We start from the raw sequence: 94,950 nt of genomic DNA, 5'->3' as shown, positions 1-94,950 counted from the left end.
TTATATGGCCATTATTTTAGGATGCGGGGATGCATTCCACTTAGTCCCACGTTCTTATGCGTTGTTAACAACAGGACTTGAATCCAATGCAGCAGCACTTGGATTTGGTAAATTTGTGACGTCGATTACGATGACTGTCTTTTATGTAGTACTTTATCATATTTGGCAAAAACGATATCGTGTCCAAAATACAAAAGGATTAACATTTGCGATTTATGGATTAGCGATTGTACGTATTGCGTTATGTTTATTACCTCAAAATGAGTGGTTAAATTATAATGCCCCCGTTTCGTGGGGAGTTTATCGAAACATTCCGTTTGCGATTATGGGCTTAATGATTATCTATCTATTCTATAAAGAAGCAAAAGCGCATCAAGACTCAACGTTCAAATGGATGTGGCTGGCAATCGTTTTATCATTTGCCTTTTATATCCCGGTTGTCTTATGGGCCACCACATTCCGTTTAATTGGAATGTTAATGATTCCTAAAACACTTGCCTATGTGTGGGTTGTTTGGATGGGATATCAATCATTTAAGCAAGAAAGTAAATAATGTAAAAAGGAGTAACGGTCGTTACTCCTTTTTTATGGAAAAATTTAAAACATACATTTAGACATAGCAAGACAAACATTCAAACATATTAAAAACGTTTTTATTTAGTTATAATGAGAGTGTTATCAATCTTTTAGTGTAAGAGGAGAGTTTGTATGAAGAGACAGGTTGTTAAAGCAAGTGAGCAGGTTGTTATTGAATATAGTGAAGAATTAGTTCGTTTTATGGGGTTAAATTTAGCAAAGGATTTTTGGTGGATGAAGCCGTTTTATGGGACGAGCTTTGAACAGTTACCATCACGCGTACAGTTTTTGATTGGGGAATATGAAAATGAGTTAGGGGAAAGTCGCTATTTAGTGGTGATTCCATGTGTGGATCAGGATCAATTGGGGGAGCTTGTTGTAGAGGTAAATCATTTGGTGATCCGCTCTGTTTTACCTTCAACGAATGATGAAGCTATCATTGGCGTGGCTATTTCTGATTGTTTAGAAATCGAGGATGGAATTAGGGAAGCTGTGACGATTTTAGCAAGTGAGATTGAAGGATTTAATTTGCGTGAAACAAAGTCGGTTCCAACGTATTATGATTATTTGGGTTGGTGTACATGGGATGTGTTTTATCGTGAGGTCAGTGAAGCGGGAGTTATGGAGGCGTTAGATGTTTTTAAAGAACGTGGTGTGAAGCCTTATTATATGATTTTAGATGATGGATGGCAGGATGTTAAAGATGAGTTGTATCTGAATGATATTTATGAAAATGAAAAGTTTCCATCTGGTTTAAAAACGTTGGTTCAAAAGGCGAAAGAGGAGTATGGGATTTCTGTATTTGGGATTTGGCATGCGCTTCAAGGTTATTGGGGTGGGATTAATCCAGAGGGGCGCCTAGGTAAAAAATATACGCTAATTGAAAATAAGGATGTAAAAGAATCGGAGTTTGCGACATATTTCACGAATCATACGTATTATATTTGCAAGGATGATTGTGAAACCTTTTATGATGAATTCTATGCTTATTTAAAAATGTGTGGGATTGACTATGTAAAGGTCGATTCTCAAGGGAATTTATTGCATCTTTGTGAGCAGGAACAGAATCCAACGGCTGTGATGAGCAGTTATCAACGAGCGTTAAAAATAGCGGGAAATGAATATTTAAATGGAGATGTATTATACTGTATGTCAAATAGTACAGAGGTGATTTATAATACGTCTGAGTTTATTGGGTGGCGAAATTCTGATGATTTCTTCCCTAAAGAACCGATTGGTATTCAACTTGAACATTATTATATGAATACTTTAAATAATATTTTCACCTCGACATTTGTTTGCCCAGATTGGGATATGTTCCAAACGAATCACCCTCAAGGAGAGTTTCATGCGATGGTGCGTGCCATTTCAGGAGGTCCTATTTATATTTGTGATCATCCTAAAAATATGGACACAAATTTATTATCAAGATTAATGATTCGTGGTAATGAGTTGCTTCGTTTTAATCAACCAGCTCGACCGACAAGTGATTGCTATCTAAGCGATGCAAAGACTTCAACTATTTTACTTAAAACCCACAACTATGGAGAGTTCGGTTCCACGATATTTGCAGTGCATTTAAATAAGGACGCTAGAATCATTAAAGAAGTGGTGACGGGGGATATTTGTTTCACACCAGATTTAGGTGAAGTTGCGCTAGGGAAGTTAGAAATCGTACTAAACTACGGGGAGTATGCGTATGTGTCGCGAGCTGTTAGACGTGAGATGGTGACACCACTCGGATTAGTCCATAAATTCAATAGTTATTTAGCGATTGAGTCAGTGGTGGAAAGTGAAAATGAGATGATACTTAAGGTTAAGGGGGAAGGAGCATTTGCCTTTTATGCGGAGGAATCTTGCTTAATCACATTGCTGACTGTGAATGGAGAAACACGAGTTTTTGAGATAGACAATCATCTGTTACAGGTTGAACTAAGTGAGGCAACATCAGTTATTAAACTGAATTGGAAATAAAAAGGTGGATATCATGAAGGAATATGAGTTTTGACCTTAATGTTATGATGAGAAGATGATACAGGAAGAATCAGTTGAAGTAATAGCTGATTCACTTTGTCCTTGTTGCAATCAGTTAACGATACCGACTACTGGAGACGCACTAGCCTATATTTATCTCAATTGTTTATGGGAGATTGATTTGTTTATTTAAGCAGACGTTGAGCCAAGTGACTTAAATCGTAGACTAACATTAGCTCAGGGGAGAAAAACTATAAAAAAATACGGATTTGAAAAGAAAAGACATCTAGGCCTTTAGACCTGGATGTCTTTTAAATTAAAATGAGATTTAGTTTGAGTCGATTAATTTTTGGATATAGTCGCTGTCTGCAAATGTTAGTTTAAGGAAGGGACCAGATTGATGTGAGGTGAAAATCCCCCCGTCATCTGTTAAAAGGGTGTTACCACTGACTAATGTTTCTTTGGTTTTTGTGTGATAAAGATGAAGTTCATAGTCTCTATTTCCCCCGATAGAGACAGCATCTTCTAATTTTTTGGTATTTGTAAAGATCGTAAGGATATCATCAATGATGCTTTCGGCTTTTTCAGTATCGTTTGTGATGAGTGATTCCAACTTGAAGTGGAAGTCTTTCATTTTTAATTGGGATTTTTTCAGAACGTAATCAAAGAAATTCGATTCCAATGACGATGATAAAAACAGTAATATAGAAAATGATTTTGTGTTTCATTCTCTTTCCTCTTAATAGGTATATGGGAAACAAAGTGAACTAATAAAGTATCCTATTAGTTGATTTATTCAAACAAAAGTTAATTTTGGCTCGATTGTTTTATGAGGAAAGAATACATATAATGAGAGTATCACAGACAAATTAAAGGAATAGCGAGGTGATGACATGAAGGAAATTAATGTTGGAAAAATGATTATTTTAAAGCGAAAAGAGAAGAAGATTACGCAAGATGAATTAGCGAAATATATTGGGGTTTCAAAGGCGGCTATTTCAAAATGGGAGACAGGCCAAAGTTATCCGGATATTACATTGTTACCGATTTTAGCGGCGTATTTTAATATGAGTATTGACGAGTTAATCGGATATGAGCCACAGATGGTGAAGGAAGATATTCAAAAATTGTATGTCAGGCTATGTGAAGATTTTGCGAAGAAACCATTCGAAGAGGTGATTTTGGAGTGTGAGGAGTTGATCAAGAAATATTATTCTTGTTTTCCACTGTTGCATCAAATGGGATTACTTTTAATTAATCACAGTATGTTAGCCCCCGATGTTTTAGAAATGACAAGATTAAATGAATTAGCTTGTTCTTTATTTGAGCGTGTTAAAGAAAAGGGAGATGACGTTGAACTTTCAAAGCAGGCACTGCATTTAGAGGCGTATTGTTATTTATTATTGAATCAACCGTCAGTTGCGTTAGAGTTACTTGAAGATACGAAGAAACCGAAAGTTTCAAGTGAAGTATTAATTGCACAAGCCCATCAGATGCTTGGGCAGATTGAAGAAGCAAAGTCTTCGATTCAAGTCGGTGTCTTTTCGCATCTGATGGAAATTTTTCAAACGTTACCGATGTTGCTAGGATTGAGTTTACCTGATCAAAAGCGATTTGAGGATATTATTCAAAAGATTGAAACGTTAGATGAATTATTTGAAATCAAAAAAGTGAATCCTTATCTCATTCTTCCGATTCAGTTAATGATTGCCCAGGGATATATGCAACTTGGGGAAGCGGGACTGGCGCTTGATTATTTAGACGCATATTCGAAATTAGCGACAGATAGTATTCAAAGAATTAAAATTCAAGGAAATGATTTCTTTAATTTAGTGGAGGACTGGTTTAAGGCATATGAAATTGGTCAACCGCCACGAAATGAAGCGATTATCAAGCAAAGTGCGTTAGATGGTGTTTTGAAAAATCCTGTTTTTATGCCGTTACATGAAGAAGAGCGATTTATTAATTTAGTGGTACGATTAAAATTTTATCTTTAGGAGTGAGCGTATGAGTTTAGAGAGTATTCAAGAGTATTTACCATTTTTAATTCCGTTGGTGATTGCAGAGTTTGCGCTTGCGATGACAGCACTTATTCATGTGTTAAAGCATCCGAACTATCGATTTGGAAATAAAGTGATGTGGATTGTGATTGTGTTATTGATTCAAATTATTGGACCTGTTGTTTATTTTTTAATTGGTCGAGGTGAAGAGTAGTGGACATGATTCGTTTAGAAGGTGTCAGTAAACAGTTTGGAAGTCACGAGGTGATTAAATCGTTAAATTTGACGGTTCCAAGTCAGTGTGTCTTTGGTTTTTTAGGACAAAATGGGGTTGGAAAAACAACAACGATGAAGATGATTTTAGGGTTGTTAAATCCTAGCGAGGGACGTATTTTTGTCTGTGATGAAGAAGTCGTGTATGGTGAAACGAAAACAAATCGCTTCATTGGCTATTTACCGGATGTCCCAGAGTATTATTCTTATATGACACCCAGAGAGTATTTGAAATTGTGCGGTGAAATGACAGGCATGTCAAAAGCGCAAATTAAAGCGAAGTCAGATGAGTTATTGACACTGGTTGGATTAGCTGATGTGAATCGTAAAATTGGAGGGTTTTCAAGGGGGATGAAGCAACGACTTGGTATTGCACAAGCTTTACTAAATGAACCGAAAATTTTAATTTGTGATGAACCAACGTCTGTGCTTGATCCGATTGGACGAAAAGAAATTTTGGATATTTTACATCAGGTAAAAGAGAAAACGACGGTTATTTTTTCAACGCATATTTTATCTGATGTGGAGCGTATTTGTGATCAAGTAGCTGTTTTACATGAAGGAGAGATTGTGTTAAGTGGAACACTCACAGACGTTAAAAATCAACATCGTCAAGATGCCATTCGATTAACATTTGAATCAGAAAAGGTTGCAAAACACTTGATGCAAGATTTTGAGAGGTTTAAGAAAGTTGAGTTAGAAGGAAATGAACTCACAATATATGTGGATAATTTAAAACAAGATTCCCAAGAAATATTAAAATGGATGACAGATCAAAATATATTATTACTAAAGTATGAAATCCTTGAACCAACGCTTGAAAGCTTGTTTATGGAGGTGGTTCGATGAGGGGATATTTAGCTTTTGTAAAGAAAGAACTGTTAGAGCAGGTTCGCACGTATAAGTTACTGATTTTATTCCTCGTTTTCTTTATTTTTGGGATGCTAAGTCCTTTGATGGCAAAGTTAATGCCTGAAATACTGCGCCAGATGCCGATGGATGGGATTACAATTACGATTCCAGACCCCACGGCGATTGATTCATATAGCCAGTTTTTTAAGAATCTGACGCAGATGGGATTAATCGTCCTTGTTCTCCTATTCAGTGGAACGTTAACGACTGAATTATCAAAAGGGACGTTGATTAATGTATTGACAAAAGGGTTAACACGATATGCGGTCATTTTGGCAAAGTATACGGTGGCACTTGTTTTATGGAGTTTTGCCCTTTTGATGGCACTCGGTGTGACATACGGGTATACGGCATATTTTTTCTCACAAGATGAGATCCATCATTTATTGGCGTCAGTGGGTTGCTTATGGTTGTTTGGAGTCTTACTTTTATCGTTGTTGATGTGGGCACAGACGTTAGTTGGCAATCAGTATGGAAGTCTTTTAATGGTGGGAATTTTTGTCGCAGGATTATTTGTTTTGAATCTTTTTCCAATATTTCAGGATTATAATCCGATTGCGTTAGTGTCTGAGAATGTGGCGATGTTGAGTCAAGATTATGATATCAGTCAACTGATGTCTACTAGTTTAATTTCAGTTATACTAAGCATTGCTTTTTTAGCATTAGCTTTAACGACGTTTAAGAATAAGAGAATTTAAGAAAAGTAAAGGCCGATTATTTTTGAAGAAATTAACTTCAAGATAATCGGCCTTTATATGGCTTTAATTGGGAAGTATTGGTATTTTTTGAAAATCTTTGACCAACCCTAAAGAAATATGTCAAAATAGACAAGAAGGTATTAAATGATAGATTTGATGGAAATAGGTTTTGGAGGTACTTTGACATGATAAGATTTGAAAGTGATTATGCGGAAGGGGCGCATCCACGTATTTTAGAAAAATTAATTCTAACAAATGAGGAACAAACACCAGGATATGGGGTCGATATTTATTGTGATCGTGCACGACAATTAATTAAAAATTTATGTCAAAAAGACGATTGTGATGTTCATTTTTTAGTAGGGGGAACACAAACAAATTTAATTGTTATTTCATCTATTTTAAGACCTTATCAAGGCGTTATCTCAGCTATTTCAGGACATATTAATACGCATGAAACAGGGGCAATTGAAGCGACGGGGCATAAGGTATTAGCGGTTGAAAGTGAAGATGGTAAAATTACCGCCGCTCAAGTAAAAGCTGTTTGTGATCAACATCATCAGGATGCTGGCCGTGTTCATAAAGTTCAACCTGGAATGGTTTATATTTCACAACCAACTGAATATGGAACACTTTATTCATTAGAAGAATTAACAAACTTAAGTCGAGTTTGTAAAGAATATCATCTTCCATTATTCGTCGATGGAGCTCGTTTAGGATATGGGATGGTCAGTCAAATAAATGATGTTTGGATGTCAGATTTAGCAAATTTATGTGATGTCTTTTATATTGGTGGAACCAAGATTGGGGCATTATTTGGTGAAGCTGTCGTTATTTCAAATGATGCCTATAAGCAAGGGTTTAGATATAATATTAAGCAAAGAGGTGGACTTTTAGCTAAAGGAAGATTGTTAGGCCTTCAGTTTGAAACGTTATTTGAAGATAATTTATACTTTGAAATGTCGTTACATGCTGTTAAGTTATCGATGCAACTTCGTCAGGCATTTACTGAAAAAGGATTTGAATTGCTATATGATTCATATACAAATCAGCAATTTCCAATTTTACCAAATGATGTTTTAGAAAAACTATCAAAAAAATATTCATTTACTTATTGGAAGGCAATTGATGAATTGCATTCTGCAGTCCGACTTTGTACAAGCTGGGCGACCAAAGAAGAGTATGTTGAACAATTGGTTGCAGATATTAAAGCGTTGTAAGGTGAAGATAAGCTTATAACAACGTGATATGGCCATAAGGTAGTCAAATCTATAAGATACGCGTTTAAAAAAGCGTTGTCTTATAGATTTTTTTGTAAAATGATTTAAATAAATTGGATAACAATTTACAGTCGATAAAGTCATGATGAATGGTTAGCTAGATACAATCTATTGTGAACAAATGCTTGGTAGTCAACTCACGTAAAAATTGATATAATGATGATATTAAAAGAGAATTTTTTTAAAGGTTGTGATGTTATTGTCAACAATTAAGGAGGTTGCTAAACGAGCAGGGGTATCTGTTGGAACTGTTTCAAAATTTATTAATAATATTGAAGTTAAACCAAAGACTAGAATGGCGATAGAGGCAGCGATTAAGGAATTAAATTATGAGCCTAACATTTATGCTCGTGGATTAAAGATGAATCGTACTAATACAATCGCCTTAATTTTACCAACTGTTTGGCATCCATTTTTCAGTGAATTAGCTTATAATATTGAAAAAAATTTAAGAGCTTTAAATTATAAAATGATTTTATGTAACTCAGAAGGAGATTACAAAATTGAATTAGATTATATTACAATGGCTAAACAGAATCAAGTTGATGGAATCATTGCCATTACGTATAGTGATATTGAGGCTTTTATTTCAAGCAATCTTCCAATGGTCAGCGTCGATCGCTTTTTTAATGAGGAAATTACATATGTCAGCAGTGATAACTTAATGGGGGGGGATTTAGCTGCTCAAAAGTTAATTGAATCCGGATGTCAATCGATTTGTTTTATTGGGGAGGGGTCGAAAAAAGATAATTCAACTCGTAATCGTAAAAAAGGATTTATAAATTATTGTGAAGAACATCGAATCGACTATCAGGTTTGTGAGATGATTGGGGATCATGACAAATTTGATGAAACATTAAAACAGTTTTTAATGGATAATTTAATCCAACAGAAAAAGATTGATGGGATTTTTACAGTAACTGATGCCTATGCTTATTTCATCATTGAAAAATTAAAAGAGTATCATCTTTCAGTGCCTGAAGATGTTCAAATCATCGGATTTGATGGGGCTAAGAGTTCGAAAAAATCAGTGATTGAAATTTCTACGATTCGTCAACCAATTGAGTTAATTGCAAAGCATACCGTTGAATCAATTGATGCTTTAATTAATAAACAAACGATAGAAAAAGAAATTATTTTACCAGTAGAGTTCCATCAAGGCAGTACAACAAAACACTAAAGGGATTATTTTAAGGAATAATCCTTTTTTAATACATAAAATTGATTATTTTTGAAAACGATAAAAAAATGTTGACGTTTTCAAAAAAGTGTTCTATTATAGTACTGTAGAAAATGAAACGTTTCATTTTTGAGGGGTTATCGTTTAATTATTTTTTTAACGCAAAAATGAAACGTTTCATAAATAAGGAGGAGTAAGAATGAGTAACAAAAAGTATCATACTATTGCTCAAAATATCTTATTGCACTTAGGTGGAGAAGAAAATATTATTAGTGCCGCAAGTTGTGCAACACGTTTAAGAGTTGTCGTTAAAGACGATCAAAAAATTAAAGTGGATGAAATTGAAAATATAGATTTGGTTAAGGGGAGTTTTAATAACGGTGGACAATTCCAAATTATTTTAGGAACAGGAATTGTAGATGAAGTTTACCGTGAATTTATGGGGATTGTTAACTTAGAAGAAGTGAGTAAAGCTGAATTAAAAGAAGCAGCAGGGAAAAAAATGAATGTTTTCCAACGCGTTTTAAAATCATTAGCTGATGTCTTTGTTCCAATTTTACCAGCATTAGTTGCAGCCGGATTATTAATGGGATTAAATAATGTGTTAACCGCACAAGGTTTATTTATTGAAGGGAAGTCTATCATCGAAGCTTACCCACAAATTGCTGATTTAGCTGATATGATTAATGTTTTCTCTAATGCAGCCTTTACCTTCTTACCTGTATTAATCGGATTCTCAGCGACTAAGATTTTTGGTGGAACACCAGTTTTAGGGGCAGTTATTGGAGCCATCATGATCCACCCGGATTTATTAAATGGGTATAGTTATGGACAAGCTCTATTAGATGGAACGGTTCCAGCATGGAGTATTTTTGGATATCAAATTGCAAAAGTAGGTTACCAAGGAACAGTTTTACCCGTTATCGTTTCATCATTCGTATTAGCTAAAATTGAAAGAAAAACACGTAAAGTCGTTCCTCCAATGTTTGATAATATTATTACACCATTAGTGGCAGTCCTTGTAACGGCGGCTTTAACATTCGTTGTGATTGGACCTGCTATGCGTGTTGTAGGAGATGGGTTAACAGAAGCTGTTATGTGGTTATTCTTTAGCTTAGGCCCAGTTGGAGGAGCTATTTATGGGGTTGTTTATCCGTTATTAGTTATCACAGGAATGCATCACTCATTAGTCACAGCCGAGACGCAAATTCTTGCAAACATTGGAACACTTGGTGGGTCACCAACATTTGCTGTTGTTGCAGCATCTAACGTTGCACAAGGGGCAGCAGCTTTAGCTGTTATGATGATCATGAAGAAAAATGCAAAAATGAAGAGTTTAGCTTCAGCTGCTGGGGTTTCGGCTTTACTTGGAATTACAGAGCCAGCAGTATTCGGAGTTAACTTAAAATTAAAATATCCATTTGTTGCAGCCTTAATTGGTTCAGCTGTTGCATCAGCTTATTCAACATTTATGCAAGTTTTATCAGTTTCACCAGGACCTGCAGGATTACCAGGGGTTATTGTGATTCGTCCAGAATCAATGATTCAATATATGATTACATTAGCAATCGGATTTGCTATTACATTTGTCGTAACTTTTGTTTTAGCTAAAATCTGGGGAAATAAAGAGTAAAACTAAATACAACCTAAACTGCTTTAATTTCAATTGAGATTAAAGCAGTTTCTGTTAGGAAGAGAAAAATAAAACGATTACTTTAAAAGGAGAGTTGAAATTATGGAATGGCCACGTGAATTAAGATATAGAAGAATTGAAGAAGTAGCAGAATGTGAAATAACTGACTTAAAAAATAGAGTCGATGCTTGTTCTCATCGTCAAACGTTTCATATTCAACCTACAACAGGATTATTAAATGACCCAAATGGATTTAGTTTTTATAATGGTGAGTATCATTTATTTTATCAATGGTTCCCACTTGGACCTGTTCACGGAGTCAAGTATTGGTATCATACAGCCTCTAAAGATTTAGTGAACTGGGAGAATCGTGGGATTGCCCTGTCTCCAGATTGTGCACTTGATAGTCACGGGGTATTTTCAGGAACAGCGATTGAACATAATGGATTATTATATTTAATGTATACAGGAAATACGCGTGATGAAAATTGGATTCGTCATCCTTATCAATGCTTGGCTGTCATGAATGAAGCAGGAGAAATTAAAAAGTATCCAGAAGCAGTCATTAAAAATGTGCCAAAAGGAATCACTGATAATTTCCGTGATCCAAAAGTATTTAAAATCGAAGATAAATTCTATTGCATTGTTGGGGCAGAAAAAATGACTGACGAAGGAAATAAAGGAACAGTCGTTTATTACGAATCATCTAATTTAGAAGAGTGGACGTATAAAGGTGAAATCAACACAACATTTGAAAATAATAGTGGATTTATGTGGGAATGTCCAGACTATTTCACATTAGAAGGTCAGGGAATTATGCTGATGTCTCCACAAGGAATGGCACCAGAGGGAGATAAATATCAAAATGTCTTCCAATCAGGTTATTTAGTAGGAGAGCCTATTAATTTTGAAACCGGAATTTTTAATCATGGAGAGTTTACTGAACTTGATCGTGGATTTGAATTTTATGCACCTCAAACGATGGAAGATCCAAAGGGAAGACGTATCCTAGTAGGATGGCTTGGTCTACCAGAGCTAGATTGTGTCACAGATGAATCAGGTTGGGCACATTGTTTAACCTTACCACGTGAATTAACGGTAAAGAATAACAAGTTAATTCAAAAACCGATTGAGGAGTTAAAGAAATTACGTCATCATCGCGTAGAAGTGAAAACAACTTTAAATGCTGAATCTAAGAAATTTATGGGATTTGAAGGCATAACTTACGAATTACAATGTCGTTTTACGGACTTAACCCAAGGAAGAGTTGGAGTCAAATTACGCAAAAGTGAACAAGAAGAAACAGTGTTCTATTACGATATAGAAAATAAAAAATTAGTCTTAAATCGTGAAAAATCAGGTAGGATGTGTGGAGAGGAATACGGATCAATTCGTCAATGTCATTTTGAGGCTAATGAGTTAAGATTACAAATTTTTGTCGATCAGTCATCAGTTGAAATTTTTGTGAATGATGGAGAGGAAGTCTTCACAACACGTATCTTTACGAAAGAGGAGAGTCAAGGCATTGAATTCTTTGCTGATAGCTCTGTTGATTTAGAAGCCACTTTATGGGAAATCAAAAAATAAATAACGAAAAAACCATTCAATTACTGAATGGTTTTTTTGTTTTGTTGTGACAGGATAAACTTTTATGTTAAACTTATTTATTAAATAAGAGCTAGCTATTTTAATTCGGTAATGTGATAGAATGTTCATAAATAGCAAGGAGATGATAGTAAATGAGAGCCATTATTTTTGATGTGGATGATACGTTATATGATCAAGTAATTCCGTTTCAAAAAGCATATGATGAATTATTTAAAGGCTGTTATGAGATATCAGTTGAAGAGCTATATAAGAGAAGCCGCCATTTTAGTGATGAGGTTTTTGAAGCGACACAACGTGGTGAGATGTCGATGGAGAAGATGTATATATACCGAGTTCAAAAGGCATTTGAAAGTCTTGAGATTTTGGTAAGTGATGAGGAGGCACTAAAGTTCCAAGATTTGTACGCAACAAATCAAAAGAAGCTTGAGTTATCTAAAACAATGATTCGAATTATGAATCTGTGTCAAGAAAATCAAATTCGTCTAGGTATTATAACGAATGGCCCTTCTAATCATCAGTGGAATAAGGTTGAGGCACTAAGAGTGATGGAGTATATCCCGCGGGAGTTTGTTTTTGTATCGGGTGATATCGGGGTGGCGAAGCCGCATCTTGATTTATTTAATTATGTCAAGGAGAAGATGGATTTGATACCACAAGAGACGCTTTTAGTTGGGGATACGTTCGAGAGTGATATTGTGGGAGCGAATATGGCTGGTTGGCAGACGGTTTGGTTGAATCGTCGTCAAAGGGAGATGCCTGAGGGTGAGGTTGTGCCGAATTTTTGTGTACGTCATGAAGAAGAGTTATATGATGTGATTGTGAAATGGATTGAAGAGAACAAGGAGTGAGGTTGCGTGGATCATATGAATAAATTTACAGGTAAATCAAGTGCTTATACTTTGTCAAGACCGGGTTATGCAAAAGGATTATTTGAGTATTTGGTGTGTGATTTGGAAGTTAATAAACAGACGGTGATAGCCGATATTGGATCAGGGACAGGTAAGTTATCACAGGATCTTTTGAAGGTTGCAGGAATAGTCTATTGTGTTGAACCAAATGATGAGATGCGACAGGTGGCAGAGTCTTTACTTAGTAATCAAGAGGGATTCATTTCAGTGAAAGGAACTGCTGAACAAACTACTCTTATGGATAAAAGTGTTGATTTTATTTTGGTTGGGCAAGCCTTTCATTGGTTTGATGCGAATTCTTTTAAGTTAGAGTGCCAACGAATTTTAAAAGAGACGGGAAAAGTGATTTTAATTTGGAATTCGTGGATTAGAGACAGTGAGGTCATTATGAAATATCATGAGCTTTTCCAGATGTTTTGCCCTAGTTTTAAAGGATTCAGTGGTGGTTTAGAATCACGAAAGATTTGTGAGTTTTTTGAAAATCAGTATGAAATTAAAAGGGTAGCCAATCATTTGGTATTTAATAAAGAAAGTTTTATTAATCGTGCACGATCAGCCTCTTATTCTTTAATAGAAGGTGATGAAAAATTTGAAGATTATATGGAAGCCTTAGAGAAATTTTTTGAGAAATATGCAGTTGATGGAATTTTAACGATGCCAAATGAAACGGTTTGGTATGTAGGGGAAGTTTAATAAAGAAGGAGTTAATGAATGATGAAGCATGAATGGCGAAAACACGAGAAAGAATTATATATGCCGAAGGCTAAGCCAACATTGGTCACCATTCCTAAGCAACCATTTATCACGATTAAAGGAAAGGGAAATCCAAATCAAGCGGATTTTAGTGATCGAATTAGAGTGCTTTATTCGATTGCGTACGCTATTAAAATGATGCCGAAAAAAGGATATACACCAGTTGGCTACATGGAATATACGGTATATCCATTAGAAGGAGTTTGGGATTTAACGGAGGAAGGTAGACAATCACAGGTACTTAATAAAGATGAATTGTTGTATACGATTATGATTCGCCAACCGGAGTTTGTGACAACGGAAGTTTTTGAAAAAGCATTGAATGAAGTGAAAAAGAAGAAGCCTCATCCACTGCTAGATGAGGTGGTATTTGAAGAGATAGAAGATGGATTATCGGTACAAATGCTACATGTTGGTCCATATGATGATGAACTGATCACCTTTGAAAAGATGAAGACATTTATTAATGAACAAAATCTAACTATTGTATCGTTAAAGCATCGAGAAATTTATTTATCCGATTTTAGAAAAGTAACACCAGATAAATTGAAAACAGTTTTAAGATATCGAGTTGAATAAAAGAGTGGAATTATTCCCATAACAAACTTATTTAAGGTGGTGATAATGGTGAATAATTCTTCTGCTGAGCGTGTTCAAAAACAGATGGTTTTGATAATGGCCGGCTGTTTTTTATGGATAACGTATTTTATTTTTCAAGATTTCTTCAAAGGAATTTATCATTATTTTGCTGTGATACCAAGTTGGTGGTTACTTGTGATTGGCCCCCTATTTGGAGTGGCTGTTTTATGGTCTATTCATCGAGATGAGTTAGCGATTAAGGAGGCTGAGGCACATTGGGTAGATAGTCAGCGGCGTTTTGCTGAAATCGAGCTTCAATTTAGATTAATTAAGTCTAATTTTTTTAAGATGTCTGCTGTCCAATTTGTGTATTATTGCGCGGATTTGCTAAGAGCACTTGGATATCAACGGGTAGAGTTAGTGAGTGAGGAGAATGTTTTGCAAGTAATCGATCCTTCAGGGCGGAGTATGTTAGTTTATTGTTTACATGGAAGTGAAGGAATTGAATATGATGAAACGGCGATTCAAACATTAAAGGAGAAGATGGCACGTTCTCACCTAGAGGCGGGACTTTTTATGACTTGTGCGAATTTGACAGAGGTGGCCACTGAGATTGCGACACAACATAACATTAAATGCTATAATGGGACAGCGATTAGCAAGCTTGTCTGGCTAGTCATTGAAGAATCAAAAGAAAAGGCACAGTCGATATGATTGTGCCTTTTAGCCTTTAAATTGATGTTGATCTCGATATTTTTTTGGCGTCAGTCCGACGAATTGTTTAAAGACTTTTGTAAAATGACTTTGGTCATTGAAGTGCAACAGGACACTGATATCGAGTAAGGAGTGTTTAGAAACCATGAGTAGTCGCTTTGCTTCTTCTACTTTTTCCCGTAAAATAAATTCACCGATTGTCTCATTCATTTCCTTTTTAAATAAACGAGCTAAGTAACTTTTATTGAAGTGTAGTTCAGTCGCTACTTTTTCAAGTGAAACATTGTCATATAAATTTTTATGAATGAAAAAGATGGCATCAAGTACTGGTCGTGAGAAGGTTAAAGTATTAATTTGTTGAACACGCATCGTAAAATCGAGTAAGCTGGTTAGTTGAAGTTTTGCAAGTTCTTGCATATCAGAGGTGTTTTCAATTTTATCTAAATAAAAGACAGTCAGTTTATGAGCGACATCTGGGATTAAACCTGCTCTAATGGAAGCACGAGCACCTAAAATAATGAGAGTCATATAAAGAACTTTAGAAGAATGAAGGGGATCTTCTAGTAATTGGTTTAATAAAGGTTGTTGTCTACTTAGTTTTTCAACGGCGTTAATAAGTTGTTCAGGATCTCCATATTCAATGGCATTGATAATATGAGTTTCATAAGCTAGGGGAAAGAACGTTATGTTATCTTCCGCGATTTGTCGTAGTGTTGTAAAATCAGATTTTAATTTTTCTTCAATCGAATCAACGAGTGGTTGTTTGAAAAAATTATCTTTTAAGACTTCATTGAAATCAATGTGTTTTCGATAAAGTAAATAGTATAGCAGGCAACCTTGATGAATGACTTGTGTAAAAGAAGTCAGATGATAATTGAGAGGACCTATTAGGAAAGTCCCAATCAGAAGTTCTTCTTCATAATACGTTAAGCAAAGAAAGTGTCCATCGTTTTTCAGTGTTTTAAGTTTAGGAAGAGGTGCTCCTTCTTCAAAGTAAGGATCAGCAAATGAATCTGTTAAATGTAGCAGTAATGAACCTTCTGATTTCAGGATAATGTTTAATGAAGGATCGATAAAATAAATGGGAGCGTTTAAGCTTCCGGATAAAAGATTGATAAGGTTTTGAATATGTTTGTTGTTCATGATGATTACCTCTTAAGGTCAATATTTTTACAAAAAAATCAATATAATACAAAAATATAATATTGATTCATGATAATATGATTCAGGCTCAAAATCAAGGAATTTAAGTCAGTTTTTAGATGTATAGGAGGAGAGACATCATGATACGAGATAATATATTAGAAACTGAAAAGATTTCAAAGCTTTTTATTAAGTTTTCGATTCCAGCGATTCTTTCGTTAACAATTGCGGGGATTCAAACAATGGTCGATGGAGTTTTCCTTGGAAACTTTGTTGGAACAAATGCAATGGCAAGTGTGAATATTGCCGCTCCATTTATGCAACTTATGATTGGAATGAATTTAATTATTGGAGTTGGAGGAGCAAGTTATATTGGACGAAGTCTTGGCGAGGGGGAAGTGAAACGTGCCCAAGATATTTTTAAGTCCGCGTGCTTATTTATGCTAGGATTATCATTGGTCATTGCAGTTTTTGGGTTTACATGTAGTGAACAAATCGCGACGTTTTTAGGAGCGAATGATGTGCTATTAGCAGATTCGGCAATGTATATTAAGATACTAGCTTTATTTGCACCATCTATTGGACTATCATTTATTTTAGGAATTTTTGTCCGTTGTATTGGAATGCCAAATGTGTATTTAGTTAGCTCGATTGTCAGTCTGATTGCCAATATTATCTTTAACTATGTTTTAATCAAAGTTTTAAATTTAGGAATCATTGGTGCTCCGATTGCAACGGGACTATCATTTACGGCATCCTTCTTGATTGTAGCTATTCCATTCTTCAAGAAATCATCAATTTTAAATTTTACAAAAGGAAAATTTAATGCGAAATTAACGGGGGCCCTTTTATATAATGGTTCGTCGGAGGGGGTCTCATCGTTGGCAACAGCTATTTCGACATTTGTTTTTAATGCAGCTTTTATGCGTATTGCAGGGGAAGCGGGGGTATCTGCTTTTACAGCCATCGGGTACCTATCTTTATTCGCTTCTTTGATTGTGTGCGGTATTTCTGCTGGAATTGGACCGGTTATTTCTTATAATTATGGGGCAGGATTACAAGAGCGTGTCCGTCAACTGTTAAAATTATGTTGTCAGGTTGCCTTAGTAATGGGAAGTTTATTATTTATTTTAATTTTCTTTTTTGGAAAATATATGGTGTTATTATTTGTAAAGGATAATCAGATTGTATTAGAGTTAGCGACTCATGGAGCTAAAATTTATGCCTTTACATTCTTCTTAAATGGAATTAATATTTTATTCTCAGGATATTTTACCTCAATTGGAGATGCCCTATCTTCAATTATTGTAGCAATCTGTCGTGGAATGATTTTTATTTTAACGGGAATTATGATTTTCCCAAGGTTCTTTGGAATTAGTGGAATTTGGATGACGGTTCCATGTGCTGAATTATTAACTATTTTAGTGGTTATTTTCTTAATGAAAAAATCAAAAGCAAAACATGAAGCAGTGGCCAAGCAAGAATTAATATTAGAATAAAAAAAGAGCCTTCGAGGTTCTTTTTTTATTTTGTTTCACGATATTGTTTAGGACTTTTACCATAAATTTTTCGAAAGACTTTTGAGAAAGCAAAGGGATCAGGATAACCAACAGATTTAGCAATCTCATTAATGGGTTGATTGCTGTTCATTAATTGATGACTTGCCTTTTCCATTCTAAAGTTCATTAAAAATTCTTGAGGTGAAATATTGAGTTTTTGTTTGAAGATAGAGGTTAAATAACTACGGTTTACACCAATGTAGCTGGCAATATCATTAATTTTAATGGGTTTCATGTAATAGTTATTAATAAATTCAATGGATTGCTCTAGGTATCCTTCAGCCGCTACTTTACTTCGGTGTTTTAAATCAATATTAGCGTTATTAGAAGCGAGTTTAGATAAGAAAAGATAGAGAAGGGATTGAATTTCAAGTTCATTAGAGGGGGTATCTGCATTTAATTCAAACATTTTCTTCACACAGTTATATAAGCTAGCAGAATCTTGACATTCAAAGATGAGATTTTCTTTATTAAGATTAGCGTAATTTAAGTAGTGTGCTGCTTTTACCCCGTTAAAACCAATCCAGATGTAAGTCCAAGGATTTTGTTCATCAGCTTGATAAGAATGTTGCGTTTCAGGTGTAATTAAGAAACCTTGATTCTTTTTTAAATGATAGGTTTTGTCATTTACTTTATAGGTTCCCTCTCCATCTAAAATATAGTGAATCAAATATTGCGAACGTACCTTATCGTAAGAATGTCTAGGGGGACAAGCTTCAATCCCACAGAAACATAAAAACAAATCAAATGATTGTTTATTTAATGGTTCAAAATAAGTGACAGTCTCGTCTTGAAAATAGTTACACTCTCCCATATAATACTCTCCCTCCAATAAAGCTAAAGATAACCCCCTTACATTTTCGGATTAACTCAGACTTGTAATTTTTATTTTACTATAAAAAAAACGCTTATAAAAGTTTGTTTCTCACATTTTAATATAAAGGGCTTACATTTTACCATGTTTTAACCTGTTAAAGTGTAATGTTATAATTATGTAAACCTTTACAACGAGTTTTAAGCGATAAAGAACATAGAAGAGTTTACTAAATATTTCAAGAATAAGTTCAAGTACTAAGAAGGAAAAATCCTTTTAAAAATTAATCCATGGGGGGAAAATGGCATGAAAAAACATTTAAAAAGATTATTTGGGGCGACAATGGCAACTGCTCTTTTAGGAACAACATTAGTAGGGTGTGGAAATGAGACAGCATCAGGTTCTGATACAACGAAAGGAAACTCAAAAGGAACGACAATTACTTATTCCATTTGGGATAAAGGTCAAGAGCCAGGCATGCAGGCCATTGCGGATGCATTTGAAGAAAAAAATCCAGGAATTACAGTTAATGTAGAGGTAACTCCTTGGGATCAATATTGGACAAAACTTGAAGCTGCGGCTACTGGGGGAACGTTACCAGATGTATTCTGGATGCACTCAAGCCAACATATCCGTTATGCAAATAGTGGAATGTTAATGGATTTAAATGAAGTGATTGAAAATAGTGAAGTACTCGATATGAACAATTTTGCTCAAGGTGTTGTTGATTTATACAATGTGGATGGAGCGCAAATTGCCATTCCAAAAGATGTTTCAACAATCGGTCTGTGGTACAACAAAACATTATTTGATGAAGCGGGTGTTGAATATCCAAATGAAAATTGGACATGGGATGATTTATTGAGTGCTGCTCACGACCTAACTGATTCTGAAAAAGGGGTTTATGGATTAAATGCTCCTTTAAACACAGAAGAAAATTTATTTAACTATGTTTATCAAAATGGGGGAGATATCCTTATCAACGATAAAACAGAATCAGGGTATTCATTACCAGAAACACAAGAAGCTTTAGAGTGGTATGCAAATTTAAGTTTAGTAGAAAAAGTGTCACCTTCTCAAACACAATTTGCTGAAAATGGAAATTCAACCTTATTTACATCAGGAAAAGTTGCAATGGGAATGTTCGGTTCTTGGATGTATAACGAATTTATTACAAATGAATATACAGCAAAAAATTGTGCAGTAGCAGCATTACCACAAGGAAAAGCAGGAAATGCAACCATTTATAATGGATTAGGAAATTCAGTAGCAGCTAATACGAAAAATAAAGAAGCAGCAATTAAATTCATTGAATTCTTAGGATCAGAAGAAGCAAACATCATTCAAGGTGAGTACGCATCAGCTATTCCGGCTTACGGTGCAGCGCAACAAGCTTGGGTTGAAGCAACAACTAAAAATAATTTTGATACACAATGCTTAGTTGATATGTTAGAGTACGGACACATTAAACCTTACACTAAAAACACAGCAAAATGGGAAACAGTAGAAATGGAAATCTTACGTAAAGTATGGGCTGGTGAGTTATCAGTAACAGATGCTTGTCATCAATTAGTGACGCAAATTAATGCTATTTTAGCAGCAGAATAAAAATAAACAAAGGGTAACTGTTCAATTGAACGGTTACCCCTAAAAAAAGCGGAGGGGAAAATATGGCGATTGCATTAAATAAAAGAAAAGTAAAAAGTACCGCTAAACTAAAAAATGCGAAGCATAATGAGTGGATGTGGGGATATATTTTAGTAGCGCCAACAGTCATTGGATTATTAATTTTAAATATTATCCCACTAATTCAGACATTTATTTTAAGTTTTCAAAAAACAGGTGATTTTGGATCTTCTCAATGGGCTGGTTTTGAAAATTATAAACGTTTATTTTCAGATCCAGCCGTTTGGCAAGCCACAGGGAACACATTAAAATACGTCCTCATGGTGATTCCATTTATTATCATCTTTTCATTATTAGTTGCTGTCTTATTAAATCAAAAAATTAAAGGGAAAAGCATTTATCGCGTTATTTATTTTTTGCCAATGGTTGCGGCACCAGCTGCTGTTGCGATGGTTTGGAAATGGTTATTTAACTCAGAATTCGGTTTAATTAATTATTTATTAAGCCTCATTGGAATACAGGGACCTCAATGGGTAAGTGATCCTAATTTCGCTTTAATTGCCATTGCCATCGTTGGAATTTGGAGTGCTGTTGGTTACAATATGATTTTATTATTAGCAGGTCTTCAAGAAATTCCAAAAGATTATTACGAAGCCGCTAGTATTGATGGAGCAGGATCAATTCGCCAATTCTTCAGTGTCACATTACCATTAGTTTCACCAAGCTTATACTTTGTAATGGTCACAAGTATCATCTCAGCGTTCCAAGTATTCGATGTTATCTTCATGATGATTGATAAAACAAGTATGGCAATTGAAAGTACACAATCACTTGTTTACTTATTCTATCAACATTCATTCACCGTTAATGATAAAGGTTATGGATCAGCGATTATCATGTTATTATTAGCCATTATTATGGTCATTACATTTATTCAATCAAAAATTGAGAAAAAATGGGTACATTACTAAGAGAGTAGAGGTGAGAAAAATGAAAAAAATTAAAAAAGGGAATCTATTAATTCACATCATCTTAATCTTAGGTGCTGTCGTCATGATTTTACCTTTCGTATGGATGGTCTTAACATCTTTAAAAACATTAGGAGAATCAACTCAGATCCCTCCAAAAATTTTCCCAGACAAAATGCAATTTAGTAACTATACAGAAGTACTTCGTTTATTACCATTTGGAAAGTTCTATCTTAATACGATTTTAATGATAATCTTCCGCGTTATCGGATCAGTATTATTTAGTGCCATGGCTGCTTATGCTTTTGCAAGATTAAATTTTCCAGGAAAGAAATTTTTCTTTAGCTTAGTTTTAATTCAAATGATGGTACCAGGACAATTATTTATCATCCCACAGTTTAACTTAGTTCAAAACTTAGGGTTATTAAACACCGTCACTGCCTTAGTGATTCCAGGGGTAGTAAGTGCTTTTGGAACATTCTTATTGCGTCAGTTTTTTATGGGAATTCCAGCCGAACTTGAAGAAGCAGCAAAACTTGATGGATGTAGTATTGGACGTACTTTCTTTACCATCATGCTCCCGCTTGCTAACTCTGGACTCGTTGCACTTGGAATTTTCACAGCATTATTTGCTTTCAAAGACTTAATGTGGCCGTTAATTGTTAACATGTCAATTGATAAAATGACGCTATCTGCTGGATTAGCCTCATTACAAGGACAGTTCTCAACAAACTTCCCGCAATTAATGGCGGGGTCATTACTTGCCATTTGGCCAATGTTATTAATCTTTATCGTTTTCCAACGTAAATTTATTGAAGGAATTGCAACAACTGGAGGAAAATAATTAAATTTCATTCTTTATATCTGCCTATTTTAAAATATAGAGGACTGATTGCTGCTTACCCATATCAGTCCTTTTTTCTGTTATAATTTAATAAAAGGGTAGAAACATGAAGATCGAAAAACAAATGTATGAAATAGTAATAAAATTTATTGAGAAAAGATATCTAACTGGCTTAAGAGAGACAGTTGTCATAAAACTCGGTACTGTATCATATAACAATGGTATATTAGAATTTCGTATTACCTAGTGATTGAGGAACTCTCTCTACGAGAGGTTGGGGCCCAAAAAGTTATTCATCAATACAATGTTAAAAGGGACGCTAAATTGTTAGCGTCCCTTTAGATTATTTATATTCTGGTAACCATCCTTCGTGGGCTTTGATTAAATCATCGACTAAGGCGTAGATGTCATCAATTGAAAGCTCAGATGAAGTATGAGGATCAAGCATGGCTGCATGGTAAATATGTTCTTTTTTTAGTGTTAAAGCTGCTTTAACGGTTAACTGATGGACGTTAATATTGGTACGATTTAAAGCGGCAAGTTGTGGAGGCAAATCTCCTACAAAGCAAGGTGTGACACCACTTGCATCAACTAAACATGGGACTTCAACCACGCAGTCATTAGGAAGGTTAGTAATTAAGCCAGTATTTAAAACGTTAGCGCCAATTTTATAAGGCTTGTTTGTAATCATGGCTTCCATGATATAGGAAGCATATTCGTGGGTACGGGTATGAGATAAGCTATGATCATGAACAATCTCTTCGCGGAGTTTATTCCAGTTTTTGATTTGTTCTATACAACGACGAGGATATTCATCTAGTGGAATATTAAAACGCTCAATCAACTCAGGGTATTTCTCTTTAATGAAGTAAGGCATATATTCTGAGTTATGCTCACTTGATTCCGTTACATAGTAGCCAAATCGTTTCATGATTTCAAAACGAACCATATCATAGTGTTTTCCTTCAAAAGCAATTGCTTTCTCTTTGATTTTTGGATATAAATCTTGACCATTCGATTCAACTTCTAATAACCATGCCATGTGGTTAATCCCTGCAATTTTATACGAAACATTGTCGTATTCCATCCCTAAATGACGTAAAAGATCTGGTGCACACACTTGAACGCTATGGCAAAGCCCGATTGTTTTAATTTTAGTCGCCTTTAAAACGGCCAACGTTAAAATACTCATTGGATTCGTGTAGTTTAGTAGCCAGGCATCTGGACAAACTTCTTCCATGATTTTGCAGTAGTCAAGTAGAACGGGAATCGTACGCAGTCCTCTAAAGATACCGCCAATTCCTAACGTATCGGCAATCGTTTGACGAAGACCATACTTTTTAGGAATCTCGAAATCTGTAACCGTACAAGGCTCATATCCTCCGACTTGGATGGCATTCACAACAAATGTTGCATCAGTCAAAGCTTCGCGAGCATCCGTATAAGAAACAATTGTTGCACGGCTTTCATTGCAGTTTTTATTAATATTTTCAAGCATTTGATATGATTCGTCTAATCGTTTTAAGTCAATATCGTATAAAGCAATATGAGCATCTTGAAGACTTGGGGTTAACATACAATCCCCTAGTACATTTTTAGCAAAGACTGTACTTCCGGCTCCAATAAAGGTAATTTTAATCATTTATAAATCCCCCTAATAGTAAGTTGTTTTTACCTCTCCATTATAATTATTGTGAAATCGTTTTAATAGGTCTAGATGTCGGATGCATATGGAAAAATGATGGTTGTTATAAAAAATAACTAAAATTTTACTAAAACGAAGTTGTTTATTCAGGTTAACTATAATATAATAACTTTGGAAACGTTATCTTTAAAAACGATTAGAAGACGTCTTAGGTTATGAGGAAAAAAGCAATAGAAGTGTATAAAGAGGAGAGATAGGATGGGATTTTTAATTGATGAAAAACGCCAACTGTTTGGATTAGAAACAAATAAAACAACATATGCTTTTGCAGTTGATAATATGGGATTATTACGTCACTTATATTGGTGACCAAAAGTAAATAATCTTGAAGATTTTGACGTACCGGCTTTAGCGGAAATGTCGAGTAACGATCCAATCTTGGATTTAACGGATGAAGAATATCCAGTCTTTGGTGGGATGCGTTATAAGGAACATTGTTTAAAAGTAAACTTTGCTGATGGAACGCGTGACATTGAGTATCGCTATGTTGGGTATACGCAGACTGAAGAGACGTTAGTGATTCACTTAAAAGATGCACATTACGAGTTTGAGTTTGATTTACATTATAAAGTATATGAAGTTCAAGATTTAATCGAACGTACAGTATCGGTTCGTAATACTGGGAACGATATCATTGAAATTGAAAAAGTTCATAGTGGACAAATCCATCTTCCATATCAAGATTTAACGTTAACAAGCTCTCATGGACGTTGGTTAGCGGAGTTCCAAGAATTTAAACAACCACTTGGTCAAGGGAAAATCGTGTTAGAAAACCGACGTGGGATTTCAACGCATCATCACAATCCATTCTTTGTTTTAGATCATCAGGCATCAGAAACAAATGGAGAAGTATACTTTGGGGTTTTAAAATTAAGTGGAAACTTCCAAACGATTATTGAACCACGTCCTTATGGCGGAACGCTTGTTCAAATGGGAATCAGTTCACACGACTGTGTGATTTCACTGCAACCAGGTGAGGAATTCATGGCTCCTTCCATGTTAGTGGGTTACACGAATTCAGGATTTGAGGCGATGACACATGCCATGAATGACTTTGCTAAACAACATGTCCTGCGTGATGGAGTTCGTCCTGTCCTTTACAACTCATGGGAAGCAACTGAGTTTGATGTTCACTGTGATGAACAAATTGCATTAGCTAAAAAAGCGAAAGAGATGGGAGTCGAGTTATTTGTTATCGATGATGGATGGTTTGGGCAACGTCATTCTGATGCAGATGGACTTGGAGATTGGTATGTAAATACCGATAAGTTCCCTGAAGGATTAACCCCCTTAATCTCGGTTGTTAAAGAGATGGGAATGATGTTTGGAATTTGGATTGAACCAGAAATGGTGAATCCACCAACACAGTTATTAAAAGATCATCCGGACTGGATTTATCATTTTGAAAATCGTATGAATGATACGTCACGTAACCAAATGGTATTAAATGTAACGTTACCCGAAGTGCAAGAATTTATATTTAATATGATTGATGATTTATTAGCAAATTACGAGATTGATTATATTAAATGGGATGCAAATCGCCCAATCTCTCAAACAGGAATTTCACGTGATATGTGGTACCGTCATATTGAAGCGGTGTATGACATTGCACGCCGTGTGAAAGAGAAGTATCCAAACTTATTACTTGAAGCTTGTGCAAGTGGTGGAGGACGAGTAGACTATGGAATGTTAGATTCATTTGATGATTTCTGGACAAGTGATAACACAGATGCCTATGACCGTCTAACAATTCAACGTACTTACTCATATGTGTACCCAATTAAAGCGATGCGTGCCTGGGTAACAGATGCTAACAATCGTTCGACGATTCCATTAACATTCAAGTTCCATAGCGCTATGATGGGGACACTTGGAATGGGATGCAATATTTTAAAATTTACAGAAGAAGAGATGGAATTATCTCGTCAGTTGATTGAAGAATATAAAGAAATTCGTCATATTATCCAAGATGGGGATTTCTATCGATTAAATCCAATCACGTCAAATAACTATCAGGTATATGAATATGCAAATGAAGATGAAGCTGTCTTATTTGTCTTCTTACCTCAAACACAAATTTCACGTCTTGGCGCTTGTATTAAAATACGAGGACTTGATGCAGATGCACGCTATGAATTTAACTTAAGTGATGATCTCATCATCAAATCGGGATCGTATTTAATGAATCACGGAATTCAAGTGAAGTTATCAGGTGATTATGCAAGTACCATTATTAAATTTAAAAAAATAGCTTAACCAAAAGACTGTATCAGCTTATTTGATACAGTCTTTTTGGCTAATGAGGGGGGGATTGTTTTTTGTAATTCAAGTAAAATAAACTAATTTTTAGTTTTATAAAACGGAAAACGATAACTTCAATGTTTTTATATAGGTGTAAACGGTTTTTCAAAGATGGTTTAATGGAAATAAAAAAGGAATAATATGATCTATTTTCAATATATTTTCGTTTAAAAGTCGCTATTAAAGGTAAAAAAATAAATAAATTTTACTCAAATATGTTGTAAAACGATTTCACACGTGGTAGTATATAACCATGATAGATGATGTAAGCAATTACAGAAAACGATTGCTTTCAAACCAAAAAGGAGGGGGAGTTAGTGATGAAACTAACTGCTAAAGCGAAATATTCGTATGGTATAGGGGCATTAGGAAAAGATTTAGTTTATGGTATTGTGGGGACCTATTTAATGTTTTATTTTACAGATGTTGTGGGGTTAGCTCCAGCGTTTGTCGGAACATTATTCTTAGTTGCACGTATTTGGGATACAGTAAATGATCCAATGATGGGAATGATTGTAGATAATACCAAAACTCGATTCGGTAAATTTAGACCTTGGATTTTAATCGGAACACTTATTAATGCTGTTGTGTTAATTTTCTTATTCAAAAAACCTGATTTAGAGGGATTACCTTTATATGCTTACTTCTCAGTGATGTATATTTTATGGGGGATGACGTATACCATTATGGATATTCCTTATTGGTCAATGATTCCTTCTTTAACAAAGGATAAACAAGAACGTGAACGTGTGGCTGTTATTCCTCGTATCTTTGCTAGTATCGGTGGTTTAACAATTGGAACATTTGGTTTAACATTTGTTGCCCTTCTTGGGGGTGGAAACGATGTTAAAGGATTTGAATTATTAGCAGTTGTCATTGCAGCCATCTTTATTTTAAGTTCTGTGATTACCTGTCTTAATGTTAAAGAGCCTTCAACATTAACGGCTGAAGGAACAGATAAAAAAGCAGACCGCGTAACATTCAAACAAATGACTCAAATTATCCGTAAAAATGATCAGTTAATGGTCTTCATGGGTGTTGTATTATGTATGAATTTAATGATGCAACTTTTAGGTGGAATGGCGATTTACTACTTTAAGTATGCAACAGGTAATGATGGAATGTTCAAAATTTACAATGGAACAGCAGGACTTGCTGAAATTGGTGGTTTATTATTATTCCCGATTTTAGCTCGTAAAATTGGACGTCAAAAATTATTTAAAGTGGGATGTTTCATTCCAGTTATCGGATTGGTCGGGTTATTATTCTCAGGATTATTAGCACCAAATCAACCGATCTTCACCATGATTTCAGCCATTTTAGTACGTGGTGGAGGAGGGTTCGTCTTAGCTTCAACAACCGTTATGCTTGCAGATGTTGTTGACTATGGGGAATTTAAATTAGGAACACGTAATGAAAGTATTATCTTCTCTGTTCAAACGTTATTAGCAAAAGCAGCGTCAGCCTTTAGTGGATGGGCGATTGGTGTAGGGTTACAATTAATGGGATATGAAGCGAATCAATTACAATCTGCTGGAACAATTATGGGAATGCGTGGATTAATGATTTTCGGACCGATTGTGTTTATCATCTTATGCTTCGTCATTTACAAAAAGTTCTATAAGTTAAATGGAGATTTCCATGAGGAAATCATCATGGAATTAGAAGCACGTCAAGCTTTAAAACCTGCAAAGATTCAAGGATAATAAAGAGCCTCAGCGATAGCTGAGGCTTTCTTTTTAGGTAAAAACGATGATGAAATGACAAAAAAGAAGATAATTTAATCAAATGAATAAGAATACGAGCAGATGTGTTAATACAGTCAAAAATATGTCTTTTTAAATAAAATTCAGGCAATCATTTTCCGACAATCAATCAAAGAATGGAGAAGAAGCCTGTCATATTAACGGAAAATCGACATTGTAAACGGTTAACTATTCGTCTTGTTGGATAGTTTTGTAAAATGATAGATTTTCAAAAATGGGTAAGGATGCTAAAATGTTGTTATATGTTTATTTAGGTTTAACTGGGGGGAATTATAGATGCGAGTATACGAATTTGCACGAAAATATAATATGACAAGTAAAGAAGTTGTAACGGTATGTCAAGAACTAGGGATTGAGGTCAAAGCTCAATCTAAATTAAATGATGAATCTCTTGAAGTACTGAATGGACGTTTAAGTCAAGGAAAAGACACAGAGGTAAAAGAGATAAAAGAGGTCGTGAAGCCTACAGTCATTAAACGTCAAAAAGTTAAAAAGCCAATGTTATATGTGGTAACGGAATGTGAACCATTTACAAACCTTGGAGAGCTTGGAAAAGTTTCGAAAGCATTTGTTGAAGCTCAAGAGGGGGATGTAATAGTGGCTTTACCAAAGTATTTAAATATATCTGAAACATTTGGAAATGAAATGGATTGGCTTATGGATTTACCGGTTAAATTCGGAACACATGAAGCTCGTGCTTCAATTTTTAAATTAGTAGAAGGAAATGTGACGTATTTATTTGTTGGAAATGATCACTACTTCCACCGTAATGAGATTTATGGATTCGCAGATGATGTGGAACGTTTTGCTTTCTTTAATCGTGCCATCTTAGATGTGTTACCTCTTTTAGGAATGCAAGTGGGTGAAATTCAGGTGAATGAATGGCATACAAGTATGTTACCGTTAATGTTACATGTTGATTATCATCAACATCCTTATTTCTCGAAAGTCAAAACAACGTTAAACATTCATAATTTAGAATATCAAGGTTGGTATGATGCAAGCATTTTAACAGAAGTATTAGGAATCAGTCGTGAGTATTATGACAATGGATTGACACGTATGGGGGATTCTGTTAACTTACTAAAGAGTGGAATTGAAACAGCACATAAAGTCGTTTTAACAGATATTAGTGCTGGGCAAATGAAGTTAGATGGAATGGTGAACAGTGGAATTACGGCTGTTTTGGAAAATAAAGTCCTAAATCAAGCAGTATAAGAGATGATGAGTTGTTTCAACAGAAGGTGAAACAACTCTTTTATTTTTCATTTTAAGAGAAGAAAGGAGGACTAAATCTAAATCCGTTAGTTGATTTAGTTTGAAAAGAAGTGCATAATAAAGGTATCTAAAAAAATCAAAATAAGATTCAGAATAAATGGTTAATATTCTGTCTCGTTATAGAAGGTGAATCCATATGTCAATTCAGCGTAATGCACCATGTTGGTGTGGTAGCGGGAAAAAATATAAGCAGTGTCATTTAGATTATGATCGAGTAGTTGAAACATACAAGCGTAAAGGGATTGTGAAAACACCTGAACAAATTGAAGGAATTCGCCGTGCAGGTATTGTGAATACGAAAATTTTAGATCGTGTGGCACAGTTTATCAAAGCAGGAATTTCAACGGAAGAAATCAATACGTTAGTCCATAACTATACGATTGAATTAGGTGGGACACCGGCACCGTTAAATTATCAGGGATTCCCTAAAAGTACATGTACGTCAATTAATGATGTTGTTTGCCATGGAATTCCGTGTGAGGAAGAAGTTTTAGAAGAGGGAGATATCATTAATGTTGATGTCACAACAATCGTTGACGGTTACTACGCAGATGCTTCGCGTATGTTCACGGTTGGAACTGTTTCAAAAGAAAATGAAGATTTAATCCGTGTGACGAAAGAATGTTTAGAACTTGGATTAGCGGAGGCAAAACCAGGGAATCATATTGGTGATATTGGTGCTGTCATTGAAGAACATGCTGAAAAACACGGTTATACAGTAGTCGCTGAAATTGGTGGTCATGGAGTGGGAGTTGAGTTCCATGAAGAGCCGTTTGTACCACACGTTGGAAAGCGTGGAACAGGTCCATTAATTGTGCCAGGTATGACGTTTACAATTGAACCGATGATTAACATGGGAAGGGCAGATGTTTGCCAGGATGAAGAGGATGGATGGACAATCTTCACTGAGGATGGAATGCCGAGTGCTCAGTGGGAATATACTATTTTAATCACAGAAGATGGAAATGAGATTTTAACTCATTAGTTGAAGAGGACGTTAAGTCCTCTTTTTTTACATCATTAAGGTAATGGATAATCAAGATTGTTGAGTTAACTAGGTGGTATCGTATTTAAATGAGTAGGAAAGTTACGGAGAAGGCTTGCATGTGATTGCTATCGGTAAAAAAATTTTATTTACCTTAATGGATGGGGTGCATCATGATTAAATCAACGTAAAGAAGAGGTAGAAAATTAAAGTTTCTACCTCTTTTTTTTATTTAATGGATAAATACTAGGCGCCATGCTATAATTTGTAGAAAGATGTAGAAACATCGTGAGGGGGAAAAACTAAATGAAAAAGTATAAGAGTGTTTTTGTGGGGATTGGAGTGGTTATTGTAACACTGATTGTGTTGAGTATGTGTACAACAAAGATTAAACCAGGGTATGTAGGTGTTGTTTATAGTTTAAATGGTGGAATTAAAGGTCAAGTATTAACGCAGGGGTTACATGTTGTTAATCCACTTTATAAAGTGACGAGCTATTCAGTGGCAACAGAACAAGGATATTTATCTGCGGATTCGAAAGAAGGATCAAGTGGAGATGATAGTTTCTTAATTCCTACTTCTGATGGAAAAACAGTTAATATTGATTTGGAGTATTCTTATCATTTTGACAGTGAGTTATTACCACAAACTTTTACCAAGTTTAAAGGTCAAGATGGAAAGGCGATTGAAGAAACATTTATGCGCGGAAAATTAAAGACGTGGGTTGGAGAAGTTTCATCAAAGTTTTCAGTAATTGATATTTATGGTGATAAACGTACAGAATTAAATGCTAATGTTTTAGAGTATGTAAAAGATAAATTTTATGAATATGGAATAGTAATTGACTCAGTCAATGTTTCCCGTATTGGATTAGATGCTCAAACAGAAGAGGCGATTCAACTAAAAATTAATAAGCAACAGGAGCTAGAAACAGCTCGTTTAGATAAAGAAAAAGCAGAAATACAGGCTGAACAAAAGTTAGTAGAAGCACAGGCTGAAGCAGATGCGAAAAAAATTGAAGCTCAAGCTGAAGCAGATGCTGAATTGATTAAAGCAGAAGCTCAATCGGAAGCTAATCGTATGATTTCAGAGTCATTAACTGAAGAGTTATTAAAATTAGAACAAATTCAAAAGTGGAGTGGAGAAGTTCCGCAAGTGCAGGGAGCCTCAACGCCAATTATTAGTTTGGATTAATATGAAAAGGAGTTGTCTTTTTTACAGATAACTCCTTTTTTTTATAAAGGTTAATAAATTTCGTGAAAACGATTTACCTTAATAAAAATCTATGATAAAATATTACTATAATTATTAATAAAATTTAGTAAAATATTTTCCGAAGGGGAGGAATCGGGTATGAAAACAACAGAAGAAATTCAATCAGTGTTAATGAATCCAGAAATTTTTGAAATCAACCGTTTAAAGGCACATAGTGATCATCGTTATTATCAAACATTAGCAGAAGCAGTGTCTAAAGGTGAGATGACGTGGCGCCACTCATTAAATGGACAATGGTTATTTAAATATAGTGAAAATGTGATGGAGCGTCCAGTTGGGTTTGAAGCGTTAAACTTTAATCTTGATGGATTTGAGCGTATTAATGTTCCAGGGCATATCCAATTACAAGGTTATGATAAACCACACTATGTGAATACTCAGTATCCTTGGGATGGGCATGAAGAATTAAAACCTCCATACATTCCAGTTAACTATAATCCAACGTCATCTTATGTGACTTACTTTGATGTGCCAAAAGAGTGGGGTGGGCAACCAGTTTGTATTTCATTTCAAGGGGTCGAGACTGCTTTTAACGTTTGGTGTAATGGAGAGTTTGTTGGATATAGTGAGGATAGCTTTACGCCAAGTGAGTTTGACTTAACAAATTTTATCAACCGTGAAGGTGAAAATAAATTAGCAGTTCAGGTTTATAAATGGTCAACAGGAAGTTGGCTTGAAGATCAAGATTTTTGGCGTTTATCAGGAATCTTCCGTGATGTTTATTTATTCACGAAACCAACGACTCATGTCGAAGACTTATTTGTGAAAACAACACTAAAAAATGACTATCAGGATGCAATGGTCAGCGTAGACTTCAGGGTAATCGGTGAAGAGGCAACGATTGTCGCACAATTAGTGGATGGAGCAGGTCAAGCTGTAGCAAGTGGAACTTGCGAAGTGGTAAATGAAACAGCACACCTTGAATTAGAAGTAGAAGGTGCTCACTTATGGAGTGCAGAACATCCGTATCTTTATCAATTGCAATTAGAAGTGAAAGTGAAAGGTGAAGTTGTTGAAGCGATTTGTCAACGTGTTGGAGTCCGCCAATTTGAAATGATTAATAAAGTGATGCACTTAAATGGAAAACGTATCGTCTTCCGTGGAGTTAATCGCCATGAATTTAGTGCGACTTATGGACGTAGTGTCACAAATGAAGAAATGGAATGGGATGTTAAATTCTTAAAAGAATATAACTTCAATTCAGTTCGTACGTCACATTATCCAAATGCGTCTTACTTCTATGAATTATGTGATGAGTACGGTCTATATTTAATTGATGAAACGAATCTTGAAACACATGGAACTTGGCAACGTATGGGGGCAGTTGAAGAAAATGACGTGACACTTCCAAACGGACGTCCTGAATTTTTAGAAATTATTTTAGATCGTGCAAAGTCAATGCTTGAACGAGATAAAAACCACCCAAGTATTTTAATTTGGTCTTGTGGAAATGAAAGTTTCGGGGGAGAAAACTTATATAAAATGTCGGAGTACTTCAGACATCGTGATGAAACGCGCTTAGTCCATTACGAAGGGGTATTCTGGGATCGTCGTTTCAATGGGACATCGGATATGGAAAGTCGTATGTATGCAAAGGTTCCAGAAATCCGTGAATACTTAGATAATAATCCTGAAAAACCATTTATTTTATGTGAATATACCCATGCAATGGGCAACTCAAATGGTGGAATGGATCGCTACATTGAATTAGAAAATGAGTATGACATGTACCAAGGTGGATTCATTTGGGATTATATAGATCAAGCATTATGGACTGAAGATCGATATGGTAAGCCATATTTAGCGTTTGGTGGAGATTTTGGTGATCAGCCAACGGATTATAACTTCTGTGTCAATGGAATTATTTATGCTAATCGTGAAGCATCGCCAAAAATGCAAGCGATTAAAGGAGCATATCAACCATTTACAATTGAAGTTAAAGACGGTGGGGCGCAAATTCAAAACAAGAACATGTTCACAAATTTAAATGAATATACTCTAAAGTGGGAAATTGTGCGTGGTGAAGAAGTCGTATCATCTGGTGAGGGATACTATGATTTAGAACCATTATCAACTGGTTTCATTGATTTAGGGATCAATGTGACTCCACATCAGGAAGAACAAGTGATAACCATCTCAATTTGTTTAAAAGAAGACACAATGTTTGCTCCATGTGGTCATGAGGTAGCATTTGGTCAGTTAATTGTGGATGCAGTTAAAGAAGAAGAGATTCGTCCTGTTAAAGCGTTCCAAATTGCAAATGGTGACGTGAATGTTGGAATTAGCGGTGAAGGATTTGAGGTCATCTTTGCTAAAAACTTAGGACGTATGGTTTCAATGAAATATGATGGGATTGAGTATATTCACCAACCAAACTTATCGTTAATGCCAAATTTCTGGCGTGCATCAACGGATAATGATCGAGGAAATCAAGCGCCGATTAGAATGGCACAGTGGAAGTTGGCTTCGATGTATGCCTTCAATGAATTTATGGAAATTAATCGTCTTGAAGAAGGATTAGAAGTTATTTTTACTTATAATTTAAATACAATGCCAGTTTCGCATGCAATTGTTAAATACTTCATTAATAGTTATGGTCAAATTCACGTGACAATGAGTTATGAAGGTGTTGAGGGATTACCAAACATGTTTAAGTTTGGAATGGATTTAGCGATTCCTTGTGAGTTCAATACGTTAACTTGGCGAGGATTTGGACCTGATGAAACGTATGCAGACCGTGAGTTTGGAGCACGCTATGGAACATTTACGAACCAAGTAGCTGACAATCTAGCGGCTTATGTGATTCCTCAAGCATGTGGAAATCATACGGGAGTACGTTATGCAACGCTAACAAACGAATCAGGAGCAGGGTTAAAAATTACAGGAGATGCTCCATTAAGTTTCTCAGCGCTTCCGTACACATCTCATGAGTTAGAAGCGGCGTTCCATCATTATGAATTGCCACCTGTTCACAAAACAGTTCTTTCAATTAATCATCAGGAAATGGGAGTTGGAGGCGATGATTCTTGGGGAGCACGCCCAGACGCAAGATTTGAATTGCCAGCCAACATGAAGTATGAATATAGCTTTGTAATTGAGTCAGTAAAATAGTTAAAATTCTTAGCACCTGAACTTTTTATAGTTTAGGTGTTTTTTTTATAGAAAGTTAATTTTTATTATTTCAACTTTATAAAGAAAGCGTTAATATTAAATCGAAGTATTCATATGAAAGGATATGATGGATGCTTAATGAGTGTTTGATTTTATGAGGAGAAAAGATTTCATCGTGATGTTTTCTGATGAGGGTTCATGCAAAAAATTAATTTATGAGTGGGGGATTAAAGTATGAAAACGACGCAAGAGATTCAGTCAGTGTTAATGAATCCAGAAATTTTTGAAATTAATCGTTTAAAAGCACATAGTGATCATCGTTATTATCAAACATTAACAGAAGCCATTTCTAAAGTACAGATGACATGGCGTCGCTCATTAAATGGAGAATGGTTATTTAATTATAGTGAAAACGTGATGGAACGTCCGGTTGGATTTGAAGCGTTAAATTTTAATTGTCAGAATTTTAATCGTATTCATGTTCCAGGCCACATTCAATTACAAGGTTATGATAAACCTCATTACGTAAATGCACAGTATCCTTGGGATGGGCACGAGGAGTTAGTCCCACCCTATATTCCGACGACATTTAATCCAACGGCTTCTTATGTCACTTACTTTGAAGTACCAAAAGAGTGGGAAGGACAAACGGTTTGTATTTCATTTCAAGGGGTTGAGACCGCCTTTAATGTCTGGTGTAATGGAGAGTTTGTTGGATATAGTGAGGATAGCTTTACACCGAGTGAATTTGATTTAACAAACTTCATCAACCGTGAAGGTGAAAATAAATTAGCAGTTCAGGTTTATAAATGGTCAACAGGAAGTTGGCTTGAAGATCAAGATTTTTGGCGTTTATCAGGAATTTTTCGTGATGTTTATTTATTCACGAAACCAACAACGCATGTGGAAGATTTATTTGTGAAAACAACACTAAAAAATGACTATCAGGATGCAACGGTAAGCGTAGACTTCAAGGTAATCGGTCAAGAGGCAACAATTGTTTCACAATTAGTAGATTCAAATGGACAGGTTGTGGCTAGTGGAGCTTGTGATGTTTTTGATGGATGTGCAAAATTAGAGTTAGATATCACTAATGCTCACTTATGGAGTGCAGAACATCCGTATCTTTATCAATTGCAATTAGAGGTAAAGGTAAAAGGTGAAGTTGTTGAAGCGATTTGTCAACGTGTCGGAATTCGTCAATTTGAAATGATTAATAAAGTGATGCATTTAAATGGGAAACGTATCGTGTTCCGAGGTGTAAATCGTCATGAATTTAGTGCAACTTACGGACGTAGTGTAACAAAAGAAGAGATGGAATGGGATGTGAAATTTTTAAAAGAGCATAATTTTAATGCAGTTCGTACCTCACATTATCCAAACGCTTCGTATTTCTATGAGTTATGTGATGAATATGGATTATATTTAATTGATGAAACGAATCTTGAAACTCATGGGACTTGGAAGTATGGTGTTCCGGTTGAAGAAAATGAGCCGGCTATTCCAAATGGGCATCCCGAGTTTTTAGAAGTCATTTTAGATCGTGCAAAGTCAATGCTTGAACGAGATAAAAACCATCCAAGTATTTTAATTTGGTCTTGTGGAAATGAAAGTTTTGGGGGAGAAAACTTATACAAAATGTCACAGTACTTCCGTGAAGCTGATGAAACCCGCCTTGTTCACTATGAAGGAGTTTTTCATGACCGCCGTTATCATAAAACATCAGATATGGAAAGTCGCATGTATACGAGAGTTCCTGAAATTCGTGAATACTTGGATAACCATCCTGAAAAACCATTTATTTTATGTGAATATACCCATGCAATGGGCAACTCAAATGGTGGAATGGACCGCTACATTGAGCTTGAGGATGAGTACGAGATGTACCAAGGTGGATTCATATGGGACTATATTGATCAAGCGTTATGGACAAAGGATCGCTACGGTAAGCCATATTTAGCGTTCGGTGGAGATTTTTCTGATCAGCCAACGGATTATAATTTCTGTATCAACGGAATTATTTATGCGAATCGTGAAGCATCACCAAAAATGCAAGCGATTAAAGGGGCATATCAACCCTTTACGGTGATTGTAAAAGAGGGTGGGGCACAGATTCAAAACAAGCATTTATTTACGAATTTAAATGAATATACACTGAAGTGGGAGGTTGAATCGGGTGAAAAATTAGTAGCATCTGGTGAGGGATACTATAACTTAGAACCATTATCAACAGGATTTATTGATTTAGGGATCGATATGACGCCACGTCAGGAGGAATTAGTGGTAACTGTTTCAATCTGTTTAAAAGAAGATAAATTATTCGCTTCATGTGGACATGAGATAGCATTTGGTCAATGCATCATAGAGGCAGTTAAAGAAGAAGCAGCTCAACCTGTAAAAGAATTTACGATTGTAGAAGGTAGTACAAATGTTGGAATTCATGGTGAAGGATTTGAAGTGCTGTTTGGTAAAATACTCGGGCGCATCGTATCGATAAAATATGATGGTGTGGAGTATATTCATCAACCAAACTTATCATTGATGCCAAGCTTCTGGCGAGCGGCGACTGATAATGATCGTGGAAGTCGAGCTCATCTTCAATCTGCACAATGGAGAACAGCAACCCTTTCTTCATTCCATGAAAAATTAGAATTTAATCGACGTGTAGACGGCTTAGAAGTAATCATTACGTATAATTTAAATACCATTCCAAGTTCTCATGCTATCGTGACCTACTTTATTAATAGTTATGGACAAATTCATGTTCACATGAGTTATAAAGGTATTGAAGGCTTACCAAATATGTTCAAATTTGGAATGGATTTAGCGATTCCATGTGAGTTTAATACATTAACATGGCGAGGATTCGGGCCAGATGAAACATATGCTGACCGTGAATTTGGGGCTAAATATGGAACTTATACAAATAAAGTTGCTGATAATGTAGCAGGATATGTGATTCCTCAAGCATGTGGAAATCACACGAGAGTACGTTATGCAACCATAACGAATGCAACTGGAGCAGGATTAAAAATTACAGGAGATGCTCCATTAAGTTTCTCAGCTTTACCTTATACATCTCATGAATTAGAAGTAGCGTTCCACCATTATGAATTACCACCTGTCCATAAAACAGTTCTTTCGATTAATGCTCAAGAAATGGGAGTTGGAGGTGATGATTCTTGGGGAGCACGCCCAGAAGCGAGATTTGAATTGCCTGGTAACGAAAATTATGAATACAGTTTTGTGATTGAGTCGGCAAAATAAACTAACAGGGGACCTTGCTGAGTGAAGGTCCTCTTTTGTTTTGAAAAAAGATCCTTTAAATTTTAAAGGATCTTTGAAACTCCTGTTAAATGATTATTGAAAATATTTCACTTATTGATGCATTTGTTGTCAAGCGCTTGTTTCGAATGTAGTAGATTTTTTTGTCTAAAAGATTATGTACGTTTTCTTTGAACTAAGGAGGAATCTCGCGAATATAGTTTATTAGATGAAACAAGCAACCAGAAACACTTCAAACATTAAAGGAGTTGTTACCTATGAGAGTGTATCAAATTAAATTTAATTCAGTTGAAGAGGTTAAAAAATTCGTTAATATTGTTGGAAAATATGGATATGAAATCGAGTTAGAGCGTGATGGTCATAAGGTTGATGCGAAATCAATCATGGGGGTTTTAAGTCTCGGATTCGAAAGACCCTTAAATTTAATTGCTTCTACAGAAAATGCAATTAGTTTACAAAAAGAAATTCAAGGTTATTTATTATAAGATTTTAAACCAATGACAAAAAAGGGGAGGTGTCATTGGTTTTTATTTTGTAAAAGATTTTGGGATAAAAAAATAGAGAGAGGTCGTAGGTGGATATCAGAGAATAGCCTATAAAATTCCGTTTAAATATTAATAATTTTTAGTTAAAAAATAAAGTTTCTAACTCATTATTCGACATTTTGAAAAGTAAATATGTAAAAATTGTAGAAAATACATTATCAATTCATTGGTTTTTTGAATAGAAACGATTCAAATTCGTTAATCTTAATAATCTTCCTAACAACAAATAAAAAAACGGTTAAATTTTAGAAAATAATATAACATTTCTATTCAATCTGTGTTACAATGAAACCGTTAACATAGTAACTGATTTAAACTTTAAATTACTAAAAAACTAAAAAAACTAGGGAATAGTTTCAAGATAGTAGGGGCAAGCATTAAAAGTTTATGTTAGTTATTGATTAAGTTAGAGGGGGATTCAAAAATGAAAAAAGTAACATCGTTATTGTTTGCAGCGACATTAGCAGCTGCAGGTTTAGTTGGATGTAGTAGTGGAAATGAAACAAAATCTGAAACGCCAACGGATTCATCAAGCAATACTGAAGTAAAACCTGAAACGACAACAGACTCAACATCTGGAGATAAAGTAGAAATTAAGTTATGGTTAGATTATGATAATTATGCAGAAGCATTAGAAGAAGCAATCGAAGCAAAATACTCTAATATTGATATTGTTTGGGAACACGTAGAATCAACTCAATCTAGAACTAAGTTAGAGTTAGATGGACCGGCAGGAGTTGGACCAGATATTTTCTTACAGCCACATGATACAATGGCACAATCGATTCAAGGAAATATTTTATTACCACTTGGATCATCTTTAAGTGAGAATGTAAAATCACGTTTTATTGAGAGCGCTGTTGAAACGGCAAAATCAGGAGATCAATATTATGGTGTTCCAATTTCAACTGAATCAATTGCTTTATTCTACAATAAAACATTATTAGAAGAAAATGGATTTGATGTTGCGACAACGTTTGAAGAAGTAAAAGCACAAGGAGATGTGTTTAATAATGCGGCTGAAAATAAATTCATCATGCGTTTTGAAGCGGGGAACGCCTATACGATGCAATTTTTCTTAACAGCAAACGGTTACCAATTATTTGGAGCGGATCATACTGACCCAAATGCAATTAATTTCGATTCTGAAGAGGCAATTGCTGGATTAGAATATTTCAAATCTATGCAAGAATATTTACCAGTCCCTTATGCTGACTTAACAACTGATACCGTTGAAGTTGAGTTCGGTAAAGGAACTGTGCCATACGTTATCGTTGGTCCATGGGCTATTTCTGAAATTAAAAACACAGCAGACTTTGAATGGGGAATTACAACCATTCCAACGATTAATGGGGTTCAACCATTAACATTCTCTGGGAATATCATTGCATCTATTAGTGCTTACACACAACATCCTGATGAAGCACGTCAAGTATTAGAATACATGATTTCTGATGAAGGATTAGAAATTCTTTATAAAGTTCGTGGAGCAATTCCAGCCTTACAAGATCCAACTGTTATTGATGGACTTTCTGATGATGCTTATGTAATGGGAGTTCTTGAACAAGCTCAATTCTCTGAACCGATGCCAAGTATTCCTGAAATGGCAAGTTTCTGGGCACCTGCTGAAACAATGTATCGTTCAGTTTGGGAAGGGTTAGCGACTCCACAAGAAGCGGCTACAAAAGCCATGTCAGATTACGAACAAGCATTATTGTTAGTACAATAATTTAATTTTGAAAGAAGTTATCTAGTTTGGGATAGCTTCTTTTTTTTAGATAAATAATAAGCTAAAATACTGTATTGATGTAAACTAAATATTTAGGATGTCTTGATTATTAAAGGAAAACAATAGATGCGATGATGAAAATAAGGAGTTTAGTTATGAAAGTTGGCGTTATTTCAGATACTCATAATGTTTTAAGAGAAGAGGTGTTAGATTATTTAAAAGACTGTGATTATATTATTCATGCAGGTGATGTCTGTCAGGTAGAGATTATGGAACGTTTAAATCAGATTGCTAAAACGTTCGTGGTAGCAGGAAATAATGATAAAGCACTCGATCTTCCAAAAGATTTAGAAATTGAGTTGGGTGAAATCTTAATTTATGTTGTACACGATAAATTAGATATTCCTAAAAATATGAATCATGTTAATCTTATTATTTATGGTCACTCACATAAGTATGAGTATGAGGAACGTGAGGGGATTAAGTATTTAAATCCCGGTGGTTGTGGACGTCGGCGATTTTCATTACCATTAACCATGGCAATCCTTCATCTAAATGATGATCATATCAAAATTGAAAAAATTGACTTACAATATTAAAAGGAGCATGTCATTAAAGAATGCTCCTTTTTTGTGTTTATGGAATCAGATGAATCCAACCATAAGAATCAGGTATTAATCCCCACTGAATTTTTGTAAGAGTTTCATAAAGTTTATGAGTGAGAGGACCGGTTTCAAAACCATTAATGATAATTTCATCTCCCTTATAATAAAGTTCTCCAATGGGTGAAATAACGGCAGCAGTTCCTGTACCGAACGCTTCAGTTAAGGTTCCATTATGGCCTGCGTCCATTAATTCTTCAATACTTAAAAGTCGCTCTTCTACCGTGATGCCCCAGTCTTTTAGAAGATGGATAATCGAATTACGAGTGACCCCAGGCAAAATAGAACCGTGAAGAGGGGCTGTAATTACCTTGTTATCAATCACGAACATGGCATTCATTGTTCCCACTTCTTCAATATATCGACGATGAATCCCATCTAACCATAATACCTGTGTATAACCGTGCTCTTTCGCTTTTCTCTCGGCGACGATGCTTGAGGCGTAATTTCCACCGCATTTTGTGAATCCCGTTCCCCCGATGACAGCTCGAACATATTCATCTTCAACCCAAATTTTAACAGGGTTCACGCCTTCAGGATAATAGGAGCTGACTGGTGATAAAATGATGATGAATTTGTATTGTTTTGATGGATGAACGCCAACTCCCGCTTCGGTTGCAAACATAAAGGGGCGGATGTATAGAGAGTGTTCAAACTCATCTGGAATCCAATCCTGTTCGTATTTGACGAGTGTTTCAATCGCTTTAATGAATAAATCCTCAGGAACTTCAGGCATACAAAGTCGCGCATTGGATTGATTTAAGCGATGAGCATTTAGTTCAGGTCTAAATAAAGCAATTTGACCATCTTGTAATTTATAGGCTTTTAACCCTTCAAATGTTTCTTGAGCATAGTGAAACACCATGCAAGCCGGGTCGAGTTCAATCGGTCCGTAAGGAATAATTTTAGCATCGTGCCAACCGATTCCTTCTGTATAATCCATTGTAAACATATGATCGGTAAAATATTGTCCAAACCCAAGAGGTTCACCACTCGGTTTTTTCTTGAGATGATTTGAACGTTCAATTTTAATATCCATTATGATTCCTCCTTATGCACAAAAAGAGACTATGCAAGTCTCTCATCTGATTTGACCTTTGATTCAATCCCTTTGTACATGAACACTAGGTCGTTGTAGTGAAATTTATTTTTGTGGTAAAACTGTGCGGCATCTACGTTATTAGTCATCAAGGTAATACCAGCTAGATTTCTTTCTTTCACATACTTCTCCATAAATCGAATCAAGTGTGTTCCATATCCACGATGTTGAAGATCCGGTGAGATATAAAACTCATTTATATTCAATTCATCGTGACGCCACCATGTGCGTTCATGACAAAGTGAAACTCCAACAATTTCTCCATCGTCTTCAAGTAAAAAACCAACAAAGCGTGGCATTTGAGTGAGTTCTTCAATATAGGTTTTAGCTTTTTCAGTAGACCAGCGACAATCCCAAGTCGTTGTATTATAAACTTCAATTAAAAGGTGGGCACAAGCTGCTAGATGTTCGGGCTCGTAGTAGATAATCCTCATTCATTTCACTCCTCTTTCAAGTCTTATACTTCTAACATATGAAGGAGTAGGGGAGTTTATTAAAAACTTCGAAAAAAAGTGATTCATGAGTTTTATCGTAATTGAGGAGAAGATAGCCTATTAGCAGTAAGGAGTTATAAGTTAACTTTTTAAGTAATAGGATGAAATCATTTATTTGGTTAGTTCTTGTACAAAATAATAAAAGAGGTGACTTCTAATGAGCCACCTCTTTTATTATTTTGTAAATGTGAAGGTTGTTTCTTGAGTATAAATTTCGCCTGGTTTTAAAACTTGTGATTCGAAATCAAATGGAACTAAATGTGTTTCAAAACAAGCCCCTAAATGATTTTCTCCCATACGACCATTTTCAAATGTTAAATCTGGTGTTAGGAAATTTCCGGCATAAAATTGCATAGAAGGTGAGGTTGTTGAAACTTTTAAGGTGCGATTTGAATCTAAATGTTTAAAGACAACGGCATGGTCAATATCGCTTAGAAGATATAAGTGATCATATCCTGATGTGTGTTCAAATAAGGGTAACACTTCTTTAGACTTATGATTAACAATCGTTGGTTGATTGAAATCAAATAATGTTCCTTTAACCGGTACTAATTGTGTTGTAAATGATAAGTTTTCATCCACCTCAGCAACATAATCAGCTTTAATTTGTAACTCATGATTATAAATGTTTTCTTTTAAGTTACCTGATAAGTTGAAGTATGCATGTTGTGTTAAGTTTACAATGGTATCTTGATCGGTTGTGGCTTCATAAGTGACTTTAAAGTTGTTTTTGTCAAGAAGGTAGCATACTTTAACTGATAAGTTTCCAGGGAATCCATTTTCTTGATGTGGTAGTGTCGTTGTTAAGGCATAACCTGATGGAATTTCTATCACGTCAAAGTTAGCATAAGTTAAACACTGTGCACCACCATGTAAATTATTAGGTCCATTGTTAAGATCAACGTTAATCGTCTGGCCATTTAATTCGAAGATTCCGTTTTTAATACGATTTGAGGTACGTCCGATAATCGTATTTAAGTAACATCCGTTATCAAAGTAAGATTCAATATTCTCGTAAGCAAGTACTAAGTTTTCACTGTAGTCATCACTTGCAAGAGCAATTTTAGTGATTGCCCCTCCAAGATTTAAAAAACGAACTTCTAACTCTTCATTTTTCATGCTATATTCAACCACATTGATGCCATTGAATATACCTTTTTCAACTGTTTTGTATTCCATTTTTATCCCCCTTAATCATTCATTATAAACTACTTGAACGTCGAATAAGACGAGTCGGAATCGTTACTTTTTTTGCAATTTCACGATCATTGGCAATGCGTTCAATAATTAAGTCAATCGCTGTATCCCCCATGTGTTTTGTATTCATATCAATGGTTGTTAATGATGGAATCGTATACTGTGCTAGTGAGATATTATCATAACTAATAATTGAGACAACATCTGGTACTTTAATGTTATTTTCATTTAATGCTTTTAAGCATCCAATGGCCATCGCATCTGATGCCACGATATAAGCATCAAGAAGATGATCTTTTTTGATAATCTCAGACATGATTTCATACCCTGAATCAGCTGTAAAAGCTCCAAGATAAACATGGCTTTGATTAAATCGTTTCATTTTTGTCATTTCATCAATATAAGTAGTTAAACGCATATCAAGAAGTTCTTGTCCATCTAATGTTTTTTCAATTCCACAGATAAATCCGATTGAATTTAATTTTAAATCTACTAAATATTTAATAATATCTTTTGTTGCTTCTGTTAAATCTGCCATCACGACATCGATATTATAGTGTTTTGAATAGCAGTCAACTAAAACAAGATGGGGATTGATTTCATACAGTTTATCAATCTCATCATGACTGTATTTTCCGAGGGCAATTAATCCATCTAAATTCATGGCAGCAATATCTTCAAATGATTTCATTGGAAGATAGATTTTTTCTAATTTTATATTTTGAACCTGACATTGGTTTTCGATAGCTAATCGAATTGACATATAATACGGATCTGTAATTTCTTCTGCTACTGAATACCAGTAAACTAATCCAATTGTTAATCCGGATGTCTTTTTTGTTGTTTTGTTACGACGACTAAGTGGAACATAATTCAATTTTTCAGCAGTTGCCATAATTTTTAAACGAGTATCATCTGATACATTAAAGTTTTTATCTTGATTTAAAACTCGAGAAATGGTTGTAATAGAAAAACCAGTTAAGTCAGCAATATCTTTAATTTTTGCCATAAGGCGCCTCCTTTCTATGAATAATGAATATTTTTATCACTATTTTCACTATTATTTTATCATCATCTTTCATAAAATAAAACAGAATAGCCGAAACATTTCAAAAAAAATGTAAGGGTTTTAACAAAATACTATTGATTTTTTTAGTAAAAAAGTATAAAATTTTAGTACAGAAAGAAATCGTCAAGTAAAAGAACGAATAAAGGAATAGAAAAATTAAAAAAAGAGAGGGAAATGAAATGATGGTTGAAAATATGAAAGAAGCATTTGAAAAAGTATTCGGTGAGGGGAAAGAAACCAAAATGTTTTTCTCTCCAGGACGTGTTAATTTAATTGGGGAGCATATTGATTACAATGGGGGATGTGTATTTCCATGTGCAATTACTTATGGGACTTATGCAGTTGTATCAGAGCGTGAAGATAAAAAAGTTCGTTTATATTCAGGAAACTTTGAAGAACGCGGCATGATTGAATTTGAATTAACAAATTTAGCTCATACAGAAGATGAAAACTGGAGTGCTTATGTTAAAGGGGTTATGGTCCAATTTTTAGAAGCAGGATATGAAATTGCGAATGGATTCGATGCCTACGTCTTTGGAACAATTCCAAATGGATCAGGATTATCGTCTTCAGCATCACTGGAATTATTAGTGTCACAAATTTTAAAAGAATTAAATGGTTATGATATCACAATGGTTGATATGGTGAAGTTATCACAAAAGGCTGAAAACGAATATGTAGGTGTTAATTGTGGAATTATGGATCAATTTGCGATTGGGATGGGGAAAAAGGACTCAGCTATTAAATTAAATACAAATGATTTATCATATGAGTATGCAGAAGCTAATTTAGGGAATCATTCTATTTTAATTATGAATACAAATAAAAAACGTGAATTAGCGGATTCAAAATATAATGAGCGTCGAGGAGAGTGTGAGGCGGCATTAGAATTATTAAAAACAAAAGTAGATATTAATTTCTTATGTGATTTAAGTGTTGCTGAGTTTGATAATGTCTCAAGGGTATTAAATAAAGATATTTTATATCGCCGTGCAAAGCATGCTGTAACGGAAAATGAACGTGTTAAATTAGCCATTGATGCATTAGGAAGTGGGGACTTAAGACGTTTTGGAAAATTATTAAATGCTTCACATAAATCATTACGTGATGATTATGAAGTAACAGGGACGGAATTAGATACAATTGTTGAACTAGCTTGGGCACAAGAAGGTGTGCTAGGAGCTCGTATGACGGGAGCAGGATTTGGTGGATGTGCGATTGCGTTAGTTAAAAATGAAACATTAGAGACAGTTAAACAAGCAATCGCAAAAGGATATAAAGAAGCCATTGGCTATGATGCAGATTTATATGTTGCCACAATTGGAGATGGAACAAAAACTTTAGTTTAAGGGGAGAAAAGGCATGAATATCAATTATGAAATTAATCGTCTCATCAGTTTTGCATTAACTCATCACATGATCGAAGAAGCTGATGTCTTATATACTGCAAATAAAATCATCGATATTTTAAGATTGCCTGCATTTGAATATGAAGAAGTTCAATTAGAATCGATGGAAAATCCAAGTGAAATTTTAGAAGCTATTTTAGATTATGCTGCTTCAACTGGTGTACTAGAATGTGACAGCATCGATCATCGTGATTTATTAGATACTAAAATCATGGACTGTTTAATGCCACGTCCATCTGAAGTGATTAAAACATTTAATGGACTTCATGCTAATAATCCTAAAGTTGCGACAAGTTATTATTATAATTTAAGTAAGGCTTCGAATTATATTCGAGTAAGCCGTGTTGAAAAAAATTTAAGTTGGAAATCATCAACTAAATATGGTGATTTAGATATTACGATTAATTTATCAAAGCCTGAGAAAGATCCAAAGGCGATTGCGATGGCGAAAAGTCTACCAAGCTCAAATTACCCAAAATGTTTACTATGTAAAGAAAATGTTGGGTATGCTGGGACATTAAATCATCCAGCACGTCAAAACCATCGTATTATTCCTTTAACGTTAACAAATGAAGAATGGTTCTTGCAATATTCTCCGTATGTTTACTATAATGAGCACTGTATCATTTTAAAAGGTGCGCATGAGCCCATGAAAATTTCAGCCAAAACATTTGAACGCTTATTACAATTTGTAGAACAATTTAAACATTACTTCATTGGATCAAATGCAGACTTACCGATTGTCGGGGGATCTATTTTAACACATGATCATTTCCAAGGTGGAGCTTATGAATTTGCAATGGAGAAAGCACCGATGTTAAAAACGTTAAATGTTTTAAATTTTGCAGATGTTGAAGTTGGTTTTGTGAATTGGCCACTTAGTGTGTTACGTTTAAAATCAACGGATCGTCATCGTTTAGTAGAACTTGGGGATATTATGTTAAAGCATTGGCGTGGGTATAGCGATGAATCATTAGGAATTTTAGCTTATACAGATGAAACACCTCATAATACGATTACACCAATCGCTCGTTTTAAAGAAGGAAAATATGAGTTAGATTTAGTGTTACGTAATAATCGTACATCTGAAGATCATCCTGATGGAATCTATCATCCTCATGCTCACTTACATCATTTGAAAAAAGAAAACATTGGGTTAATTGAGGTTATGGGATTAGCTGTTTTACCAGGACGTTTAAAAGATGAATTAGAGGTAGTAAAAGAAGCCCTTATTTTACGAGATGCAGATGTCTTAATAAATGCTAAGTTAGAAAAACATGTGCCATGGCTTGAGGAAATGCTAAGACGTTATGAAGCGGTGGAAGTTTGCAAAGCCATGTCAATTATTGAAGCAGAAGTAGGTTCTAAATTTGTAGAGATTTTAGAATGTTGTGGCGTTTATAAACTAGATGAAGAAGGATTAGCGGGGATACAACGCTTTATTAACTCAATTAATCGTTCATTTTAAGGAGGAAGTTAAATGAAAGTTTTAGTAACAGGTGGAGCTGGCTATATTGGTTCTCATGCCGTTTATGCATTAATTGAACAAGGGCATGACGTCGTAGTCGTTGATAATTTAGTGACTGGGCATCGTGGGGATGTTCATCCGGAGGCGACTTTCTATCATGGAAGTATTGCAGATTATCGTTTTATGACAGAGGTCTTACGCAAAGAATTGGTAGATGGAGTCATCCACTTTGCGGCTTACTCTTTAGTCGGGGAAAGTATGACAAATCCATTTAAATATTATGATAATAACATGAGTGGAACAAATGTTTTATTAAAAGCAATGGAAGACTGTGGGGTAAAAAATATTGTCTTCTCATCTACTGCTGCCACATACGGAGAAGCACAAAATATTCCAATCCTAGAAACAGATCCAACAAACCCGACAAATGTTTATGGAGAAACAAAATTAGCAATGGAACGTATGATTAACTGGTACCATAAAGCTCATGATACAAATTATGTTTCATTACGTTATTTCAATGTAGCGGGAGCACATGAATCAGGATTAATTGGGGAGAAACATGATCCTGAAACGCATTTAATTCCAATTATTTTACAAGTTGCATCAGGACGCCGCGAAGCGATTAATGTTTTTGGTGATGATTATGAAACAGCAGATGGGACTTGTATCCGTGACTACATTCACGTTTGCGATTTAGCAGAGGCTCATATTTTAGCGATGCAATATCTTGTAAACGGTGGAGAAAGTACAATTTGTAACTTAGGAAATGGGGAAGGATTCAGCGTGCTTGAAATGATTGAAGCAGCACGTGAAGTGACGAACCACCCAATTCCAGCGATTATTTCACCACGTCGTGCAGGTGATCCGGCAAAGTTAATTGCTTCTAGTCAAAAAGCAAAAGAAATTCTAGGTTGGATGCCAAAGCATCCGGCAGTTAAAGATATGATCGCAAGTGCGTGGGCGGTTGAACAAAAACGAATAGTAAAATAACAGCGAAAAACGATAGCAGGTGCTATCGTTTTTTTACTTAAATTGAGATAAAGGGGAAGAAAAATTGACAAAAAATGATAAAATAAAACCTATAAAAAGACTATATAGACAATAAGTGTCCATGTTCTATGGTATAATAGGAAAGAAATGGTGAAGTTATGTTACAAGGGAAAGATTTAAAGTTTAATCGGATTTTATCCATTTATCAACGCCTAATAGAAGGGCGAGTTTTAAATAAACAACAATTAGCTCTAGAATTTGGTGTTAGTGAAAAATCCATTCAACGCGATATTGAACATTTAAACATTTATCTAGGGGAACAAACGGAGCGAGCTGACTTAATGATTAAGTATAGTCGGAAGCAAGGTGGATATATTTTAGAAAATGCTGAACAATATCATTTACGCCGAGAGGATATTTTTGCAATCATCAAAGTTATGTTGGGGACGCGGGCGTTTAATCAAAAAGAAATGAATGATTTGATTAACATGTTGTTAAAACAGATGGATCAATCTAATCAAAAGATGATTAAGGAATTGATTGGGAACGAACTTTTAAATTATGTTCCATTGCAGCATAATGAAGAACTATTAACAAAGGTCTGGGAATTTAGCGAGATTATTCAAAGAAGACAGGTTATTGAGATGTCTTATACACGCGAAGATTTTATTACAATTAAGCGTTATCTACAGCCAGTTGGCATTATTTTTTCTGAGTATTATTTTTATTTAATTGCTTATATGGAAGAATTGAAGCCGAATGCTTTAGATTACAATCACGTTAAAGATGATCATTTACGTATTTTTAGAATTGATCGCTTTAATGATTATAAAGTAATCAATCGAAATTTCTACGTCCCTTATTCAAATCGCTTTGAAGAGGGAGAGTTTAGAAAAAGAATTCAGTTTATGTATTTGGGAGAACTTTTACGTGTAAAATTTGAATTTTATGGCCCTCGAATTGAACCAGTCCTTGACCGTCTTCCAACAGCCACTATTATCGAACAAGATTTTAATAAATTTGTTGTTGAAGCAGAGGTCTATGGTAGAGGGATTGACATGTGGTTAAGGAGTCAGGGGAGTGCAGTTAAAGTACTATCACCTAGTAGTTTAGTTGATGAGATGAAAAAAGAAGCACAACGAGTTTTAGAGTTGTATTTAGAGTAAAAAATTTTTGAATTGAGAAGATTAGAGAGAATTTTGGGTAATGTCTTGATTCGAATCGTGAATTTTTTGATTTGGTTCAAGTGTTTGACTTGGTTTTCGCCAAGTGGAGAGCCAGGATAAGTGGGGACTTATATTTGAGTAATGAATTAACATAAAAAGATAACTTCTATGGGGGAAGTTATCTTTTTTTATTTAAGAATAATAAAGTGAAGAATATGACTTTTTTTTATGGAGTCATTTTTACCTAAATAAGCACAGTTCATCAAAAGAACACACAAACTTTGTTGTAAACGTATTCATGGTGTGGTAAATTTAATAGTGTAAATAACACTACTCTTTTTCAGGGTGAAAAATGTTAGTTTAATGTCTTTATCGGGGGGATAATGAGATTTAATATTTTAATTAAATTCTTGGCAAGGAATTATATAATTCTGAAAAAATGAGGTTTAGTTAAAGAGTAGAGGACTTTAACATGGAGTGTTATTATACGAAAGGAATGTATTAAGAAACCTTTGTTGATATTTTTTCTTCTACTCGTTAGCAGAGAAAGTATTTAAGCCGTTTGTTTTGTTACACTATGTTTTAAAAAGCGAGCCCATTTGGCTCGCTTTTTAAATTTTAATTAACGTAAGATGGAACTTTTTCCTCAGGAAATTCATCTAAGTCTGAAAAGTCGTAACCGCGAAGTAAGTTTAGATGTGAGAATAATTGAAATAGATACAAATCGGTAATAAGTTGATCGTTGGAATGCTTTTGCCCTTTATCTTTTAATTCAATGGTTGTATAAATTTCATCACGATTAATGACCTCAATAAAGGCATTTAATTGAATAGAGGGTGACGGGAAAGAACTAAAAATATGCAGTATTCTTTTTATTTCAGCGATTGTTTGGTCAGCATTTAAATGTTTTAAAGTGATTAAAGTGTTGTCGGATAACGGTTTTTGATATTCTATCTCATAGATTAAACGGCCTAACTCATGTACAACATAAAAAAGATAATAAATATCAGTTTCTTCACCTGAGAAATCAATGGAACCTTGTTTGCGTTCATAAATAACTTGATATGTTTTAGCCAAACGTATTCCCCCTCTCTTGCGAGACTTTATACTATTATCATATTCAAAGATAACGGGGGATTTGACAAAATTCGAAAAAAGAAAATCTAACATAAGATAGTAATTTAATGATTAAATTACGTACAGAATAATATCTGAAGATTTTCAAGATTTAGACGTGTAATCATGGTATAATAGTAGGAAACGTTTTCTTTAAAGGAGTGCTTAAGGATGAGTTTAATTTTATCAATTGATCAAGGGACAACGAGTACCCGAGCAATTGTTTTTAATAAAAAAGGCGAAGTAATTGAAAAGGCACAGCGTGAAATTACGTGCTTATATCCCTCATCAGGATGGGTTGAACAAGATGCAAATGAAATTTGGGTTTCAACGATGTCAGTAATTAGTTCCGTGTTATTATCGGGGAAAGTAGATGTGAGTCAAATCAAAGGAATTGGAATTACAAATCAACGTGAAACGACCATCATGTGGGATAAAGTCACAGGAAAACCACTTTATCATGCGATTGTTTGGCAGTCACGTCAAACGGATGCTATTTGCGAAAAGTGGAAAGAAAAAGGTTATGAACAAATGGTAAAAGAAAAAACAGGATTGCTCATTAATTCTTATTTCTCAGCCTCAAAAATTAGATGGATGCTTGATCATATCGAAGGAATTGAAGAAAAAATTGCACGTCATGAAGTGTTATTTGGAACCGTTGATAGCTATTTAGTTTGGAAGTTATCAGGAGGAAATGCCCATATTACAGATGTCACAAACGCTTCGCGTACGTTATTATTCAATATTTATACTGGAACATGGGATGATGACTTACTTGAGGCATTTGGTATCCCAAAATCCATTTTGCCAGAAGTTAGACAAACGTCTGAAATCTATACTTACACCCTTCCTCATATAACAGGACGTCCTTTGCCAATTGCAGCTGTTTGTGGGGATCAACAAGCTGCTTTATTTGGACAAATGTGTTTTCAAAAAGGTCAGGTTAAAAATACGTATGGAACAGGGTGTTTTGTTTTAATGAATACGGGTCATCAACCGATTGAGTCAAGTCATGGATTATTAACGACAATCGCTTGGAAACTTAATAATCAAACATATTATGCATTAGAAGGAAGTGTGTTTGTGGGAGGAAGTGCGATTCAGTGGTTGCGAGATGGTCTACGTATGTTTAAGGATGCAAAAGATTCGGAAACTTATGCTCAACGTGTCGGTGATTGTGGTGGTGTTTATGTGGTGCCAGCTTTTGTTGGTCTTGGAACACCGTATTGGGATAGTGAAGTTCGTGGCGGTGTGTTTGGATTAACACGCGGTACATCAAAAGAGCATTTTATTCGTGCCACACTTGAAGCGATTGCTTATCAAAGTAAGGATGTAATCATGGCCATGAAAGAAGATTTGAATGATGAAATTTTAGATTTAAAAGCGGATGGTGGTGCAACGTTAAATCAATTTTTAATGCAATTTCAAAGTGATATTTTAGGAGTTGAAGTTAGTGTTCCAAAAGTAACGGAAACAACTGCGTTAGGGGCTGCTTATTTAGCGGGACTTGCAACAGGTGTTTACGAGAATCTTGAAGAAATTGCAAGTTATGCCTCTGCACCAAAGCGCTATGATCCAAAATTATCTAAAGAAGATCGAGATGAACTTTATAGTGGTTGGCAAAAAGCGATTGAAGCAGTTAAACTCTTTAAATAAGTTTAAGAAGACGAATAATTGAGAAGACTTAGGAATGAGTCTGACGTTATTCGTCTTTTTTTGTTCATGAGGGATGGTATTAATTAAGAATGGAAGGTGATAAAATGGTCGATATTTTAATTATTGGATGTGGGATTGTTGGATCTTTAATGGCATATGAGTTATCAAAATATGATGTTAAAGTGGTGGTTGTTGATAAAGAAAATGATATTGCAAATGAAAGTACGATGGCTAATAGTGCGATTATTCATGCTGGATTTGATCCTATTCCTAACACATTAAAGGCTAAGTTGAATTTACTTGGAAAAGATTTATATGAACCGTTATGTAAAAGTTTAAAGGTTGGATATAAAAAGGTAGGTTCTTTAACAGTAGCAACGAGCGAAGAAGAAGTTAAAAAGCTTGAAATACTTGAATCGCGTGCCAAGGAAAATAAGGTGAAGGTCCGTTTAATCTCAGGTGACGAGGTTCGAGTTCTAGAGCCCCAATTATCTACCAATATTGTGAAGGGGTTAGTGTGTGAGGAGACGGCGATTGTTTATCCATGGGAAGTGGCAATTGCTGCGATGGAAGTTGCCTTAAATAATGGAGTAGAACTTCAGTTAAATACGGAAGTTTTGGCAATCCATAAGGGTGATAACTATGAGGTTCAAACGAGTAATGGCATGATTCGAGCGAAGATGGTGATTAATGCAGCGGGATTGTTTGGCTGTGAGGTTGGACGAATGATTAACCCTGAGTTCGAGTTTGAAATTCAACCACGTCGTGGAACTTATTTTGTTTTAGATAAAGATTTTAATGCTATCTCGCGTGTTATTTATCCAACGCCAACTGAGCGTGGGAAAGGTGTCTTAATCGTACCAACGACTCATGGAAATACGTTGCTTGGTCCTGATTCAGAGATAGTGGATGATAAAGAGAATGTGGCAACAACGGTGGAGGCATACGATTATATTAAGGATCAGTTATCACGTATCTTACCACAGTTTCCCGCGACTCATGTGATGAGATCTTTTACAGGGTTACGCGCAAGTGGTAGTAGTGGTGATTTTTATATTCAACCCGATTCACGTTATGAAACGTTTGTGCATGTAATTGGAATTGAATCTCCTGGTTTATCAGCAGCTCCTGCGATTTCTAAATATGTTCTAGATTTTATTCGCCCCCATATTGAACTCAATGAAAAAGAATGGGATTCATCAAGACGTCCCTATGTGAATTTAAAGGCGTTAACTCGAGAGGAGAAGAATGCACTAATTCAAAAGAATCCTGCTTATGGACGAATGGTTTGTCGATGTGAGCAAATTACGGAAGGTGAAATCATAGATTCGATTCGACGTCATGCAGGGGCCACGACTGTTAAAGGTGTCAAAAAACGTTGCCGTCCTGGAATGGGAAAATGTCAGGGAAGTTTTTGCGAACCGTATGTCTTACAAATTTTAGCACGGGAGTTGAATCAGTGTGTGGATGAAGTGAATTACGATGAAGTCGGTACGAATATATTAGTTGAAGAAAAGTAAGTGAGGTGAAATAGATGTTACAATATGAGGTCGTTATTATTGGTGGCGGATCGGCTGGAATGGGTGCCGCGATTGGTGCTTGTGAAGGTGGTGCTAAAAAGGTCTTAATAATTGAACGAGATAGAGAACTTGGCGGTATTTTGCAACAGTGTATTCATAATGGATTTGGTTTGCATAAGTTTAAAGAAGAGTTAACGGGGCCACAGTATGCGAATCGTTATATCGAAAAGTTGAAGCAGTATCCGGTTGAAATTATGTTAAATACGATGGTAACGAATTTAACGAATGAGAAAATCATCACAATTTTGAACGAGCAAGGGGAGCAAGATATCAAGGCATCAGCCGTTGTTTTGGCGATGGGATGTCGTGAAAATAATCGCCAAGCTCTAAGTATTCCAGGAACTCGTCCCGTGGGTATTTTGACCGCTGGAACAGCCCAACGTTATTTAAATTTGGATGGTTATTTGGTTGGAAAGAAAGTTTTTATTGTTGGATCGGGAGATATTGGTTTGATTATGGCACGTCGAATGGCACTTGAAGGGGCAGAAGTTTTAGGGGTAGCTGAAATCATGCCATATTCAAATGGATTGACACGAAATATTGTGCAGTGCTTAGAGGATTTTAATATCCCACTCTTTTTATCTCATACCGTGACAGATATTAAAGGAAATCGACGTGTCGAGGGGGTGACGATTTCTGAGGTCGATGCTGATCGTCAACCGATTCTAGGTACTGAAAAACAGTTTGAGGTTGATGCAATTTTATTCTCAGTTGGTTTGATTCCGGACAATGGGTTAAGTAAAAAAGCAGGGGTCATCTTTAATCCCGCTACAAAGGGAGCTTGTGTTTTTGAAAATTTAGAGACGACGGTCAGCGGAATTTTTGCTTGTGGGAATGTGTTGCATGTTCATGATTTAGTTGATTTTGTATCGGATGAGGCAGAGCGTGCAGGATATTATGCTGCTTTATATGCGCTTGGTCATTTAGGTCATGATGATGGGGTGTTAGAAGTCAAGGCAGGAGAAGGAATCAAATATGCGCTACCTCAAAAAATTAGACCAAAAGAACTTGAGGCTTCACTTGAGTTAATGTACCGTGTGACAAAAAAGTATCAGCAAGCAATTGTTAATGTTGTTCAGGATGGAAAAATCGTTCATCAGTTGAAACGTCATGTATTGTTACCGGCAGAAATGGAAAAAATTAAAATTCCAACTGAAGTGTTAAATTCATCAGGTAAGGATTTAACGATTGAAGTCAAATGTCTATATAACTCCTGATAAGTTTTGTGTCGTTGAAAACTTTTAACGGGACTATCGTTATACCTCAGTATCAAAAGGGCTTAGATACTAAGCTAGATTATAAAAATATAAATTATATTTCAGTTTCTATTTAGGAGGAGCGTTACATGAGTCAAGCGTTAACGTGTATTGTTTGCCCAGTTGGATGTTCACTAAACATTGATGAAGAAGGGCATGTGAGTGGAAACCATTGCAAAAGAGGGCTAGCGTTTGCAAAGTCTGAAACAACGAATCCAACGCGCGTTGTGACAACGACGATTGCTATTGAAGGGGCGATTTATCGTCGCTTACCAGTTGTAAGTAGTCAGCCAGTCCCAAAATCTAAAATGATGGAGTTTGTTAAAGCAGTTCAATTAATAAAGGTAGAGGCGCCAGTAAGTTGTGGCGATGTGATTTTATCCGATGTGCTAGGGCTTGGAATTGATGTGATTGCTTCACGAACGCTCAAGAGGTGTCAGGATGTTAAATAAAAAAGTGAGTGTGGTGATAGATCGCCCACTTGGCTCAAGGCATCCGAAGCACGGGTTTTATTATCCGATTAATTATGGGTATATTCCTAATACGATTGGGGGAGATGGTGAGGAGATTGATGCCTATGTTATTGGAGAGTTTGAACCGCTCGAGACGTTTTGCGGGTATGTGGTTGCGATTATTCATCGTGAAGATGATGTGGAGGAGAAGTTAGTGGTATGCCGCGAGGTATCAAAATACAGCCAGTCTCAAATTGAGGCATTAGTTGAGTTTTGTGAACGATTTTTTAAGTCGAAGGTATTAATGGGGGATTTAGATGACAGGGGTGAAGATTCAAAGGTTAAGTGATTTAGGAAGTAATCGCATTAAAGAGGCAGCTCAGTTTACTGTGCATCAGTTTCGTGAGATGTTTCTTTCAATTAGTGAGGATGAGGAGGCATTTATTTTATTGTTTATGAAGGCGATGGTCGTTGAACAATGTTTTGTTGCCATCGCAGAGGATAAGGTAGTTGGAATAGTTGGGGTTTCGACGCCTGTTAGAGGGGCTTTTGAGGTTAGTTTAAAGGAGGTACAAGGCTGTTTAGGTTTTTTTAAAGGATTAAAATTTTATTTTAATCTTGTAAATTCTGGACTGACATTAAAGCCTTATCAAATTTATATTAATACGTTAGCAGTTGATGAAGCGTATCGCCGTCTTGGAATTGGAACATTATTGCTTGAAGAATGTATGTTAAAATCATGTGGACATGAATATTTGTTAGATGTGATTGATGTGAATACAGGAGCGCTTAAGTTATATGAATCGTTAGGTTTTAAGGTTCTGAAACGTAAAAAACAGATGTTTGCGAAGCAGGCAGGCTTTAATGAGTGTATTTATATGAGTAAGCGATTAAGATAAAAAAGTAAAAGAATAGGTGAAAAGGAGTGGGTGAAAATTTGTTAATCCCCTCCTTTTTCTCTATTCTTTTTTTAGTTGATTGTGTATAATTTATTCATTATGTAAGGGAGGGAAAACATGGTAGGAACATTGGTGAATACAGGAGCGATTATCATTGGTGGAAGTTTAGGACTACTTTTTAGAAAAGGAATTCCAAGTAAACTAACAGATACAATTATGAATGGGTTGGCCTTATGTGTGTTGTATATCGGTTTTACGGGAGCTTTGAAGGGGGAAAATAGCCTTGTTATTATTTTTTCGATGGTCATTGGAGCCGTTATCGGTGAATGTTTGGATTTAGATGAGCGTGTTAATCAGTTAGGACTGTGGCTTGAGAGGAAGTTTAAAAAGGTTGATTCTAAGACCTCGATTTCAGAGGGGTTTGTGACGGCGAGTTTGTTGTTTTGTGTTGGAGCCATGGCGATTATCGGAGCTTTACAAGATGGATTAGTTGGAAATTATGATATGTTATTAACGAAGTCGATGCTTGATGGGGTTTCCGCCGTTATTTTTGCGTCAACGCTTGGAATCGGGGTTATTTTATCGGGTGCTTTTGTTCTGACTTATCAAGGCAGTATTTCGTTATTAGCCGGGGTATTAGCACCATTTTTAACGGATAGTGTGATTAATGAGATGACGTGTGTAGGATCTTTATTAATCATTGCACTGGGGTTCAATGTTTTGAAGATAACTCATATAAAAATTATGAATTTAGTTCCTGCCATTTTTATTCCTATCTTATTAGGGCTATTTCTTTAGATAAAAAAATGGCACTCTTATTGATGAAGGCAAAAAACGACAAAAAACTTGACTTATTGTCGTTATAATCAGTACAATATAAAAACTTTAGAGTTTGAAAGAGATAAGGTGAGATAAGTTTTTCATATTGTAAAAACTTTACTTTACGACTAGCAGGTGAGGGTTAGATTGCCTGTGGCAATTGATAGGAGGGCTTCATTATGTTAAGTGAACTTTAGGTCCTAGTTTTCTTTTAAAAAAGGGTGTTCCCGTGACTAAAGTTGGCCTTATTATCAAAAGACTTAGCGATTAAGTCAGACTCTAAAAATAAAGAAACATTTCTGTTTCTATAGATAAGGTGGGATAAGTTTTTCATACTAGAAAAACTATACTTTTCTTATCAACTGAGGAGACCACTGGACTAGGGGATACCTTAGTCTCAAAGAGGTTTAAATCCTGAGATGGATTTATAATTGTGAAATATAGATTGGAAGTGTAAGGAATGGTAGAAGCTGTTTTTGGAGAAAAGTTAGCCGATCAAACTTATATTGATCGAAAAGGTGTTTATGCAATTATTATGAATGAGAAGAATGAAGTTGCAACAGTCAAATTGCCACATGGATATTTCTTGCCAGGTGGTGGACTAGAAGGAGAAGAGAGTAAAGAGGCTTGTTTACGACGCGAGTGCTTAGAAGAACTCGGATGGGAAATTGAAATTAATGAGTATGTTTGCCAGGCGGCTAATTATCATTTTTCAATTTATCGTGACAAATATCTGTACTCAACAGGTTATTTTTATTTAGCAAGCAAAGTGGATGAAGTGACAGAACCGATTGAACAAGATCATGAATTAGTCTGGTTACCTCTAGAAGACTGCATTAGTGAATTGTTTCTTGACCATCAGGCTTATGCTATTGAAAAAGTATCACAAATGTTATAGCACAGGAAAAGAACATTCTATTGAATTAGAATGTTTTTTTATATATAAGAGCAGATAAGTTTTTCATCCTTAGAAACTTTTATTTTCCCTACCCGAGGGGGACTAATGGAGGAAAGCGATAGGTGAGTCATGTAGCCTAGGGAATCGGTTGTGCTCACTACGTTTGTTTAAAGAGAGAGAAATTTTTAGGATGAAATGAGTTTTTTTACATGTAAATTACATTATTGAATACCTCTTTTTATGCTATAATAGTAACAATTCTTGTGAAAAGGAGTGTTAATGATGATCGAAATATTAAAGTCTCGTCGTCGTAAGCTAGGAGCTAATATTAAAGACGATTCTATTATTGTATTATTCTCGGGAGAGGCTCCGGTTAGTTCAGGAGATCAACGTTATACTTATACACCACAACGTAATTTTTATTATTTAACGAATATTGACCGCCCTAAAATGGCTTATGTTTTAAAGAAAATGAATGGTGTGATTGAACATCATTTATTCATTGAGACTGTTTCAGAAGTCGAAGAAAAATGGACTGGAAAACGTTTAAGCAAAGAAGAGGCGCATGAGATTTCAGGAATTAAAAGTATCTTACCAATTTGTGAATTAGAAAATGTTTTAGGACGCTGGCTATTAAATGACCGCATTGAATCCATTTATTTAGATTTAGAGCGCGGTTCATATCATCATCCTGATACAGTGCAAATTGAATTTGCTAAACAATTAAAAGAGAAATATCCATTTGTACGTCTTGAAAATGTTTATCATGATATTACGAAATTACGTTTAATTAAGTCAGAAGATGAAATTGAAAATATGCGTACAGCGATTGAAAAAACACGAATCGGGATTGAAAGCTTAATGAAAGCTTCAAAGCCTGGGATGCTTGAGTATCAATTAGAAGCACATTATGATTTTGCAATTAAAACGGAAGGGGTTAAGAAAACCTCATTCCATACGATTGCAGCTTCAGGAGTTAATGCAACAGTGCTTCATTATGATAAAAATGATTCTGTGTGCCAAGACGGAGATTTAATTTTATTTGACCTTGGATGTGAGTGGAATTATTACTGTTCAGACATTTCACGTACCTTCCCGATTAACGGAAAGTTCACGGATCGTCAACGCGCCGTTTATCAAGCAGTTTTAGACGCACAATTAGCAACCATCGAAATTATTAAACCGGGTCTTCCAATGGCAGAAGTTAATGAGTTTGCCCGTCGTAAATTAGCTGAAGGATGTAAAAAACTTGGCTTAATTGAAAAAGATGAGGAAGTTTCACGTTACTACTACCATGGAATCGGACACTATTTAGGACTTGATACACATGATGTTGGAGGTCGTGGGGGTGTCTTACAACCAGGTATGGTTATTACGATTGAACCAGGATTATACATTGAAGAAGAAGGAATCGGAATTCGTATTGAAGATGATATCTTAGTTACAGAAGATGGATATGAAAACTTATCAAAAGATATCATTAAATCAATCGAAGACATTGAAGCCTTTATGAACTAAATAAAAAAACATCTCGCACAGAGATGTTTTTTTGTGCATATTATTTGATAATAATTATCATTGTTGGTAAACTTTAATTACAGTAGTTGATAATAATTATCAATTATAACTAAATGAGGTGATTGAAATGAAATTTATGATGGACATTAGAGAAAAAACGTCTTTACTACATAGTGCAGCAGAACATACAGGATATATTAAGAAGTTAGTAGATGGAGAGGCATCGGTTGAGGGATATGCAGAGTACCTTTATAATCTAGAAAAAATGTATCAAGCCATTGAAAAGGCACTTGATGAAAATGAACAAAATGAAGTCGTCAAACCATTTGTGACAAAAGAACTATATCGTTCTGAATTAATGCGTCAAGATTTAGCCTTTTTATTAGGAGATAAATTATCATCAATGCAACCATTAGCATCAACGGAAGCATGTGTGGCCAAAATTGAAGCTTTATCAACCTCACAACCTGAATTAGTGGTTGCTTATGCTTATACAAGATTTTTAGCTGATTTATTTGGAGGACGTATGTTCTTATCCCTCTTAAGTACAAGCTATAAAATTGACCAACAAGCTTTAAATTATTATCAATTCCCAGAAATTAATGATTTACGAGGATACGTGATGAAATATCACAACATGTTAGCGGATATTCAACTATCTGATGAGATGAAGATTGATTTTATTAATGAAGTTAACAATGCTTATATCTATAACTTAGCTATTTCAAATGAATTAGATGCAAAGTTAAAATAAGATGAATGGATTAATCTTAATTGAGCTAAGCAATGTTTTGAGAAAATATTAAATGGAATACCTATAATAGAAATAGAATACCAAGCGTTTGTAAAATAAAAAGGGAGTTCGTCTTAGAGACGGACTCCCTTTTTTCGATCTTTAAAAATAGTGGTGGCAAATTTAACGAAGTATTTAGAGAAAGGTAAAAATAGTAGGACGGTGACGAGATTAAAGACAAGTTGAGCATTGGCGATTTGACGTTCAGGAGACGGACTAAAGGTGGCGGTAAAGTCGATGAGTAGGCTAATGAATGGCAGAAAGAGTAGTGTTCCTACCAAGTTAAAAGTAAAGTGAATCAGTGCCGCTTGTTTTCCAGCTGTATTTCCTCCTAAACTTGATAATATGGCTGTCATACAAGTTCCAATTTCATGTCCAAATAAAATAGGAATTGCGGTATATAAAGAAATCGCACCGGTGGAAACAAGTGAAATAAGGATAGCGGTGGATGCAGATGAACTCTGGATGAGGAAAGTAATCGACATTCCAAGAAGTAGACAAAGGATAAGATTGCCTTGGACGTTGAAAATCAATTGTTGAAAGAGGGTAGACTCAACAATCGGGCTCATGGCTGTTTTAACCATTTGAAGCCCAAGAAATAATAGTCCAAAGCTAAATAAAAAATATCCAATTTGGTGAAAGGGTCTTTTTTTAAAGCAGACAATGATACAGGTTCCTACGCAGATAAAGTAAGGAATAAAATCCGTTAAATTTAAGGTGATTAATTGTGTCGTCACAGTGGTTCCAAGATTGGCTCCCATAATAACACCTGTGGCTTGTAATAAGCTCATCAGACCTGAATCAACGAGTCCGACAACTAATACAGTAATAGCTGAGCTACTTTGAACGAGCGCTGTGAAAATCGCACCAAGGAGCGCCCCTTTATAAGGGGAGGTAATGGTTGTTTTGAAGATGGTCTTTAGTTTATCTCCAGCTAGTGATTTAAGAGCGTGACTCATTTGTCTCATTCCATACAAGAAGATGAGTAACCCACATAATAAGTTTAAAATAATCGGGATGGTGTGCATAATGTACCTCCAAAAATTGAGTTCTTTTTAGAGTGTACGATCTTGATTTTTAAAATAGTCTATCTTTCGCTCGACTAATTATTATCGAACTTTTGATTAAAAATGAAAATTCTTGTCCATAATGAGGTAGTCGAAGAGAAAGGGATGACGTTTAATGAATAATATTTTATTTAAAATGATAGAAATTGAAGATATGTTAATGAAACGAATGGAAAATGGAAGTTATACCGATCAATTAGTTTGCCAAATTCAACTGAACACATTAGAGTTGTTCAAACATTATCCGATTCGCAGTTATGAAGAATCGCAAGATGTGTTAAGACAAATGGATTTAGTTTTTGGTATTTCATATCGATAAGTCTAGATAAGTCTTTCACACTTAGAAACCTTTTATCTAAACGATAAGGGAACTTAGGACTAAAAAGATTAAGTATTGAGACTGATTTCTAATTGTGGAATAAAACTCGTTTTTATATAGATAAAAAAAAACAAGCTAACGTAAATTTAGCTTGTTTTTTTATGGTTTATTTGATTGAATTATCACTTAAGTTTAAGATATATTCAGCGATATTGATTGAGTGGTCTCCGATACGTTCAAAGTTTGAAATAGCATCTAAGAATACGGCACCACTATGAGCATTACATTTATTTTCACTTAAACGCTTAATGTGTTTATCACGTAATAATTCTTCTAAGCGATCGATATTCTCTTCAAAAATCACCGTATCATTTGCTTTTTGACGGTTGTTGTTTTTGTAACTTGCATAAGATGAATTAATAGATTCTAATGTGTAGTTATACATTAATTTTAATTCTTCAATTGCGTCAGATGTGAATGATAATTTACTTGTTGCCACTTCTTCAGCAAGCTCTGCAATGTTTTTACTATGATCTCCGATACGTTCAATATCACTTACAATCTTAATCATCGAAGCAATACGATTTGTATCTACCTCTGTGATATCGTGTGATGAAATCGAAACTAAGAAAGAAGAAAGATCACGTTCCATACGATTGATTTCTGATTCATTTTCATATATTTTTCTGTAGTCTGTAGTTTTTCCATCCATTAATGCATTAGTTGCTAGCGTTAAGTTTTCTTTCGCTAGATCATACATGGTTAAGCTTTCTTGGAAAGCTTGCTCAAATGCAATGGCAGGAGTTTCTAAGAAACGACGGTCAAGGCGATTAATAGACGCTTGTTCACCTTCTTTGTCTTTAAGTGCTAAGTTAGCTAACTTAACAAATACACCAGCAAAAGGTAGTAAGATAATCGCATTTACAACGTTGAAGATTGTATGAGCATTTGCGATTTGCTTATCAATGTCACCACCCATATGAGTCACGATATTTGATAAGATACCGATTAGTGGTAAGAAAATCAGGGTTCCAATTAAGTTAAATGACAAGTGAATGAAAGCCGCTTTTTTGGCAACTTTATTTGCATTTAAACTTGATAGTAAAGCAGTAACACATGTTCCGATATTATTACCAAATAGGATAGGAATTGCAACTTGCAAACTAATTGCTCCTGTTGCGGCTAATGATAATAAAATCGCTGTTGAAGCCGAAGAACTTTGAACGACAGCAGTCATAACGGCCCCGACTAAAATTCCTAAGAACATATTTCCTTCAAGGGCTATAATTAAGTCTTGGAAGAATGTTGTTTGAGCAATGGGACTCATTGCATCCTTCATTGCTGTTAATCCCATGAATAGTAAACCGAATCCGAAGATAATTTTTCCGATTTCTTTTCGGTTTTGTTGCTTCATGAATAGGATTAGTGCAGCCCCGATGATAATAAATAGTGGAATATAGTCATCGATTTTGAATGTAATTAATTGACCTGTAATTGTTGTTCCAATATTAGCCCCCATAATGACCCCTACTGCTTGGTATAGGCTCATTAATCCAGCGTTTACGAAACCAACGACCATAACGGTTGTAGCACTACTACTTTGAATAATTGCTGTGACGATTGTTCCTACTAATGCCCCTTTTAATGGATTCGTGATGGCTTTATCGAAGAATGATTTCAGCTTTGAACCAGCTGCATTTTCAAGACCATCTCCCATAAACTCCATTCCAAATAGGAATAGGGCTAGTCCACTAAATAGACCTAAAAAGATGTTGATGTAATCCGACATACAGTAACCTCCATATTTTATCCTGTTCAATCATACTACAAAATCCTACAATTGAAAATAATATGTTAGTAATAAAGACTCATATTTGGAGTCATTTTAAATTGAATTTATAATTTTTTAAATATTTTAATTTTTTGTGTTAAAAAAACACAAAAAAAAGGTATAATTATCAATTTGTGTAACTGAGAAAAATGCGTTATTAATAGGATAAAATTTTACATGTTAAATTAATTTTGATAAAAAAACGCGTATGTATACAACTTTTATATCGAAAACTAATAGAGATTAATTACAAATTGACTGGATTCAAGAAGAAGATTATTATATCATTTGGTTTTGGAATGTGAATTTAGTATAATAAAGTTACTTTGAAAAGTTAATTGATTTGAGTGGAGGAAATAAAACATGCAAAAACCTGTTTTAAACATATCAGAATTACGTGCAAATGTTGAAGATAAAGAAATTTTAAAAGGCGTAAATTTAGAAATTAAGGGTGGAGAAGTTCATGCGATTATGGGTCCTAATGGGACAGGTAAATCAACACTATCTTCAACCATTATGGGGCATCCTAAATATAAAGTAACAAGTGGAAATGTTACATTAAATGGTGAAGATGTATTAGCGATGTCAGTTGATGAGCGTGCTCGTGCCGGATTATTCTTAGCGATGCAATATCCTGCAGAAGTTCCAGGTGTGACAAACTCAGACTTCTTACGTACAGCCATGCAAACACGTATGGAAGAAGGAAAAGACGTTCCTTTATTTAAATTTATCCGTGAATTAGATAAGAGCGTTACAAAACTTGAAATGCGTGAAGATTTACCTCACCGTTATTTAAATGAAGGATTCTCTGGTGGAGAGAAAAAACGTAATGAAATCTTACAAATGATGATGTTAAAACCAAACATTGCAATTTTAGATGAGATTGATTCAGGGCTTGACGTTGATGCATTACGTATTGTTGGAGAAGCTGTTAACTCAATGCGTTCTGAAAACTTTGGATGCTTATTAATCACTCACTATCAACGTTTATTAGACCACATTAAACCAGATTTCGTTCACATTATGATGAAAGGTCGTATCGTTCGTTCTGGTGGACCTGAGTTAATTGAACGTATCGATCGTGAAGGATACGATTGGATTAAAAAAGAATTAGGAATTGAAGATGAACGTGTGATCATTCCTGAAGAAGGTCGCAAAGTGGTTTCAATCGGAACTTGTGCAACTAAGGAAATGTTAGATCTATAACAATTAGTGCTTGATTGAAAAAAACAATAAATTAATGTTATAGATGAAAGGGGCAAAGAACTGATGATACAGTTACCAACATGGGTACAACAGATGCAAACAGAGGCGCAGTCTGTTATGCCGTCTTTAAAATTACCAAAAGCAGACCGTACAATAATAAAAAACTGGGCGTTTGAAGCTATTGAAGTTCAAACACCATCTACATATAACAATGAAATTCCGAGTGCTGTGGCACATTTAGTATCAACTGAAGATCAAAATGTTGTGATTTTATGCGATGGAAAGATCGTGTATCAAAATTTAGGAATAGCTTTTGATGGAGTTATTATTGCTAATTTAGAAGAGGCACTAACGAAACATGAAGCGATTTTTAAACCTTACTTTATGAACGTAGCGTCGGTTGACACAAATCGTTTAACAGCATTACATATGGCACATTTAAATAGTGGATTATTTATTCACGTCCCTAAAAATAAAGTGGTCAAAGAAGCCTTAAACGTTATCTATTTACAAGAAAATGGTTCTTTATTTAATCACACTCTGATTGTGGCGGAGCCAAATTCTGAATTCAAATACATTGAAAACTACTGCAACACAGTTTCAGGAAACATTAATGTCATCTCAGAAACTGTTGTAAAAGAAAATGCTCAAGTTGACTATGCGGCAATGGATCGCTTAACGAGTGAGACATTAGTTTACAATTTACGCAAAGCAAGGGTAGAGGCTAATGGTCGTCTTCTTGTTTCTCTTGGAGCTTTAAATGATGGAAATACAGTTTCAGAAAACTTAGTTTCATTAGTTGGACAAGGGGCACACGCAGAAGTGAAAACAGTAGCGATTGCAGAAGGTTCACAAAAACAAAATATTACGGTTAATATTGAACATTTAGCACCGTTTACTGAGGGACATATTGTAAATCATGGTATTTCTAAAGATGATGCTCAATTAACATTTAATGGAATTGGGAAAATTCATAAAGGAATGAATGGTTCTAATGCACAACAAGAAAGTCGTGCAATGATTTTATCAGAAACGGCTCGTGCTGATGCTAATCCAATTCTTTTAATTGACGAGTATGATGTGAAAGCAGGACATGCGGCTGGTGTTGGAAAAATTGATGAAGAACAATTATATTATTTAATGAGTCGTGGATTAACTCGTCGTGCAGCGGAAGTCTTAATTATTTATGGGTTCTTAATGCCATTTATTGATGAAATCCGTAACGAGTCAATTAAAGCTGAATTTGAAAAAGTAATTGCGCGTAAAATCAACGCGTAACGAGGTGAATCAAATGACATTAGACATTAATCGCATTCGAGAAGATTTTCCTATTTTAAAAGAAACAATGAATGGTCGTCCGCTTGTTTATTTAGATAGCGGAGCTACAACGCTTAAACCACAAGTCGTGACAGATGCAGTTAATTATTACAATACGAAAAAAACGTCTAACGTGCACCGTGGTGTTTATCAATTAAGTAACGATGCGACTGAACTATATGAGGGAGCTCGTGAAAAAGTAAAGAATTTATTAAATGCTAAAAAAGTAGAAGAGATTGTCTTTACAAAAGGAGCGACTCAGGCTTTAAACTTAGTCGCTCAAAGTTATGGGTTATATAATTTAAAACCAGGAGACGAAGTGATTGTTTCAGAGCTTGAACATCACAGTAGTTTTTTACCTTGGCAACATGTAGCTCGTGTAACAGGGGCAGTCCTTAAGTTTATCCCACTAGATGAAACAGGACATATTACAGTTGAAAACTTTAAAAAAGTATTAAGTGACAAAACAAGAGTTGTTGCGATTAATTATGTTTCAAATGTAATGGGATACATCTCACCAATTAAAGAGATTACAGCATTAGCACATGAAGTAGGGGCTATTGTTTCAGTTGATGCGGCACAAGCTGTTCCACATATGAAAATTGATGTTCAAGATTTAGATTGTGATTTCCTATCATTCAGCGGTCATAAAATGTGTGGACCAACAGGTGTTGGAGCATTATACGGAAAATATGAATTATTAAATGCAATGGAACCGATTGAATTTGGTGGAGAAATGATTGATATTGTTGGAGAAGTAACTTCAACATGGAAAGATGCACCATACCGCTTTGAAGCGGGAACACCCGTGATTGCAGGAGCGATTGGACTTGGAGCGGCCATTGATTATTTACAATCCATTGGATTTGATGAAATTGCACAACATGAATATGAATTACGTCGTTATGCTTTAGAAAAGTTAGAAGAGCTGGGAGGCATCACCATTTTCAATAAAGATGCAAAAACGGGTATTATTTCATTCAATATTGATGGAGTACATCCTCATGATGCTGCTACGATTTATGATGCCGAAGGAGTATGTGTTCGTGCAGGACATCATTGTGCTCAACCTTTAATGGGATGGTTGTGTCAACCTGCAACACTTCGTGCAAGTTTCTATTTATACAATACAAAAGAAGAAGTGGATGCATTTATTGAAGCCACTCGAAAAGGAAAGGAGTTTTTCGACGGTGTCTTTTTCTAATTTAGAACAATTATATCGCCAAGTGATTATGGACCATTATAAAAATCCACGTAATAAAGGATTATTACAACAAGATGGATATCATGAGGTACATTTAAAAAATCCAACCTGTGGAGATGACATCACAGTTCAAGTTAAAGTTGAAGATGGAAAAATCATCGATCTACGTCATGAAGGAACTGGATGTTCTATTTGTTGTTCATCAGCTTCTGTTATGTCTCAAACATTGAAAGAGAAAACATTAGAAGAAGCTCAAGAGATTACAAATAACTTCTATGAACTTGTCAAAGGTAATGAGTTTGATGAAGATTTAGATATGGGAGATGCACCTGTTTATCAAGGTGTTTCTAAATTCCCGGCACGTGTAAAATGTGCAACCATTTCATGGAAAGCTGCTGAGCAAGCATTAAATGAAATGAAAAAATAACACCACTTAATTTCTATTGAGTGGTGAGACGCCAAAATGAAATGGAGGGTTACCGGGTGAGTGCTGAAGTACAAGAGAAAAAACACGAAATTGAAGGCATCGTAACCGATTATAAGTACGGATTTAAAACGGACTATAAAAATATCAAAGATACAGGTAAGGGAATTTCAGAAGCAGTTGTCCGTGAAATTTCTGAAATTAAAGGTGAACCTGAGTGGATGTTAGAGTATCGCTTAAAAGCATATAATCATTTTGCGAAAACTCCAATGCCTGAATGGGGACCGGATTTATCTGAAATTAATTTTGATGATTATACATATTATATTAAACCATCTGAAAAAACTGAAAATAGTTGGGATGAAGTTCCAGATGAAATCAAAGACACGTTTGACAAATTAGGAATTCCTGAAGCAGAAGCAAAATTCTTATCAGGAGTTTCAACTCAATATGAATCAGAGGTTGTTTATCATAATAATCAAAAAGAATTAGAAGAAGCTGGTGTTATCTTCATGGATACAGATTCAGCTTTAAAGCAATATCCTGATTTATTCAAAGAATATTTTGGAAAAGTTATCTCGTATGCAGACAATAAGTTCTCAGCGTTAAACAGTGCCGTATGGTCAGGTGGATCATTTATTTATGTTCCTAAAGGTGTTAAGATTGAAAAACCATTACAATCATATTTCCGTATTAATACAGAAAGTATGGGGCAATTTGAGCGTACATTAATTATTGTTGATGAGGGAGCAGACATTCACTATGTAGAGGGATGTACAGCACCAACCTATTCAGCAGATTCATTACACTCAGCTGTCGTTGAAATTTACATTCGTAAAGGTGGACGTTGCCGTTATTCGACGATTCAAAACTGGTCAAATAATATCCTAAACTTAGTAACAAAACGTGCCGTATGTGAAGATTATGCACATATGGAATGGATTGATGGAAATATCGGTTCAAAAATTACAATGAAATATCCTGCATGTGTCTTAAAAGGAGAAGGAGCAAAAGGAACAACTATTTCGATTGCTTTCGCTGGAGAGGGACAAATTCAAGATGCAGGAGCTAAAATGATTCACTTAGCCCCTAATACATCTTCAACAATTATCTCTAAATCATTATCACGTAATGGTGGAAATGTAACATACCGTGGAATTGTTGAACATGGGAAAAATGCAAAAGGTGCTAAATCACACGTTGAATGTGACACACTCATCTTAGATAATGTTTCTAAATCAGATACAATTCCTTATAACATCGTTAAAAATGATGATGTAACTATTCAACATGAAGCAACTGTTTCAAAAGTCTCTGAAGAACAATTATTCTACCTAATGAGCCGTGGTTTAACGGAAGAGCAAGCAACAGAAATGATTGTTATGGGATTCATTGAACCATTCGCAAAAGAATTACCAATGGAATACGCAGTCGAACTTAACCAATTATTAAAACTAGAAATGAACGGATCGATTGGCTAATCCTGAGTAAAGGTGATTTAAACTACACAAACGCTCAGTTAGTGTTATTTAAAAGGTCGAGAAGAATAATCAATCTACCTTCTGATTTCTTTTATACTTAATGTTTTAGTGATCGTTTTAAAAATATACAAAAGCTAGTAGGCAATTCTGTCTACTAGCTTTTTTTCTTGAAACTGTTAATTTTGTTTTTGTATGAACTTGTCGAAAAAACTAAAACTATAAAAGAAAGGAGTGATTATTATGTGTCAAAAAAATGTTGGACGCCTAGATTCATATGTTCGTATTAGTGCCGGTTTAATGATGATTAGTTTAGGGATTATGAAACATAAAGGATGGTTAGCGGCTATGGGTAGTATGAAAGTAGCCGAAGGGATTACTCGTTATTGTCCAATCCTTGATTTATGTCATTTTACAACACTAAGCGACGATGAATTGTTAGAAGAGGTTTTACTTGAAGAAGCGTTAGAATGTGCTATCGATGATGCTTGCGGTTGTGGATGTGACGATGACTTTGATGATTATGATGAATTAGAAGATGAACATGATTGTCATTGTTGCCATCACGATATCGAAGATTACGCAGAAGAAGGAATGTAGTTAAAAAAAGAGCACCACTTGTCATTTTAAACAAGTGGTGTTTTTTTAGGATGTAAAAAGAAGCTGAGAAAGTCTCAATTTCTTTTTATTTTATAGTGGAAAATCATCTACCTCTAAATCTCGGTTTGGATTCGTATTAGGTTCAGAAATTTCTTTTAAAGCTATTTCTGCTCTTCCATCGGTTAGTTGATGAACGGCAAGATCTCCAAGAGAAATCATTCCTACTAATTTTTGATCATGATCGACGACTGGGAGACGTCTAACCTGTTTATCTGCCATTAAAGAGATTGCTAATCCAACTTCTGAATGTTGTTCAATTGTATAAACTGGATGAGTCATGATATCTTCAATTTTGGTACTCATCGGAAGAATATCAGCAAATACACGAATGACAATATCGCGGTCTGTTACTAGTCCAATGACTTTTGAGTTTTCATCGATGACAGGAATCGAACCGACATTATGTTTTTTCATAAGACGAGAGGCGTTAAGAACCGTTTCAGTTGGTGTTAAGGCTTCAATGCCATCGGTCATAAATTGTTTTACTTCCATAAACAAAACTCCTTGTATTTAAATTTCGTTTTTAGTTTACTCAATCAAAGATGAGTTATGCTTTTATTTCTAGAAAACATAAAATAGTGTCACTAAACTAGGCTTTTTGTATAGATTATAGAGAGGTGATTGAAGTGTTACATGTAAATAAAATTAACATTGAAGGTTATGAATTTTTAACTTATGAGGTAGAGTTACCTAAAACAACTCTCTTTATCGTGTCACATGAAAAAGTAGGATATATCATGTGTGCTGCACTCGATATTGATTTCTTTAACAATTCTCCCAAATTAATTGCACGTAAAATTATTGCAGGACGCGCAGAAGGGGTTCGTAGTATTGAACAACTTTTAGATGCTCCACTTGCCAAGGTAACGGTTGCAGCTGATGAAATGGGAATTAAGGTTGGAACGATTGGTAGAGATGCCCTAGTTCTAATGGCTAAAAGTTTAGAAGAATAATAAATTTTAAAAGACTGTTTTCAATGGAAAAAACAGTCTTTTTTGCATACTTTTTAGGTAATTGTTCACTCTAAAGAATGAATAGTATTTTGGTGAATTTTTGACGCTATTAATCTAAAGGTCAAAAGGATACTCATTGATTTCGTTATAATAGAGGTGAATTGAATGAAGAAATGGATTGGTTGGTTACTAGTATTGGTTGTCATTTTAGTGTTAGGAGGATTTCTTTTAAGTCGTCCAAAAGACGTGTTATACGATCATGTGCAGGCAACAACGCAAGATTTGACGACCTATTATAGTTTTAGCGGGAATGTCGAAGCAAAAGATGCACAGTCCTTAATTTCAACATCAATGTTTCAAGTAAATGAAATTTTAGTTGAAGAGGGACAGTGGGTTGAAAAAGGAGAAGTATTATTAACAACGTCTCAAGGTATGAAATTAGAAGCAAGCGTATCAGGTGAAGTGTCAACGATTTATGTACGTGAGGGAGATTTAGTGACAAGTGGTACCCCTCTAGTAGATGTGACGGATTATGAACACTTACAGATTAAAGTTAAGGTGGATGAATATAATATTATCCCGGTATCGGTTGGAAAAGAAGTGAGTGTTCATGTGAATGCGTTAAATCAAGATTATTCTGGTAGTATCTCTCATGTGACGAAAGAAGCACAAATCAGTAGTGGGATTGCCTACTTTATAGCGACAGTTGATATCGAAGAAAATGCGAATTTATATATTGGAATGTCATCAGAAGTGAAGCTTGTCAATGAAAGTGTGACAGATGCTATTGTTTTACCGATGGATGCTATTCAATTTAAATCGGATGAAACACCTTATGTTTATTACCAAAATGAAAATGATGAAGTGATAAGCAAAGATATTACGGTTGGGATCAGTGATGGTGTCTATGTGCAAGTGTTGAGTGGCGTTAATCAAGGTGAGGACATACTAGTTCCTAAAGCTATCGAAATTAAGACCCCTTTTGAAATGATGAAGCACTCGAATAAATAGAGGTGAATCAGATGTCAGAAGAAATTCTATCAATGAAAAGTATAGTCAAGTCCTATGTGCTAGGGGATGAGGAGCAAGTTGTTTTAAAAGGCATTAACTTCCGTGTTAATGAAGGAGAATTTGTCTCTATTTTAGGGCCATCTGGTTCTGGAAAATCGACGATGATGAATATTATTGGCTGCTTAGACTGTTCGACCAGTGGTTCATATATTTTATCAGGACAAGATATTAAAGATTTAAATGAAAATGAATTGGCGGATATTCGTAGTCATGAAATTGGATTTGTTTTCCAATCGTTTCAATTGCTACCAAGATTGACGGCTTTACAAAACGTTGAGCTTCCAATGATATATGCAGGAATTCCATCACATGAACGAAAAGTAAGAGCAAAGGAAATGCTTGAACGAGTTGGACTTGCTAATCGTATCCATCACTATCCTAATCAATTATCTGGTGGGCAACAACAACGTGTTGCGATTGCAAGAGCTATTTCTACAAATCCAACGATTTTATTAGCAGATGAACCGACTGGAGCATTGGATCAAAAAACAAGCCATCAGGTGATGTCATTATTTAAAGAATTAAATCAAGAAGGTCGGACAATTATTATGATTACACATGATGAAACGATTGCCAAAGAAGCATCAAGAATCGTGCGGATTTTAGATGGAAACCTCTTAGAGGAGGTGATAAATCGTGTTTAAAGAAAGTATCATTATGTCTTGGCAAAATATCATTTATAATAAAATGCGTTCCTTTTTAACGATTTTAGGGATTGTAATTGGAGTTAGCTCAATTATTGCCCTTATCTCGATTGTAGAAGGCGTAACAATGGAAGTGACAAGTCAATTTTCTGAACTAGGTGCAAATAAATTAACGATTCAAGCAAAAGGCACGCCATTAAAAAAAGGATTAACCGATTATGAAGTACAATTATTAGCCGATATTGATGAGGTTAATGGTATATCTCCGACAATAAGCACGACAACCTCTGTTGTAGGAAACGGACAAGTCCATGATAAAGTGACAATCGAAGGAAAAAATGCTTCATACTTTAAGTATAATCAGTTGGCATTAAAAAGTGGGCGATTACTTAATTCGATTGATTTATCTCAACAATCAAATCTCGCTTTAGTCAGCGAGTCGCTTGCAGATACCTTGTATTTTGGTGAACAACCGATTGGGCAGTATCTGTTAATTAACGGAATTTCTTATCGGATTGTTGGGGTTTTAGAAAAAACAGATCAAATGGATATGATGTCTTCAATGTCAGGTAAGCAGTCAGAAAATAGAGTGATTGTGCCGTATCAAAATTTAATGGGATTAGTGGGCCTCAATTGTATTAATAATGTTGAAGTTTATATGCAAAATAATGCAAATGTAGATGAAATTATTGGGAAAGTTGAGCTAATTTTAAATCAAGCATTTAATTACAAAGAGAATAGCTATAGCATCATTAACATGGAGGGGTTACTTGATACAATTCAAAGTATGAATTCGATGATGACCATGATGCTCGTTGGGATTGCCTCGATTGCGTTATTAGTCGGAGGGATTGGGATTATGAATATGATGCTTGTTTCTGTCACAGAGCGTACGATGGAAATCGGACTTAAAAAAGCCTTAGGAGCAAAGCCTCGAAGTATTCAACTTCAGTTTTTAATTGAGTCGATTTTTCTTTCGTTATTTGGTGGAGTTGTAGGATTAGTACTCGGAGTTATGATTGCTTTTGTAGTGGCCTTTATTATTGGATTTACACCGAGCATTTCTACTAATTCGATTGCATTGGCTTTACTATTTTCAGGTGGGGTAGGGGTGATATTTGGTTTAGCTCCTGCTAGAAAAGCAAGTCAATTAAATCCCATTGATGCTTTACGAAGAAGTTAAAAGTCTATCAATCACCTATACCTTTTTTTAGAGGAGGACATATATTAAAAATAGGAGCAAACTATCTTATTTTTAAACTTGTAACTAGTCCCCCTAATACAGGATATCTTTGCTTTAAACGTTTGGATAGATTCCAACAATATCCTGTTTGCAAATAGAAAGAGTGATAGATATGGTCTTAATTGGATTTTTGCATCATAATAAAAATCCACAAAACGTAGAGAAAGCTGTATATGTAGCCAAAGCAGCCAAAGCACAGCAGGTAGAAATGATTTATTTCGGTACTGAAGATGTTGATTTAAAAGAACAGACAATTAATGGGTATATCTTACAAAAAGATGAATGGGTAAGAGTGACATCTCCATTTCCACAGGTGATTATTAATGCAGGAAGCCCTCATAAATTTGATGATAACATTATCAGTGCTTTAAAACAAAAAATTCCTTTTACAAGTGTTCCAATCGGTAATAAAATGGAAGTTTACACGCGAATTAAACAATCGAAAAAGTTTACATCGTATTTAATTCCAACAGAAAGTGTGTATAAAGTAGAAGATGTTCAACGATTTTTATCAAAGCATCATCAAGCCATTTTAAAACCAATTAATGGTCATCAGGGAGAAAATGTATTATACATAGAGAAAAAAGGGCACGAATATATCATCAATGATAAAGGATATATTAATCAATACAATGAAAGATGGTTCGCTTCTTATATAAAAAAACGATTGGCTAAACGTAAATATTTAATTCAGGTTTATATTCATTCAACAACAAAAGATGGTTTTGCTTATGATATAAGGTTACATATGATTAAAAATAAGGATGGAGAGTGGCAAACTCCTATCATATTTCCACGGGTTTCAACGACAAAGAGTGTTGTAACAAATTGTGCGAGTGGTGGAAAGTATGTAGAACCTTATGAATTTTTATCACAAAATTTTTCGATAAAAAGATATCAAATAAAGCGAACACTTGAAGTGTTTGGAATTGAGTTATCAAAACATTTAGATCAGTTACAGATCCAACAAAAAAAACAAGTCTTTGATGAACTTGGAATTGATATTGGGATTGATAGTCGAAATTATATTTGGATTTATGAAGTCAATTGGCGTCCAGGATTTATTTATCCTACAGAAAATGAAGATAGCGTGATTGCTAAAAATTTAGTAGAGTATGCTATCACCTTAATTAAATAGGCTTAACAAAGAAAGTCTTTTAAGACGAGTTTCGTTTTAGAAGATTTTTTTTGTTAAATCTAATTAAAATTGTCTGAAAAAACCGTATAAAAACAAATTAAATACAAATTTAGACAAATCAAGCGCCTGGCTTTAGATATAATAAAAAAGATGTTTAAAAGGGTATCTTAAATAAAAACATGTAAATGTTTACAATTTAAAAGGATACCTTTACAGGGATGATATTAGTTATAATAAAGATATATTCTGTAAGCAGAATGATGAACAAGGGGGATATCAATTATGATTGAATTTACATCAGGTGATCGTTATTTATTTAATGAAGGAACACATAAACAACTATATAAGAAGTTTGGATCTTTTGTTGTTCGTGATAATGAAGAAGTGTTGGGAACGTATTTTTGTGTTTATGCACCACATGCTTCAAAAGTTTGTGTAGTAGGGGATTTTAATCATTGGAATGGAACGCATCATGAGATGCGAAGAGATGATGGGATTTGGTCATTGTTTATTCCAGGAATTGGTGAAGGTTCTATCTATAAGTATGAGATTGTAACGGCTTTTGGTCAAACCATTTTAAAGGCTGATCCATATGCCTTTTATGCGGAACAACGTCCAAATACGGCTTCTATTGTTTATGATATTGAGGGGTTTGAATGGACAGATGCAGAGTGGGCGAAAAAACGTCAATTTTCGAATATTTTTGAGGAGCCATTAAATATTTATGAACTTCATTTAGGATCTTGGAGACGTAATAAAGAATTAGTAGAGTCTGAAACGTTTCATAGCTATACTGAAATTATGGATGAGTTAATTGAATATGTTTTAGAGCATAGTTATACGCATATTGAATTGATGCCTTTATATGAGCATCCATTTGATGGGTCATGGGGATATCAAGCAACAGGATACTATGCGGCAAGTAGTCGTTATGGTGAACCAAAAGATTTAATGATGTTAATTAATCGTTGTCATGAAGCGGGAATAGGGGTCATTATGGACTGGGTACCAGGACATTTTTGTCGTGATGCTCACGGTTTATTTAAATTCGATGGAGAAGCAGTCTATGAGTATCCATATGAGGATGTAGCCGTTTCAGAATGGGGAACAGGAAACTTTGATTTAGGTAAAGGAACAGTTCGCAGTTTCTTAATTTCAAATGCTCTTTTTTGGATGAAGTATTATCACGTAGATGGTTTCCGTGTCGATGCGGTTGCGAATATGATTTATTGGGATGGAAATAAGTCTCGCGGTGTGAATCATGGCGCTGTAGAGTTTATTCAAAAGTTAAATGAGGCAGTTTTCTTAGAAGATGATAAGATTTTAATGATTGCTGAAGATTCAACCAGTTATCCGTTAGTAACAGCACCAGTATCGGTAGGTGGACTTGGTTTTAGTTATAAATGGAATATGGGATGGATGAATGATACGTTAGATTACATTGAATTAGATAATATTTATCGCCCATATCACCACAATTACATTACTTTTGCAATGGCTTATGCTTACAGTGAAAACTTCGTTCTTCCATTCTCTCACGATGAAGTAGTTCATGGAAAGAAATCATTAGTGGATAAGGCACCAGGTGATTATTGGCAAAAGCTTGCACAATTTAGATTGCTATGTACCTATCAAATGACGTTGCCAGGGAAAAAATTGAACTTTATGGCGAATGAAATTGCACAGTTTCATGAGTGGAAAGATAAAGAACAGGTGGATTGGCATTTATTAAAATATCCGGCACATGATGCTTCGAATCGTTATATTAAAGATTTAAATAAATTGTATTTAAATGAGCCAGCACTTTGGGAACTTGATCACTCATTTGAAGGATTTGAATGGATTGATGTGAATAATAATGAGCAGAGTATTTTCTCTTATATCCGTAAATGTAAGAATGCGGATGAATTTGTTGTAGTGGTACTAAACTTTAAACCAGTTCCATATCATCAATATAGAGTGGGGGTTCCATGCTTTGGAGAGTATACAGAGGCCCTAAATAGTGATCGTGATTATTATCATGGTTCAAATCAATATAATGGATTGCCATTAGTGGCGAAAAAAGGGATGACACATGGGAAACCATATTATATTGAAGTAACGATTCCACCTTATGGAGCAACGATTTTTAAATATCGTCCACTCGAAGAAGAAACAGAGGTAGAAGAAGGGTTAGAAGTTGAACTAGCTTAACACACAAGAAATGGGGGATGGGGTTGGCTGTCAATGTTGTGGCGATTATATTAGCCGGGGGAAAAGGGACGCGCTTAAAAGAATTAACGATTCATCGTCCAAAACCAGCTATTTCGTTTGCTGGAAAGTATCGATTGATTGATTTTGTTTTAAGCAATTGTACGAATTCAGGGATTGAACAAGTAGGGGTTCTAACACAGTATGAACCCCTAGAATTAATTAGTTATATTGGAGAAGGTAGTTCGTGGGATTTAGATGTTCATGGAGCATCTGTTACGGTTATGGGACCATATACTTCACGTGATTATGGATTTTTATGGCAAGGTGGAACGGCCGAAGCTGTCATTATGAATATGCCGTTTATTGAGCAGTATGATCCTGATTATTTACTTGTCTTATCTGCAGATCACATTTATAAAATGGACTATCGTAAACTTATTGACTATCATATTGAAAAGCAGGCTGAGTTAACGATTTCAACGATTCGTGTTCCAAAAGAGGATACCAGTCGTTTTGGAATGTTAAAGGTTAACGATCAAAATCGAATTATTGAGTTTGAGGAAAAGCCAAAGGAGACGGATAGTCAGTTAGCTTCAATGGGAATTTATGTTTTTAATTGGAAGAAGTTTAAAGAGGAGATTGTCCATAAATATTACAAGCATTTGTATGAAGGTGTTGATTTTGCTCAAGATGTGATTCCACATTTTATTGAAGCAGATAGCGCTGTTTATGCATATGAGTATGAAGGGTATTGGCGTGATGTTGGAACAGTAGAAAGTTATTGGAAGGCTCATATGGATTTACTTGGCACTCAAGATGAGCTACAATTACACGATTATAGCTGGCCAATTTTTTCTAAAACACCAAATTTACCCCCACATCATATTCTTCAGGGTGCTAAAGTGAAGAATGCTTGGGTGAATGAAGGATGCATGATTTTTGGCGAAGTGTATAATTCGATTGTTGCTCATCGATGTGTGATTGAAAAAGGTGCTGTTGTTGAAGATAGTGTGATTTTAACGAGCGCATTTATCGAACATGACTGTTATATTAAGTATGCAATTATTGGAGATGAAGTCGTTATTCCGGCGCATACTGAATTGATTGGTCGTGAGGATGAAATTTTACTTGTGACTCATGATAATCTTGAGGAAATACTTGAAACTCAAAGTAGGGGGGATTGAGAGTGAAGAATAAGGCTTTGTGTGTAATTGATGGAACCAATACGTCTCAATCGTTGCAGAATTTATTAAATCAACGTTGTGTAGCCGCCTTACCATTTGCAGGACGCTACCGATTAATTGATTTTGCTTTATCTAATGCAGTGCATTCAGGCATTACGAACGTATCAATCTTTCCAGACGGTGACTATCATTCCTTAAGTGATCATATTCGTTCCGGCAAGTTTTGGGGCCTTGATCGTAAGGTGGATGGCCTATTTTTATTGCCTCCCAAAAAAGAAGTGAGTGCCGTGGCCAATACATTGACATTTGCGAGAATGAGGGAATATATTGAGTATTTTATGCGATCACAGCAACAATATGTTGTGATGTACCATGCGAATATTATTACATCTATTCCTTTTGAAAAATTACTACAATCTCATATTGAATCGAAAGCAGATGTGACACAAGTTTATTATCGAAATCGCTCAGTTGGTATTTTTGTACTATCTCGCGAGTACTTAATTGATTTAATTTTACGGTATGAGATTTCTCCGTATCAGACAGTGACAGATTTAGTCGAAATGTGTGATGGTTTAAAAGTTAATCATTATCACCATTCTACTTATACGAGAACGATTGAATCCATTGTGTCGTATTATCGTGCTAATTTAGATATGTTACATTATGAGTATGGATTTCAAATCTTCTTGTTAGAGCGACCTGTATTAACGAAAACAAAGGACGAATCACCAACGTTTTATAAAAAACAAGCCGATGTTTCAAATTCCTTAATTGCAAATGGGTGTAATATTGAAGGAAAAGTTGAAAATTGTATTATTTTTCGTGATGTAACGATTAAACGAGGTGCGGTTGTTAAAAATTCGGTTATTTTACCAAGGACCATTATTGGTGAAAATAGTATTATTAATAATGTGATTACAGATAAGCATGCTTATATTAATGATGGAGCTCGATTAAGTGGTCAAGATTATGCACCTGTTATTATCGGTAAGGGGCAACGTGTGATGGGGAATAAAGGCATTAGTGTAGCCCAAATTTCAACTGAATGTGTTCCCTTTTATAAAACAGGTGGTTTAGCGGATGTGACTGCTGATTTAACGAAAGAATTGATTAATCAAGGATTAAATGTGGATGTTATTTTACCCTATTTAAGCTCTTTAGCTGAACGTTATAATGAAAATTTAACTCATCAATTTCAATCCTTAATAGCAATTAATGAGTTAGAGATTCCTTATGATGTTTATCGTTATTCAAAAGAAGGGGTAAACTATTTCTTTATTTCATATGGCGAATTATCACGTGAAAATTTATATGGCTATTCAGATGATTGTCGTCGATATGAATTATACTGCTATGTGGCACTCGATTTTATTGAGAAGAGTGGGCTGAGGTATGATGTCATTCATTGTCATGACTGGTTAACAGGACTTGTTCCGTTTTTTATGAAAAATATATTTATGAAGCAGTCTGATCATTTTGCTTATACTAAAACAGTTTTCACGATTCATAATATTCATTATCAAGGGATTTGTGATGTGTCTGATTTAGGGGTTATTTCAACGCTAGCTACGATTCCAAATGAAATTATGCTATTTGAAAAAGTGAATTTTATGAAGACCGCTATTGTAATGAGTGATGAAATTACAACAGTGTCCGAAACGTATTGTAATGAAATTTGTTATCCTTATTTTGCTGAAGGATTAGACCGTTTTATTGTCGCAAGAAAAGATCATCTTCACGGAATTTTAAATGGAATTAACTATGATTATAATAATCCAGCTACTGATTTAAGTATCTTTAAGCGCTACTCTTTTAAAACGATAGAAGTTAAAAAGGAAAATAAAATGCAGATGCAACGTGAGCTAGGATTAGTCGTGAATGCAAATGTACCGATTATCGGGATGGTAACGAGAATGGTAGAACAAAAAGGATTCGATTTGATTTTAAAAGTATTTGAAGAATTAATTCGTGAAGATATTCAGTTTGTTTTACTTGGAGATGGAGAGGCGAAGTATACGAGCTTCTTTAGGAGAATGGCCGAAAAATATCCAACTAAGGTATCTGTTAACATAGGGTTCCATTCCTATAATTCTCAGATGATTTATGCGGGAAGTGATATTTTCCTCATGCCATCACGCTTTGAACCATGTGGCATTAGCCAGATGATTGCACTCAAGTATGGGACCATTCCCGTTGTGCGCGAAACGGGTGGTTTGAAAGATACGATTATTCCGTATAATGAGTTTATTCAATATGGAAATGGATTTGGTTTTGCGCATTATAATGCGCATGATATGTTGTTTACGCTTAAGCGAGCATTAGGATTTTATCGGATGCCAGAACACTGGGGGAAATTAGTTAAAAGTGCAATGGAACAAGATTTGAGTTGGAAAAAATCAACGGAAAAATATATTAATTTATATCGTCATTTAGTAAATGAAGAATAGTTTAGAGGAACTTGTGATTTAATACGGTAAGAGATCGTGTTAAATCATGAGTTTTTTATTTTCAGAATTGTTTCTTAATGAGTAATCTTTAAAATGTTAGGGTTATCATAGAAACAAGTGTTTTATCAAATAATATCGAATCTTCAATATAACAAGAAACGCGTTACATGGGTTAAAACCCTTTATTATCAATGTTTATGTGCTATAATGAGTTTATGAAATGGAAAAAAGTGTGTAACTGTTACATATGTGTTACATAATAATGGAAGGGAGTCATCTCGCTATGGCTAATGTATTTGCTAATAAAAAGACATTTAAGGAAACATTCCAAACACGTGTTGAACAAATTTATGGGATTAAGTTTGAAGAAAGTACACCACACCAACGTTACTTTACGTTAGGAACGCTAGTTCGTGAATATATCTCATCTAACTGGATTGAAACGAATGAAGCAATTGTTGAGGGGAAACACAAGCAAGTTTATTATTTCTCTATGGAATTCTTAATGGGGCGTTTATTAACAAATAATATTATGAACTTAGGAATTCGCCCGGTGATTGAAGCTGGATTAAAAGAGCTAGATATAGAATTAAATGAATTAGAAAAAATTGAAGCGGATGCAGGACTTGGAAATGGAGGTCTTGGTCGTTTAGCAGCATGTTTTATGGATTCAATTGCTTCTTTAGGATTACCAGGACACGGGAATGGTCTTCGTTACCGTTATGGATTCTTTGAACAAAAAATTATCGATGGATACCAAGTTGAAGTTCCAGATAAATGGTTACAACGTGGGTATGTATGGGAAGTTCGTAAATCAAATGAATCAGTTGAAGTTCCATTTTATGGATATGTTAAAGTTGAAAAAATAGATGGGCGTGAAGTTTATACTCATATCCCAGAAGAATATGTTCGTGCTGTTCCTTATGATGTACCAGTTGTTGGAGATATTTCAAATGGAAATAAAACAGTTGATACCTTACGTTTATGGTCATCTGAACCAACTGAAAATGAATATCCAAAAAATATGTCAGCTGTTGAATATGAAAAAGGAGTTCGTAACATCTCTGAATTCTTATATCCAGATGATTCAACAGAAGAAGGAAAAATCTTACGTTTAAAACAACAATATTTCTTCGTTGCAGCGGGAGTTCGTTGGGCAGTTCGCCAACATAAAGAAACATTTGGAACATTAGATAACTTCATGGACAAAAATGTATTACACATCAACGATACTCATCCAGCTTTAATTGTTCCTGAATTAATGCGTATTTTAATCGATGAAGAGGGTTATGATTGGGATAGCGCATGGGCTATTACAAGTAAAACGTGTGCGTATACAAACCATACTATCTTAGCTGAAGCCTTAGAAAAATGGCCTGTACGCTTATTCCAACCATTATTACCACGTATCTATATGATTACAGAGGAAATCAACCGTCGTTATTGTTTAGAATTATTAAATCGTTATGCGGATCAACCACAAAAAGTTGCTGAACTTGCCATTATCGGACATAATCAAGTGCGTATGGCACACTTAGCAATTGTTGGATCATTTAGTATCAATGGGGTAGCGCAATTACATACAGATATCTTAACTCAAATTGAGATGAAAGATTTCAATGAAATGTATCCAGAACGTTTCAATAATAAAACAAACGGTATTACTCACCGTCGTTGGTTATTACACTGTAACCCTGAGTTAACCGCTCTTTTAGATAAAGAAATCGGAACAGGGTATCATACGAATACATTTGAACTTGCGAAGTTTGAAGAAAAAATTAATGATCCAAAAGTTCAAGAGGCCATTGCTTCAATGAAGCATGCAAGAAAACAAGCCTTAGCAGAACGTATTTATCGTGAGCAAGGGGTTCAATTAGATCCAAACTCAATTTTTGATATTCAAGTTAAACGTCTACATGCTTACAAACGTCAGCTATTAAATGCAATGCATATCATGTATTTATATAACCGATTAAAAGAAGATCAAGAGTTCAAAGCTAACTTCCACCCACAATCATTCATCTTCGGTGCTAAAGCAGCTTCAGGATATTACTTTGCGAAGAAAGTTATTAAATTAATTAATTCAATTGCTGAAAAAGTAAATAATGATCCAGATACAAATCAGTTATTAAAAGTTGTATTCGTTGAAAACTATAACGTAACTTATGCTGAATTAATTATGCCGGCTGCAGATTTATCAGAACAAATTTCAACAGCATCTAAAGAAGCGTCAGGAACAGGAAACATGAAATTCATGATGAATGGTGCGATGACAATTGGAACGATGGATGGAGCAAATGTTGAAATTCATGAGTTAGTTGGAGATGAAAATAGCTTTATCTTTGGATTAACTGCTGATGAAGTAAATAATTATTATCAAAATGGAGGATATAATCCATGGGATCTTTATAACTCAGATGCACGTATCCGCCGCGTTCTTGATCAATTGGTTAATGGATTCTTAACACCAGATACAGAAGAATTCCGTGATATCTTCAATGCAGTAACACATAATGGGGATGAATACTTCGTATTAAAAGACTTCGATTCATATGTTCGTGCTCAAGAAAAAGCAAACCAAGCTTATAAAAACCGTCAACATTGGATTGAAATGTCTATCCGCAATATCTCACGTTCAGGTAAATTCTCATCAGACCGAACTATCCAAGAATATGCTGATCAAATTTGGCACGTGGAACCATTAAAATTTAAAAAATAATCCGTAACTTCCTTTTTTAAAAATAAATTTTTTCTAATAAATAAACGTTACATTGTGATAGCTTCCTTTAACTATATAAGTTTAGATAAAAGTTTTTCATAGGCGAAAACTTTTATCTCTCTCCTAGTGAGTAGAGATGATCTATAATTATCACTAGGTGAACAGATAGAAAAAGCCCCTGTAGAACTGATCCACTACAGGGGCTTTTTAAAATACGATAAAACCCCTTCAGATTAAATGAAGGGGTTTTAATTACCAATCAACGGTTACATCGTTATAATATAGAGCAAGATGATACATTGTACTTGGTTCGTTTAAAATAACATAACTCATATTTAAGACTTCAATCGTGCCGTGTTCCTCAATCCAATGATTCACTTTTGTTTCTAATGATTGAGGACTTGAATCGGCAAAAAACTTAATCATATGACCATCTCCTTTGCTATTAGTATGGAAAAGTTTGAGCATTAATATGATAAAACTTAATACTAGTATATGATTAAATGAAAGAAGTCGTGAGAGTGATTATTTCAAGCTTTGATAAAAATCTGTTTTAGCAGTTAGATATGTTTGGTATTGATCGATGTAACGGTGTTGAAGGACTTGAATATTATTAAAATTTTCTTGTATATTTAGCACATAATCTCTCGCTTGAACAGGTTTAGCGGTATGAACGATTTCCTCAAGATTACTAAGATCTTTAATCAGTGTTTCAATTGCTTGAGTTAATGCCTCTAAGCTTGTTAACCTTTCTTTTTCAAGATGACCAAGATCATTATTAGGAAGTTTGTTTAGTGATGCCTTTAATACCTCGGCTAAATTTTGATTCATACGTGATAGAATAGCAAATTCACTTTCGTACGATTCAAATGAAATTTGATCTTGATTTTCAGAAGTGGTTGCTTGTTCAATAATCGTGTTAACTGTTTGATAAAACGTATCAAGTCGTTTTGTAAGAGTAGTGTCTTCGTGAACTAAGGCAGTCTGAATACTTTCATCAATTTTATTTAATTGATTATATTGTTTCATGCCAGGGGTTTGAAAATTAAATCCTATGAAAATTCCGATTGCTGTTAAAATAATAATGGTAATGAGTGGTTTATTTCTCATAAATAATTCCTCCTAAATGTCATCGTTGTGGAAAAAGTTTTTACTAAAGTGATGATTTGGATTATAAGCTAAAAATTCATAACCTAAATCACGATAGTATTCGATAACGCGAGGTAAAACCTCAATGGTACTATTTTTTTCATGGAATAACACGACGAGGTTTTCTTTCTTAGCATTCATTTCCGTATAGTATTTAACATTATCCATGACTTGGTCAGGATTGCTATATTTCCAGTCCAAGGAATCAACATCCCAATCCCAACATTTCAATCCATTATCTTTTAAAGCTTGTACATGTCCATCTTTAAATGTTCCCCCACCTGTTCCATAAGGCGCGCGACATAATTGACTTTCAAACCCATTGGTTAACGACGCGATTAATTGTTGTTCTTCTTTCAATTCATTCACAAAATTTTGTGGTGCTGTAGCCCCTTTGTAAAGATAATCATATTGGTGTGTCATCGTATGCATTCCGATATAATGTCCCTCGTCTAACATGCGATTTAAAATAGCCTGTGAATCTGTATTGTTATTAATTGACGTTCCAAGAACAAAGAACGTAGCAGGAACATGATTCTCTTTTAAAATATCTAATACTTTTTCAGCATTATGAGAAGGTCCATCATCAAACGTTAAGTAAACGAACTTTATATCTTGATTATGCCATTTTTTTATTTCTTTCATTGGCTCAAATGAAACGTAGTCAATATCTTCTTGAGAAAGTGAGAGGTGACTACTTTGAAGTTGTAAATGAATGAGAAAACTTCCAGCTACTAAAAGGATAGCAATCAAACCTGATAACACATAAAATCGTGGTTTATAGCTTTTTTTACTTCTTCGATACTGATTTTTCATAATTTTATCCTCATTTCTTTATGATTGCAAAATTCGACAATTTGTTTTAAAAAGTTTACCTACCAGTGGTAGGTAAAGAAGATGAATGGATTGTAAATTCAGGGAATCCCATATAACCAGGAGCAATGGAGTATTTATCAAAGACAACCACTACATCTCCTGATGAATTAATATAAAAGGTTTGGTTATCAGCAATGCTTTTAAATTCATTTTCATCTTCATGGAAGAATAGTTGATAACCATCTTTTTCTCGATCAACAATTTGTTGTTTAATTTGAGGGTCAATAATCTCTTTATATTGATCACCCAAAATATCTTTAAGCGTCACTTCTTTCCCAGTGTTCAAATCAATATTATAGAAATATTTTTCAGTTCCAACACTCACGTAGTTTTCACTTTTCGTAATAACAAATGATACAAAGTGATCATCACTATACTTAATTTCATAATCAACATTGACCAAAACAGGTAGAAACTCTTGTCCTTCTGTATTCGTGGCCATGAAAGCATCGTAATATTCTTGAGCTCGTTTTTCCGACTCTGCGACACTTAAATTAATTTTTTCTAAAATCTCCTGGTTGATTTGATGTTCAAGTTTTGTATTGCCAGTATCTTTTAATCCCGGAATTTTAACATCAACTAATTTCACTGTATCCTCATGATAGTAACTACTAATGGTAAAGATTTTTGCTAGTTGGCTAATAATAGGAATATCTGAAAGGCTTGCAGCAAAGGTTGGAGAAGTGTTTAGTAATAAAATAAAAACCGTTGAAATAGATAAAAAAATGGCTATGAAAGGAGACCTAGAGTTAATAGGACGGGAGCCCTGAGCCGACGCATAAATAGCCTCATTGACAACATCGGTTAATTCTTTTGGAATAGGAGTTTCATCATAAATTTTTTTGGTGCCTCTTAGTCTATTCATAAAAATCACTCTCCTTGAGTTCAAGTTTTAATAGTTTTAAGGCTTTGTATAACCTCGATTTTACTGTACTGAGATTCAGTTTAGTAATCGTTGCGATTTCTTCTAAAGACATTTCCTCATAAAAACGAAGAATGATAATGACCCTTAATTTATCTGGTAATGCATTGACGTTTTGATACAGATTTAATTCATCTATGTCATATTGATGTTGATATCCCATGACAAAATCAATTTCCTCAATGGCGAGCATTCTTTTATTTTTACGAAGATAGGTCATGCTTTCATTTATGAGAATACGATAAAACCATGTTTTCAAATGGTTCATCTCGCGTAAATTTTGATATTTAGTTAAAGCTTTATATACGGCGTTTGATACAACATCGAGCGCCGCTTGTTCATTTGGAATATAACGATAAGCAAACCGATAAAAGTGAGCTTGATTGGTCGTTATAAATTCAACTAGTTGTTTGTATACTTCCTCATCTTGATGTGGTGCCACGGCCGTCGGCTCCCTTCTAACCCTAATTTGTTCCCATTCATTAGACGCATATAAGTTTAAAAAAGTTTAAAAAATTTTTAAAAAGTGTATATTTTTAATTATTTAGAATGGAAAGGAGTCATAGTAATGACCTGTGCTCTTGGCGAATAGGACTAGCTGTTAATGGAGTAGTATGATTTATCCCATGAATTTGCGTGAATCATATTGTGTCAAAATAAAAGACCACTTCTAATGAGTTGAAGTGGTCTCTTGATCAACTATAAATTCAGGAAAACCCATATAGCCAGGCGCAATGTCATATTTATCAAAAACAATGACAATTTGATTTTGCTCATTTAGATAAAATTTTTGATGATCTGAAATGGATTGGAATTCATTTTCATCATGAAAGAATAATTGATTTTCATGTTTTTCTCGTTGTGCAATTTGTTGTTTGATTTGAGGATTGATAATTTCTTTATAAGTAGGGCCAAAAAAATCTTCGAGTGTGAGCATTTTTCCAGTGGTTAAATCGATATTGTAAAAGTATTCTTCTGTTTGAGCACTCAAAAAACTTTTAAATAAGGTTAATTCAAATGATAACACATCAGCATTTTCTTTTTTTATGTCATAAGTCACCAAAACTTCAAGTGGGATGAACTGATCTTCTTTTGAATGAGAGGCCATAAATGCTTCATAATATTGCTCAGACTCATGTGTCACTTCCTCTATTTTAGAATTGACTTTATGTAAGATATCGTTGTTAATATCTTTTTCGAGTTCAGGAAAAGATGTGTTTGAAAGACCTGGAACCGTTAAGTCGATTTTAAGTAGAGGGGACTCGGTGTGTTCTTCTTTGACGGTATTGACGTAGTTGAGAGAGTCCTTGGCATAAATTTTAATCTCACAAAGTAAACACATGGCGATGAAACTTAGAAATAACCATCGTTTTTTCATGGTAATCATCCTCCTTTAACTTTAATTTGTTCGAATTAAAAGAAAGTATACAAAAGAAAAAAAGATGCATAGACATCTTTTTAGATATATGAAAGTTGATAAACGAGAAATCGTTCCCGATGATTTTTATGATGATTTGGAAGCGGGATGTTATGAATTAAGGAAAAGGCTGTTTTGTGCTCTAAATAGTAAAGATAGTCATCAGATGGATAGTAGAAGATGAGTTCAACACATCGTGGATGCTCTTCAAGGGATATTAAAATTTTTTCGATGACTTTTCGAAGGATTTGAATCGAGAAAGGATTAAAAAAATAAAACTTGTTATCGAGTGGATCGATGTTATATTCTTCTGCATAACAGCATAGAAACTTTATTTTCTCTTCTTTTAATGGGTATTTTTTTTGGTAGTTAAGCTGATTATGAATCGCATCCTGATAATACGTTTCATTCATTTCAATGCCAGTCACATAAGCCTGGAATTGATGATGAATATAAAAATTTAAACGGCCCTTTCCGCAACCAAAATCAACAATGTGATCATTTTTAGTTAATTGATAGTGATTAAATAACGTTTCAAGAACGTCATAAGGGGTTGGTTCGTAGCGATGATATTTAGCAGAGGTATGATATTTGTCTTCTCCACTCGTTTGAATATTTAATAAAGTTTCATATTTTTTTTCGTTCATGGTGATTACCTTTCTATGTGGTCTCTTGCCTTTATTGTAGGACTTTATAGGCAATTTATCAAGGTTGGTTTCAAAAAACGACTTTATTTGCCCACTTAAGCGATTAAAGTGATAGTAACTAAGGGGGGATTGTGTGTTATCCATTTTAATAAAGCCAGCATCAAGTCGTTGTAATTTAAAATGTAAGTATTGTTTTTATGAGGATGAGAGTTTGAATCGGAGCCAATCTGATTATGGGATGATGAAAGTAGAAACTCTAGAAGTAATTATAAAAAAAGCATTAGAGTATGAAGTGGATGTTTGTTCATTTTTATTTCAGGGAGGGGAACCCACGTTAGTAGGACTTCATTTTTATGAGCATGTCATCAAGTTTCAACAACGTTATAATGTGCATCACGTAAAGATTATGAATTCGATTCAAAGTAATGGTTTGCTCCTAGATGAATCATGGGCGCACTTTTTTAAACAGCATGACTTTTTAGTCGGTCTTTCGATTGATGGGATTAAAGTAACGCATGAATGTTATAGAGGGAAGAATTTTGATCAAGTGGTGAAGGCAGCCGAGTTATTAAAGCGATTTGAAGTGCCATTTAATGTATTAACAGTTGTGACGGATGAGGTTTGTGAGCAGATTGCAGCGATTTACACGTTCTATAAACAGCATCATTTTAGATATTTACAATTTATACCGTGTCTAGATTCACTTGATAATCACAATTATCTTAGTGTGGACTCCTATACCACTTTTTTAAAGACGTTATTTCAGTTATGGTTTGACGATGCAACGAAGGGAAATTTAATTTCTATTGGCTATTTTGATGATTTGCTACATCTTTTATGTGCAGAGTTTCCGAAGACGTGTGGAAGACTTGGACGATGTGGAATGCATTATGTTTTGGAGGCAGATGGTAGTGTTTATCCGTGTGATTTTTATATGATGGATGCTTATTATTTGGGAAATTTGCTTCAAGATGATTTTGAAGTGTTAAATGATAAACGACGAGACCTTCAGTTTTTAGAACCGATTTTTTCTAAGACGTGCAAGAAGTGCAAATGGTATCGTTTATGTTATGGGGGATGTCGTCGTGAGCGAGTATCACAATTAGGTGTCAATAAGTATTGTCAGGCCTATCAAGCCTTTTTGGAGGAAGCTTATCCGTTACTTCAGTGGATGGCAAATAGGATTTTAATGACTAACATATAGACAAAACTGAGGTGGGGATTTTAGGGTGATATAATAAGGTTAGCGCATACAAGTGGAGGGGGATTTATGCAAAGACCGAATATTGTGTTTTTATTTTGTGATCAGCAGCGTTTTGATACACTAGGTGTGAATGGGCAACCGCTTGATATGACACCTAATTTGGATGCTTTGGCGTTTGAGGGCGTAAATTTTTTACATGCTTATACACCACAACCTGTTTGTGGACCTGCGCGTTCTTGCTTACAGTCGGGATTGTTTGCAACAGAAACAGGGTGTTTTGTGAATGGAATTTCGTTACCAGAGAGGCAGCCAACGCTAGCCAAGTCACTTCGTGAGGCAGGATATGAAACGGCCTATGTTGGAAAGTGGCATTTGGCAACGGATCGTGAACAGAATTATGAGACGGTTGCCATTCCAAAAGAACGTCGCGGTGGTTATGAGGATTATTGGATGGCATCCGATGTTTTAGAGTTTACGTCGGATGGTTACGGTGGTTTTGTTTTTGATCGAGAGGGGAATAAAGTGGAATTTGAGAAGTACCGTGTCGATGCAATGACAGACTATGTGATAGATTACTTAATGAATCGAAATAAAGAAGTGCCATTTTTCTTATTTGCTTCTTATATTGAACCACATCATCAAAATAATCATCATGCTTTTGAAGGTCCAATAGGGAGTAAAGAGCAATTTGCTAACTTTGTAAAACCGGATGATTTAGCAGAGGGAAGTGGAGATTGGGAAGCTCAGATGCCTGATTATTTAGGCTGTTGTCACTCTCTTGATCAAAATGTCGGACGGATTATATCAGTGTTAAAAGAACAAGGTATTTATGAAAATACACTCATTATTTATACGAGTGATCATGGGTGTCATTTTAAAACGATGAAAAAGTATATTAATCCGTTTGGAGCGGATGACTATAAGCGCTCACCTGATGAGAATTCAATACATATTCCACTTGTGATGAGAGGACCAGGATTTTTAGGTGGGGTTATGGAAGTGAAACTCGTCAGTCTCCTTGATTTACCGAAAACGATATTGAGCCTAGCAAAGGTGGATTCAGACTTTATGCAGGGGCGTGACCTTCAAACTATTTTTACGGATGATGAGTGGGAGAATGAAGTTTATATCCAGATTAGTGAAAGTATGGTCGGACGGGCACTTAGAACGGAGCGTTATAAGTATGTAATTCATGCTCCGCATAAAAAGCCGTTTGAAGATTTTGGAAGTGATTACTATGTTGAGGGATGGCTCTATGATTTAAAGAAGGATCCACTTGAGAAGCATAACTTGATTGATGATTTGGACTATGAAGAAGTTAAAAAAGTGTTGCGTGAGAAGATAATGAAGCATGGGAATCGTGCTCATGAGGTGTTCAATATAGTTGTGAATTAAAAAAAGAGTGTCGCCATTGCAGCGACACTTTTTGGTTATTTAACGATAATGTATTGACCTTTACGTGGTCCACGAGATGGAGTATTAACACGATGACCTAGTGCAATACTTGTTTGGAATTCGTATCCATCAGGGAGATTGAATTCTTTTTTATAGTGTTCGAATTTATCACTGTTATTAATCGCCAGAATTCCATCAACCCAACACGCTGCAAGATTTAAGTCTTCGGCTGCGAGTAGGATGTTTTGTGTACACGTTGCAGCGTCAACAATAGGTGTTTTAGCTGTTTTATTGACGGCAACTAAAATAGCAGCAGGAGCGTAGAAGAAGTGTGCTTTTGTGTCTTGATGAATGGCTTGAATATCTTTGTCAAGTTGTTCAACTTTTTCTTTGTTTAAAATACCAACAAGGTACCAAGGTTGTTCGTTTTCACTACTTGGGGCATATAGGCCAGCTTCTAATAATACTTTAAGTTGGTCTTCAGTTAAAGGTGTGTCTTGGTATTCACGATGGCTACTTGATTTTGAGATTGCTTCTAATGTATTCATCATCAATCAACTCCGTTATCTAAAATTTTCTTTGTTAGTTTTAACAATTAAAAGTTAGCTCATGCATGGAATAATGGGTGGAGTGCGAGTTTTGGTTTCATTGACGCTTGAGGAGAAGATTTAGTATAATAAAAAAATCTGTATGATTTTTTTGTCTATAGAAAGAGGAGTATCATGAAAGTTTTTGGGACGGTAAAGGTGATTCCTAAAAAGAATCCACGAGAGTTATATGAACACCAGTTAGAAGCAATCAGTTGTTTAGATGAGATGGATGAACAATCATCTTTTCGTACGCTCGTAGTCATTCCAACCGGTGGTGGGAAAACGTTGACAGCTAGTTGGTGGTTACTTAAAAAGGCGTTGAATGAGGGAAAGAAAGTGTTATGGATTGCGCATCGTCAAATGTTACTTGAACAGGCATTGATGACGTTTAAACAGAATGCATACGCTACTTGTATGCCAACGCGTTGGAGTTTTGATTATCGAATTGTTTCTGGCATTCATGATAAAGTGAGTCAGATAAAAAAAGAGGATGATTTGTTAATCATTAGTAAGGATAGTTTAGTTAGTCGTCTAAATGGATTAAAACCTTGGTTAAAGGATCAAAAAGAAGTATATGTCGTGATTGATGAGGCGCATCATGCACCTGCGAAGTCGTATCAAACTATTTTAAATTATATAGATTCACAGGTTGAACAGGTCAAATTGCTGGGATTAACGGCGACACCTTTTAGGACGGAAGAAAAAGAGTCCGGTATTTTAGCTCAGATTTTTAGGGATGATATTTGCTATAAAATTGATTTAACAGATTTAATTAAGCGTGGCATTTTAGCAAGGCCTCATTTTGAAGAGTGTACAACGGATTTAACTTTTACAGCAACACCCAAAGAGTTACAAAAAATGAAGATTTCCGATATTATTTCCGGGGAAATCGCCACAAAATTAGTCGGACATAAAGTGCGAAATGCGATGATTGTCAACCATTATAAATTGAATCAAGACCGTTATCAACAGACGATTGTGTTTGCGATTAATCGGATGCATGCTCTTGTTTTGAAAACTTTATTTGAAAAAGCAGAGATTAGATGTGGAATTGTGATTTCTCGTGATTTGCTGGAATTAGCACATCAAAATCAAGAAGTTATCACTGCTTATCAACAGGGAAAAATTCAAGTTTTAATTAACGTCAATATTTTAACTGAGGGGATTGATTTACCTTGTACAAAAACGGTCTTTTTAACTAGACCTACGGTTTCGAGTATTTTGATGACGCAAATGATTGGTCGTGCATTAAGAGGAGAGGTCGCTGGAGGCACAAAAGATGCGTATTTAGTTAGTTTTGTAGATGATTGGCAGGATCAAATTGCGTGGATTAATTCAGAAAGTATTTTTTATCAGTCTACAGATGTGATGGATGAGGAGCAGGTTTCAGAGTCTTTAAAAGTAGTGGAGATGATTTCGTTAAAGCAACTTGAGCTATTTGCACAGATGCTTGATGATAGTGTCGATACGAAAGAACTTGAGAAGATTCCATTTATTAAACGAGTCCCACTAGGTCTTTATAATGTGACGCTTGGGAAGAAGAGCCATCCTGTTTTAGTTTACGATAGTACAAAAAGACGCTATGAGCATTTGATTAAGCAATTGCCATCCTTTTTTGAGTATCATCAGATTAACGAAACTAGCTTATCAAGAGAGAAACTGAAAGAGTTAAGTTCGATTTGTTCGAGACGTTGTTTCACAGGTGAAATTGTTCCGGCTTACGATGAACGAGATATTATGGCGATTTTAAAATATTATGCGAAGTATCGAGTGAAACCGCCTTTTTTATCATTTGATGAACTCGATCGTGAGAAAATTGATCTTAAAGCGGTTGCCACCTTTATTATTGAGCAGGATCTGACTCGGTCACAGCAAGTAAGTTATATTGATGAGCTGTGGAATGATGCGACGAAGTTGTATTCTATTTATTTTCATAAGAAGTCCTTTTTTATGAGGCAGTTAAATCTTGAGTTAAGACGCTTGATGAAGGAGGGAATTAGAGGATGATGTATACACCAAAAGAAGTGGCACAGTTTTTAAGGATTTCTGATTTTCCGTATTCAAAAGAACGAAAAATCATCCACATGATTTACTCACAGGAAGCTTCAATTTATGAAAGGTTGGTGGATGTTGAGCTTGAATTATTAGTTGAAGGACGCGAATTAATTAAAAATCAGGAGGAGGCTTTGTGGAGTTTTTTCAAGGTTATCAAGTTGCGGCTTGTGTACAATGAAGAGTGCGAGTTTGTCCGCATTAAGCTTCGAACTGTCTTAAAAGAGTTTGGTTATAAGCGTCGTAGTGACAAGTTGATGAGTGAAATTCAGTTGATATTGGATACTTTAGAATTAGACACATTTTTGAAGGGATATGTGGGGTGTGAGTTAAAGGAAATCGATTTAGATGACTTTGTGATGATTAGGTTGCAAAATAAACATTAAGAGTGGAATAGTTATGATAGAATACAAAAAGATAGGAGTGAACTTGATGTATAAGAATCAAATTAAAAGGTATCAGCCGATAAATGAACAAGAAGTTCAAGATCAAAAGGTGATGCTTGATTATATAGAGGCATTTTCTCACAATCTTTTAACACGTGAAAATGAATTTGCACATTTAACAAGTTCTGGTTTTATTTTAAATGAAACATTGGATAAAGTTTTAATGATTTATCATAATTTATATCAAAGCTGGGCTTGGACAGGTGGCCATGCAGATGGAGAAGCTGACTTATTAAAAGTTGCGATAAAAGAGGCAAAAGAGGAAACTGGCGTGGTGAATATTCGTCCTCTAAGTGAGGAAATAATGGCGCTTGATATTTTGCCAGTTTGGGGACATATGAAAAAAGGTCAATATGTTAGTTCACATTTGCATTTAAATGTTTCTTATTTATTAGTCGCAAGTGAAGCCGATATTTTAAGAATTAAAGAAGATGAAAATAGTAATGTTGGGTGGTTACCGATTGATGAGTTAGCATCGTTTTGTGATGAACCACAGATGTTACCTGTCTATGAAAAACTGGTGAATAAATCAAAAAAAATTACAAAATAATCTACAAAAATGAAGGGGGATTATTTAATTAA

Annotated in this window: 83 protein-coding genes; 64 read left to right on the top strand and 19 right to left on the bottom strand. The window is 35.0% G+C overall.

The features are described 5' to 3' along the window. From HMPREF9402_RS07665 to HMPREF9402_RS07595, 15 genes are all read left to right on the top strand, one after another. Positions 1 to 553: hypothetical protein (locus HMPREF9402_RS07665; RefSeq protein ID WP_039930897.1), on the top strand; the 553-nt coding region annotated here is incomplete at its 5' end. Between the two features lie 155 nt (positions 554 to 708). Continuing rightward, positions 709 to 2,550, top strand: coding sequence for a Sip1-related alpha-galactosidase (locus HMPREF9402_RS07660; RefSeq protein ID WP_009606978.1), 1,842 nt, complete (start codon positions 709 to 711; stop codon positions 2,548 to 2,550). 55 nt (positions 2,551 to 2,605) lie between these two features. After that, the gene (locus HMPREF9402_RS14565) at positions 2,606 to 2,743 is read left to right on the top strand and encodes a hypothetical protein (protein ID WP_155062025.1); all 138 of its coding nucleotides are present in this window, start codon (positions 2,606 to 2,608) and stop codon (positions 2,741 to 2,743) included. Positions 2,744 to 3,443: 700 nt separating this feature from the next. Beyond that, positions 3,444 to 4,547: a helix-turn-helix domain-containing protein gene (locus tag HMPREF9402_RS07650; RefSeq protein ID WP_009606976.1), complete on the top strand. Its 1,104-nt coding sequence runs from the start codon at positions 3,444 to 3,446 to the stop codon at positions 4,545 to 4,547. 10 nt (positions 4,548 to 4,557) lie between these two features. Then, the gene (locus HMPREF9402_RS07645; protein ID WP_006784390.1) at positions 4,558 to 4,764 is read left to right on the top strand and encodes a PLDc N-terminal domain-containing protein; all 207 of its coding nucleotides are present in this window, start codon (positions 4,558 to 4,560) and stop codon (positions 4,762 to 4,764) included. 5 nt (positions 4,765 to 4,769) lie between these two features. Next, positions 4,770 to 5,672 (top strand): ABC transporter ATP-binding protein, encoded by a 903-nt coding sequence (locus HMPREF9402_RS07640; protein ID WP_238526654.1) that lies wholly within the window; start codon positions 4,770 to 4,772, stop codon positions 5,670 to 5,672. Then, the gene (locus HMPREF9402_RS07635) at positions 5,669 to 6,433 is read left to right on the top strand and encodes an ABC transporter permease (protein WP_009607018.1); all 765 of its coding nucleotides are present in this window, start codon (positions 5,669 to 5,671) and stop codon (positions 6,431 to 6,433) included. Before HMPREF9402_RS07640 ends, HMPREF9402_RS07635 begins: the two co-directional genes overlap by 4 nt. 185 nt (positions 6,434 to 6,618) lie before the next feature. Further along, the gene (locus tag HMPREF9402_RS07630; protein WP_006784387.1) at positions 6,619 to 7,653 is read left to right on the top strand and encodes a threonine aldolase family protein; all 1,035 of its coding nucleotides are present in this window, start codon (positions 6,619 to 6,621) and stop codon (positions 7,651 to 7,653) included. Between the two features lie 253 nt (positions 7,654 to 7,906). Next, the gene (locus tag HMPREF9402_RS07625) at positions 7,907 to 8,893 is read left to right on the top strand and encodes a LacI family DNA-binding transcriptional regulator (RefSeq protein ID WP_009606979.1); all 987 of its coding nucleotides are present in this window, start codon (positions 7,907 to 7,909) and stop codon (positions 8,891 to 8,893) included. A 199-nt stretch (positions 8,894 to 9,092) separates the two neighbouring features. Then, complete coding sequence (locus HMPREF9402_RS07620; RefSeq protein ID WP_006784385.1) at positions 9,093 to 10,526, top strand: sucrose-specific PTS transporter subunit IIBC; 1,434 nt, start codon at positions 9,093 to 9,095, stop codon at positions 10,524 to 10,526. A gap of 102 nt (positions 10,527 to 10,628) precedes the next feature. Further along, positions 10,629 to 12,113, top strand: a complete 1,485-nt coding sequence (locus HMPREF9402_RS07615) for a glycoside hydrolase family 32 protein (RefSeq protein WP_009606994.1) — start codon at positions 10,629 to 10,631, stop codon at positions 12,111 to 12,113. A gap of 152 nt (positions 12,114 to 12,265) precedes the next feature. Continuing rightward, positions 12,266 to 12,982 carry an HAD family hydrolase gene (locus tag HMPREF9402_RS07610; protein WP_006784383.1) on the top strand — a complete coding sequence of 239 codons (717 nt, stop codon included), beginning with the start codon at positions 12,266 to 12,268 and terminating at the stop codon, positions 12,980 to 12,982. 15 nt (positions 12,983 to 12,997) lie between these two features. Next, positions 12,998 to 13,735 carry a class I SAM-dependent methyltransferase gene (locus HMPREF9402_RS07605; RefSeq protein WP_155222896.1) on the top strand — a complete coding sequence of 246 codons (738 nt, stop codon included), beginning with the start codon at positions 12,998 to 13,000 and terminating at the stop codon, positions 13,733 to 13,735. 21 nt (positions 13,736 to 13,756) lie between these two features. Next, positions 13,757 to 14,374 carry a GyrI-like domain-containing protein gene (locus HMPREF9402_RS07600; protein ID WP_039930896.1) on the top strand — a complete coding sequence of 206 codons (618 nt, stop codon included), beginning with the start codon at positions 13,757 to 13,759 and terminating at the stop codon, positions 14,372 to 14,374. Between the two features lie 45 nt (positions 14,375 to 14,419). After that, on the top strand, positions 14,420 to 15,088 hold the full coding sequence (locus tag HMPREF9402_RS07595; RefSeq protein WP_006784380.1) for a restriction endonuclease: 669 nt from the start codon (positions 14,420 to 14,422) through the stop codon (positions 15,086 to 15,088). Positions 15,089 to 15,097: 9 nt separating this feature from the next. Here HMPREF9402_RS07595 and HMPREF9402_RS07590 read toward each other — a convergent pair whose 3' ends face one another. Further along, complete coding sequence (locus HMPREF9402_RS07590; RefSeq protein ID WP_009607007.1) at positions 15,098 to 16,231, bottom strand: helix-turn-helix domain-containing protein; 1,134 nt, start codon at positions 16,229 to 16,231, stop codon at positions 15,098 to 15,100. A gap of 140 nt (positions 16,232 to 16,371) precedes the next feature. On the opposite strand from HMPREF9402_RS07590, the gene HMPREF9402_RS07585 reads away from it, so the two are divergent. After that, positions 16,372 to 17,730 (top strand): MATE family efflux transporter, encoded by a 1,359-nt coding sequence (locus HMPREF9402_RS07585; RefSeq protein ID WP_009607009.1) that lies wholly within the window; start codon positions 16,372 to 16,374, stop codon positions 17,728 to 17,730. Positions 17,731 to 17,755: 25 nt separating this feature from the next. Here the strand turns inward: HMPREF9402_RS07585 and HMPREF9402_RS07580 are convergent, their stop codons facing one another. Next, the gene (locus tag HMPREF9402_RS07580) at positions 17,756 to 18,604 is read right to left on the bottom strand and encodes an AraC family transcriptional regulator (RefSeq protein ID WP_009607011.1); all 849 of its coding nucleotides are present in this window, start codon (positions 18,602 to 18,604) and stop codon (positions 17,756 to 17,758) included. 306 nt (positions 18,605 to 18,910) lie between these two features. Between HMPREF9402_RS07580 and HMPREF9402_RS07575 the strand changes: the two genes are divergently transcribed. The 3 genes from HMPREF9402_RS07575 to HMPREF9402_RS07565 all read left to right on the top strand — a co-directional run bounded on the left by HMPREF9402_RS07575 (position 18,911) and on the right by HMPREF9402_RS07565 (position 22,042). Next, complete coding sequence (locus tag HMPREF9402_RS07575; RefSeq protein WP_009607002.1) at positions 18,911 to 20,212, top strand: ABC transporter substrate-binding protein; 1,302 nt, start codon at positions 18,911 to 18,913, stop codon at positions 20,210 to 20,212. 62 nt (positions 20,213 to 20,274) lie between these two features. Continuing rightward, entirely contained in the window at positions 20,275 to 21,201 is a 927-nt protein-coding gene (locus tag HMPREF9402_RS07570; RefSeq protein ID WP_009607008.1) for a carbohydrate ABC transporter permease, read from the top strand. Positions 21,202 to 21,220: 19 nt separating this feature from the next. Continuing rightward, on the top strand, positions 21,221 to 22,042 hold the full coding sequence (locus HMPREF9402_RS07565) for a carbohydrate ABC transporter permease (RefSeq protein WP_006784373.1): 822 nt from the start codon (positions 21,221 to 21,223) through the stop codon (positions 22,040 to 22,042). A 343-nt stretch (positions 22,043 to 22,385) separates the two neighbouring features. Here the strand turns inward: HMPREF9402_RS07565 and HMPREF9402_RS07560 are convergent, their stop codons facing one another. Then, positions 22,386 to 23,684 carry an alpha-glucosidase/alpha-galactosidase gene (locus HMPREF9402_RS07560; RefSeq protein WP_006784372.1) on the bottom strand — a complete coding sequence of 433 codons (1,299 nt, stop codon included), beginning with the start codon at positions 23,682 to 23,684 and terminating at the stop codon, positions 22,386 to 22,388. 420 nt (positions 23,685 to 24,104) lie between these two features. On the opposite strand from HMPREF9402_RS07560, the gene HMPREF9402_RS07555 reads away from it, so the two are divergent. The 10 genes from HMPREF9402_RS07555 (at position 24,105) to HMPREF9402_RS07510 (ending at position 40,624) form a co-directional block, all read left to right on the top strand. Next, positions 24,105 to 26,006 (top strand): alpha-galactosidase, encoded by a 1,902-nt coding sequence (locus HMPREF9402_RS07555; RefSeq protein ID WP_009606977.1) that lies wholly within the window; start codon positions 24,105 to 24,107, stop codon positions 26,004 to 26,006. A gap of 365 nt (positions 26,007 to 26,371) precedes the next feature. Further along, the gene (melB, locus tag HMPREF9402_RS07550; RefSeq protein ID WP_009607003.1) at positions 26,372 to 27,757 is read left to right on the top strand and encodes a melibiose:sodium transporter MelB; all 1,386 of its coding nucleotides are present in this window, start codon (positions 26,372 to 26,374) and stop codon (positions 27,755 to 27,757) included. A 336-nt stretch (positions 27,758 to 28,093) separates the two neighbouring features. Continuing rightward, positions 28,094 to 29,035: a translation initiation factor IF-2 N-terminal domain-containing protein gene (locus HMPREF9402_RS07545; protein ID WP_006784369.1), complete on the top strand. Its 942-nt coding sequence runs from the start codon at positions 28,094 to 28,096 to the stop codon at positions 29,033 to 29,035. 196 nt (positions 29,036 to 29,231) lie between these two features. After that, positions 29,232 to 30,080 carry a methionyl aminopeptidase gene (locus tag HMPREF9402_RS07540; RefSeq protein WP_009606981.1) on the top strand — a complete coding sequence of 283 codons (849 nt, stop codon included), beginning with the start codon at positions 29,232 to 29,234 and terminating at the stop codon, positions 30,078 to 30,080. 306 nt (positions 30,081 to 30,386) lie between these two features. Then, the gene (locus HMPREF9402_RS07535; protein ID WP_009607015.1) at positions 30,387 to 31,274 is read left to right on the top strand and encodes an SPFH domain-containing protein; all 888 of its coding nucleotides are present in this window, start codon (positions 30,387 to 30,389) and stop codon (positions 31,272 to 31,274) included. Positions 31,275 to 31,433: 159 nt separating this feature from the next. Beyond that, positions 31,434 to 34,466, top strand: coding sequence for a glycoside hydrolase family 2 TIM barrel-domain containing protein (locus HMPREF9402_RS07530; protein ID WP_009607017.1), 3,033 nt, complete (start codon positions 31,434 to 31,436; stop codon positions 34,464 to 34,466). Positions 34,467 to 34,700: 234 nt separating this feature from the next. Next, positions 34,701 to 37,733 carry a glycoside hydrolase family 2 TIM barrel-domain containing protein gene (locus HMPREF9402_RS07525; protein ID WP_009606996.1) on the top strand — a complete coding sequence of 1,011 codons (3,033 nt, stop codon included), beginning with the start codon at positions 34,701 to 34,703 and terminating at the stop codon, positions 37,731 to 37,733. A 275-nt stretch (positions 37,734 to 38,008) separates the two neighbouring features. Continuing rightward, positions 38,009 to 38,236 (top strand): HPr family phosphocarrier protein, encoded by a 228-nt coding sequence (locus tag HMPREF9402_RS07520; protein WP_009607006.1) that lies wholly within the window; start codon positions 38,009 to 38,011, stop codon positions 38,234 to 38,236. A gap of 484 nt (positions 38,237 to 38,720) precedes the next feature. Then, on the top strand, positions 38,721 to 40,025 hold the full coding sequence (locus HMPREF9402_RS07515; RefSeq protein ID WP_009607023.1) for a sugar ABC transporter substrate-binding protein: 1,305 nt from the start codon (positions 38,721 to 38,723) through the stop codon (positions 40,023 to 40,025). Between the two features lie 155 nt (positions 40,026 to 40,180). Beyond that, complete coding sequence (locus HMPREF9402_RS07510; protein ID WP_009607016.1) at positions 40,181 to 40,624, top strand: metallophosphoesterase family protein; 444 nt, start codon at positions 40,181 to 40,183, stop codon at positions 40,622 to 40,624. A 37-nt stretch (positions 40,625 to 40,661) separates the two neighbouring features. On the opposite strand, the gene HMPREF9402_RS07505 is transcribed toward HMPREF9402_RS07510, so the two are convergent. The 4 genes from HMPREF9402_RS07505 to HMPREF9402_RS07490 form a co-directional block, all read right to left on the bottom strand. Then, positions 40,662 to 41,726: a branched-chain amino acid aminotransferase gene (locus HMPREF9402_RS07505; RefSeq protein ID WP_006784361.1), complete on the bottom strand. Its 1,065-nt coding sequence runs from the start codon at positions 41,724 to 41,726 to the stop codon at positions 40,662 to 40,664. Positions 41,727 to 41,755: 29 nt separating this feature from the next. After that, a complete protein-coding gene (locus HMPREF9402_RS07500; RefSeq protein ID WP_006784360.1) occupies positions 41,756 to 42,220 on the bottom strand; it encodes a GNAT family N-acetyltransferase in 465 nt (154 codons plus the stop codon). A 234-nt stretch (positions 42,221 to 42,454) separates the two neighbouring features. Beyond that, the gene (locus tag HMPREF9402_RS07495) at positions 42,455 to 43,459 is read right to left on the bottom strand and encodes an aldose epimerase family protein (protein WP_006784359.1); all 1,005 of its coding nucleotides are present in this window, start codon (positions 43,457 to 43,459) and stop codon (positions 42,455 to 42,457) included. A gap of 22 nt (positions 43,460 to 43,481) precedes the next feature. Further along, a complete protein-coding gene (locus HMPREF9402_RS07490) occupies positions 43,482 to 44,486 on the bottom strand; it encodes a LacI family DNA-binding transcriptional regulator (protein WP_006784358.1) in 1,005 nt (334 codons plus the stop codon). Between the two features lie 239 nt (positions 44,487 to 44,725). On the opposite strand from HMPREF9402_RS07490, the gene HMPREF9402_RS07485 reads away from it, so the two are divergent. The 4 genes from HMPREF9402_RS07485 (at position 44,726) to HMPREF9402_RS07470 (ending at position 49,582) form a co-directional block, all read left to right on the top strand. Beyond that, on the top strand, positions 44,726 to 45,895 hold the full coding sequence (locus HMPREF9402_RS07485; RefSeq protein ID WP_006784357.1) for a galactokinase: 1,170 nt from the start codon (positions 44,726 to 44,728) through the stop codon (positions 45,893 to 45,895). Between the two features lie 13 nt (positions 45,896 to 45,908). After that, positions 45,909 to 47,423, top strand: a complete 1,515-nt coding sequence (gene galT / locus HMPREF9402_RS07480) for a UDP-glucose--hexose-1-phosphate uridylyltransferase (RefSeq protein WP_009606999.1) — start codon at positions 45,909 to 45,911, stop codon at positions 47,421 to 47,423. Positions 47,424 to 47,435: 12 nt separating this feature from the next. After that, the gene (galE, locus tag HMPREF9402_RS07475) at positions 47,436 to 48,416 is read left to right on the top strand and encodes a UDP-glucose 4-epimerase GalE (RefSeq protein ID WP_006784355.1); all 981 of its coding nucleotides are present in this window, start codon (positions 47,436 to 47,438) and stop codon (positions 48,414 to 48,416) included. Between the two features lie 158 nt (positions 48,417 to 48,574). Continuing rightward, positions 48,575 to 49,582, top strand: coding sequence for a helix-turn-helix transcriptional regulator (locus tag HMPREF9402_RS07470; protein ID WP_009606988.1), 1,008 nt, complete (start codon positions 48,575 to 48,577; stop codon positions 49,580 to 49,582). Between the two features lie 618 nt (positions 49,583 to 50,200). On the opposite strand, the gene HMPREF9402_RS07465 is transcribed toward HMPREF9402_RS07470, so the two are convergent. Beyond that, the gene (locus tag HMPREF9402_RS07465; RefSeq protein ID WP_006784353.1) at positions 50,201 to 50,659 is read right to left on the bottom strand and encodes a hypothetical protein; all 459 of its coding nucleotides are present in this window, start codon (positions 50,657 to 50,659) and stop codon (positions 50,201 to 50,203) included. Between the two features lie 210 nt (positions 50,660 to 50,869). On the opposite strand from HMPREF9402_RS07465, the gene glpK reads away from it, so the two are divergent. The 10 genes from glpK (at position 50,870) to HMPREF9402_RS07415 (ending at position 60,530) form a co-directional block, all read left to right on the top strand. Further along, entirely contained in the window at positions 50,870 to 52,354 is a 1,485-nt protein-coding gene (glpK, locus tag HMPREF9402_RS07460; protein WP_009606992.1) for a glycerol kinase GlpK, read from the top strand. A 104-nt stretch (positions 52,355 to 52,458) separates the two neighbouring features. Continuing rightward, positions 52,459 to 53,874, top strand: a complete 1,416-nt coding sequence (locus HMPREF9402_RS07455; RefSeq protein WP_009607019.1) for an NAD(P)/FAD-dependent oxidoreductase — start codon at positions 52,459 to 52,461, stop codon at positions 53,872 to 53,874. A gap of 14 nt (positions 53,875 to 53,888) precedes the next feature. Then, entirely contained in the window at positions 53,889 to 55,151 is a 1,263-nt protein-coding gene (locus HMPREF9402_RS07450) for an NAD(P)/FAD-dependent oxidoreductase (protein WP_009606980.1), read from the top strand. Between the two features lie 128 nt (positions 55,152 to 55,279). Continuing rightward, positions 55,280 to 55,642 (top strand): DUF1667 domain-containing protein, encoded by a 363-nt coding sequence (locus tag HMPREF9402_RS07445; protein ID WP_006784349.1) that lies wholly within the window; start codon positions 55,280 to 55,282, stop codon positions 55,640 to 55,642. Next, a complete protein-coding gene (locus tag HMPREF9402_RS07440; RefSeq protein WP_009606986.1) occupies positions 55,632 to 55,991 on the top strand; it encodes an inorganic diphosphatase in 360 nt (119 codons plus the stop codon). The genes HMPREF9402_RS07445 and HMPREF9402_RS07440 overlap by 11 nt, the downstream gene beginning before the upstream one ends. After that, positions 55,960 to 56,541, top strand: coding sequence for a GNAT family N-acetyltransferase (locus tag HMPREF9402_RS07435; protein ID WP_009606997.1), 582 nt, complete (start codon positions 55,960 to 55,962; stop codon positions 56,539 to 56,541). Before HMPREF9402_RS07440 ends, HMPREF9402_RS07435 begins: the two co-directional genes overlap by 32 nt. Before the next feature lie 117 nt (positions 56,542 to 56,658). Continuing rightward, positions 56,659 to 57,339 (top strand): DUF554 domain-containing protein, encoded by a 681-nt coding sequence (locus tag HMPREF9402_RS07430; RefSeq protein ID WP_009606982.1) that lies wholly within the window; start codon positions 56,659 to 56,661, stop codon positions 57,337 to 57,339. A 481-nt stretch (positions 57,340 to 57,820) separates the two neighbouring features. Further along, complete coding sequence (locus HMPREF9402_RS07425; RefSeq protein WP_006784344.1) at positions 57,821 to 58,258, top strand: NUDIX hydrolase; 438 nt, start codon at positions 57,821 to 57,823, stop codon at positions 58,256 to 58,258. Between the two features lie 282 nt (positions 58,259 to 58,540). Continuing rightward, a complete protein-coding gene (locus tag HMPREF9402_RS07420; protein ID WP_006784343.1) occupies positions 58,541 to 59,776 on the top strand; it encodes an aminopeptidase P family protein in 1,236 nt (411 codons plus the stop codon). A gap of 127 nt (positions 59,777 to 59,903) precedes the next feature. Beyond that, positions 59,904 to 60,530, top strand: coding sequence for a biliverdin-producing heme oxygenase (locus tag HMPREF9402_RS07415; protein ID WP_006784342.1), 627 nt, complete (start codon positions 59,904 to 59,906; stop codon positions 60,528 to 60,530). Positions 60,531 to 60,643: 113 nt separating this feature from the next. Here the strand turns inward: HMPREF9402_RS07415 and HMPREF9402_RS07410 are convergent, their stop codons facing one another. Next, positions 60,644 to 61,597, bottom strand: a complete 954-nt coding sequence (locus HMPREF9402_RS07410) for a Na/Pi cotransporter family protein (protein ID WP_006784341.1) — start codon at positions 61,595 to 61,597, stop codon at positions 60,644 to 60,646. A 154-nt stretch (positions 61,598 to 61,751) separates the two neighbouring features. On the opposite strand from HMPREF9402_RS07410, the gene HMPREF9402_RS07405 reads away from it, so the two are divergent. Continuing rightward, positions 61,752 to 61,955, top strand: coding sequence for a hypothetical protein (locus tag HMPREF9402_RS07405; RefSeq protein ID WP_009607000.1), 204 nt, complete (start codon positions 61,752 to 61,754; stop codon positions 61,953 to 61,955). Positions 61,956 to 62,121: 166 nt separating this feature from the next. Here HMPREF9402_RS07405 and HMPREF9402_RS07400 read toward each other — a convergent pair whose 3' ends face one another. Continuing rightward, on the bottom strand, positions 62,122 to 63,744 hold the full coding sequence (locus HMPREF9402_RS07400) for a Na/Pi cotransporter family protein (RefSeq protein WP_006784339.1): 1,623 nt from the start codon (positions 63,742 to 63,744) through the stop codon (positions 62,122 to 62,124). A 405-nt stretch (positions 63,745 to 64,149) separates the two neighbouring features. Here HMPREF9402_RS07400 and sufC point away from each other — a divergent pair, with 405 nt between their 5' ends. The 6 genes from sufC to HMPREF9402_RS07370 all read left to right on the top strand — a co-directional run bounded on the left by sufC (position 64,150) and on the right by HMPREF9402_RS07370 (position 70,015). Next, positions 64,150 to 64,992 (top strand): Fe-S cluster assembly ATPase SufC, encoded by an 843-nt coding sequence (gene sufC / locus HMPREF9402_RS07395; RefSeq protein ID WP_006784338.1) that lies wholly within the window; start codon positions 64,150 to 64,152, stop codon positions 64,990 to 64,992. A 63-nt stretch (positions 64,993 to 65,055) separates the two neighbouring features. Next, positions 65,056 to 66,270, top strand: a complete 1,215-nt coding sequence (gene sufD, locus HMPREF9402_RS07390) for a Fe-S cluster assembly protein SufD (RefSeq protein ID WP_009607001.1) — start codon at positions 65,056 to 65,058, stop codon at positions 66,268 to 66,270. A gap of 13 nt (positions 66,271 to 66,283) precedes the next feature. Continuing rightward, positions 66,284 to 67,513 carry a cysteine desulfurase gene (locus HMPREF9402_RS07385; RefSeq protein ID WP_009607014.1) on the top strand — a complete coding sequence of 410 codons (1,230 nt, stop codon included), beginning with the start codon at positions 66,284 to 66,286 and terminating at the stop codon, positions 67,511 to 67,513. Continuing rightward, positions 67,500 to 67,940: a Fe-S cluster assembly sulfur transfer protein SufU gene (sufU, locus tag HMPREF9402_RS07380; protein WP_006784335.1), complete on the top strand. Its 441-nt coding sequence runs from the start codon at positions 67,500 to 67,502 to the stop codon at positions 67,938 to 67,940. Before HMPREF9402_RS07385 ends, sufU begins: the two co-directional genes overlap by 14 nt. Positions 67,941 to 67,996: 56 nt before the next feature. Further along, entirely contained in the window at positions 67,997 to 69,418 is a 1,422-nt protein-coding gene (gene sufB, locus HMPREF9402_RS07375) for a Fe-S cluster assembly protein SufB (protein ID WP_009606985.1), read from the top strand. 240 nt (positions 69,419 to 69,658) lie between these two features. After that, on the top strand, positions 69,659 to 70,015 hold the full coding sequence (locus tag HMPREF9402_RS07370; protein WP_006784333.1) for a YgaP family membrane protein: 357 nt from the start codon (positions 69,659 to 69,661) through the stop codon (positions 70,013 to 70,015). Positions 70,016 to 70,105: 90 nt separating this feature from the next. On the opposite strand, the gene HMPREF9402_RS07365 is transcribed toward HMPREF9402_RS07370, so the two are convergent. Next, on the bottom strand, positions 70,106 to 70,567 hold the full coding sequence (locus HMPREF9402_RS07365) for a CBS domain-containing protein (RefSeq protein WP_006784332.1): 462 nt from the start codon (positions 70,565 to 70,567) through the stop codon (positions 70,106 to 70,108). A 134-nt stretch (positions 70,568 to 70,701) separates the two neighbouring features. On the opposite strand from HMPREF9402_RS07365, the gene HMPREF9402_RS07360 reads away from it, so the two are divergent. From HMPREF9402_RS07360 to HMPREF9402_RS07320, 9 genes are all read left to right on the top strand, one after another. Beyond that, complete coding sequence (locus tag HMPREF9402_RS07360) at positions 70,702 to 71,028, top strand: YunC family protein (RefSeq protein WP_170837673.1); 327 nt, start codon at positions 70,702 to 70,704, stop codon at positions 71,026 to 71,028. 165 nt (positions 71,029 to 71,193) lie between these two features. After that, positions 71,194 to 72,039 carry an efflux RND transporter periplasmic adaptor subunit gene (locus HMPREF9402_RS07355; protein WP_009607005.1) on the top strand — a complete coding sequence of 282 codons (846 nt, stop codon included), beginning with the start codon at positions 71,194 to 71,196 and terminating at the stop codon, positions 72,037 to 72,039. An 11-nt stretch (positions 72,040 to 72,050) separates the two neighbouring features. Further along, positions 72,051 to 72,743 carry an ABC transporter ATP-binding protein gene (locus HMPREF9402_RS07350; RefSeq protein ID WP_009607012.1) on the top strand — a complete coding sequence of 231 codons (693 nt, stop codon included), beginning with the start codon at positions 72,051 to 72,053 and terminating at the stop codon, positions 72,741 to 72,743. Next, entirely contained in the window at positions 72,736 to 73,926 is a 1,191-nt protein-coding gene (locus tag HMPREF9402_RS07345; protein ID WP_009607013.1) for an ABC transporter permease, read from the top strand. Before HMPREF9402_RS07350 ends, HMPREF9402_RS07345 begins: the two co-directional genes overlap by 8 nt. A gap of 172 nt (positions 73,927 to 74,098) precedes the next feature. Further along, on the top strand, positions 74,099 to 75,124 hold the full coding sequence (locus HMPREF9402_RS07340) for a YheC/YheD family protein (protein ID WP_009607010.1): 1,026 nt from the start codon (positions 74,099 to 74,101) through the stop codon (positions 75,122 to 75,124). Between the two features lie 282 nt (positions 75,125 to 75,406). Then, positions 75,407 to 77,317 (top strand): 1,4-alpha-glucan branching protein GlgB, encoded by a 1,911-nt coding sequence (gene glgB, locus HMPREF9402_RS07335; protein WP_006784326.1) that lies wholly within the window; start codon positions 75,407 to 75,409, stop codon positions 77,315 to 77,317. 23 nt (positions 77,318 to 77,340) lie between these two features. Next, positions 77,341 to 78,501, top strand: coding sequence for a glucose-1-phosphate adenylyltransferase (locus HMPREF9402_RS07330; protein ID WP_006784325.1), 1,161 nt, complete (start codon positions 77,341 to 77,343; stop codon positions 78,499 to 78,501). Positions 78,502 to 78,503: 2 nt separating this feature from the next. Further along, positions 78,504 to 80,951, top strand: a complete 2,448-nt coding sequence (locus HMPREF9402_RS07325; protein ID WP_009606984.1) for a glycogen/starch synthase — start codon at positions 78,504 to 78,506, stop codon at positions 80,949 to 80,951. Between the two features lie 283 nt (positions 80,952 to 81,234). Beyond that, positions 81,235 to 83,670, top strand: coding sequence for a glycogen/starch/alpha-glucan phosphorylase (locus tag HMPREF9402_RS07320; protein ID WP_006784323.1), 2,436 nt, complete (start codon positions 81,235 to 81,237; stop codon positions 83,668 to 83,670). A gap of 252 nt (positions 83,671 to 83,922) precedes the next feature. Here HMPREF9402_RS07320 and HMPREF9402_RS14560 read toward each other — a convergent pair whose 3' ends face one another. The 7 genes from HMPREF9402_RS14560 to HMPREF9402_RS07290 all read right to left on the bottom strand — a co-directional run bounded on the left by HMPREF9402_RS14560 (position 83,923) and on the right by HMPREF9402_RS07290 (position 88,681). Then, a complete protein-coding gene (locus HMPREF9402_RS14560; RefSeq protein ID WP_006784322.1) occupies positions 83,923 to 84,096 on the bottom strand; it encodes a hypothetical protein in 174 nt (57 codons plus the stop codon). A 99-nt stretch (positions 84,097 to 84,195) separates the two neighbouring features. Further along, entirely contained in the window at positions 84,196 to 84,780 is a 585-nt protein-coding gene (locus tag HMPREF9402_RS07315; protein WP_006784321.1) for a hypothetical protein, read from the bottom strand. A 12-nt stretch (positions 84,781 to 84,792) separates the two neighbouring features. Then, complete coding sequence (locus tag HMPREF9402_RS07310) at positions 84,793 to 85,635, bottom strand: polysaccharide deacetylase family protein (RefSeq protein ID WP_009607022.1); 843 nt, start codon at positions 85,633 to 85,635, stop codon at positions 84,793 to 84,795. Between the two features lie 55 nt (positions 85,636 to 85,690). Beyond that, positions 85,691 to 86,560: a DUF3298 and DUF4163 domain-containing protein gene (locus tag HMPREF9402_RS07305; RefSeq protein ID WP_009607021.1), complete on the bottom strand. Its 870-nt coding sequence runs from the start codon at positions 86,558 to 86,560 to the stop codon at positions 85,691 to 85,693. Beyond that, complete coding sequence (locus HMPREF9402_RS07300; RefSeq protein ID WP_009606990.1) at positions 86,553 to 87,059, bottom strand: RNA polymerase sigma factor; 507 nt, start codon at positions 87,057 to 87,059, stop codon at positions 86,553 to 86,555. Before HMPREF9402_RS07300 ends, HMPREF9402_RS07305 begins: the two co-directional genes overlap by 8 nt. 228 nt (positions 87,060 to 87,287) lie before the next feature. Beyond that, positions 87,288 to 87,995 (bottom strand): DUF3298 and DUF4163 domain-containing protein, encoded by a 708-nt coding sequence (locus HMPREF9402_RS07295; RefSeq protein WP_006784317.1) that lies wholly within the window; start codon positions 87,993 to 87,995, stop codon positions 87,288 to 87,290. Positions 87,996 to 88,075: 80 nt separating this feature from the next. Beyond that, positions 88,076 to 88,681, bottom strand: a complete 606-nt coding sequence (locus HMPREF9402_RS07290) for a class I SAM-dependent methyltransferase (protein WP_006784316.1) — start codon at positions 88,679 to 88,681, stop codon at positions 88,076 to 88,078. Between the two features lie 133 nt (positions 88,682 to 88,814). Here HMPREF9402_RS07290 and HMPREF9402_RS07285 point away from each other — a divergent pair, with 133 nt between their 5' ends. After that, the gene (locus HMPREF9402_RS07285) at positions 88,815 to 89,885 is read left to right on the top strand and encodes an anaerobic sulfatase maturase (protein WP_006784315.1); all 1,071 of its coding nucleotides are present in this window, start codon (positions 88,815 to 88,817) and stop codon (positions 89,883 to 89,885) included. Positions 89,886 to 89,951: 66 nt separating this feature from the next. Further along, complete coding sequence (locus HMPREF9402_RS07280) at positions 89,952 to 91,280, top strand: sulfatase-like hydrolase/transferase (RefSeq protein WP_006784314.1); 1,329 nt, start codon at positions 89,952 to 89,954, stop codon at positions 91,278 to 91,280. A gap of 35 nt (positions 91,281 to 91,315) precedes the next feature. On the opposite strand, the gene HMPREF9402_RS07275 is transcribed toward HMPREF9402_RS07280, so the two are convergent. Next, positions 91,316 to 91,831: a nitroreductase family protein gene (locus tag HMPREF9402_RS07275; protein ID WP_006784313.1), complete on the bottom strand. Its 516-nt coding sequence runs from the start codon at positions 91,829 to 91,831 to the stop codon at positions 91,316 to 91,318. 171 nt (positions 91,832 to 92,002) lie between these two features. On the opposite strand from HMPREF9402_RS07275, the gene HMPREF9402_RS07270 reads away from it, so the two are divergent. The 3 genes from HMPREF9402_RS07270 to HMPREF9402_RS07260 are packed head-to-tail and all read left to right on the top strand — an operon-like array spanning position 92,003 to position 94,918. Continuing rightward, positions 92,003 to 93,877: a DEAD/DEAH box helicase gene (locus HMPREF9402_RS07270; RefSeq protein WP_009606998.1), complete on the top strand. Its 1,875-nt coding sequence runs from the start codon at positions 92,003 to 92,005 to the stop codon at positions 93,875 to 93,877. After that, the gene (locus HMPREF9402_RS07265) at positions 93,874 to 94,308 is read left to right on the top strand and encodes a hypothetical protein (protein WP_006784311.1); all 435 of its coding nucleotides are present in this window, start codon (positions 93,874 to 93,876) and stop codon (positions 94,306 to 94,308) included. The genes HMPREF9402_RS07270 and HMPREF9402_RS07265 overlap by 4 nt, the downstream gene beginning before the upstream one ends. A gap of 46 nt (positions 94,309 to 94,354) precedes the next feature. Beyond that, positions 94,355 to 94,918, top strand: a complete 564-nt coding sequence (locus HMPREF9402_RS07260; RefSeq protein ID WP_009606983.1) for an NUDIX hydrolase — start codon at positions 94,355 to 94,357, stop codon at positions 94,916 to 94,918. Positions 94,919 to 94,950 lie beyond the last annotated feature (32 nt).

It is taken from the genome of Turicibacter sp. HGF1, from assembly GCF_000191865.1.
Taxonomy (GTDB): domain Bacteria; phylum Bacillota_I; class Bacilli_A; order MOL361; family Turicibacteraceae; genus Turicibacter; species Turicibacter sanguinis.
Note: the sequence above shows the minus strand (reverse complement) of the source record. Positions and strands in the feature narration are given on the sequence as shown.

Coding starts and splice junctions, on each gene's coding strand:
- HMPREF9402_RS07405 (WP_009607000.1), top strand. CDS start 61,752: ATGAATAATATTTTATTTAAAATGATAGAAATTGAAGATATGTTAATG.
- HMPREF9402_RS07520 (WP_009607006.1), top strand. CDS start 38,009: ATGAGAGTGTATCAAATTAAATTTAATTCAGTTGAAGAGGTTAAAAAA.
- HMPREF9402_RS07565 (WP_006784373.1), top strand. CDS start 21,221: ATGAAAAAAATTAAAAAAGGGAATCTATTAATTCACATCATCTTAATC.
- galE (WP_006784355.1), top strand. CDS start 47,436: ATGAAAGTTTTAGTAACAGGTGGAGCTGGCTATATTGGTTCTCATGCC.
- HMPREF9402_RS07430 (WP_009606982.1), top strand. CDS start 56,659: ATGGTAGGAACATTGGTGAATACAGGAGCGATTATCATTGGTGGAAGT.
- HMPREF9402_RS07525 (WP_009606996.1), top strand. CDS start 34,701: ATGAAAACGACGCAAGAGATTCAGTCAGTGTTAATGAATCCAGAAATT.
- HMPREF9402_RS07580 (WP_009607011.1), bottom strand. CDS start 18,604: ATGGGAGAGTGTAACTATTTTCAAGACGAGACTGTCACTTATTTTGAA.
- HMPREF9402_RS07515 (WP_009607023.1), top strand. CDS start 38,721: ATGAAAAAAGTAACATCGTTATTGTTTGCAGCGACATTAGCAGCTGCA.
- HMPREF9402_RS07500 (WP_006784360.1), bottom strand. CDS start 42,220: ATGAGGATTATCTACTACGAGCCCGAACATCTAGCAGCTTGTGCCCAC.
- HMPREF9402_RS07470 (WP_009606988.1), top strand. CDS start 48,575: ATGTTACAAGGGAAAGATTTAAAGTTTAATCGGATTTTATCCATTTAT.
- HMPREF9402_RS07490 (WP_006784358.1), bottom strand. CDS start 44,486: ATGGCAAAAATTAAAGATATTGCTGACTTAACTGGTTTTTCTATTACA.
- HMPREF9402_RS07265 (WP_006784311.1), top strand. CDS start 93,874: ATGATGTATACACCAAAAGAAGTGGCACAGTTTTTAAGGATTTCTGAT.
- HMPREF9402_RS07320 (WP_006784323.1), top strand. CDS start 81,235: ATGGCTAATGTATTTGCTAATAAAAAGACATTTAAGGAAACATTCCAA.
- HMPREF9402_RS07445 (WP_006784349.1), top strand. CDS start 55,280: ATGAGTCAAGCGTTAACGTGTATTGTTTGCCCAGTTGGATGTTCACTA.
- HMPREF9402_RS07600 (WP_039930896.1), top strand. CDS start 13,757: ATGAAGCATGAATGGCGAAAACACGAGAAAGAATTATATATGCCGAAG.
- HMPREF9402_RS07350 (WP_009607012.1), top strand. CDS start 72,051: ATGTCAGAAGAAATTCTATCAATGAAAAGTATAGTCAAGTCCTATGTG.
- glpK (WP_009606992.1), top strand. CDS start 50,870: ATGAGTTTAATTTTATCAATTGATCAAGGGACAACGAGTACCCGAGCA.
- HMPREF9402_RS07340 (WP_009607010.1), top strand. CDS start 74,099: ATGGTCTTAATTGGATTTTTGCATCATAATAAAAATCCACAAAACGTA.
- HMPREF9402_RS07555 (WP_009606977.1), top strand. CDS start 24,105: ATGTCGAGTAACGATCCAATCTTGGATTTAACGGATGAAGAATATCCA.
- HMPREF9402_RS07400 (WP_006784339.1), bottom strand. CDS start 63,744: ATGTCGGATTACATCAACATCTTTTTAGGTCTATTTAGTGGACTAGCC.
- HMPREF9402_RS07535 (WP_009607015.1), top strand. CDS start 30,387: ATGAAAAAGTATAAGAGTGTTTTTGTGGGGATTGGAGTGGTTATTGTA.
- HMPREF9402_RS07645 (WP_006784390.1), top strand. CDS start 4,558: ATGAGTTTAGAGAGTATTCAAGAGTATTTACCATTTTTAATTCCGTTG.
- sufC (WP_006784338.1), top strand. CDS start 64,150: ATGCAAAAACCTGTTTTAAACATATCAGAATTACGTGCAAATGTTGAA.
- HMPREF9402_RS07585 (WP_009607009.1), top strand. CDS start 16,372: ATGATACGAGATAATATATTAGAAACTGAAAAGATTTCAAAGCTTTTT.
- HMPREF9402_RS07545 (WP_006784369.1), top strand. CDS start 28,094: ATGCGAGTATACGAATTTGCACGAAAATATAATATGACAAGTAAAGAA.
- HMPREF9402_RS07510 (WP_009607016.1), top strand. CDS start 40,181: ATGAAAGTTGGCGTTATTTCAGATACTCATAATGTTTTAAGAGAAGAG.
- HMPREF9402_RS07610 (WP_006784383.1), top strand. CDS start 12,266: ATGAGAGCCATTATTTTTGATGTGGATGATACGTTATATGATCAAGTA.
- HMPREF9402_RS07590 (WP_009607007.1), bottom strand. CDS start 16,231: ATGAACAACAAACATATTCAAAACCTTATCAATCTTTTATCCGGAAGC.
- HMPREF9402_RS07605 (WP_155222896.1), top strand. CDS start 12,998: ATGAATAAATTTACAGGTAAATCAAGTGCTTATACTTTGTCAAGACCG.
- HMPREF9402_RS07540 (WP_009606981.1), top strand. CDS start 29,232: ATGTCAATTCAGCGTAATGCACCATGTTGGTGTGGTAGCGGGAAAAAA.
- HMPREF9402_RS07615 (WP_009606994.1), top strand. CDS start 10,629: ATGGAATGGCCACGTGAATTAAGATATAGAAGAATTGAAGAAGTAGCA.
- HMPREF9402_RS07275 (WP_006784313.1), bottom strand. CDS start 91,831: ATGATGAATACATTAGAAGCAATCTCAAAATCAAGTAGCCATCGTGAA.
- HMPREF9402_RS07595 (WP_006784380.1), top strand. CDS start 14,420: ATGGTGAATAATTCTTCTGCTGAGCGTGTTCAAAAACAGATGGTTTTG.
- HMPREF9402_RS07295 (WP_006784317.1), bottom strand. CDS start 87,995: ATGAAAAAACGATGGTTATTTCTAAGTTTCATCGCCATGTGTTTACTT.
- HMPREF9402_RS07575 (WP_009607002.1), top strand. CDS start 18,911: ATGAAAAAACATTTAAAAAGATTATTTGGGGCGACAATGGCAACTGCT.
- HMPREF9402_RS07290 (WP_006784316.1), bottom strand. CDS start 88,681: ATGAACGAAAAAAAATATGAAACTTTATTAAATATTCAAACGAGTGGA.
- HMPREF9402_RS07315 (WP_006784321.1), bottom strand. CDS start 84,780: ATGAGAAATAAACCACTCATTACCATTATTATTTTAACAGCAATCGGA.
- HMPREF9402_RS07620 (WP_006784385.1), top strand. CDS start 9,093: ATGAGTAACAAAAAGTATCATACTATTGCTCAAAATATCTTATTGCAC.
- HMPREF9402_RS07635 (WP_009607018.1), top strand. CDS start 5,669: ATGAGGGGATATTTAGCTTTTGTAAAGAAAGAACTGTTAGAGCAGGTT.
- HMPREF9402_RS07485 (WP_006784357.1), top strand. CDS start 44,726: ATGATGGTTGAAAATATGAAAGAAGCATTTGAAAAAGTATTCGGTGAG.
- HMPREF9402_RS07355 (WP_009607005.1), top strand. CDS start 71,194: ATGAAGAAATGGATTGGTTGGTTACTAGTATTGGTTGTCATTTTAGTG.
- HMPREF9402_RS07310 (WP_009607022.1), bottom strand. CDS start 85,635: ATGAAAAATCAGTATCGAAGAAGTAAAAAAAGCTATAAACCACGATTT.
- HMPREF9402_RS07415 (WP_006784342.1), top strand. CDS start 59,904: ATGAAATTTATGATGGACATTAGAGAAAAAACGTCTTTACTACATAGT.
- HMPREF9402_RS07570 (WP_009607008.1), top strand. CDS start 20,275: ATGGCGATTGCATTAAATAAAAGAAAAGTAAAAAGTACCGCTAAACTA.
- HMPREF9402_RS07420 (WP_006784343.1), top strand. CDS start 58,541: ATGATCGAAATATTAAAGTCTCGTCGTCGTAAGCTAGGAGCTAATATT.
- HMPREF9402_RS07560 (WP_006784372.1), bottom strand. CDS start 23,684: ATGATTAAAATTACCTTTATTGGAGCCGGAAGTACAGTCTTTGCTAAA.
- galT (WP_009606999.1), top strand. CDS start 45,909: ATGAATATCAATTATGAAATTAATCGTCTCATCAGTTTTGCATTAACT.
- sufD (WP_009607001.1), top strand. CDS start 65,056: ATGATACAGTTACCAACATGGGTACAACAGATGCAAACAGAGGCGCAG.
- HMPREF9402_RS07305 (WP_009607021.1), bottom strand. CDS start 86,560: ATGAATAGACTAAGAGGCACCAAAAAAATTTATGATGAAACTCCTATT.
- melB (WP_009607003.1), top strand. CDS start 26,372: ATGAAACTAACTGCTAAAGCGAAATATTCGTATGGTATAGGGGCATTA.
- HMPREF9402_RS07630 (WP_006784387.1), top strand. CDS start 6,619: ATGATAAGATTTGAAAGTGATTATGCGGAAGGGGCGCATCCACGTATT.
- HMPREF9402_RS07660 (WP_009606978.1), top strand. CDS start 709: ATGAAGAGACAGGTTGTTAAAGCAAGTGAGCAGGTTGTTATTGAATAT.
- glgB (WP_006784326.1), top strand. CDS start 75,407: ATGATTGAATTTACATCAGGTGATCGTTATTTATTTAATGAAGGAACA.
- HMPREF9402_RS14560 (WP_006784322.1), bottom strand. CDS start 84,096: ATGATTAAGTTTTTTGCCGATTCAAGTCCTCAATCATTAGAAACAAAA.
- HMPREF9402_RS07410 (WP_006784341.1), bottom strand. CDS start 61,597: ATGCACACCATCCCGATTATTTTAAACTTATTATGTGGGTTACTCATC.
- HMPREF9402_RS07270 (WP_009606998.1), top strand. CDS start 92,003: ATGAAAGTTTTTGGGACGGTAAAGGTGATTCCTAAAAAGAATCCACGA.
- HMPREF9402_RS07370 (WP_006784333.1), top strand. CDS start 69,659: ATGTGTCAAAAAAATGTTGGACGCCTAGATTCATATGTTCGTATTAGT.
- HMPREF9402_RS07530 (WP_009607017.1), top strand. CDS start 31,434: ATGAAAACAACAGAAGAAATTCAATCAGTGTTAATGAATCCAGAAATT.
- HMPREF9402_RS07505 (WP_006784361.1), bottom strand. CDS start 41,726: ATGGATATTAAAATTGAACGTTCAAATCATCTCAAGAAAAAACCGAGT.
- HMPREF9402_RS07365 (WP_006784332.1), bottom strand. CDS start 70,567: ATGGAAGTAAAACAATTTATGACCGATGGCATTGAAGCCTTAACACCA.
- HMPREF9402_RS07425 (WP_006784344.1), top strand. CDS start 57,821: ATGGTAGAAGCTGTTTTTGGAGAAAAGTTAGCCGATCAAACTTATATT.
- HMPREF9402_RS07455 (WP_009607019.1), top strand. CDS start 52,459: ATGGTCGATATTTTAATTATTGGATGTGGGATTGTTGGATCTTTAATG.
- HMPREF9402_RS14565 (WP_155062025.1), top strand. CDS start 2,606: ATGATACAGGAAGAATCAGTTGAAGTAATAGCTGATTCACTTTGTCCT.
- HMPREF9402_RS07260 (WP_009606983.1), top strand. CDS start 94,355: ATGTATAAGAATCAAATTAAAAGGTATCAGCCGATAAATGAACAAGAA.
- HMPREF9402_RS07640 (WP_238526654.1), top strand. CDS start 4,770: ATGATTCGTTTAGAAGGTGTCAGTAAACAGTTTGGAAGTCACGAGGTG.
- HMPREF9402_RS07450 (WP_009606980.1), top strand. CDS start 53,889: ATGTTACAATATGAGGTCGTTATTATTGGTGGCGGATCGGCTGGAATG.
- HMPREF9402_RS07385 (WP_009607014.1), top strand. CDS start 66,284: ATGACATTAGACATTAATCGCATTCGAGAAGATTTTCCTATTTTAAAA.
- HMPREF9402_RS07650 (WP_009606976.1), top strand. CDS start 3,444: ATGAAGGAAATTAATGTTGGAAAAATGATTATTTTAAAGCGAAAAGAG.
- HMPREF9402_RS07495 (WP_006784359.1), bottom strand. CDS start 43,459: ATGGAATACAAAACAGTTGAAAAAGGTATATTCAATGGCATCAATGTG.
- HMPREF9402_RS07435 (WP_009606997.1), top strand. CDS start 55,960: ATGACAGGGGTGAAGATTCAAAGGTTAAGTGATTTAGGAAGTAATCGC.
- HMPREF9402_RS07280 (WP_006784314.1), top strand. CDS start 89,952: ATGCAAAGACCGAATATTGTGTTTTTATTTTGTGATCAGCAGCGTTTT.
- HMPREF9402_RS07440 (WP_009606986.1), top strand. CDS start 55,632: ATGTTAAATAAAAAAGTGAGTGTGGTGATAGATCGCCCACTTGGCTCA.
- HMPREF9402_RS07625 (WP_009606979.1), top strand. CDS start 7,907: ATGTTATTGTCAACAATTAAGGAGGTTGCTAAACGAGCAGGGGTATCT.